126 protein-coding genes and 3 tRNA genes (2 of these 129 only partly in view) are annotated in these 109,012 nt (G+C 67.9%); 55 read left to right on the forward strand and 74 right to left on the reverse strand.

The annotated features are described in order from the left end of the window. From GT007_RS01675 to GT007_RS01730, 12 genes are all read right to left on the reverse strand, one after another. Positions 1–1,257: the 5' portion of an HAD-IC family P-type ATPase gene (locus tag GT007_RS01675; RefSeq protein ID WP_160119811.1), read on the reverse strand. Its footprint begins 405 nt before the window's first position; only the first 1,257 of its 1,662 coding nucleotides appear in the window; the start codon lies at positions 1,255–1,257; its stop codon lies off the left edge, out of view. Continuing rightward, positions 1,254–1,898 (reverse strand): DedA family protein, encoded by a 645-nt coding sequence (locus tag GT007_RS01680; RefSeq protein ID WP_160119812.1) that lies wholly within the window; start codon positions 1,896–1,898, stop codon positions 1,254–1,256. Before GT007_RS01680 ends, GT007_RS01675 begins: the two co-directional genes overlap by 4 nt. Further along, positions 1,895–2,704, reverse strand: coding sequence for an undecaprenyl-diphosphate phosphatase (locus GT007_RS01685; RefSeq protein WP_160119817.1), 810 nt, complete (start codon positions 2,702–2,704; stop codon positions 1,895–1,897). Before GT007_RS01685 ends, GT007_RS01680 begins: the two co-directional genes overlap by 4 nt. Before the next feature lie 94 nt (positions 2,705–2,798). Next, complete coding sequence (locus tag GT007_RS01690) at positions 2,799–4,232, reverse strand: sensor histidine kinase (protein WP_160119818.1); 1,434 nt, start codon at positions 4,230–4,232, stop codon at positions 2,799–2,801. Next, positions 4,219–4,896: a response regulator transcription factor gene (locus GT007_RS01695; protein WP_160119819.1), complete on the reverse strand. Its 678-nt coding sequence runs from the start codon at positions 4,894–4,896 to the stop codon at positions 4,219–4,221. The genes GT007_RS01690 and GT007_RS01695 overlap by 14 nt, the downstream gene beginning before the upstream one ends. A gap of 17 nt (positions 4,897–4,913) precedes the next feature. Continuing rightward, on the reverse strand, positions 4,914–5,513 hold the full coding sequence (locus GT007_RS01700) for a cytochrome b/b6 domain-containing protein (protein ID WP_160119820.1): 600 nt from the start codon (positions 5,511–5,513) through the stop codon (positions 4,914–4,916). Positions 5,514–5,518: 5 nt separating this feature from the next. Then, positions 5,519–6,091 (reverse strand): hypothetical protein, encoded by a 573-nt coding sequence (locus GT007_RS01705; RefSeq protein ID WP_160119821.1) that lies wholly within the window; start codon positions 6,089–6,091, stop codon positions 5,519–5,521. Beyond that, positions 6,088–6,861 (reverse strand): ABC transporter permease subunit, encoded by a 774-nt coding sequence (locus GT007_RS01710; protein ID WP_160119822.1) that lies wholly within the window; start codon positions 6,859–6,861, stop codon positions 6,088–6,090. The genes GT007_RS01705 and GT007_RS01710 overlap by 4 nt, the downstream gene beginning before the upstream one ends. Further along, positions 6,858–7,862: an ABC transporter ATP-binding protein gene (locus GT007_RS01715; protein ID WP_160119823.1), complete on the reverse strand. Its 1,005-nt coding sequence runs from the start codon at positions 7,860–7,862 to the stop codon at positions 6,858–6,860. The genes GT007_RS01710 and GT007_RS01715 overlap by 4 nt, the downstream gene beginning before the upstream one ends. 179 nt (positions 7,863–8,041) lie before the next feature. Beyond that, the gene (locus GT007_RS01720; RefSeq protein ID WP_201451764.1) at positions 8,042–8,824 is read right to left on the reverse strand and encodes a COG4705 family protein; all 783 of its coding nucleotides are present in this window, start codon (positions 8,822–8,824) and stop codon (positions 8,042–8,044) included. A gap of 65 nt (positions 8,825–8,889) precedes the next feature. Continuing rightward, the gene (locus GT007_RS01725; protein ID WP_160119825.1) at positions 8,890–9,468 is read right to left on the reverse strand and encodes a PepSY domain-containing protein; all 579 of its coding nucleotides are present in this window, start codon (positions 9,466–9,468) and stop codon (positions 8,890–8,892) included. Between the two features lie 259 nt (positions 9,469–9,727). Beyond that, a complete protein-coding gene (locus tag GT007_RS01730; RefSeq protein ID WP_160119826.1) occupies positions 9,728–10,375 on the reverse strand; it encodes a hypothetical protein in 648 nt (215 codons plus the stop codon). Between the two features lie 398 nt (positions 10,376–10,773). On the opposite strand from GT007_RS01730, the gene GT007_RS01735 reads away from it, so the two are divergent. Beyond that, positions 10,774–12,657, forward strand: coding sequence for a sigma-54-dependent Fis family transcriptional regulator (locus GT007_RS01735; RefSeq protein ID WP_160119827.1), 1,884 nt, complete (start codon positions 10,774–10,776; stop codon positions 12,655–12,657). A 31-nt stretch (positions 12,658–12,688) separates the two neighbouring features. Here the strand turns inward: GT007_RS01735 and GT007_RS22280 are convergent, their stop codons facing one another. Continuing rightward, entirely contained in the window at positions 12,689–12,955 is a 267-nt protein-coding gene (locus GT007_RS22280; RefSeq protein ID WP_236571463.1) for a hypothetical protein, read from the reverse strand. Here GT007_RS22280 and GT007_RS01740 point away from each other — a divergent pair. The 4 genes from GT007_RS01740 to GT007_RS22875 all read left to right on the forward strand — a co-directional run bounded on the left by GT007_RS01740 (position 12,924) and on the right by GT007_RS22875 (position 15,268). Beyond that, complete coding sequence (locus tag GT007_RS01740) at positions 12,924–13,385, forward strand: flavin reductase family protein (RefSeq protein WP_236571459.1); 462 nt, start codon at positions 12,924–12,926, stop codon at positions 13,383–13,385. The genes GT007_RS22280 and GT007_RS01740 overlap by 32 nt on opposite strands. A 78-nt stretch (positions 13,386–13,463) precedes the next feature. Further along, positions 13,464–14,576, forward strand: coding sequence for an LLM class flavin-dependent oxidoreductase (locus tag GT007_RS01745; protein ID WP_160119829.1), 1,113 nt, complete (start codon positions 13,464–13,466; stop codon positions 14,574–14,576). Positions 14,577–14,688: 112 nt separating this feature from the next. Continuing rightward, a complete protein-coding gene (locus GT007_RS01750) occupies positions 14,689–14,847 on the forward strand; it encodes a hypothetical protein (protein ID WP_160119830.1) in 159 nt (52 codons plus the stop codon). Positions 14,848–14,959: 112 nt separating this feature from the next. Beyond that, positions 14,960–15,268 (forward strand): helix-turn-helix domain-containing protein, encoded by a 309-nt coding sequence (locus GT007_RS22875; RefSeq protein ID WP_160119831.1) that lies wholly within the window; start codon positions 14,960–14,962, stop codon positions 15,266–15,268. A gap of 83 nt (positions 15,269–15,351) precedes the next feature. Here the strand turns inward: GT007_RS22875 and GT007_RS01760 are convergent, their stop codons facing one another. The 9 genes from GT007_RS01760 to GT007_RS01800 form a co-directional block, all read right to left on the reverse strand. After that, positions 15,352–16,680 (reverse strand): phage major capsid protein, encoded by a 1,329-nt coding sequence (locus GT007_RS01760; protein ID WP_160119832.1) that lies wholly within the window; start codon positions 16,678–16,680, stop codon positions 15,352–15,354. 105 nt (positions 16,681–16,785) lie between these two features. Next, on the reverse strand, positions 16,786–17,622 hold the full coding sequence (locus GT007_RS22150) for a DUF3489 domain-containing protein (protein ID WP_201451765.1): 837 nt from the start codon (positions 17,620–17,622) through the stop codon (positions 16,786–16,788). Between the two features lie 38 nt (positions 17,623–17,660). Continuing rightward, positions 17,661–17,894: a hypothetical protein gene (locus GT007_RS01770; RefSeq protein ID WP_160119833.1), complete on the reverse strand. Its 234-nt coding sequence runs from the start codon at positions 17,892–17,894 to the stop codon at positions 17,661–17,663. Positions 17,895–18,126: 232 nt separating this feature from the next. After that, positions 18,127–18,633 carry a hypothetical protein gene (locus GT007_RS01775; protein WP_160119834.1) on the reverse strand — a complete coding sequence of 169 codons (507 nt, stop codon included), beginning with the start codon at positions 18,631–18,633 and terminating at the stop codon, positions 18,127–18,129. 325 nt (positions 18,634–18,958) lie between these two features. Then, positions 18,959–19,513, reverse strand: a complete 555-nt coding sequence (locus GT007_RS01780) for a hypothetical protein (protein WP_160119835.1) — start codon at positions 19,511–19,513, stop codon at positions 18,959–18,961. Then, positions 19,503–19,736 (reverse strand): hypothetical protein, encoded by a 234-nt coding sequence (locus tag GT007_RS01785; protein WP_160119836.1) that lies wholly within the window; start codon positions 19,734–19,736, stop codon positions 19,503–19,505. The genes GT007_RS01780 and GT007_RS01785 overlap by 11 nt, the downstream gene beginning before the upstream one ends. A 5-nt stretch (positions 19,737–19,741) precedes the next feature. Then, a complete protein-coding gene (locus tag GT007_RS01790) occupies positions 19,742–20,233 on the reverse strand; it encodes a hypothetical protein (RefSeq protein WP_160119837.1) in 492 nt (163 codons plus the stop codon). Between the two features lie 449 nt (positions 20,234–20,682). Next, positions 20,683–23,115, reverse strand: a complete 2,433-nt coding sequence (locus GT007_RS01795; protein WP_160119838.1) for a virulence-associated E family protein — start codon at positions 23,113–23,115, stop codon at positions 20,683–20,685. A gap of 169 nt (positions 23,116–23,284) precedes the next feature. Then, positions 23,285–23,974 carry a hypothetical protein gene (locus GT007_RS01800; RefSeq protein ID WP_160119839.1) on the reverse strand — a complete coding sequence of 230 codons (690 nt, stop codon included), beginning with the start codon at positions 23,972–23,974 and terminating at the stop codon, positions 23,285–23,287. 362 nt (positions 23,975–24,336) lie between these two features. Between GT007_RS01800 and GT007_RS01805 the strand changes: the two genes are divergently transcribed. The 8 genes from GT007_RS01805 to GT007_RS01840 all read left to right on the forward strand — a co-directional run bounded on the left by GT007_RS01805 (position 24,337) and on the right by GT007_RS01840 (position 33,969). Further along, positions 24,337–24,846: a DUF2924 domain-containing protein gene (locus tag GT007_RS01805; protein WP_160119840.1), complete on the forward strand. Its 510-nt coding sequence runs from the start codon at positions 24,337–24,339 to the stop codon at positions 24,844–24,846. A gap of 26 nt (positions 24,847–24,872) precedes the next feature. Beyond that, positions 24,873–26,195 carry a recombinase family protein gene (locus GT007_RS01810; RefSeq protein ID WP_236571442.1) on the forward strand — a complete coding sequence of 441 codons (1,323 nt, stop codon included), beginning with the start codon at positions 24,873–24,875 and terminating at the stop codon, positions 26,193–26,195. Continuing rightward, positions 26,192–26,611: a hypothetical protein gene (locus GT007_RS01815; RefSeq protein WP_160119842.1), complete on the forward strand. Its 420-nt coding sequence runs from the start codon at positions 26,192–26,194 to the stop codon at positions 26,609–26,611. The genes GT007_RS01810 and GT007_RS01815 overlap by 4 nt, the downstream gene beginning before the upstream one ends. 382 nt (positions 26,612–26,993) lie before the next feature. Further along, entirely contained in the window at positions 26,994–27,578 is a 585-nt protein-coding gene (locus tag GT007_RS01820) for a recombinase family protein (protein ID WP_160119843.1), read from the forward strand. Between the two features lies 1 nt (position 27,579). After that, positions 27,580–28,746: an ImmA/IrrE family metallo-endopeptidase gene (locus tag GT007_RS01825; protein WP_160119844.1), complete on the forward strand. Its 1,167-nt coding sequence runs from the start codon at positions 27,580–27,582 to the stop codon at positions 28,744–28,746. A gap of 6 nt (positions 28,747–28,752) precedes the next feature. Continuing rightward, complete coding sequence (locus GT007_RS01830; protein WP_160119845.1) at positions 28,753–29,214, forward strand: DUF4411 family protein; 462 nt, start codon at positions 28,753–28,755, stop codon at positions 29,212–29,214. Positions 29,215–29,301: 87 nt separating this feature from the next. Continuing rightward, on the forward strand, positions 29,302–31,482 hold the full coding sequence (locus GT007_RS01835) for a DNA methyltransferase (protein WP_160119846.1): 2,181 nt from the start codon (positions 29,302–29,304) through the stop codon (positions 31,480–31,482). Positions 31,483–31,494: 12 nt separating this feature from the next. After that, on the forward strand, positions 31,495–33,969 hold the full coding sequence (locus GT007_RS01840; protein ID WP_160119847.1) for a DEAD/DEAH box helicase: 2,475 nt from the start codon (positions 31,495–31,497) through the stop codon (positions 33,967–33,969). Positions 33,970–34,354: 385 nt separating this feature from the next. On the opposite strand, the gene GT007_RS01845 is transcribed toward GT007_RS01840, so the two are convergent. The 3 genes from GT007_RS01845 to GT007_RS01855 form a co-directional block, all read right to left on the reverse strand. Further along, a protein-coding gene (locus GT007_RS01845; protein ID WP_160119848.1) for an IS3 family transposase occupies positions 34,355–35,508 on the reverse strand; the annotation gives its coding sequence in 2 pieces (ribosomal slippage) (positions 34,355–35,241 and positions 35,241–35,508; 1,155 coding nt in all). Between the two features lie 400 nt (positions 35,509–35,908). Further along, positions 35,909–35,983 (reverse strand) — tRNA-Gly (locus GT007_RS01850). 33 nt (positions 35,984–36,016) lie between these two features. Further along, positions 36,017–36,091: transfer RNA gene (locus tag GT007_RS01855), tRNA-Gly, on the reverse strand. A gap of 149 nt (positions 36,092–36,240) precedes the next feature. On the opposite strand from GT007_RS01855, the gene ribH reads away from it, so the two are divergent. From ribH to GT007_RS01890, 7 genes are all read left to right on the forward strand, one after another. Then, entirely contained in the window at positions 36,241–36,735 is a 495-nt protein-coding gene (gene ribH / locus GT007_RS01860) for a 6,7-dimethyl-8-ribityllumazine synthase (protein WP_160119849.1), read from the forward strand. Beyond that, positions 36,732–37,211, forward strand: coding sequence for a transcription antitermination factor NusB (gene nusB / locus GT007_RS01865; protein WP_236571443.1), 480 nt, complete (start codon positions 36,732–36,734; stop codon positions 37,209–37,211). Before ribH ends, nusB begins: the two co-directional genes overlap by 4 nt. Then, complete coding sequence (gene thiL, locus GT007_RS01870) at positions 37,208–38,131, forward strand: thiamine-phosphate kinase (RefSeq protein ID WP_160119851.1); 924 nt, start codon at positions 37,208–37,210, stop codon at positions 38,129–38,131. Before nusB ends, thiL begins: the two co-directional genes overlap by 4 nt. Next, entirely contained in the window at positions 38,124–39,332 is a 1,209-nt protein-coding gene (locus tag GT007_RS01875) for an MFS transporter (protein WP_160119852.1), read from the forward strand. The genes thiL and GT007_RS01875 overlap by 8 nt, the downstream gene beginning before the upstream one ends. Continuing rightward, positions 39,329–40,102 carry a class I SAM-dependent methyltransferase gene (locus tag GT007_RS01880; protein ID WP_160119853.1) on the forward strand — a complete coding sequence of 258 codons (774 nt, stop codon included), beginning with the start codon at positions 39,329–39,331 and terminating at the stop codon, positions 40,100–40,102. Before GT007_RS01875 ends, GT007_RS01880 begins: the two co-directional genes overlap by 4 nt. Positions 40,103–40,210: 108 nt before the next feature. Continuing rightward, complete coding sequence (locus GT007_RS01885; RefSeq protein WP_201451766.1) at positions 40,211–41,698, forward strand: SLC13 family permease; 1,488 nt, start codon at positions 40,211–40,213, stop codon at positions 41,696–41,698. A 2-nt stretch (positions 41,699–41,700) separates the two neighbouring features. Beyond that, the gene (locus tag GT007_RS01890; RefSeq protein WP_160119854.1) at positions 41,701–42,642 is read left to right on the forward strand and encodes a lactate/malate family dehydrogenase; all 942 of its coding nucleotides are present in this window, start codon (positions 41,701–41,703) and stop codon (positions 42,640–42,642) included. 246 nt (positions 42,643–42,888) lie between these two features. On the opposite strand, the gene GT007_RS01895 is transcribed toward GT007_RS01890, so the two are convergent. Genes GT007_RS01895 through GT007_RS01910 form a run of 4 tightly spaced genes read right to left on the reverse strand, consistent with a single transcriptional unit; the run spans position 42,889 to position 48,692 of the window. Continuing rightward, positions 42,889–44,544, reverse strand: coding sequence for a hydantoinase B/oxoprolinase family protein (locus tag GT007_RS01895; protein ID WP_160119855.1), 1,656 nt, complete (start codon positions 44,542–44,544; stop codon positions 42,889–42,891). 4 nt (positions 44,545–44,548) lie between these two features. After that, positions 44,549–46,642, reverse strand: coding sequence for a hydantoinase/oxoprolinase family protein (locus GT007_RS01900; protein WP_160119856.1), 2,094 nt, complete (start codon positions 46,640–46,642; stop codon positions 44,549–44,551). Further along, a complete protein-coding gene (locus tag GT007_RS01905; RefSeq protein ID WP_160119857.1) occupies positions 46,639–47,904 on the reverse strand; it encodes a Zn-dependent hydrolase in 1,266 nt (421 codons plus the stop codon). Before GT007_RS01905 ends, GT007_RS01900 begins: the two co-directional genes overlap by 4 nt. Next, positions 47,904–48,692, reverse strand: a complete 789-nt coding sequence (locus tag GT007_RS01910) for an SDR family oxidoreductase (protein WP_160119858.1) — start codon at positions 48,690–48,692, stop codon at positions 47,904–47,906. The genes GT007_RS01905 and GT007_RS01910 overlap by 1 nt, the downstream gene beginning before the upstream one ends. 101 nt (positions 48,693–48,793) lie before the next feature. On the opposite strand from GT007_RS01910, the gene GT007_RS01915 reads away from it, so the two are divergent. Continuing rightward, the gene (locus GT007_RS01915) at positions 48,794–49,780 is read left to right on the forward strand and encodes a 2-hydroxyacid dehydrogenase (RefSeq protein ID WP_160119859.1); all 987 of its coding nucleotides are present in this window, start codon (positions 48,794–48,796) and stop codon (positions 49,778–49,780) included. On the opposite strand, the gene GT007_RS22290 is transcribed toward GT007_RS01915, so the two are convergent. Continuing rightward, positions 49,777–52,089: a methyl-accepting chemotaxis protein gene (locus tag GT007_RS22290; RefSeq protein ID WP_236571444.1), complete on the reverse strand. Its 2,313-nt coding sequence runs from the start codon at positions 52,087–52,089 to the stop codon at positions 49,777–49,779. The genes GT007_RS01915 and GT007_RS22290 overlap by 4 nt on opposite strands. A 125-nt stretch (positions 52,090–52,214) precedes the next feature. On the opposite strand from GT007_RS22290, the gene GT007_RS01925 reads away from it, so the two are divergent. Together GT007_RS01925 and GT007_RS01930 are read left to right on the forward strand one after the other, a co-directional pair. After that, the gene (locus tag GT007_RS01925) at positions 52,215–52,847 is read left to right on the forward strand and encodes a flavin reductase family protein (RefSeq protein ID WP_160119860.1); all 633 of its coding nucleotides are present in this window, start codon (positions 52,215–52,217) and stop codon (positions 52,845–52,847) included. Between the two features lie 40 nt (positions 52,848–52,887). After that, a complete protein-coding gene (locus tag GT007_RS01930) occupies positions 52,888–54,576 on the forward strand; it encodes an ABC transporter permease (protein ID WP_160119861.1) in 1,689 nt (562 codons plus the stop codon). A 165-nt stretch (positions 54,577–54,741) separates the two neighbouring features. On the opposite strand, the gene GT007_RS01935 is transcribed toward GT007_RS01930, so the two are convergent. From GT007_RS01935 to GT007_RS01950, 4 genes are all read right to left on the reverse strand, one after another. After that, on the reverse strand, positions 54,742–56,208 hold the full coding sequence (locus tag GT007_RS01935) for a TolC family protein (RefSeq protein WP_160119862.1): 1,467 nt from the start codon (positions 56,206–56,208) through the stop codon (positions 54,742–54,744). After that, positions 56,205–59,375 (reverse strand): efflux RND transporter permease subunit, encoded by a 3,171-nt coding sequence (locus GT007_RS01940; protein WP_160119863.1) that lies wholly within the window; start codon positions 59,373–59,375, stop codon positions 56,205–56,207. Before GT007_RS01940 ends, GT007_RS01935 begins: the two co-directional genes overlap by 4 nt. 29 nt (positions 59,376–59,404) lie before the next feature. Then, the gene (locus GT007_RS01945; RefSeq protein ID WP_160119864.1) at positions 59,405–60,715 is read right to left on the reverse strand and encodes an efflux RND transporter periplasmic adaptor subunit; all 1,311 of its coding nucleotides are present in this window, start codon (positions 60,713–60,715) and stop codon (positions 59,405–59,407) included. Between the two features lie 219 nt (positions 60,716–60,934). After that, positions 60,935–62,476, reverse strand: a complete 1,542-nt coding sequence (locus GT007_RS01950) for an acetolactate synthase large subunit (protein ID WP_160120057.1) — start codon at positions 62,474–62,476, stop codon at positions 60,935–60,937. A 93-nt stretch (positions 62,477–62,569) separates the two neighbouring features. Between GT007_RS01950 and GT007_RS01955 the strand changes: the two genes are divergently transcribed. Then, entirely contained in the window at positions 62,570–63,007 is a 438-nt protein-coding gene (locus GT007_RS01955) for a hypothetical protein (protein WP_160119865.1), read from the forward strand. On the opposite strand, the gene GT007_RS01960 is transcribed toward GT007_RS01955, so the two are convergent. Continuing rightward, positions 63,008–64,228, reverse strand: a complete 1,221-nt coding sequence (locus GT007_RS01960; protein ID WP_160119866.1) for a polyhydroxyalkanoate depolymerase — start codon at positions 64,226–64,228, stop codon at positions 63,008–63,010. Between the two features lie 131 nt (positions 64,229–64,359). On the opposite strand from GT007_RS01960, the gene GT007_RS01965 reads away from it, so the two are divergent. After that, on the forward strand, positions 64,360–65,040 hold the full coding sequence (locus tag GT007_RS01965) for a glutathione S-transferase (RefSeq protein WP_236571445.1): 681 nt from the start codon (positions 64,360–64,362) through the stop codon (positions 65,038–65,040). A gap of 69 nt (positions 65,041–65,109) precedes the next feature. After that, positions 65,110–65,184, forward strand: a tRNA-Thr gene (locus GT007_RS01970). Positions 65,185–65,830: 646 nt separating this feature from the next. Here the strand turns inward: GT007_RS01970 and GT007_RS01975 are convergent. The 38 genes from GT007_RS01975 to GT007_RS02155 form a co-directional block, all read right to left on the reverse strand. Beyond that, a complete protein-coding gene (locus GT007_RS01975; RefSeq protein WP_160119868.1) occupies positions 65,831–66,064 on the reverse strand; it encodes a hypothetical protein in 234 nt (77 codons plus the stop codon). Beyond that, positions 66,061–66,318 (reverse strand): hypothetical protein, encoded by a 258-nt coding sequence (locus GT007_RS01980; protein ID WP_160119869.1) that lies wholly within the window; start codon positions 66,316–66,318, stop codon positions 66,061–66,063. The genes GT007_RS01975 and GT007_RS01980 overlap by 4 nt, the downstream gene beginning before the upstream one ends. Continuing rightward, positions 66,315–66,983 (reverse strand): structural protein, encoded by a 669-nt coding sequence (locus GT007_RS01985; protein ID WP_160119870.1) that lies wholly within the window; start codon positions 66,981–66,983, stop codon positions 66,315–66,317. The genes GT007_RS01980 and GT007_RS01985 overlap by 4 nt, the downstream gene beginning before the upstream one ends. Further along, positions 66,983–67,225: a DUF6127 family protein gene (locus tag GT007_RS01990; RefSeq protein WP_160119871.1), complete on the reverse strand. Its 243-nt coding sequence runs from the start codon at positions 67,223–67,225 to the stop codon at positions 66,983–66,985. Before GT007_RS01990 ends, GT007_RS01985 begins: the two co-directional genes overlap by 1 nt. Beyond that, positions 67,222–67,380, reverse strand: a complete 159-nt coding sequence (locus GT007_RS01995) for a hypothetical protein (RefSeq protein ID WP_160119872.1) — start codon at positions 67,378–67,380, stop codon at positions 67,222–67,224. The genes GT007_RS01990 and GT007_RS01995 overlap by 4 nt, the downstream gene beginning before the upstream one ends. Positions 67,381–67,661: 281 nt before the next feature. Beyond that, on the reverse strand, positions 67,662–69,527 hold the full coding sequence (locus tag GT007_RS02000; protein ID WP_160119873.1) for a hypothetical protein: 1,866 nt from the start codon (positions 69,525–69,527) through the stop codon (positions 67,662–67,664). Then, a complete protein-coding gene (locus GT007_RS02005; RefSeq protein ID WP_160119874.1) occupies positions 69,524–70,630 on the reverse strand; it encodes a tail fiber protein in 1,107 nt (368 codons plus the stop codon). Before GT007_RS02005 ends, GT007_RS02000 begins: the two co-directional genes overlap by 4 nt. A gap of 156 nt (positions 70,631–70,786) precedes the next feature. After that, a complete protein-coding gene (locus GT007_RS02010; RefSeq protein ID WP_160119875.1) occupies positions 70,787–72,856 on the reverse strand; it encodes a hypothetical protein in 2,070 nt (689 codons plus the stop codon). Further along, on the reverse strand, positions 72,853–74,790 hold the full coding sequence (locus tag GT007_RS02015) for a hypothetical protein (protein ID WP_160119876.1): 1,938 nt from the start codon (positions 74,788–74,790) through the stop codon (positions 72,853–72,855). The genes GT007_RS02010 and GT007_RS02015 overlap by 4 nt, the downstream gene beginning before the upstream one ends. A 486-nt stretch (positions 74,791–75,276) precedes the next feature. Further along, complete coding sequence (locus tag GT007_RS02020; RefSeq protein ID WP_160119877.1) at positions 75,277–76,317, reverse strand: hypothetical protein; 1,041 nt, start codon at positions 76,315–76,317, stop codon at positions 75,277–75,279. Then, complete coding sequence (locus GT007_RS02025; RefSeq protein WP_160119878.1) at positions 76,310–76,732, reverse strand: hypothetical protein; 423 nt, start codon at positions 76,730–76,732, stop codon at positions 76,310–76,312. Before GT007_RS02025 ends, GT007_RS02020 begins: the two co-directional genes overlap by 8 nt. Beyond that, entirely contained in the window at positions 76,732–77,073 is a 342-nt protein-coding gene (locus GT007_RS02030) for a hypothetical protein (protein ID WP_160119879.1), read from the reverse strand. Before GT007_RS02030 ends, GT007_RS02025 begins: the two co-directional genes overlap by 1 nt. Continuing rightward, on the reverse strand, positions 77,070–78,560 hold the full coding sequence (locus GT007_RS02035; protein ID WP_160119880.1) for a hypothetical protein: 1,491 nt from the start codon (positions 78,558–78,560) through the stop codon (positions 77,070–77,072). The genes GT007_RS02030 and GT007_RS02035 overlap by 4 nt, the downstream gene beginning before the upstream one ends. Then, positions 78,557–79,279: a hypothetical protein gene (locus GT007_RS02040; protein WP_160119881.1), complete on the reverse strand. Its 723-nt coding sequence runs from the start codon at positions 79,277–79,279 to the stop codon at positions 78,557–78,559. The genes GT007_RS02035 and GT007_RS02040 overlap by 4 nt, the downstream gene beginning before the upstream one ends. Then, positions 79,279–79,548, reverse strand: coding sequence for a hypothetical protein (locus GT007_RS02045; protein ID WP_160119882.1), 270 nt, complete (start codon positions 79,546–79,548; stop codon positions 79,279–79,281). Before GT007_RS02045 ends, GT007_RS02040 begins: the two co-directional genes overlap by 1 nt. Before the next feature lie 185 nt (positions 79,549–79,733). Further along, complete coding sequence (locus tag GT007_RS02050; RefSeq protein ID WP_160119883.1) at positions 79,734–80,102, reverse strand: hypothetical protein; 369 nt, start codon at positions 80,100–80,102, stop codon at positions 79,734–79,736. Between the two features lie 45 nt (positions 80,103–80,147). Continuing rightward, positions 80,148–81,224, reverse strand: a complete 1,077-nt coding sequence (locus GT007_RS02055; protein WP_160119884.1) for a N4-gp56 family major capsid protein — start codon at positions 81,222–81,224, stop codon at positions 80,148–80,150. A gap of 135 nt (positions 81,225–81,359) precedes the next feature. Then, the gene (locus GT007_RS02060) at positions 81,360–82,184 is read right to left on the reverse strand and encodes a hypothetical protein (RefSeq protein ID WP_160119885.1); all 825 of its coding nucleotides are present in this window, start codon (positions 82,182–82,184) and stop codon (positions 81,360–81,362) included. Next, positions 82,184–82,456 carry a hypothetical protein gene (locus GT007_RS02065; RefSeq protein ID WP_160119886.1) on the reverse strand — a complete coding sequence of 91 codons (273 nt, stop codon included), beginning with the start codon at positions 82,454–82,456 and terminating at the stop codon, positions 82,184–82,186. Before GT007_RS02065 ends, GT007_RS02060 begins: the two co-directional genes overlap by 1 nt. Positions 82,457–82,524: 68 nt before the next feature. Further along, positions 82,525–84,516 (reverse strand): portal protein, encoded by a 1,992-nt coding sequence (locus tag GT007_RS02070; RefSeq protein ID WP_160119887.1) that lies wholly within the window; start codon positions 84,514–84,516, stop codon positions 82,525–82,527. Continuing rightward, complete coding sequence (locus GT007_RS02075) at positions 84,513–85,859, reverse strand: terminase large subunit domain-containing protein (RefSeq protein ID WP_160119888.1); 1,347 nt, start codon at positions 85,857–85,859, stop codon at positions 84,513–84,515. The genes GT007_RS02070 and GT007_RS02075 overlap by 4 nt, the downstream gene beginning before the upstream one ends. 47 nt (positions 85,860–85,906) lie before the next feature. Continuing rightward, the gene (locus tag GT007_RS02080) at positions 85,907–86,167 is read right to left on the reverse strand and encodes a hypothetical protein (protein WP_160119889.1); all 261 of its coding nucleotides are present in this window, start codon (positions 86,165–86,167) and stop codon (positions 85,907–85,909) included. Between the two features lie 454 nt (positions 86,168–86,621). Beyond that, the gene (locus GT007_RS02085) at positions 86,622–87,134 is read right to left on the reverse strand and encodes a hypothetical protein (RefSeq protein WP_160119890.1); all 513 of its coding nucleotides are present in this window, start codon (positions 87,132–87,134) and stop codon (positions 86,622–86,624) included. After that, positions 87,131–87,916 (reverse strand): hypothetical protein, encoded by a 786-nt coding sequence (locus GT007_RS02090; protein ID WP_160119891.1) that lies wholly within the window; start codon positions 87,914–87,916, stop codon positions 87,131–87,133. The genes GT007_RS02085 and GT007_RS02090 overlap by 4 nt, the downstream gene beginning before the upstream one ends. Further along, positions 87,909–88,082, reverse strand: coding sequence for a hypothetical protein (locus tag GT007_RS02095; protein WP_160119892.1), 174 nt, complete (start codon positions 88,080–88,082; stop codon positions 87,909–87,911). The genes GT007_RS02090 and GT007_RS02095 overlap by 8 nt, the downstream gene beginning before the upstream one ends. Further along, complete coding sequence (locus tag GT007_RS02100) at positions 88,082–88,627, reverse strand: hypothetical protein (RefSeq protein WP_160119893.1); 546 nt, start codon at positions 88,625–88,627, stop codon at positions 88,082–88,084. Before GT007_RS02100 ends, GT007_RS02095 begins: the two co-directional genes overlap by 1 nt. Beyond that, positions 88,624–89,058 (reverse strand): hypothetical protein, encoded by a 435-nt coding sequence (locus GT007_RS02105; RefSeq protein ID WP_160119894.1) that lies wholly within the window; start codon positions 89,056–89,058, stop codon positions 88,624–88,626. Before GT007_RS02105 ends, GT007_RS02100 begins: the two co-directional genes overlap by 4 nt. A 121-nt stretch (positions 89,059–89,179) precedes the next feature. Beyond that, positions 89,180–89,347 (reverse strand): hypothetical protein, encoded by a 168-nt coding sequence (locus GT007_RS02110; RefSeq protein ID WP_160119895.1) that lies wholly within the window; start codon positions 89,345–89,347, stop codon positions 89,180–89,182. Between the two features lie 142 nt (positions 89,348–89,489). Next, positions 89,490–90,176 (reverse strand): phospholipase D-like domain-containing protein, encoded by a 687-nt coding sequence (locus GT007_RS02115; protein WP_160119896.1) that lies wholly within the window; start codon positions 90,174–90,176, stop codon positions 89,490–89,492. Further along, positions 90,173–90,892: a hypothetical protein gene (locus GT007_RS02120; protein WP_160119897.1), complete on the reverse strand. Its 720-nt coding sequence runs from the start codon at positions 90,890–90,892 to the stop codon at positions 90,173–90,175. Before GT007_RS02120 ends, GT007_RS02115 begins: the two co-directional genes overlap by 4 nt. After that, on the reverse strand, positions 90,889–91,671 hold the full coding sequence (locus tag GT007_RS02125; protein WP_160119898.1) for a hypothetical protein: 783 nt from the start codon (positions 91,669–91,671) through the stop codon (positions 90,889–90,891). The genes GT007_RS02120 and GT007_RS02125 overlap by 4 nt, the downstream gene beginning before the upstream one ends. Then, positions 91,668–92,117: a VRR-NUC domain-containing protein gene (locus tag GT007_RS02130; protein ID WP_160119899.1), complete on the reverse strand. Its 450-nt coding sequence runs from the start codon at positions 92,115–92,117 to the stop codon at positions 91,668–91,670. The genes GT007_RS02125 and GT007_RS02130 overlap by 4 nt, the downstream gene beginning before the upstream one ends. Then, a complete protein-coding gene (locus GT007_RS02135) occupies positions 92,117–92,281 on the reverse strand; it encodes a hypothetical protein (protein ID WP_160119900.1) in 165 nt (54 codons plus the stop codon). Before GT007_RS02135 ends, GT007_RS02130 begins: the two co-directional genes overlap by 1 nt. Continuing rightward, the gene (locus GT007_RS02140; RefSeq protein ID WP_160119901.1) at positions 92,278–92,508 is read right to left on the reverse strand and encodes a transcriptional regulator; all 231 of its coding nucleotides are present in this window, start codon (positions 92,506–92,508) and stop codon (positions 92,278–92,280) included. Before GT007_RS02140 ends, GT007_RS02135 begins: the two co-directional genes overlap by 4 nt. After that, positions 92,495–92,617 (reverse strand): hypothetical protein, encoded by a 123-nt coding sequence (locus tag GT007_RS22725; RefSeq protein WP_268894535.1) that lies wholly within the window; start codon positions 92,615–92,617, stop codon positions 92,495–92,497. Before GT007_RS22725 ends, GT007_RS02140 begins: the two co-directional genes overlap by 14 nt. After that, entirely contained in the window at positions 92,614–93,189 is a 576-nt protein-coding gene (locus tag GT007_RS02145; protein WP_160119902.1) for a hypothetical protein, read from the reverse strand. The genes GT007_RS22725 and GT007_RS02145 overlap by 4 nt, the downstream gene beginning before the upstream one ends. Beyond that, positions 93,186–93,353 carry a hypothetical protein gene (locus GT007_RS02150; RefSeq protein ID WP_160119903.1) on the reverse strand — a complete coding sequence of 56 codons (168 nt, stop codon included), beginning with the start codon at positions 93,351–93,353 and terminating at the stop codon, positions 93,186–93,188. The genes GT007_RS02145 and GT007_RS02150 overlap by 4 nt, the downstream gene beginning before the upstream one ends. Then, positions 93,350–93,619 (reverse strand): helix-turn-helix domain-containing protein, encoded by a 270-nt coding sequence (locus GT007_RS02155; protein ID WP_160119904.1) that lies wholly within the window; start codon positions 93,617–93,619, stop codon positions 93,350–93,352. Before GT007_RS02155 ends, GT007_RS02150 begins: the two co-directional genes overlap by 4 nt. A gap of 29 nt (positions 93,620–93,648) precedes the next feature. Between GT007_RS02155 and GT007_RS02160 the strand changes: the two genes are divergently transcribed. Then, complete coding sequence (locus GT007_RS02160; RefSeq protein WP_160119905.1) at positions 93,649–94,221, forward strand: hypothetical protein; 573 nt, start codon at positions 93,649–93,651, stop codon at positions 94,219–94,221. Positions 94,222–94,223: 2 nt separating this feature from the next. Here the strand turns inward: GT007_RS02160 and GT007_RS02165 are convergent, their stop codons facing one another. Next, positions 94,224–94,424, reverse strand: a complete 201-nt coding sequence (locus tag GT007_RS02165) for a helix-turn-helix domain-containing protein (protein WP_160119906.1) — start codon at positions 94,422–94,424, stop codon at positions 94,224–94,226. Here GT007_RS02165 and GT007_RS02170 point away from each other — a divergent pair. From GT007_RS02170 to GT007_RS22730, 28 genes are all read left to right on the forward strand, one after another. Beyond that, a complete protein-coding gene (locus tag GT007_RS02170; protein ID WP_201451767.1) occupies positions 94,395–94,844 on the forward strand; it encodes a helix-turn-helix domain-containing protein in 450 nt (149 codons plus the stop codon). The two genes, GT007_RS02165 and GT007_RS02170, sit on opposite strands and share 30 nt — an antisense overlap. Positions 94,845–94,944: 100 nt before the next feature. Continuing rightward, positions 94,945–95,298: a hypothetical protein gene (locus tag GT007_RS02175; protein WP_160119907.1), complete on the forward strand. Its 354-nt coding sequence runs from the start codon at positions 94,945–94,947 to the stop codon at positions 95,296–95,298. Positions 95,299–95,301: 3 nt separating this feature from the next. Then, complete coding sequence (locus tag GT007_RS02180) at positions 95,302–96,312, forward strand: YdhT family protein (RefSeq protein ID WP_160119908.1); 1,011 nt, start codon at positions 95,302–95,304, stop codon at positions 96,310–96,312. Further along, positions 96,312–96,605 carry a hypothetical protein gene (locus tag GT007_RS02185; RefSeq protein WP_160119909.1) on the forward strand — a complete coding sequence of 98 codons (294 nt, stop codon included), beginning with the start codon at positions 96,312–96,314 and terminating at the stop codon, positions 96,603–96,605. The genes GT007_RS02180 and GT007_RS02185 overlap by 1 nt, the downstream gene beginning before the upstream one ends. Next, a complete protein-coding gene (locus tag GT007_RS02190) occupies positions 96,605–96,868 on the forward strand; it encodes a hypothetical protein (protein WP_160119910.1) in 264 nt (87 codons plus the stop codon). The genes GT007_RS02185 and GT007_RS02190 overlap by 1 nt, the downstream gene beginning before the upstream one ends. Beyond that, positions 96,868–97,065: a hypothetical protein gene (locus GT007_RS02195; RefSeq protein ID WP_160119911.1), complete on the forward strand. Its 198-nt coding sequence runs from the start codon at positions 96,868–96,870 to the stop codon at positions 97,063–97,065. Before GT007_RS02190 ends, GT007_RS02195 begins: the two co-directional genes overlap by 1 nt. Then, positions 97,062–97,364 carry a hypothetical protein gene (locus GT007_RS02200; protein ID WP_160119912.1) on the forward strand — a complete coding sequence of 101 codons (303 nt, stop codon included), beginning with the start codon at positions 97,062–97,064 and terminating at the stop codon, positions 97,362–97,364. The genes GT007_RS02195 and GT007_RS02200 overlap by 4 nt, the downstream gene beginning before the upstream one ends. Beyond that, positions 97,364–97,702, forward strand: coding sequence for a hypothetical protein (locus tag GT007_RS02205; protein ID WP_160119913.1), 339 nt, complete (start codon positions 97,364–97,366; stop codon positions 97,700–97,702). Before GT007_RS02200 ends, GT007_RS02205 begins: the two co-directional genes overlap by 1 nt. Beyond that, positions 97,699–97,920, forward strand: a complete 222-nt coding sequence (locus GT007_RS02210) for a hypothetical protein (RefSeq protein WP_160119914.1) — start codon at positions 97,699–97,701, stop codon at positions 97,918–97,920. The genes GT007_RS02205 and GT007_RS02210 overlap by 4 nt, the downstream gene beginning before the upstream one ends. Beyond that, positions 97,917–98,597 (forward strand): lambda exonuclease family protein, encoded by a 681-nt coding sequence (locus tag GT007_RS02215; RefSeq protein ID WP_160119915.1) that lies wholly within the window; start codon positions 97,917–97,919, stop codon positions 98,595–98,597. The genes GT007_RS02210 and GT007_RS02215 overlap by 4 nt, the downstream gene beginning before the upstream one ends. 8 nt (positions 98,598–98,605) lie before the next feature. Further along, the gene (locus GT007_RS02220) at positions 98,606–99,256 is read left to right on the forward strand and encodes a hypothetical protein (protein WP_160119916.1); all 651 of its coding nucleotides are present in this window, start codon (positions 98,606–98,608) and stop codon (positions 99,254–99,256) included. After that, a complete protein-coding gene (locus GT007_RS02225; RefSeq protein ID WP_160119917.1) occupies positions 99,253–99,534 on the forward strand; it encodes a hypothetical protein in 282 nt (93 codons plus the stop codon). The genes GT007_RS02220 and GT007_RS02225 overlap by 4 nt, the downstream gene beginning before the upstream one ends. Next, a complete protein-coding gene (locus GT007_RS02230) occupies positions 99,527–99,874 on the forward strand; it encodes a hypothetical protein (RefSeq protein WP_160119918.1) in 348 nt (115 codons plus the stop codon). Before GT007_RS02225 ends, GT007_RS02230 begins: the two co-directional genes overlap by 8 nt. After that, entirely contained in the window at positions 99,871–100,362 is a 492-nt protein-coding gene (locus tag GT007_RS02235) for a hypothetical protein (RefSeq protein ID WP_160119919.1), read from the forward strand. The genes GT007_RS02230 and GT007_RS02235 overlap by 4 nt, the downstream gene beginning before the upstream one ends. Then, positions 100,352–100,630, forward strand: coding sequence for a hypothetical protein (locus GT007_RS02240; RefSeq protein ID WP_160119681.1), 279 nt, complete (start codon positions 100,352–100,354; stop codon positions 100,628–100,630). The genes GT007_RS02235 and GT007_RS02240 overlap by 11 nt, the downstream gene beginning before the upstream one ends. Further along, positions 100,623–101,021 (forward strand): hypothetical protein, encoded by a 399-nt coding sequence (locus tag GT007_RS02245; protein WP_160119682.1) that lies wholly within the window; start codon positions 100,623–100,625, stop codon positions 101,019–101,021. Before GT007_RS02240 ends, GT007_RS02245 begins: the two co-directional genes overlap by 8 nt. After that, the gene (locus tag GT007_RS02250) at positions 101,014–101,232 is read left to right on the forward strand and encodes a DUF551 domain-containing protein (RefSeq protein ID WP_160119920.1); all 219 of its coding nucleotides are present in this window, start codon (positions 101,014–101,016) and stop codon (positions 101,230–101,232) included. Before GT007_RS02245 ends, GT007_RS02250 begins: the two co-directional genes overlap by 8 nt. Positions 101,233–101,562: 330 nt before the next feature. Continuing rightward, complete coding sequence (locus GT007_RS02255) at positions 101,563–101,886, forward strand: DUF4326 domain-containing protein (RefSeq protein ID WP_160119921.1); 324 nt, start codon at positions 101,563–101,565, stop codon at positions 101,884–101,886. After that, positions 101,870–102,271, forward strand: a complete 402-nt coding sequence (locus GT007_RS02260; RefSeq protein WP_160119922.1) for a hypothetical protein — start codon at positions 101,870–101,872, stop codon at positions 102,269–102,271. The genes GT007_RS02255 and GT007_RS02260 overlap by 17 nt, the downstream gene beginning before the upstream one ends. Before the next feature lie 340 nt (positions 102,272–102,611). Next, positions 102,612–103,685: a tyrosine-type recombinase/integrase gene (locus GT007_RS02265; RefSeq protein ID WP_160119923.1), complete on the forward strand. Its 1,074-nt coding sequence runs from the start codon at positions 102,612–102,614 to the stop codon at positions 103,683–103,685. Positions 103,686–103,786: 101 nt separating this feature from the next. Further along, positions 103,787–103,975, forward strand: a complete 189-nt coding sequence (locus GT007_RS02270) for a hypothetical protein (RefSeq protein WP_160119924.1) — start codon at positions 103,787–103,789, stop codon at positions 103,973–103,975. A gap of 74 nt (positions 103,976–104,049) precedes the next feature. Continuing rightward, positions 104,050–104,604, forward strand: coding sequence for a dCTP deaminase (gene dcd / locus GT007_RS02275; RefSeq protein ID WP_160119925.1), 555 nt, complete (start codon positions 104,050–104,052; stop codon positions 104,602–104,604). Positions 104,605–104,606: 2 nt separating this feature from the next. After that, complete coding sequence (gene murA, locus GT007_RS02280) at positions 104,607–105,866, forward strand: UDP-N-acetylglucosamine 1-carboxyvinyltransferase (protein WP_160119926.1); 1,260 nt, start codon at positions 104,607–104,609, stop codon at positions 105,864–105,866. A gap of 3 nt (positions 105,867–105,869) precedes the next feature. After that, the gene (gene hisG, locus GT007_RS02285) at positions 105,870–106,553 is read left to right on the forward strand and encodes an ATP phosphoribosyltransferase (protein WP_160119927.1); all 684 of its coding nucleotides are present in this window, start codon (positions 105,870–105,872) and stop codon (positions 106,551–106,553) included. Further along, entirely contained in the window at positions 106,550–107,848 is a 1,299-nt protein-coding gene (gene hisD, locus GT007_RS02290; RefSeq protein WP_160119928.1) for a histidinol dehydrogenase, read from the forward strand. The genes hisG and hisD overlap by 4 nt, the downstream gene beginning before the upstream one ends. 95 nt (positions 107,849–107,943) lie before the next feature. Continuing rightward, positions 107,944–108,162, forward strand: a complete 219-nt coding sequence (gene infA, locus GT007_RS02295) for a translation initiation factor IF-1 (protein WP_160119929.1) — start codon at positions 107,944–107,946, stop codon at positions 108,160–108,162. A gap of 29 nt (positions 108,163–108,191) precedes the next feature. After that, the gene (locus GT007_RS02300; protein WP_160119930.1) at positions 108,192–108,767 is read left to right on the forward strand and encodes a Maf family protein; all 576 of its coding nucleotides are present in this window, start codon (positions 108,192–108,194) and stop codon (positions 108,765–108,767) included. Further along, on the forward strand, positions 108,764–109,012 hold the beginning of the coding sequence (locus GT007_RS22730) for a ribonuclease E/G (protein ID WP_268894536.1). It continues 834 nt past the right edge of the window; only the first 249 of its 1,083 coding nucleotides appear in the window; it begins with the start codon at positions 108,764–108,766; its stop codon lies beyond the right edge, outside the window. Before GT007_RS02300 ends, GT007_RS22730 begins: the two co-directional genes overlap by 4 nt.

A 109,012-nucleotide genomic window follows, 5' to 3' on the forward strand; every position in this document is an offset into this window, starting at 1 on the left:
TCGCCGCGCAAGCGCCTCGACCTCTGCAGGCAGCGCTGCGCCGGACAACGCGGCGACCTCGGTGGGCGCCCCTTTCACGACGCGCATCTGCGTGCCGTCGGGGCTGGCGATCTCCGCCTCCGCAAAGCGGCGCGCCGGGTCGAAGGGCAGGAACGCACGCCGCGTTGCAGCGGCGTGCCGCGACGGCCCGACGCCCGCCGCCGCTGCGCGCACCGCGGCATCCACACCATCCGGCCCGGAGTCCGAGGAGGCTAGCGCGGCCAGCGCCAGCACATCGGCCTCGGCAAGGCCTCGCAGGGGCGCCACCGCAGCGATGGCGAGGTCGTTGCGCGTCAGCGTGCCGGTCTTGTCCGAGCAGAGCACCGTCATCGTCGCCGCGTCGTGCACGGCACCAAGCCGCGTCAGCAGCACGCCACGCCGTGACAGCGTCCGGGCTGCCATCGCCGCGGTCAGGGTGAAGGCCAGCGAAAGCGCCACCGGGACCGTCGCCAGCACGGCGGAGAGTACCAGCGGCAGGACGCGCCGCAACTCCATCCCCGTGGCCGCGGCGTAGGCGAGCATGCCGACCACGACCGCGCCGTTGATGACGGCCAGCAGCCGCACGATCGCGACCACCGTGCGTTCCTGCGTGCTTTCCGCCCGGGCGATGCGCACCAGTTCCGCGGCCCGGCCGAAGAAGGCGCGCGGGCCGGTGGCGGTGACCTCGGCCACAGCCTCCCCGCCACGCACCAGGGCGCCGGCATGGGCGGCGGCACGCGGTCCGGCCCCCACCGCGGCGCTCTCGCCGGTCAGCATGGATTCGTCGAGCGCGACCTCGCCCGAGAGGATCCGCACATCCGCCGGCACCACGGCACCGAGGCCGAGCTTCACGACATCCCCCGCGACCAGCCCCGCGACCGGCAGGCTCGCCCAGACGCCATCGCGGAGCACCGTCGCCTGCGGCGCGAGGCGCGCGCACATCGCCTCGAGCGCCGCATCGGCCCGGCCCTCCTGCAACGCGCCAGCCGCCGCGTTCACCACGAGCAGGGCGGCGACCACGATCGCCTCGGTCGTCTCGCCCAGGGCGAGTTGCAGCACGATCGCCGACTCCAGCATCCAGGGCACCGGGCCCCAGAACCGCGCGGCGAAGTGGCGCAGCGGATGCGGCCGCTCCTCCGGCACGGCGTTCGGGCCGTCACGGCGCAGCGCCGCCGTAGCCGCGGCGCTGGTCAGGCCGGGCGGCAGCGATGGCGAATCAGGCCGTGCTTCCTCGGTCATGGCTCATGCTCCCGCGCCACGGCGCTGTGAGCGCTCCGCCTCAGCCAGGCACGCCGCAGCAGGAGCAGCGCGATACCGAGCCCCGCGGCGGCGGGCACCGCTAAGTCATCGAGGTCGGCGCCGAGATGCACGCCGGCCAGCAGGCCGACCGCCGCGCCTGGTAGTATGTGGACCGGTGCCCAGACGATCGCGGATACTAGGTTCGAGGCGTAGAAGGCGGCCGGCCGCATGCCGAACATGCCCGCGACCACCGGCACCACCGAGCGCACGCCGGGCAGGAACCGCGCCAGCGCGACGCCGGGCACGCCGAAGCGTCGGATGAAGGCTTCCCCGGTGGCCAACAGTGCGGGTCGTGTCGCGAAGGGCCATCCCGACAGCAGGCGATCGGCATGGTGGTGGCCGATCCAGTAGGACAGGCCATCGCCCGCCACTGCACCGAGGATCGCCGCCACCACCACGCCCGCCAGCGAGACATGGCCCAGGCTCGCCGCGGCGCCGATCGCCATCAGGATCGGCGTGCCCGGCACCAGCGCGCCGACCACGACGAAGGCCTCGGATGCCGCCACCGCGAAGGCGACGGCCCAGGTCAGGCCGGGATGCGCGGCAATGAAACCGGTGATCTCGGCGATCAGCGCGGTCATCGCAGCACCAACCAGGCCAGCGCGATGGTGCCGATCAGGATGCGGTACCAGCCGAAGGGGGCGAAGCCGATGCGGCCGATCACCGCCAGCACCGCCCGAACGACCAGCAGCGCGGTGACGAAGGCCGCGGCGAAGCCGACCGCGATCAGCGTCCCGCCGTCGAAGGCGAGATCCGCGCGTGCCTTCCACAGGCTGTACACGGTCGCCGCCAACATTGTCGGGATGGCGAGCACGAAGCTGAACTCCGCGGCGGCGCGGCGGTCCACGCCGAGCAGCCGCGCCGCGATGATGGTCGCGGCCGAACGCGAGATTCCCGGCACCATCGCCAGCGCCTGGCCGAACCCCACCACGAGCGCCGCCCCGGGGCCGATGGCGGCGGGGTCGTGGATCGTCGGATGCCGCATGACGCGCTCGATCAGCAGGATGACGACCCCACCGGCGATGAGGGCCAGGGCGACCACCAGCGGGCTGAACAGCAGGCGGGTGATCGGCCCGTAGAGCGTCGCGCCGAGCACCAGTGCCGGCAGGAAGGCCAGGATCAGGGCCGTGGCGTAGCGGCGCTCGGCCGTCGCGGGCCGCCACATCCCGATCGCCATGCGCCACAGCATGGAGCGATAGATCCACACCACGGCGAGGATGGCGCCGAGTTGGATCGCGATCTCGAACACCTTGCCGGGCGGCCCCCGGAAGCCGAGCGCCTCGCCAAGCAGGATCAGGTGGCCGGTCGAGGAGACGGGCAGGAACTCGGTCAGCCCCTCGACCACGCCGAGCAGGCCGGCGGAAAGCAACTGAGTCGGGTCGGTCATGGCGAGACGGTGTCCTTTGCCCTTGGTGGCCCGTGCTAGCCCCCGCCCGCTTGCGCGCCTCTCGCGCCAAGATTGGGAATTCCCAATCTGCGCCTCATCCTTCCAGCATGCCGACGCGCCGCGGCGTCCGCTCACGCCCGCCATCCGCCGGCGGGAAGGCGAGGCTGACCGCCAGCCCGCGCCCGTCCGGCCGCGCCGCATCCAGCGTCAACGCCGCCTCATGCAAGACGGCCACCGCCGCGACCAGCGCAAGGCCGAGGCCGCTGCCGCCATCGGACCGGCTCGGGTCGAGGCGATGGAAGCGGCCGAGGATGCGGGCGCGCTCGGCTTCCGGCACGCCTGGCCCGTCATCCTCCACCCGCAGCACCGCGCCGGATGCGCCGCGCGACAGGCTCAACCCGATGCGGGTGCCTGGCCCGGTGTGGCGGATCGCGTTCTCGATCAGGTTGGCGATCGCCTGGGTCAGCACTTCGCGGTCGCCGCGGATCGCAACGCCCTCCTCGATGCGGGTCCAGGGCTGGCGGCCAGAGTCCTCGATCGACGGCCCATAGGCCTCGGCCAGCGCGGCGGCGAGGGCGGAAAGGTCCACCTCGGCAAAGCCTGCACGGCGCGAGCCGGATTCGATCTGCGCAATGCGCAACAGAGCGGCGAAGGTGCCGAGGATGGCATCGGTCTCCGCGATCGCCGCCTCCACCGCGGCGTCATAGGCGGCGACGCTGCGCTCGCCGTCGCGCGCGGCCTCAAGGTCCTGCCTCAGCCGGGCCAGCGGCGTGCGCAGGTCGTGCGCGATGGCTGAGGTGGCGTGGCGCAGCTCGTCCATCAAATGGTGGATGCGGTCGAGCATGGCGTTGATGGCGCCGGCCAAGCGGTCCATCTCGTCGCCACTGCCGCCATCCACGAGAGGCACGCGCCGCGCCAGGTCGCCGGCTGCGATCGCCTCGGCCACCGCGGCGATGGCATCGATCCGGCGGAGGAAGCCCCAGGCGACGAGCACGCCGCCGCCGATGCCGAGCCCGAGGGTGGCCGCGCCGGCCCACAGGAAGGCCTCGCGCAGCAGTTCCGCCGCCTCGCTGACCGCGCCGGCGTCGCGCGCGACCACCAGCCGCGCGCCGTCGGGCAACGTCGCGGCGGCGACGATGAAGGGCGTCTCCTCGCCCTCCGACCCCGGCAGGGTCACCTCGTCGAGGCCATCGGCCACCGGCGCCAGCAGGTGGTCACCGAGCATGCGCCGCCCTTGCGCATCGAACAGGGCGTAGCGGGCGCCCGGATGGCTCGCCCGGTCGGCGATGCGGGCGCGGATCACCGTAGCGAGGCCGGATGTCCTCTCGGTCGCCTGTTCATGCAGCAGGCCGGCGAGGTCGGCGGCGGCGGCCTGCTCGACCTGGCCGCGCATCACGCCGACCGTGCCCCAGTGGACCACGCCGAACAGCACCGCCGAGGACAGCGCGAAGACCGCGGCGTAGAGCAGCACCAGGCGAAACCCGGCCGCCCCCCACAGCCGTCGGCCGAGCCGTTCAATCCGGCGCACGCAGGCAGTATCCGGCGCCGCGGACGGTGTGGATCAGCTCGGCCTCGAAGCCGCGATCCACTTTGCCACGCAGGCGGCTGACATGGGTTTCCACGATGTTGGTCTGCGGATCGAAGTGGAAGTCCCACACCTTCTCCAGCAGCATCGAGCGGGTCACCACCTCGCCGGCATGGCGCATCAGGTGTTCGAGCAGGCGGAACTCGCGCGGCTGCAATTCGATGCGCTGGCCCGCGCGCGTGACCGCGCGGCGGATCAGGTCCATCTCGAGATCCGCGACCTTGAGCCGCGTCGGTTCACTGCCAAGGGCAGGCCGCCGCGCCAGCGCATTGAGCCGCGCCAGCAACTCGGCCAGCGCGAAGGGCTTCACGAGGTAGTCGTCCGCCCCCGCGTTGAGTCCTTCGACCCGGTCGTCGATCCCGCCCATCGTCGTCAGCAGCAGGATCGGCGCCCTCACCCCGGCCGCGCGCACGGTGCGCACGATGCCGGCACCGTCGAGGCCCGGCAGCATGCGGTCCACCACCATCAGGTCGTAGGGTTCCCCGGCGGCGAGGAACAGGCCATCGCGCCCGTTCGCCGCCGTATCCACGACATAGCCGGCCTCGGAGAGACCCTTGGCGAGGTAGTTCCGTGTCGCGGCATCGTCCTCGATGACCAGGATCTTCATGGTCCCTGCCGCCTCCTTCAACGGTCCCGCCGCCAGGGCAGGAACATGTGGGCGATCCTGCCCTCGCCGGCCAGCTGATGGAACAGCGCGACGCCGGCATGGCCGCCGAGATAGATCCACAGCACCGTGACCAGGGCGGCATGGATGCCCAGCAGCGGCGCGAGCCCGCCATACCAGCCGAGCGCACCCGTTGCCACCAGCGCCGTCGCCGCCAGCAGGCCAAGCCCATGCACCGCCGGGGCAAGACCCGCCGCCGTTTCCTCCGCGCGCGGCAGGCGCCGGGCGCGCAGGGCGACGATGACGCCGCGCAGGTCGAGCCACGCCGCGCGGCGGCGTGAGGCCGAAAACCAGGGAAACAGCGCCGCCGGCGCGGTGCCGCCGCCGCCCGGCCGCAGCAGGACGGTAAGCCACAGCATCGACACCGCCGCCACCGCGCCGAGGCCAGCCAGCACATGCACGGCGAACCAGGCATCGCCCGGCACCCCGCCCTCCGGGGTCGCCATGACCGAGCCCGTCGTCAGCTGGACCGCGACCATCGCGACGAGCAGAAGGTGGCCGAAGCGGACGGCGCGCGCATGCCGGCGCGGATTGGCCGAGGGGATGGTCGTGTCCGACATGGTGCTCATGCCTCCGGCGCCGCGCCGCGCCGACCGGCGAACAGCCGGGCGACCAGCAGCAGGGCGAGCGCCGCCGGCACGCCGAGCGCCACCGGCAGTACCCGCGCGGATTCGACCACAGGCTTCGGCGCGATGCTGAAGATGGCGCCCGTGCCGATGGCCGGCACCGGCGCGTCGCGCGTGGCGGCGCTGACCAGCACGCGATAGGTCCCCGGTGCGATCAGCCGCAGCGACCAGTCGCTGCGCGCGGACCCGCCCGGCCCCAGCGCCGGAATGGTCAGCGCCTTGTTGGCGCTCCAGTCCTCGAGGTCGATCGCCTGCTCATGCCCGGCATCGACGCGCAGGATGGTCAGCCAGGCGACGACGCCGCTGGCCTCGGCCGTGGGAGAAGGGTTGCGGATGACGGCATGGTAAGTCAGCCGGTCGCCCATACGCGGCGCGGGCGGATTGGCCGCATCGGGCGCGAGGGTGACTTCGAGCGGGGCGGGTGCCGCGCCGTCGGCCGCCCGCGCCGGGGGTGGCGCCAGGGCGAACAGCGCGGCCAGCGCGCCGGCTGCGAGGATGGTCCTGCGGATCATGACACGATCTCCTCTCCGGGCCGGCGCGGCGCGTGCAGCGCGCGCAGGGCGAGGCCGTAGGCCAGCGCCAGCCAGCCGAACACGAGCGCGAGGTGCCAGCCCTGCGCGGCTAGCGCCTGGCCATCGATCACCATCGCATCGAGCGCGTTGACCGCGCCCGAGAAGGGATTGACCGCGTCGAAGCCGCGACCGAGGGCGGATTGGCGCAGGCTGGGGCCAATCGCCAGAGGGCTCGCGACGAGCATCAGCCCGATCAACGCGGAAAGCAGGGCCGCGCGGGCCGAGCGCAGCCGCGCCCCCAACGCCATCGCGCCCGCCCCGATGGCGAGCGCCACCGGCGTGCCCAGCAGCACAAGCCCGACCAGCGCGGCGCCGAGATTCTGCCCGGTGCTGCCGACCGCCCAGAGATAGGGCAGTGCCAGCGCGACCATGGCGAGCCAGGCCAACGCCTGGCCGCCGAGCTTGCCGAGCAGGATGGCCCGTCGTGGCGCCGCGGTGGCGAGCAGCGGCAGCAGCGCGCCGCGCTCGCGATCGCCGGCCACCGCATCCACGCCCATCACGGCGGTGAGCAGCGCGCCGAGCGCGATGGTCATGCCCGCCATGTCATAGACCACCTGCGCGTTGTCGAGCAGGCCGAGCTGCGTGCTGCCCACCAGCAGTAGCGCGAAGCCGGTGAAGGCGAATGCCGCGGCAAGCAGCCAGGCGAGGCCGCGCGGGCTCGTCAGGAGTTCGCCCCCTTCGCGCCGGGCGATGGCGAAGGCGGGGCTCATGGCCGATCCCCCGCCGCGTCATGGGCGCCGGTCAATGAGAGGTAGAGCGCCTCCAGTCCCGCCTGCTCGGCGCGCACCTCGCGGATAGGCCAGCCGGCGAAGAGCAGCGCGCGCCAGACGGTCTCCGGCGCGACGCCGGGCGCGAGCTCGACAAGCGCCTCCTCCGCACCGGCATGGCGGATGGCGAGCAGCGCGGCGCTGTCGGCCGGCAGGCTCGGCGCGGGGCCGCCCAGCGCCAGGCGGAAGCGGCGGCCCGCGGCGTGGCCGCGCAGTTTGGCAAGGCTGCCTTCGGCCACGGTGCGGCCGGCGACGATGACGGTCGCGCGGTCCGCGATGCGCTCGACGTCCTCGATCAAATGCGTGCACAATAGCACCGCGACGCCGCGGCTGCGGGCGAGGTGGCGCAGCAATCCGAGCAGCCGCAGCCGGCCGCGCGGATCGAGGCCGTTGGTCGGCTCGTCGAGAATCAGCAGCTCAGGTTCGGCAACCAGCGCGCGGGCCACGGCAAGCCGCCGCCGCATGCCCTGGGAGTAGCGCGCGGCGGGCATCCGCTTCGGCGCCTCGGCGAGGCCGACTTCCTCGATCAGGGCGGCGGCGCGCGCTGCGCCGATCGGGCGGCCCTGCAGCACCGCCCAATATTGCAGGTAGTCCGCGGCGGTCATCCAGCCGGTCAGCCCGTCCTGTTCCGGCATCAGCCCGATGCGCGCGCGCAGCGCGTCGGGCGCGGTCAGCGGGTCAGCCCCGAACAGCCGCACGCGGCCCGCCTCGGGCGCCAGCAGGCCGAGGGCGACGGCCATGGTCGTCGTCTTGCCGGCGCCGTTCGGGCCAAGCAGGCCGCAGACCTCCCCGCGCGCGACGTGGAGGTGGACATCGGCGAGGACGCGCCGCGACCCACGCCTTACGCTCAGGCCCTCGATGGCGAGTGGCGGGGCCGCACCGTCGCTGCCGGTCCGCGGACGGTCATCGGGAGGATCCAGGCTGGTGGTGTGCGAGAGGCTCATGATTGTCGCTCCTGGGCGGGGCCGCACCTGTTGCGGCTGCGCTCGGTCCAGGATGCCCGCGCTGCGGTGATCGGCATTTGGAGCGTGCTATACGGATTCCCAACGCGCGCGCCCTGGCGCGCGCATGCGAAAGGGGCCGCGCCGAACCCGGCACGGCCCCCTGGCGCCGGCATGCCCGGTCAGGCGCGCTGTTCGGCCAGCCGCGCGGTGCGGACCATTCGGAAGACCAGCGCACCGATCACCGTGAGGAAGACGGCGCTGGTGCCGACGGTGCCGAGCCCGAACCCGCCATCGGCCGGGGCCTGGGACAGCAGGTCGCCCAGCGAGGCGCCGAAGGGCCGCGTCAGCACATAGGCGATCCAGAAGCAGAGGACCGCGCCGGCCCGGAAGCCGTAATGCGCGAGGGTGACAGCGGCGATCAGCGCGCCGAACATCACCGCTGAGAGGCCGTAGCCCAGCGCCAGACGTTCCGCCACCAGGTCGCCGGCGGCGGTGCCGAGCGCGAAGGTGAACAGAATGGTCGCCCAGTAGAAGCCTTCCCGTCGGCGCGTCACGATGGTGTGGATCGACAGCGTCCGCTCCACCGCGTACCAGGCGGCGAAGGTCACCGCGAGGCCGATCGCGAAGCCTGCGGTCGCGGCAGGCAGCGGCACGCCCAGATTGTCCACCATGTTGTCTGTGATCAGCGTGCCCACGACGCTGACCATCACCGTGGTCAGCCAGTAGATCACCGGCACGTAGCGATCGGCGCGCACCTGCATCCACAGGATCGCGGCGAGCAGCGCGGCCATCACCACCGATGTGCCGCCAAGCCCGAAGCCGAGCGTCACCGAAAGGAAGTCGGCGCCAGTCTCGCCGACCGTGGTGGCGAGGATCTTGATCACCCAAAAGGCCAGCGTGACCTCCGGGACCTTGTTGAGCAACGTGCCGGCCGCGCGCGGGCCGAGTGTGGTGGCGGACATGGTCATCCTTCCGGCAGGGGGTGGATGCGCGCGACGCCGGTCCGCCCGGCGCCGCGCCTTGGGGGTCAGCGGTTCTCGCCGCCGGCCGGCAAGGCCCGTGCCTGGCCAGTCGCGGCGTCCACCGCCACCTTCACGACGCGTCCATCGGGGCGCATCACCTCGACCTCGAAGCCGTTGGTGCCATCCTCGGCTTCCCAGCCGGCTTCGATCGTGCGCCCGCCGGCCGTGGTCTCGGCCGCCTCGATCGCCTTGGCCAGGGTGGTGGGCGCGCGCAGCAGGGCCGCGACCTCGTCGCGATCCTCGCGGTCGAGCAGCCGCGCGATCAGGCCGTCACGCTCGGTCGCGCGCACGGCGCCGGAGGCAGGGTCGATCTTGACGGTCAGCATCCGATCGGCCACTGCCACGCGCACCTCGTACAGGTGGGTACCGTTCTCGTCCTCCAGGCCGATGCGAATCGCACGGCCGCCGGTCGCCGATTCGGCAGCGGCGATGGCGGCGGCCGGCGTCACCGTGGCGGCGCGCAGGGCCGCCACCTCGCGCGCGGATTCGGCGCCTTCGCGTTCGCTCGCGAAGGCAGGGGAAAGGGTGCTGCCGACGACGAGCGTCGCGGCCAGCATGGCGGGTAGGATGCGCCGGGAGATCATGATCGCCTGTTCCTGCTTCGAGGCATGCGCGGGATGCGGATGCCGATGGCACACAGGATGGGGTGGCGGCGACTGCCAGCGTTTGGAGGGCGCTATACCGATCACCAATCTTCGGTGGGACCCGCGGACAGTGACCTCCTGACAATGGCCGAGGACATCCATTGTGGCCAACCGCGTTTGCAGGCCTGCTCCATCACTGGTCCCGATCCGCCTCCAACGGCGGACGCATCGCGCATGGATGGCCTGCGCGGCACCCTGCTCACGGCAACCTTCGCTTTCGTGCGGCCACGGAAAGTGTGATGGCGCCCAGGTCGAAGGTGGCCGCGGAGATGTTCCTGGCCATGACGCGCACGGTGTTGTTGGACCACGCGGCGGCGTCGAGCTCGATGAAGCGCGTCGACGAGGCGAGCGCTGCATGGGCAAGATCCCCCTGCCGCGCGCCATTGACGGTGACATCGAGCAGGCTGGTCGCCCCTGGTGCGAGACTCGGCAAGTCCCACGACACTTCAGCCGCGAACTCGCGCTGCCCTGCCGGTAGCGCTGGGGTACCGCAAATCAGCGCTGGCGCCGCCTCGGGCAACCCGTAGAGCCGCATCGCCTCGACCTCGATCTGCCCGTCGAAGCCGACGATGCCGATCTGCGCGAAGGCGACGCCTGGCCCGAGCCGCACCGTCATCCGCTTGTTCAGCGAGGCGTCGGCCATGGTGGCGCCGCCGGTCCAGGCCTTGGACGGGATGTTCCACAGCAGCGTGGTGATGGAGGCGAGCGCATCGCCAGCGACGTTCTCGCGGACGTTCATGGCCGCATCGAAGCAGCGCACGAAGATGCGTCCGCCATCGGCACTGCCAACGAGCGAATGGACCAGGGCGAACTCCTTCGCCTGGGAGCACTCCACCACGAAGGCCAATCCCCGCTGCGCCTCCAGCAGCAGCCCACGGGCGGTCGGCGTAATGTCGTCCAGCCCGTTGAAGGACAGCCCGGCGAGGGTGGCGGCCAGAGGACTGCATGGTTGTTGAGCCGCTTATGCGTGATCGATCGGCGTTGACCGATGAGTGCGGACAGAATGCCTCCCTGGCCGCGGTCGGCGCGCGTTGCGCCGCGCCATCCGCAGCGCTTGCCGGGTGAGGCGGCAGCCTGCAAGATCGCTGCAGGATCGCGCGGCGGCCTGCGGAGCCATCGGTATTTTCCGCCAAGCGCCGCGGGTGGCGCGTACCGGCGCCGTCTCTTCGGGATGGCCCGAGGCTCACCTCCCGCGGCGACACGATGATAGCCTCCATGGCCGTACCACAGTCGGGGAGAAGCGGCGTGAAATCTGCCGAGGATCAGGTTACAGCGCCACGAACGGCATCGCAGCGAGTGCAGGCGGCCGGCATGCAACCGTCACGGACGCGCATCGCGGCGTCCTGGGAGCGGTGCCTGCGCCAGCACGGCCTGGAACGCCACCGCATCGCCTTTCCCCAGATCGTCTCGGAACGGGAACTCAAGGACGTCCGAGCGCCGATCGACGATCTGATCCACCTCGCGACCCCGGAACTGGACCGGCTCTTCACGCGGCTCGCCCGATACGACTACGTCGTCTCCCTAACCGATGCGGCCGGGGTCACCGTGCTGTTCCGCTGCGGTGATCAGTTGGCTTCCGAGTGCCGCGCGGTCGGCGTCCTCCCCGGCGCGGTCTGGACGGAGGAATCCCAGGGAACGAACGGGATCGGCACCTGCATCAAGGAGCAGCGTGCGCTCTCGGTCGTCAGGGGCGAGCACTTCGGCGAGAGCCTCGCCGGATTGTCCTGCACCGTGGCCCCGATCTTCGGCGCGGCGGGCCGACTGGCTGCGGTGCTCAACGTCACCACGCCGCACGCTGATGCACTCTCGATGCAGGGCCTGGTGCGCGACATCGTCAGGCGATCCGCCCGGCGCATCGAGAATCGCTATTTCGAGCGCCGGAATCGCGGCCGCCCCGTGCTGCGGATTTCGGCGCAGGACGATTTCACTGATCTCGCCGCCGAGGTGAGGGTCGCGCTCGACGGCGGCGGACGGATCGTGGACGCGACCTCGGACGCGGCACGGCTTCTACCAGGTGAGAGCGGGGCGCCCCTCGGCATCAGGGCCGCGGAACTCCACGGCGTCTCCACCGGCCACTCCGACCGGGGGACCGATGCGGTGATGACGCATCAGGGCCGCCGCTTCTTCGTGCGCCGGGCGCGAGCCGACCGGGAGAGCGCCGCATCCGTGGTGCCAGCGGCCGCCGTCGCACCACCCCCGGGCGTGCCGGACATCGCTACCCTGGTCGGGCACGATCCGGTGGTGATCGAGCGCGTGCATCTCGCGCGACGTCTGCTCGACCGTCGGTTGCCGATCCTGCTCCAGGGCGAGACCGGAACGGGCAAGAGCGCGCTCGCGCGTGCTCTGCACAATGCCGGGATGCATGCGGGCGGACCCTTTGTCGCGATCAACTGCGCCGCCATCCCGGCCGAGCTGATTGAGAGCGAACTCTTCGGCTACCGCCCCGGCGCCTTCACAGGCGCCGCGCGGCACGGGGCGCGCGGGCGAATCCTCGAGGCGGATGGCGGCGTGCTCTTCCTCGACGAGATCGGCGACATGCCGATGGCGCTGCAGACGCGCCTTCTCCAGGTGCTGTCGGACGGCGAAGTCGTCCCGGTCGGTGCAGCGCAGCCGGTCCGCGTCTCCTTCGCGGTGGTCTCGGCGAGCCTGCACGACATCGCGGACCTCGTGCGGCAGGGGCGTTTCCGGCAGGATCTCTACTTCCGCCTCAACGGTGCGACCGCGCTCCTGCCAGCCCTGCGCGAGCGTGCAGACAAGGGCGCCCTGATCGACGCTGTCTTCCGTGAGGAGGGCGCGGAGGCCGGAATGCCGAACCTCGCCCTCGACCGGACCGCCCTCCGCCTACTGGTCAGTCATGCCTGGCCCGGAAACATTCGTGAGCTGCGGCACGTCGCACGTTACGCGGCCACATTGGCCGAGGATGGGATCGTGACGCCGGCATGCCTGCCCCCCTACTTCCGCCCGGCCGAGGCCGGCATGAGGGACGAGCGGAACATCACGGAAGCAGCGCTGACGCGGGCGGGCTGGAACGTTTCGCGCGCCGCGCGGCACCTCGGGATCTCGCGGGCCACCCTGCACCGCCGCATCGCCAGCCTTGACCTGAGCCGGCCGCCGCCACGGGGCGGCTGAAGGACCGTCGCGGCCGCGACACTGCGCTGTCTCATACGCGCCCGCCTGCGACAGGCGCACGCGCCCGGACAGGTTGGGCTAGAGGGATCGCGGCATTGGCATGCCAATTGCTATCATCCCCTGCGAATGCTCCGACAGGCAGCGAGAGCAGCTGGAGGAAGCTTGACATCGTGACCCGTCCAGAAATGTCGTCCAGCACCGCCATGACCCCGAGGGCCGGCCCGGCTTTCAGCGCGCCGCCGCCCAGCGTGGCGTTCCGGGCGGCGATGCGCCGTTTCGCCACTTCGGTGGCGCTCATAACCGGCCGGAGCCCCGGCGGCGCGCCGCATGGTATGGCAGCCTCCTCGATCATGTCCGTCTCGATGGACCCATGTTCAATGCTCGTCTCCGTCAACCGGTCGGCAAGCATCCATCCGGTGCTGGCGACCACGGGGTGCTTCTGCGTGAACCTCCTCGGCCACGACCAACGGGATGTCCTCGGTGCCTTCTCCGATTCCCGGCTGCGCGACCAGCGCTTTACCTCGGGCGACTGGCGCCTCGGCGCCGAGGGGCTGCCATATCTCCCATCCGCCCTGGCCGCGATCTTCTGCCGCGTCGCGAGCACGATGGACTACGGGACCCACACGCTGCACCTGGGGCCGGTCATCGACGTGATCGCAGGGGAAGCCGACGCGCCGTTGGTCTGGCTCGACGGCGCGCCCGCTGCGCTGCGCCACGTGGCCGGATGAGGTCGCCGGCCCGTCTCGGGGAACGTGCCGGAACGGAATACCCCCGCTATGCCTTCCAGCAGAAAGAAAGGAAACGCCGTGAAGCTTGGACTGTTCATGATGCCGCTGCATCCGTCGCACCGGCTGATGCACGAGATCATCGAAGAGAATGCGGACAAGATCATCCATGCCGACCAGATCGGGTTCGACGAGGCCTGGGTCGGTGAGCACTTCTCGGCGACGACCGAACCGCTCTCCGCGCCGATGATGTTCATGGCCTCGCTGCTGCGCCAGACGAAGAACATCGTGTTCGGCACCGGGGTGGTGTCGCTGCCCAACCATCATCCGGCGATCGTCGCGGCCGAGGCCGCGCAGTTCGACCACCTGAGCCGCGGCCGCTTCATCTTCGGCATCGGCCCATCGGGCTTGGCCAGCGACCACGAGCTGTTCGGCAACACGGATATGACGGTCCGCAACGAGCGCATGGCGGAATCTATCGAGACGATCCTGAAGATCTGGGGCCAGGACCCGCCCTACGATATCAAGGGCAAGCACTGGCACGTGAAGATAACCGATGCGATCGTGCCCGAACTCGGCGTGGGCTACATGCCCAAGCCCTACCAGAAGCCGCATCCGCCGATCGCGATGTCGGCCATGTCGCCCCATTCCTCGAGCGTGAAGACGGCGGCGCTGCGCGGTTGGGGGCCGATCAGCGCGAATTTCTGCCCCGAATACGTCGTGGCGAGCCATTGGGGGAAGTACGTCGAGGGCTGCCGCGAGGCCGGGCGCGAGCCGACCGGACAGGATTGGCGCGTCGCCCGCAACATCCTGGTGGCGGAAAGCGATCAGCAGGCGCTCGACTGGGCGATGGATCCGAAGGGAAGCAACCACTACTATTTCCGCTACCTCTGGGAAGTGCTGAAGCGCGCCAACTACACCGTCGTCATGAAATCCGATCCCGCGATGCCCGATGAGGCAGTGACCGTCGAGGGGCTGATCGAGAGCATGATGATCTACGGCTCTTCCCGCACCGTGACGGAGAAGCTGCTTGCCTTCCGCGAGCGTGTGGGGCCCTTCAGCACGCTGCTGATGGCCTCGATGGACGGATCCGGTGCGAACCGCCATCGGGAATGGGAGACAATGCGCCGCCTTGCGACGGAGGTGCTGCCGAGGGTGCGCGAGGCCACTCGACGCGCACCCGCTATGGCGTAGCGCCTCCCTGGCGGGGGCGGGGGACCGGGCCGCGTCTCCCTGGCGGCCCGGCCTCATGCGAGGCCGAGGCGCGGCCGTGCGCCGGGCGGCATCGTCGCAATCCCCGTGCATCGTGGCCAGGTGGAGCGCACCCCACGGCGTGACGCTGGCCGCCGGGCAGGTGGCGACCACCGGCACCTGCGTCGCGCTGCTGGAGGTCGCTCCGGGCGACGAGGTCTCGGCGGAGTATGGCGTCCTCGGGCGGGTGGGGCTGCGCTTCGCCCCGGCCTGATCCCAATGGCCCCTCAAGGACTGATACCCACCCCATGAAGCCCTGACTCCTGGGCTTGCTGCGACGCGGACCGGCGTGATTCATCGGCGGGCATGGCTTGAAGGAGCCGCGCATGCCGGCGCTGTGGATCAGGGACGACATCGCGCCGCAGGAGCCGCGGCGCCTGGCCAAGCTGGAGAAGGACCCGCGTGCTGCTCGGCAGCCGCTGGCCATTGCCGGGGCGCTGGGCGGGCTGAGCCGCGAGACCGCGGCGCGGATTGCCGGCATGGACCGGCAGACGCTGCGCGACTGGGTTATCCGCTGCAACCGCGCCGGACCTGATGGCTTGTCGGACCACTGGTGCCCTGATCGACGCTTCCACGCCGGCTCGTGTAGCCCGTGGCCGCCGTGGAGCCGGCGTCCGAGCACGCCGCCTCCGTGACTGCGCTACGCGTGCGACTTCGCGTCGAGCGGCCGGGGCGTTGCGGATGTGATGCCGCACCCGGACCGCCCCACGGCAAGGGCTCAGCTCCCCGGGTTGAACCAGGCGCCGCGCCAGTCGATTGCGCCGACGCCGAAGTCGAACAGCACGCTGATCTCGATCCCGTCTACGCCCTGGACCGGGTTGGTGCCGACGCGCGGCGCCTCGGCGCCGTCGAGATAGCCGTAGACGTAGACCGGCGAGGCCTCCTGGTGCGCGAAGAGATACCAGCGGTTCGCGGGGATCAACGGCTCCACCACCGGCTCGATCATGCCGGCGTAGATGTTCTCCCGGCTGATCTGGTCGGCCGCGACCGGCACCGTGAGCTGCCGCGCCGGCATCTCGAGGTTCGGCCCGACCAGGAGGCGCATGCGCTCGCCGATCGAGATCGGGATGCCGTCGAGGCTCCGCTGCTGCATGATCGCCGCCCGACCGGCGGCGAGGGAGGCGATGTCGAGCGCCGAGCCGGCGGCCGCCTTGTTCGCGCGTGCGGCGCCCGTCGCGAAGACCGGCGCGTTGCCGGTGGCGAGCGTCGGACCATCGCCGTTCGCCGCGTTCAGCACGCCGTAGGCGGTGGCGTTCTCGACGTCGGCGATGCGTCGGCCGATCATCGCCGCGAAGTCGGTGAAGGCGCCGAGGTCGTCATTCACCAGCATCTGACGCGTCACCCGCACGCGCCGTGCGAAGGTGGTCAGCGTCACGCTCTCCTGGCCCTCGGAGATCGTGCCGACCTGGATCTCCCCACCCTCGGCCAGCGGCAGCAGGGAGGGGAAGTCGCCGGCGCGGAGATGGTGGTGCGGGCGGAAGTCGCGGAAGTCCCGCCGCCGCATGATCTGGCGGTAGGTCGGCTGCGCAGGCGTGTAGCCGGCGAGCAGCATCTTGTTGGCTGCCGCCGACAGCAGGGCGGGGAAGTCCGCCGTGGTGGTGAGCGCCCGCTCGGCGATCACCAGCGGATCGCGCGAGGGCACCGGCTCGCCGCGGAGGCGGAGCAGCTCCTCGGCCATCTGCAGCGGGCGCATGTCGAGGAACTCGGCATGGCGGGGGTTCACGGCGCGGTAGCCATGCATGCCGCGCACCGCCATCGCCTCGGCCATGGCCTCGCGGATCTGGGCAGGGTCGTTCGGGTCCGGCTCGCGCGGCGCGGGCGCGGGCGGCGTCGGGCGCGGGAGGTCGGCGCCCTTCCCGGTGAGGATGTCCCAGAGCACGCCGCGCACGACGTCGGCGGACCAGCCCGTCTGGCAGGCGCGCTCCTGGAGGTGGTCGAGGATGCCGGGCGCAACCAGGCCGCGGCTCCTGGCGACGACCTGGCTGATCTCGGCGACGCGGGCGCGCTCGGCGGCGATCGGATCGGCGGTGGTGGTGATGGTGGGCATGGTGGATCCCTGGGAGGGGTTTGGAACGCACTGCGCCGGCACCCCCTCCAGGATGCCGGCGCAGGATCTCGTGCGGTGGTGCGTGGCGAGCGGATGCGCGCGCGGTCAGGTGACGCGGTAGATCGTAAACGAGCCGCGGGCGCCTTCGCGGTTCGGGCCGACCTGGCGGATGCGCTCCGCGGCGATCACCGTGATGCCCTGGCGCTTCTTCAGGCCCGCGAAGAAGCCGCGCACCGTGTGCTGCGCCCAGCCAGTGGCTTCGGCGATCTGCGCGACCGTCGCACCCTCGGGCCGGCGCAGCATGGCCAGCACCTGCTCCTGCTTCGTCCCCTCGCGCCGTTTGCGCGGGGTGCCGTCGATCCGCTCCGCGGCCCGACCCCGCGATGCGTGGGCGGGCTTGGCGGCGAGCAGGGCGCGCAGCGCCTCCATCGGCGCGTCCAAGGCGCCGATCATGTCGCCCTCGCGGTTGGCCTCGTCGTCCCAGGCGGCGAGGATCGCCGCGGCGGCGTCGCGCAGGGCGGCGCGTGGCGTGGCGGCGCGGGACGCGAGAGCCTGGTCGAGCATGGCGACTTCCTCCGTGAGGGGCGCGGCCTGGGCGGCTTCGGGCGCCGGGGCGTCCTCACCCTGCGGCGTCGGGTGCTCCGCGCCCGTGGGCGCGGTGTCGGCCACCGCGTCGCCCTCGTTCGGGTCGATGCCGATCGCGCGCAGCCCCTCGTCGGTGATGCGCGCGACGATCCAGGTGCCGTCCTCGTCCTGCCGCCAGCCGAGGCCGACATGCTCCCGCGGCGCATTGATCTCGGTCAGCAGGTTGGCCTTGATCAGGCTGCGGAACACCGCGTTGCGCGCCGCGGCCGGCAGGGTCTTGGGCGCGCGGGCCAGCCCCATCTCGTGCTGCGCGGCAGCGCTGAGGATCACGCGCTGGGTATCGGAAAGCTTGCTCATCGTGGTGGTCTCCGGTTCCGGGTGCCGACCATCGGCCCCTACTGCCGGGAGCCGCGGCGGAAATGCTGGTCCGCGATGTCCTTCAGCTTCGCGGTGGCATCCGAAAGCCAGGCCGCCTCGCCCCAGAGCACCGTCTCGGGGTCCGCGCCGAAATGGTCCTCGCTGGCCTGGGTGAGTTCGGCGAGGAGGGCATCGAATTCGGCCTTCTTCGCGAGGAAGGCGGCCAGGCTGTTTTCCTGGTTGCGGGCGGCGCGGGCGGTTCGCTCGGTCATGGTCGTCTCCGTCGTGCTGCAGGGCATCCCCTGCGGATGACGGACCATTCGCGCTGTGCCGCGCACGAGCCAAGCAAGATGGAGCGCAATGCGATTGCTATGAGCGAGCGGTCTGGATCACATCATGATTGACGATGCGGCCGTGACGAGGCTCAGCGGCGCGTCTCTGCTCCGATCGACTTCCCGCCGCTGGGAAGTCGATGCGGTCCGATGGTGTGCTGTGTCGCGCGCGTTACGCGCGCGGGTCGGTTTCCGATGAAGCAGGCGAATCAAGCCGATCGGCGACCTCCAGCAGCAGCGCGTGCATCTGCTCCTGCAGGATGGTCTGCACGAGATGCGGATCGCGGCCGATCTCGGCGGCAATCTGTCCCGCCACACGCGCCGGCCAGTTCAGCACGGCATCGCGCATGCCGGCGGCGACTTCATCGACACGGTGGTTGGCGGCGGCGAGGTCCATCAGGCGCCCCTTCTTCTCATCCATGGCCAGGCGTTGCGCCTCGACGCCGAGGGCGAGCCGCGCCAGCGTCAGGCGCCCCAGCGGCGTGGCATCTCCAGATACGGCCATAGGTGAGCGTCCCGGCACGGCCGATGCGGTGAGATCGCGGTGAACATGCTCGACGTCCCAGCATCCATCCGGCTCGCGGCTGATGCGCCCGACCCGCTCGGCCTTCTGGATTGCGGTGTGGGAGACGCCTAGCCGGCGGGCGAGGTCACGGGTGGAGGTGATGCGTTCTGGCAAGGGCATCTCCCGTCACGCGCGGTAGTGGCAACATGCTGGCAACAGGTTCGCACCTGGCAACCCATCGGATTCGAATCGTCTGAATGGCTTACGCGACGGTCCTGGCAACCTGGCAACCTCAAATTTCACCTGACGCTAGCGATGTTGCGCGCTGCTGCTCCCCGCATACGCCAGGCCCAGGAAGGAACCATGGCCTCGAAGCCGAGGCAGGCAGAGCTTCTGAACGTAAGGACAACTTACCCCGACTGGTTTCCGCTCCGCTACTGCTATGCGGCGCCTCGAAGCGCGGTGCTGGCGGTGCGCGCGACACCGCCAGCGTCCGACGCTACGCCGCCTCGCGCATCCTCCGCACGAGACCGTAGTGCACCGCCAGGACCGAGAGCGCAGCGGTGAACATGCCCTGCGCCTGAGCGGGCGCGATCGGCTTCCCCTGCCAGCCCTGCGACATGGCCCATTCACGGATCGAGCACTCAAGCCCGAGAACGTGCCACGCCGCCGAGCCGCCCGGGCTCCCTGGTCCGCCCAGCGCATCGAGAGCGGCCGCGACCTTATCCCGCGCCGCCACCTGCCGCTCCGTCAGCGTAGCGCCCGCGCCCTTCGGCATGCGGATCAGCTGCGTCGTGCGCATGCCGTCGAGCGCTGCCGAGCGGAACTGCGTGCGGAACACGCAGCCGGCCTCGTGCATCTCCGGAGAGATCGTGCCGTTGGCCAGCATTGCACCGAGCGTGTCGACCGCGCGGCGATGCTGCACGGGCGTCCCCGTCTCCGGGTCGGCCTCGCGGACGGCCTCGCCGAAGCCACCATGCTGCAGGCGCCATTTCGACGGCCGGGACAGATCCTCCGGCTTCTGCTTCGCGCGCGCCTTCCCCTTAGCGGCCATGCACCCTGCCTCCGTTGCGTCGCCCCCAGCGCCTGACTGCCTCATTGACGACCGCCTGGCGCAGCAGCGGATCCGAGATCTCATCCACCAGCAGCATGGCCACGCCCTGTTCGTGCCACGCCCGGCGTTGCATCGCATCCATCCCCGCGGCGGGAGTCGGGCTCCGTGCGGGATCGGGCGAGCAGCGCAGGGTCGGCCACGGCTGCGTGCCCTCGGTGCGCATGGACCTCACGCTCCGCCTGCCGCGCGAGCAGCCCGCCGGAGCGCAGCGGGCAGCGGCGGGTGATCCGGTCGGGGCGTGACCCGGTCCGACGACCGGTGCGCGGGAGCGGAGCAGAAATGCTGCACGAGGCGCTCAAAGGTGTTGGCGGCCGCGATCGCCGCATGAGCCTGCAGAAAGGGGAGGACGTGCTTCGTGCGGAACGGCAGCCATTCGGCCTTGTCCGGCACCCACACGGCGTCGAGGATGTGATGCGGCGTGCAGAACTCGACGTAGTGCCCACCACCTTCGGGGGTGACCCAGGTGAGGATCTGGATGCCGTCCCGATCATCCGCACCGATGCTGTCGATGCGGGGCAGGAAGTTCAGAACCTTGGTGAGCGCGGCGTGCCACGGGATCTCCCCGCCGTTGCAGACCGTCTTCGCACGTCCGATCCATTCGGGCTTCTGCGCCTCGATGATCTCGCCGTGCAGATAGGTGGTGATGGTGTCGTTCTTCACGATCGGTGTCCTTTGGATCCTGATGGAGAGCAGCCGGCGGTCGCAGTGGCATGGTGGCCCGCGGGCACGCGGTGTCACGGAGGGCGCATGGCCAGCCGCACGCGGCCGCGTCGGAACGATGGGTCCGGGTGGGTCCAGGTCTGGGTCCGGGTTGGGTCCGGGTCTGCGTGGCGAAAAAACCGCAGAAATCCGCCATGGGTCCGGGTGGTCCGGGTAGGTCCGGGTCGTTCCCTTACTCTTCCTATACCCCCCTATGCGCGCATCACGCGTGACGCGCGCGATGCACGTGATGCGTAGGGGGCCTGGTACGAAAGAGAACACGACAGACCCGGACCACCCGGACCCACCCGGACCCATCCAGGTATTCCGCGGCTTTCCGGACAGCCACGGACCCGGACCCATACCCGGACCCGGGGCGGCAGACCCGGACCCAACCGAGGCCGCGGCGCTCATTGCGGCACCGCCGACGAAGGCGTGCGCCGATACCGGCGTTCGCGCTTGCCCTTCGGGCCGTGCCCGCCCTTGCGGGCGCGGCACAGCTTGAAACCCATGCTGACCAGGCTGCGGACGACGCGGTTCTGATCCACCTGCGTCCAGCGCGCCTTCTCGATGCCGAGCGCCCGCTCCATCACCTCGGCGACGGAGACGTCCTGCAGCGGTGCCGGGCGCGGCCGGCGGAACGGGTTGCGCTCGCCGAAGCCGTTCTCCAGCCACTCGATCTCGTTCTCGAGATAGGCCTGGATCGGCTCGTCCCAGGCATCGCCCTGGTAGCGTTCCGCCTGCTCCTCGGCCGCCAGTGCATCGAGCTCCTGCGTCTCGAGCCACCAAGGCTCGCCGCGACGAAAGCGATCGCGCGCCTCGGCCCAGAGCTGATCCCGGTCACGGCGCAGCGCATCGAGGTCGATGCTGGTGCAGACCACCGGCCAGAAGCGTCGGCCGCCGGTCGGGTCCTTCAGATAGCCGCCCTCCGGATTGACGCTGCCGGCGAACACGCATTGCCGCGGCAGGTCGACCAGGCGCTTGCCGTAGGGCGGCCGAAAGCGGTCCTGGGTGCGCGACATGAAGGCCTTGACCGTGCTCACCTCGGCGCGGCCCATGGTGTCGAGCTCGGCGATCTCGATGATCCAGACGCCGCGCGTCTCCATCGCTGCATCCTTGCTGGAGAGGTCGGAGAGGCGGTCGGTGAACCAGGGCGCGGCGAGGGCCATCAGCGCCGAGGACTTGCGGATCCCCTGCGGCCCTTCGAGGATCAGCGCGCAGTCGGCCTTGCAGCCGGGCACGTAGATGCGTGCGACGGCGGAGATGAGCCAGCGCGGGCCCACGGCGCGGTGATAGGCGTTGTCCTCGGCGCCGAGATAGCGGAGCAGCCAGGCCTCGAGGCGGGGCGTGCCGTCCCAGGACAGCCCATCGAGGTGCTCGCGGACGGGATGGAAGATCCGGTCGCGCGCCACGACCTCGACCGCCTGCCCCGCGATGGACATCGGCACCATGATGTCCTGGTGCTGCAGCCAGTCGGCGACGAGGGCGTCGTCGCGGTCGGCCCAGGGCGTGTCGGACCAGCCCGCCGGATCCCGAACCCAGGGCGGCGGCTTGCGCGCGACGGTGGTCGTGGCGAAGGCGTCGTGCCACAGCACGCCCTGCCATTGCGGCGCACCGCGCAGGGCGGTGATGGCGTTCGCCAGGACGGGCCGGGGCTCACCGTCCTCGTTGAGCAGCAGTTCCTTGCGCCATTCGTTGGAGAAGGCTGCGGCGGGCCTGGACGCGGCGATCAGCATCCGCACAGCGTCCGCGCCGTCCGATTGCAGGACGTCGTTGAAGTCCTGCCCGGGTGGCGGCTCGGCGACGGTCACCTCGTGCCCGCGGGCCCGGAGCACGGTGACGGCCTGGCGGAGCTGCTGGTCGGCCTTGCTGTTCGGCTCGTCGCCGTCGCGCGCGACGAGGACGGGTGCGCCGTCTGACAGGGGCGCGCGGGCGATGTTGCTGATGCCGAGGCAGGCCCAGCTCTCCTGGCCGGTGGCCTGCCAGACGGAAAGCGCCGTCTCGACGCCTTCGCAGAGCACCACTGGCGCGGTGCCGGGGATGCGCACGGCGGCGACATCAGCCCAACCGTCATGCGCCTTGTTGGTGCGCTTCTGGATCTTCAGCGGCGCCTTGCGGCCGTCCTCGGTGAGGTAGATCAGCTGCAGGCCGTGAACCTGCCCCTCGGGATCCGTCGCCAGCGCAACGAGCGCGCCGTAGTGGTTGTAGGCGTTCGGCAGGAAGCGGATGCATGGTGGGAGCGGCGAGGCGATGATCGCGCGCCGGCGCAGGTAGGTCTCGACCCGCGTGCCGGCCGCGTCCTCGCAGCCGGCGACGATCTCAGCGACTTTCGCGGCCCGCTTCGCATCCTCGGCCGCCTTCTTCGTAGCGGACGACAAGGGCCGATCCTGCCATGGTGGCGGTCCCAGCGCGTTGTCCGCCGTCGGGGCTGGATCTGACGAGGATGGATCGGACGAGGCCGCGTCCGTATCGGCCGCTGGCAGTGCCGTTTCGTCGGGATCGGATGGCGACGGGGTTGGTGCTGGTGCGTGATCAGCCTTCTTCCGGCGCGGAGCCGCCCGCATCCCGAGCCACTGGCGGGACCAGTCGAGCGCGGCGCCGTTGCTGAGCCCGCGCCGGTGCCGGAGCAGTTCGATGGCGGCGCCGCCGATGCCGTGCTCATGGTCGAACCAGCTCCCGGCGTCGTCGCCCTCGAGCTCGACCGCGATGCTGCCATGCGTGCCGAAGCGCAGCTGCCGTGGCGTCGACAGCTCGCGGTTCGGCTCGCCGAGCAGCTCGCGGGCGAGATCGCCGATGCGCGCGGTCAGCGCCGCGACGACGTCCTTCGCGCCGGCGCCGCTCATCGGGCACCGCGTGCGTCTGGTCGGCGTGCTGGGCGAATCGACATCCGGCCTCCATGGCGTGGGGAGGCCGGTAAAAAGACATGCGTGATCCGCTCGCGCTGCGTCGGAGCGGGTCCGGCTCCGCGCCGCTCGAAGGGCTCAACCGTTCAGGTCAGGACGCGGCGCGGCGTCACCAGCCGCGCTTGGCACCCCCGCGCTGCGAGGACGGCAGACGGATCAGCGTCGCCATCGCATCCGCCAGGTTCTGCGACACCGCCTCGCCCTCGACCGTCTGCTCACGGAACCAGTCGGCCAGCAATTCCTTCTTGCCCTGCACGCGCGCATTGATGCCGTTCTCGGCGACGGCGCGGTCGAGCAGGTCCATGTACGGCGTGCGATATGGTGCACCGGTTGCCGGATCCATCGCGGGGGCTGGCTGCGGCGGTTCGACGACCGGCCAGATCGCCAGCACCATGAAGCGCGGCACGCGGATGTCGATGAAGTGCCCGTCCAGCAGGTTCAGCGCGTCGTTGCGCCCACTACGCTGCCCGGCACGCCACTGCTCCGGCGCGATGCTGCTGTGGCGACCCGAATGGTAGCGCCAGCCGTCATTCTCAGAATGCCAGGATGCGGCACGCTCAGTCGACAGGCGCCCGGTGGCGTGGAGGTCACCATCGCGCAGTGCCACTTGGATCTCGTCCCACGCAGCGTCCCGCGCGACCGGGCCGAGATCCTTCGGTGGCTGCCAATGCACTTGCGGTCGAATCGCCTTCGCCAGTCGTTCCGGATCGGCTGAGATGTACGCGATGAGCTGCGCGGCCACGTGACCTTGCGCGTCGTCCAAGGTCCAAAGGGTCCGATCCAGGGTCTCGATCAGCATCGGTGGGGTCCTGTGAGGTCAATGATGGTGGAGGTCGGCTGCGAACATAATGGGAACATTAGGAGGGGTGAAGGGTTCAACCCACCGCCCCGCGGCCAGCCCGGACCGCATCGCAGGTAGCAAGAGGGGGCGGCCCGAGGCTGGATGTGCGGCATGCCAGCCCTACTCGCGGCTCCATGCCGCCCCGCCCCACCAAACCCCCACCTGCGTGAGGTCTGCGACCTCCTCGCCCGTGGCCTGCTGCGACTGCGAAGCCGCACTGCCAAGGCGTTCGACCGCGACCTCGAGGCTGCCGGAGAGAGTTCGCTACACTATGCCGGCCACCAGAGCGTGCATGCGGACCCCTTGGAGAGGAGTTCCGCATGACCCGCCGAAATCGCAGCGCCGACGCCTTCGAGCCGGTGGCGCTGCCCATCGCCACGGTCCCGAAGGAGCAGGTCCTGGGCCGGCTGGCCTGGATCAAGACGGCGCCGATCGCCGAACTGAAGGCCGAGTGGCGTCGGCTGTATGGCAAGGAGCCGCCGCCGTTCAGCCGCAGCTACATCACCAGCCGGTTGGCCTATCGCATCCAGGAATTGGCCTTTGGCGGGCTGAGGCCGGAAACGCGGGCGAGGCTTGAGGCACTCGGCGAACAGCTGGACGGCGGGAACATCGTGCTGCGGCGAATCCGCGCCGACAGCCGGCCGCTGCCAGGGACGCGGCTGATCCGCGAGCATGATGGCGTGCAGCATGTCGTCACCGTCCGCGCCGATGACTTCGAGTATGAGGGGCGGCCCTACCGGTCCCTCTCCGCCATCGCGCGGCACATCACCGGCACGCGCTGGAATGGCTGGGCGTTCTTCGGGTTGCGCCAGCCGGGCGGTGGCGCATGAGGCGGAAAGCGCCCGCCGGTGAGGTGATGCCGGCGACCACGAAGAAGCTCCGCTGCGCCGTGTACACGCGGAAGTCCACTGACGAGGGGCTCGACAAGGAGTTCAACACCCTCGACGCGCAGCGTGACGCCTGCGAGGCGTATGTGGCCTCGCAGCGCGCCGAGGGCTGGACGCTGGTCCGGGACCGCTACGACGATGGCGGGTTCTCTGGCGGGACGCTCGAGCGCCCTGCGCTCAAACGCCTGCTGGCCGATATCGAGCGGGGCCTCGTCGACGTCATCGTCGTCTACAAGATCGACCGGCTGTCGCGCTCACTGATGGACTTCGCGAAGCTGGTGGAGACCTTCGAGGCGCACGGCGTGACCTTCGTCTCGGTGACGCAGAGCTTCAACACCACCACCAGCATGGGCCGGCTAACGCTGAACATCCTGCTCAGCTTTGCCCAGTTCGAGCGCGAGGTAATCGGCGAGCGGATCCGCGACAAGGTTGCCGCCTCGAAGGCCAGGGGCATGTGGATGGGCGGGAAGGTGCCGCTCGGCTACGACGTCGCCAATCGCAAGCTGGTCATCAATGAAGCGGAGGCCACGCACGTGCGGCGGGTGTTCGAGTTGTTCATCGACAGGGGTTCCGGCGTCGAGACAGTGCGCCGACTGCAGGCGGAGGGCATCACCAGCAAGTCGGGCCGGCTGCTCAATAAGGGCGACGTCTACAAGGCGCTGAACCTGCGGACGTACATCGGCGAGGTCACGCACAAGGGAAATGTCTATCGCGGCGAGCACGAGGCCATCGTGCCGCGGGAGCTATGGGATCGGGCGCACGCCATCCTGCAGGTCAGCCCGCGCACCCGCGCCGCGCAGAACCGCCAGCATGCACCGGCACTGCTCAGGGGGCTGATTTTTGGGATCGACGGTCGCGCGATGTCGCCGACGCATGCGGTGAAGAATGGCAGACTCTATCGCTACTATGTCGCGCAGCGGGTGCTGAAGGCCGACACGATTGTGGATGACAGCATCGTGCGGCGTGTCTCGGCCGCGCAGATTGAGGGCGCCGTCATCAGCCAGGTGCGAGGCCTGCTCCGGCAGCCGGAGATCGTGGTCGGCGCCTGGCTTGCGGCGCGGCGGGAGGCGCCGGACCTGACGGAGCGGGAGGTGCGCGACGCGCTGCATCGGCTTGATCCGCTCTGGGAGGAGTTGTTCCCCGCCGAGCAGGCACGGATCGTCCACGCGCTGGTGGAACGGGTCGTAATCGGACCGGAGGGCGCTGACATCCGCATGCGCATCGAGGGGCTGGCCGGCTTGGTGCGTGATCTGAGTGCCATGGCCTTCCCGGCGCGGAGGGCGGCCGCATGACGGCCGCGACCAGCATAACGGTGCGTGTGCCAATGAAGATCCGCAGGCGGCCGGGGCGGAAGACGGTGGTCACGCCGATAATGGAGGATGGCCAGGATGATGCCATCTCGACGCGGGCTGACCCAGCACTGGTGAAGGCGTTGGCTCGGGCGTTCCGATACCAAAAACTGCTCGACGAGGGGCGGTATGCATCGATCAGCGAGATGGCCGCGGCGGAGAGGATCGAGCGAGGGTATCTGGGCAGCCTGCTGCGGCTGACGCTTCTGGCGCCGCACAACGTGGAGGCGATCGTGGAGGGACGTCAGGCGGAAACTGCGACACTGCCTCGATTGCTGGAGCCATTCCCAGTAGCCTGGTCTGCGCAGCGGTTGGCGTTCGGGATTGGGGGAGCCTCAGCTTGGCACGGCCGAGAATAGCCGCATTATGGAGGCCCGCGGGCGGCGGGCGGGATTGGCCCGGGCTCGGGGCGTGTCGCCGCGCGCGTCAGCCCGGTCAGCACGCGAAGCTTTGCCTCCGCCTTCAGCACATCTGGTTGCTCGCGCCGCGCGACCGTCAGGTTCGGGGAGCAGCATCGCAGCTCGGCTAGCGCCGGCTGTGGATTCCGGCTGCCTATTTGCCGTCAAAATAGGAGATCAGCGGCGGATTCTGCCGATCGCCTGATCGCATCAGCGGGGACACGCACAAGCAACGGGCCACCAACTACCCCCCCTGTCCGAAAAGAGACCCTTTTTGGGACAAGTTTTTGAGTCAATGATTTCAGCGTCTTGCGTGTCCCATAAATTTGTCCCATAATGAAGTATGATAATTGGGTATGCTCGCGTGTCGGCTGCCGACCAGAACCTCGCCCTGCAGCGTGATGCCCTCACGGCTGCTGGATGCGAGCGCATGTTCGTGGACGAAGGGGTAAGCGGCAGCGTCATCACCCACCGCGGCCTCGACGACGCCATGGCAGCTCTCAAAGCCGGTGACACCCTCGTTGTATGGAAGCTCGACCGGCTCGGCCGGTCTCTCTCCCACCTCGTCAGCTTGATCGCAGAGCTCGGCGCCCGAGGCGTGAGCTTCCGTAGCCTGTCCGACCCGATCGACACCGCAAGCGCCGGCGGCCGTTTGGTCCTGCACATCATGGGAGCGTTAGCCGAGTTCGAGCGCAGCCTGATCGTGGAGAGGACGCAGGCCGGAATCCAGGCTGCGAAGAAGCGCGGCACCCACCTTGGACGGCGGCCGTCTCTGGCACCGGCCCAGATTGACCATGCACGCACACTCATCGAGCGCGGGGAATCTCCCAGAGCCGTTGCGCGCACGATGCGTGTCGGCAAGTCCACTTTGTATCGAGCCCTGAAGTCTGCTGACGGCCAGACGCGTCGCGTCGCGCCCGGAGGCTGACATGGCAAAGAGCATTCCTGCACTGATCAATCCGACCATGCTCGTTTGGGCACGCACGACCGCGCGCCTTTCCGTCGAGGAAGCTGCCCACAAGATGGGGATTTCCGCCGAGAAGCTGGCCGCGTGCGAAGCCGACGAGGCCGCTTTGACCTTCAGCCAGCTTATGAAGGCAGCTACGGTCTATAAGCGTCCGGTCAGCCTGTTCTATCTGAAAACTCCGCCGTCCGGATGGGCGCCCATTCAGGATTTCCGCCGACTTGCGGATGTGGAGCCGGGTTTCTCCCCGAGGCTGACTTACGTCATTAGACAGGCTCGCGAACGGCGGGAGTTTGCCCTCGAATTGCGGGCCGAGCTCAACGATCCAATCCGCCCCTACACGCTGACTGCGCAGCTTGGCGCTGACATCGAGGCGACGGGGCAGGCAATTCGCGACTATCTCGGGGTGACTGACACCGACCAGCAGCAGTGGAAGCGCAAGGCATTCGATGCTTGGCGCATAGCCATGGAAAACCGCGACGTGTTGGTGTTCATGGTTCCGCGCCTTCCTCTCGCAGAGATGCGTGGCACTGCGATTGCCGAGCGCGAGCTCCCCGTCATCCTGGTGAACGGCCAGGATCGCACCTTTGGCCGTGTCTTCACCCTGTTGCATGAGTTTTGTCACCTGGCGCTACGCCAGAGCGGTGTGAGCAGCGCCGGGGGCGATCAGGACGACGCCCCCAACCCGGCCGTTGAACGGTTTTGCAATGCCGCTGCCGCCGCGGCCCTCATGCCGAAGGGCTGGCTCCTTAATGAGCCGCTTGTCCGCCAGAAGGGCACCGCCAAGACGTGGGACAACGAGGAGCTTGAGGCACTCGCCCTTCGCTTCGGTGTCAGCCGCGAGGCGATGCTGCGGCGGTTGCTTACTCTGGGCAAGACGACACAAGCCTTTTACGAGCAAGCGCGGCCCAGCTTCCAGGCAGAATACGACGAGCTCGCCGAGCAGAAGTCGAAAGGCGGCCCTCCGCAGCACCTTCAGGTGCTCAGCCAACTCGGCCGCTCCTTCACGCGTTTGGTTTTTGAAGGCTACCACGAGCGCCGCCTGACGCTCCGTGATGTCGCCAACCATTTCAACATGCAGGTCAAGCTAGTTCCCGAAATGGAGCGCGCCGCCTTCAATGCGAAGGGATAGGGCGGCGTGACCATCTACTGCATCGACACGAGCGCGCTGATCGCCGCCTGGTACGAACGCTACAAGCCAAACCGCTTCCCGCGGCTGTGGACGCAGTTCGATGCGTTGATTGCGGAGCAGAGGCTTCGCTCATCGGTGATGGTGCTCGATGAATGCAGTCGCCGCTCGCCGGAGCTTCACGACTGGCTCAAAGACCGCGAGGACATGTTCCTCATCCCTGACGCACCCATCCAGACGCGCGTGGATCACATCGTCAACACATACACCGGCCTTGTCATGCAGGGGAAAGAGAAGTTTGCGGCTGACCCTTTTCTGATCGCAACGGCAGAAGTTCACGGCTTCACTGTTGTGACGGAAGAGACTGGTCCCGATAGCCTCCGCAAGATTCCCGGTGTTTGCCGGGCACTGAAGGTGCCCAGCATCAACCTTATGGAGCTCTTCGATGCCGAGGATTGGGTCATTGGCTGACGGATAGATCGGCTTCACTAGCCGAGCGCCCGCTAAGCGGTTATGCCGCAACAAGTTCCACTTCTGCAATGTGAAGATCACCATTCAATGGCCCAAATCGAAGAACTTGTGGCGCAGATCGCTGACGAGCATCTCCGCAAGGCGATCGCTGCTGAGGTTCGCGAGCTCAAGCGATCGAAGAAGTTCGGCCTAGTTTTCGAGGAGCACCTCCCCGAGACCGTCCGGTTGCCCAACCTCCCAATCACCGAAGGCGAGCTTGTTGCCCGCAAGAAGGAGCCCGGCAGCCAGCTTTGGCGAATCAAGAGCATCCGTTGCGGGGTTGCGACACTGGAAAGTGCCGTTGAAAGCCCGGCACCCGTCGTTCAGGAAGCACCGGTTTCAGACCTTGTTGTCGTGCGGCGGTTCGGTGATCCGATCTACCCTATGCTGACGCCTATTGATCGAGTGGAGCGCGGCGGTCCCGAAAGGCCATGGCACACGCTCATCAATTCCGAGAACTTTCATGCCTTGCAACTTCTCCTCTACTGTTACGAGCGCAAGGTTGATGTCATTTATATAGACCCTCCCTACAATTCAGGGGCAAGGGATTGGAAGTATAATAACGACTATGTGGATAAGGCGGATTCCTTCCGCCATTCCAAATGGCTTGCCATGATGAAAAAGAGGCTGCTTCTCGCGAAGCGACTTCTGAAGCCGGATGGAGTTCTCATCATTACCATTGATGAGAACGAGCTTCACCACCTCGGCATGCTTCTCGAAGACGTCATAGGGACTCACCTCCGGCGGATGGTGACAATCGTCATCAATCCCAAGGGTGCGGGCCGCTATAATTTTGCACGCATGGAGGAGCACGCGGCCTTCTGCATTCCGAGTGGCAATCAGTCGGTCGTTAACGCCAACTATCTTCGGGACCTTGCCCGGATTGGCGTTACCGAGGACGTGATCGCGGAGGAGCAGGACGAGGACCTGGAGGACGACGAAGAGGCGAGCGAGGCCGACGACGAAAGCGCAGAGGCCGAAGCCCAGATTGAGGCCGCCCGTGCCGACCTACCGTTCCCGCCTGAGGACATCGACCTTTGGACCCTGCGCCATGCCCGGCGCCGTGGCAACCAATCGAGCTACCGGCATCAACGCTGGCGCCAGTTCTACCCAATCTTCATCGATCCCGAGACGCGGACGGTGAAGGATGTCGGCGATCCGATACCGCTCGGCCAGGACCCGAGCTTCGCCAAGAAGAACGGCTACACGCCCATCTGGCCGATCGATGCCGAGGGTAATCACCGCTGCTGGCGCTTCATCGCATCCAGCATGCGGACCGTCCTGGCCGAAAAGCGCCTGATCCTTGGCCGCCGGAACGCTACGACCGGAAGCTGGACGCTCAACATCTGGGAGCTCAAGAACAAAACCAAGCTTGTGAAAACCGTCTGGTGGCATTCACGCCACGATGCCGGCACGCATGGCACTTCCATGCTTCACCAGCTCCTCGGTCGACGCGACGCTTTCCCCTTCGCCAAATCACTCTACGCGGTTCGTGACGCCTTGCTGACCGTGATTGGTGATCGGCCGAACGCTCTTGTGTTGGATTTCTTTGCCGGTTCAGGCACCACCTTGCACGCAACCGCGCTGATCAATGCGCAGCTTGGCGGCTCTCGCCGCTGCATCCTGGTATCGAACAACGAGCCAGGTGAGGCCGCTGCGACCCGGCTTCTAAAGCAAGGCCACTTTCCCGGCGATCCCGAGTTTGAGCAGGTTGGCATTTGCCAGAGCGTCACATGGCCCCGGTGTAAGGCGGCGGTCCTCGGCACTCGCGCGAACGGAACTGCCCTGCCAGGCGCCTATCTCGACATCGAAGGTCATGCCAAGCAGCTGCGCCTAGCGCACGGCTTCGAGGAAAACGTCGAGTATTTCCGGCTCGACTTTCTTGACCCTGACGACGTTGCGCGCGGGGAAGCCTTCAAGGCGATTCTGCCGATCCTATGGATGATGGCAGGAGCGCGAGGAGAGCGTGAGGAATCCAAGGGCTCCGGCTCATGGTTCATCCCGAAGCACTCGCCCTTTGCCGTGCTCATCAAGGAGAAGACATTTCGGGAGTTCAGGGACAAGCTGCGTGAAAGGCCGGACATCACCACGGTGTTCCTGGTGACAGACAGCGAAGAGAATTTCGGGCTGATGCGGCGAACCCTTGGCGCGGCCTATACATGCTTCCAGCTCTACAGGAGCTATCTCGAAAATTTCCGCCTCAACACGCCTGAACTCGTTCTTACCTGAGGCGCCGCAGTCATGAGATACGAACTTAAGACGTTTCAGACCGAAGCCGCTCGCAGCATTCTCACCAAGCTGGGGCAGGCCCGACCGGGCGTGACGGAAGGCGAGTTGGAAGCGATCATCCTGAGCGCCCCGACGGGTTCCGGCAAGACGATCACCGTGGCTGCCGTCATCGACTGGCTGTTCGGCGGCGCTGACGGAATACCGGCCCGCCCTCAAACTACATTCCTGTGGCTCTCGGACTCGCCGGAGCTCAACGCACAGAGCAAATCCAAGCTCATGGCCGCGTGCGATAATGTTCCCTTCCACAAGCTCATCACCGTGGACAGCGAAAGCTTCAACGAGCTCCGTTTGCAGCCAGGTTATGTGTATTTCATTAACACGCAGCTGCTCGGCCGCGACAAGATTTTGACGAAGCAGGGGGACCGCAAGAGCCTCACCTTTTGGCAGACCGTTGCGAACACCGTTGCTGCCGCTCCCCAGGATTTTGTGCTGATCATCGACGAAGCACATCGAGGTGCTGGCGTAGCCGAGCGCACACGCAAGCCTATCATGCAGAAATTCATCACCGGGTCCGACGAGGACGGCCTTCCGCCTGTCCCCCTGGTTCTCGGCATGAGCGCTACGCCGCAGCGGTTCACGGAGCTCCTCGGGAACACTAGCCGGACGCAGAGGCCGGTTACGATCCCCCCGGATGCCGTGCAGAAGAGCGGGCTCCTGAAGGATCTGATTGTCGTCACCTCCCCTAAGAAGGCCGTGCAGAGCGATTTGACGCTTCTTGAGAACGCGGCAGCGCGCTGGAAGGACTTTCGCGCCAGGTGGGATACCTATTGCACCAAAGAGCGCGAGAAAGAGCCAGTCCGCCCGGTTCTGGTTGTCCAGGTGGAGGATGGAAGCGACGATGCCCTTACTCGCACGCCTCTTGATGACGTTGTCCGGGTCATTGAGCGCCAGACCGGGCAGCTTGGGTTGCACGAGATTGTCCACTGTTTCCAGAGCCGGGAAGACATCCGCTATGGCGGGCGCATCATCCGCCGGATGGAAGCTTCACGCATCCAAGACGCGACGGACGTTAAGGTGGTCCTCTTCAAGACGGCTCTGACAACAGGCTGGGACTGCCCACGCGCCGAGGTGATGATGAGTTTCCGGCGTGCGCAGGACCCGACCAGTATCGCCCAGCTCGTCGGGCGCATGATCCGGACGCCGCTTGCCAGGCGGATCGAGAGCGACGAGGTGCTCAACACTGTCGAGCTATTCCTTCCGCATTATGATTCCCAGACGCTGGAGGACGTTCTTGCGCGGTTGCGCAGTCCGGACGAGCATGACAGCACGCCGAGCGACGTTACAACGAAGGCCGTGGAATACCCGCGCAACGCCGGCTATGCGGCCGTATTCGACCATCTGGCAATGCTCAAGACCTACAGCATCGCTCGCGCTCCGAAGATGGGCGAGATTAAACGCGCTCTTCGGTTGGCCGGACTGCTGGTTCATGACGGCCTTGACCAGGACGCGGACGAACGGCTTCGCACCGAGCTTACGGATGCGCTGAAGAGCCTCAGGGACGACTACGCTGCGAACGATGCGGATTGGGACCGGACGGTTCGCGAGGGCGCCGAGATCGATGTGGATGTAACGGCGGTGGCTGTTGGCGCGATGAACGTCACGGGCCGTCGCACAGCCAGGATGCTTCTGTCGGCCGAGAACATCGAGCAGCTTTTCGATGAGGCAGGTCGCACCCTGGCCGCCGGCGAGGGCCTGCATCGAACCTACTGGAAGCGATTCCACGAACGCGCCAAGCCCAATGCAGCGAAGCTTGAGCTCTTTGCCGTCGTCCGCCAGGAGCAGACTGCTGGGGCGATGAATGGCCTTGCCCGGACCGCTTTCGAGAGACTCTGGAATGCCAACAAGCAGGCCATCAACAAGCTGCCGGCCTCACAACGCGCCCGCTACAAATATCTCATACAGACAAGCGGTAAAGCCGAAGCGCAAGATTGGGAGCTGCCGGAGGTTATCGTCGAGAAGCCAGGCTCGGCCGTATGGAGCCAGCATCTCTTCGCCGATCACAAAGGCGAGTTTTCGGCCACGCTGAACACTTGGGAATCCGAATTCTTGGCATGGTCGATGAAGGAGGGCGGTTTCGTCTGCTGGCTCCGCAATCTGCCTCGGCGGGATTGGGCATTCTGCGTGCCCTATGAGTATGGTGGGGAGAAGCCCTTTTATCCTGACTTCGTGATTGTTCGTCAGGTTGGAGGCGCCTACGTAGTCGATGTGCTTGAGCCGCACGACGATAGCCGCTTGGACACATGGGCGAAGGCCAAGGGGTTGGCGAAATTCGCCGAGGAACACCACCTCGAATTCGGGCGTCTCATGATCGGCCGAAAGAAGGACGGCGTCATCCAGGTGGTTGATGTGTCCGACGCCAAGACACGGGCGCACGCCTTGAAAATGGGTGCGCCGGCCGATTTGGAGGCGCTTTTCGAGGATGTATAATAGTGCCTAACAGCCGTTCCTCCCGGCTTGGCCCGTTGTGTCGTAGAATAATTATGACCTGTAGTGCTTGCGCACCACGGCCCACCCGCGACGTGCCCCTGGAAACCTCTCCGGTTCTCTGGCGGCCACCAGTACCCGGCTGTTGTCCGATGTAGCAGGGTTGAGCGCCGAGGCAGGTCCCTCGGCGTCTCATGCACGGCATCCGCCTTAGAAGGCTATTGCACCTCCCGTGGGGATCGGTTTGGCGCCGGCGACGTAGACTGCCGACTTCTCTCCAACAGCACTGCATCGCTGAGCGTTAGCGCGGAGAGGCTCACCAGCGTGAATCACATCGCCATCGGGTCGGGGAATTGACCAGCCCCCATCGAGTGATCCAGGGGGAATTTTAGTGGGCCATCGCAGCCGCGCCTGCTCCTGAGCTGATCTGCGACCTGGCCATTGGCACCGTCTCTGGGGCGGGCGGGCGGTAACCCAGCGATGAGTGCGGCCGTACCCGGTTGTAGTGCCGGCGCCATTCCTCGATCAGCACCTGGGCTTCCTTGAGCGTGTTGAACACCTCGCCGTTCAACAGCTCATCGCGCAGCTTGCCGTTGAAGGATTCGACGTACCCGTTCTCCCAGGGACTGGCCTTCTCGATGTAGGCCGTCCGCGCACCGACGCCGGCGATCCACGCCTTCACGGCCTCGGCGATGAACTCCGGCCCCTGGTCCGAGCGAATATGCGCGGGCGTCCCGTGCGCTAGGAACAGGTCCGCCAGCACGTCGATCACGTCCGACGAGCTCAGCCTGCGCGCCACGCGGATCGCCAGCGCCTCACGCGTGAACTCGTCCACCACGCACAGCATCCGGAACTTCCGCCCATCCCGTGTCCGGTCCTCGACGAAGTCGTAGGCCCAGACGTGGTTCGCCCGCTCCGGCCGCAGCCGGATGCAGGAGCCGTCCACCAGCCACAGCCTACCGCGTTTCGGCTGCCGCTGCGGCACCTTCAGCCCCTCCCGGCGCCAGATCCGCTCGACCCGTTTGCGGTTCACCGCCCAGCCGGCGTCCCGCAGCAGTGCCGTGATCCGCCGATAGCCGTACCGCCCGTACCGCTTCGCCAGCTCGATCATGTCGGCGGTCAGCGCGGCTTCGTCGTCGGATCCTCGAGGCGCCTTCCGCTGCGTCGATCTGTGCTGCCCCAGCACCGCGCAGGCCTTCCGCTCCGACACGCCAAGCTCGCGCATGACATGCTCGACACAGGCCCGACGCCGCGCGGGGCTCACCACTTTCCCGATGCGGCTTCCTTCAGAATGACCTTCTCGAGCGTCAGGTCCGACACCGCCTTCCGAAGCCGCGCGTTCTCCCGCTCCAGCTCCTTCAGTCGTCGCACCTGGTCCAGCTTCAGTCCGCCGAACTCCGCTCGCCAGCGATAGTAGGTCGGCTCCGTCACCCCAATCGCCCGCACCGCATCGGCCACCGTCTTCCCCTGGCCGACCAGCACCTCCGCCTGCCGCAGCTTCGCGACAATCTCCTCCGGCGTGTGCGCCTTCTTCCTCGCCATCCCCAACCTCCCCTCGCTGCCGCCGGGATACATCACCGACGGACCGCTTCTACGGGGTCAGGTCAGAATCCCCAGCGTGAGTCACGGCCCGCGGGAGTTGGTATTATGCGCCGCGCGACCTTGGGGACGGATCAACGATCCGCCGAAATGAGAGATTGCTGGGGCAATCGCATTACTGAATTTCGGCGGCACCGGCCGGAAAACAAGACCTGAATTCAACAGCTTAAGCTTGAGGGTAAAATCGGCCCACCCTCAAGGTTCGGAGACTCTCTGCTCTCTCCGGCCGAAATAGCACGGTGGTTGCGCCGTCGAACCATCAAGGTTCACCCGCAGACCGCGGCCAAACCTGCGCCTCAGCGCGGCGCCCGGATCAGGAGAGACAGGTTGTGAGAGAGAAGAATGGAGCGGGCGAAGGGATTCGAACCCTCGACCCCGACCTTGGCAAGGTCGTGCTCTACCCCTGAGCTACGCCCGCTTACCGGCTTGCGCCGATAGGGTATTCACCGAATGGAGCGGGCGAAGGGATTCGAACCCTCGACCCCAACCTTGGCAAGGTTGTGCTCTACCCCTGAGCTACGCCCGCGCTCCGTCTCGGTGGCGGGCTTTTGGCACAGGGAATCAGGCGTCGCAACCCCTCCTCATGTCAGTTTCGCGCCACCCGAGGTTTTTGCATGGGCGTTCCCGGGCGCGCCTGTCTTGCCGATACCGCCCCGCATCTGTCACACCCTGTCCATGAGCACCGCCGACGCCCCGTCCCGCCCGGTTCCGGCCATTTCCGGCCCGCCGCCCCGCCTCCTCTGCATCCAGGCCCCCTATTACGCGGCCGTCGTGGAAGGCATGCGCCAGGGCGCCCTGGAGATGGCCACCGAGGCCGGGGCCACCATGGAAACCGTGGACGTGGCGGGCGCCTTCGAACTGCCCGCTGGTCTGCGCCTGGCCATCCAGTCCATGGCGACGGGCGGCACCTATTGGGATGGCGTGCTGATCCTGGGCTGCGTCGTGAAGGGCGATACTGACCATTACGACCATATCTGCCGCGAGGCCTGCTCCGGCGTGATGAACATCACCACCGAAACCGGCTTTCCCGTGGGTTTCGGGCTGCTGACGGTCCATTCCCTGGCCCAGGCCGAGGAACGCTCCGCCCCCGGGCCGCACAACAAGGGCAAGGAAGCCATGTTCGCGCTGCTCAGCCAGATCGCGCTGCGCCGCCAATGGGGGCTGGCATGAGTCAGGTTCCCAAGGGCCGCCCCCGCACCGGGGCGCGCGTCGCCGCCGTCCAGGCCCTGTTCCAGTCCGAGGCCAGCGGCGAAAGCCCGGAGACGGTGCTGAACCAGTTCCTGCGCCACCGCATCGGCCCCCAGGCGGGCGAAAGCTTCGATGACGGCCGCGTGGCGGAGGCCGATTCGGGCCTGTTCGTCTCCATCATGCGCAAGGTGGGCACCAACAGCGTCGACCTGGACGCGATCATCAGCACCCACCTGGCCACCGGCTGGCCGCTGGCCAAGCTGGACCCGGTGCTGCGCGCCCTGCTGCGCGCCTCCGCCGCCGAGCTGCGCGACGGCAAGGAACCGCCCGCCCGCGTGATCATCCGCGAATATCTGGACATCGCCCACGGCTTCTTCACCGGCGAGGAACCCCGCTTCGCCGCGGGCGTGCTCGACGCCCTGGCCCGCACGCTGCGCCCGTCGGAGTTCGGGGGGTGACCCTGCCGGCCGAGTTCGCCCTCATCGCCCGGCACTTCCGGCCGCTGGCGGGTGAGGGCGCGCTGGGCCTGCTGGACGACGCCGCCCTGCTGACCCCGCCCCCGGGCCGGGAGCTGGTGCTGGCCGCCGACGCCATGGTCGCGGGCGTGCATTTCCTGCCCGATGACCCGCCGGAGACGATCGGCCGCAAGCTGCTGCGGGTGAACCTGTCGGACCTCGCGGCGATGGGCGCCGACCCGCTCGGCTATCTGCTGACCATCGCCCTGCCCCATGGCACGCCCGATTCCTGGCTGGCGGCCTTCACGCAGGGCCTCGCGCTGGACCAGGCCGAATACGGGCTGTCCGTGCTGGGGGGGGACACCGTCTCCACCCCCGGGCCGCTCTGCCTGTCGCTGACCATCCTGGGCACGGTGCCGCCCGGCCAGGCGCTGCGCCGCGCGGGCGCGCGCCCTGGCGATGAGCTGTGGGTGACCGGCACGATCGGCGACGGGCATCTGGGCCTGGCGGCCGCGCGCGGCACCCGGCCGGACCCGGATGGCTATCTGGCCGGGCGCTACCGGCTGCCGCAGCCGCGCCTTGCCATCGGCCGGGCGCTGCGGGGGGTGGCCACCGCCTGCATGGATGTCTCCGATGGGCTGGTGCAGGACCTGGGGCATCTCTGCCGGGCCTCAGGTTGCGGCGCCGTCATCCAATCGGGGCTGGTGCCGCGCTCGGCCGCCGCGCTAGGCGCTGATATCGCGGCCCTTATCACCGGCGGGGATGACTACGAACTGCTCTTCGCCACCGCCCCCGGCACCCTGCCCCAAGGCATGGCCGCCACGCGCATCGGGCACTTCACGGCGGCTTCCATGGATGTTGTTGTGCTGGACGATGCCGGCCGGCCCCTGCCGCTGACACGGCAGGGATGGAGCCATGTCTGACACCACTCTCGATACCGGCGCCGAGCGGCGCATGCGCATCACCGTCTGGCGGCTGTTCTTCTGCCAGGCCCTGATGCAGGCCTCCGTGGTGGGGCAGGTCGCCATGTCGGGCATCGTGGGCAGCACGCTGTCGGGCGATACCTTCCTGGCCACCCTGCCCATGGCGCTGCAGATGCTGGCGGTCATGCTGGCCTCCATCCCCGCGGGCATCATCTTCGCACGGCTGGGGCGCAAGGCGGGGTTCAACCTGGGCGCGCTCGCCTCCTTCGCCGGCAGCGTGCTGTTCGCGGCGGGGGTCTATCAGTCCTCCTTCCTGATCTACTGCATCGGCTCGGGCTTCGCGGGCATCGGCTTCGGCATCGCCCAGCATTACCGCTTCGCGGCGGCCGAGGTGACCCCCCCGGCCTTCCGCGCCCGCTCCATCTCCCTGGTCATGACCGGGCCGATCTTTTCCGCCGCCATCGGGCCGGAGATCGTAAAGGCCACGCATGACCTGCTGCCGCCCTTCATCTTCCTGCCCACCTATCTGGTGCTGGCCTGCCTGCCGCTGCTGTGCCTGATGCTGCTGGCCGGCACCGCCCTGCCCGCCCCCGCGCCGCGCCCCAAGGTGGCGACCCCGGTGCGGGAGATCCTGGCCCGCCCCGCCTTCGTCACGGCGGTGATCGCGGGGCTCGTCGCCTATGGCACCATGAACCTGATCATGACGGCCACCCCGCTGGAGATGCGGCTGTGCGGCTTCGCCGTCACGGCGCCGGTCACGGTCATCCAGTGGCACGCCATGGCCATGTACGCGCCGGGCTTCGTCACCGGCCGCCTGATCACCCGCTTCGGCATCCGCCCCGTCATCATGGCGGGTGTCGCGCTGAACATCGCCTGCGTCGCCGTGACCATGAGCGGCGAGAGCTACTGGCACTTCATCGCCGGGCTGATGCTGCTCGGCGTCGGCTGGAACTTCATGTTCGTGGGGGCGACCGCCCTGCTGGCCACCGCCCACGCCCCGCATGAGCGTATCCGCGCCCAGACCACCAACGACCTGATCGTGTTCGGCACCGTGGCCTGCACCGCCCTGCTCTCGGGCGTGGTGCACGGCACGCTGGGCTGGTCGGCCCTGAATGCGGGCGTGCTGCCGGGGCTGGTCGTGGCGCTCGCCCTGATCGCCTGGCAGCAACGCCAGGCCTCGCGAAAGGTATCGCCGGCATGATGCACTACCCCACCTGGAAGGCCCGTTACGACGGCGTGACCGGCTGGTTCTCCGACATGTCGGCCGGCATCATGGATGCCTTCCTGGATTTCCAGGACCAGAAGGGCGTGCCCGGCGACATGATGGAGATCGGCGTGGCCTATGGCCGCTCCGCCCTGCTGATGAACCTGCACACCCAGCCGCGCGAGCATTTCATCGGCGTGGACTGCAACGCCCCCCTGCTGGAACAGGCCGCCGAGCAGCTGCGCGCCCAGGGCACCGGCCAGGTCATTACCCATGGCTGCGAATCCCAGACCCTGTCGGCCGAGGATTTCCGCCCTGGCTCCGTCCGCTTCATGCATATCGATGGCGACCACGGGCGCGGCGCGCTGATGAACGACCTGACCATCGCCAACCAGGTGGTGGGGCCCGAGGGCATGCTGGTGCTGGACGATTTCCTGGCCCCGCAATTCCTGCCCGCCACCGCCGGTGTGTTCGAATGGCTGACCCTGCACCCCAAACGCTTCGAGATCGTGCTGGCCGGCCACAACAAGGCCTATCTGGCCCGCCCCGAGGCGGCGCGGGACTATCTGTTCTTCATCCGCGACCAGCTGCCCCAGGCGTTGCGCGCGCGCGGCACCACCGATTTCACCTTCTGGCGCATGTCCGAACCCGAGGATTGGCGCGGCTTCGGCGTCGCCGGCCGGCAGTGGGACCGGGATTTCGTGGGCCTCAAGGAAGATGTGAACGAGCCTGAAGGCCCGCCCAGCGAGCGCTTTGTGATCTTCTGATCACGGTTTGATATTTCTCAAGCGCAACGGCCTCGGTCTGACATTTGTCAAATCGGTCGCACGCGGCTGCGGTCATAACTGCGCTCACCATCTGAGGAATCAGAATCCGTGAGCTTCAATTTCATCTCTCCGCCGGAACCGGACTCCAACCGGAAGCTGGCTTGGCTGCTGATTTCGCTGGCGCTGTATGTCGGCGTGCTGTTGCTGCCCACTCCCGCGGGCCTCACCGCCTCCGGCCAGGTTGCCCTGGGCCTGCTGGTGCTGGTCATCGTGCTGTGGATCAGCGAATGCGTCTCCCCCGCCAACAGCGCCATCGTGCTGGTGGGCATGGCCGTGCTGGGGTTGATGGGCAAGCCCCTGCGCGCGGGCGGGCCGCCGATGACCTCCACCGCCGCGCTGAACTCCATGCTGACGGGCTTTTCCTCCACCGCCGTGCTGCTGGTGGCGGCCGCCCTGTTCCTGGCCGTGGCGCTGAAGCTGACAGGCCTCGACCGCCGCGTGGCGCTGCTGGTGATGAGCAAGGTCGGCATCTCCCGCTCGCGCCTCATTCTGGGTGCGATGCTGGTGGGCTTCGTGCTGGCGCTGTTCATCCCCTCGGCCACCGCGCGCGTGGGCGCCGTGATCCCGATCATGGTGGGCATCGTGACCGCGCTCGGCCTGCCGGCCGCGAGCAGCCTGGGTGCCACGCTAATGATCGTGACCGCCGCCGCCTGCTCCATCTTCAACATGGCGGTGAAGACGGGCGCGGCCCAGAACCTGATCAGCCTGAACTTCATGCAGCAGGCCTTCGGCCACAACATCACCTGGGGCGAGTGGTTCATCACCGCCCTGCCCTTCACCCTGGCCATGTGCGTGGTGCTGTATTTCGCCGCCCTGTTGATCCTGCGCCCGGATGTGCCCGCCAAGGAGGAAGCCGAGGCGCGCCTGCGGGAGGAACTGTCCAAGCTCGGCCCCGTCAGCGCCGCGGAATGGCGGTTGATCGCGGTGGCGGTGCTGCTGCTGCTGCTGTGGTCCACCGAGGGCATGCTGCACCCCTTCGACACCACCACCACCACGCAGCTGGGCATCGCGCTGCTGCTGATGCCGCGCATCGGCGTGATGCACTGGGCCCAGGCCGAGAAGCTGATCCCCTGGGGCACGGTGGTGCTGTTCGCCGCCGGTATCTCGCTGGGTACGCTGATGGCCACGACGGGCGCCGCCGCCTGGCTGGCGCAGACGACGCTCGGCCAGTTGGGCCTCGGGTCGCTGCCTGTCTATCTGGTGGTGGGCGCGCTGTCCCTGTTCAGCATCGTGCTGCATCTGGGCTTCGCCTCGGCCACGGGCCTGGCCAGCACGCTGATCCCGATCATGGTCGCCTTCGCGCAGACCCTGCCCTATGGCAAGGAAACCGCCTTCGGCATCGTGCTGATCCAGAGCTTCGTCGTCTCCTTCGGCTTTATCCTGCCGACCAACGCACCGCAGAACATGCTGTGCTACGGCACGGGCGCCTTTTCCATCGCGCAGTTCGCCAAGGTGGGCGTGGTCGTGACCGTCGCCGGGCTGGGGTTGATCGTGCTGTTCTCCGCCACGATCTGGCCGATGATGGGGGTGCTGTAAGCATGTCCGGCAAGGTAGGCATCATCGGGGCGGGACAGGTCGGCGCTTCGGCAGGCTTCCTCCTCTCCTTCACGCCCGGCGTGCGGGAGGTGGTGCTGGTGGACCTGGACATGGCCCGCGCCACCAGCGAGGCCGCGGACATCGCCCATGCCGCCGCCTTCGCCCACAGCGGCCTGGTGCGGGGCGGCGACTATGCCGAGCTGGCGGGGGCCGATGTGGTGGTCATCACCGCCGGCGCCAACCTGAAGCCGGGCCAGACCCGGCTCGACCTGCTGGCGATCAACGCCAAGATCGTCTCCGGCATCATCGAGAAGGTGCTGAAGGCAGCCCCGGATGCGGTGCTGCTGTTCGCCACCAACCCGGTGGACGTGATGCCGGCACTGGCGGTGCGGCGCTTCGGCCTGCCGCCGGGGCGGGCCATCGGCACCGGCTGCGCGCTCGATTCCGCGCGCTTCCGGGACCGGCTGGCGCGGCAGTTCGGGCTCTCGCCCACCTCGGTCCATGCCTATGTGCTGGGCGAGCACGGGGATTCCGAGGTGCTGCACTGGTCCGGCGCGCGGGTGGCCAGCCTGCCGCTTTCCCACTTCGCCGCGCATGTGGGCATGCCGCTGACGGCGGAATTGCAAGCCACCATCGCGCAGGAGGTGCGGACCTCCGCCTATCGCATCAAGGAAGGCAAGGGGGTATCGAATTTCGGCATCGGCGGCTGCATCGCTCGGCTGACCCAGGCACTGGTCAATGACGAGCGCACGATCTTCACCGTCTCCACCCTGATGGATGAGGTGCTGGGCGTGCCGGAGACCTGCATATCCCTGCCGCATGTGCTGGGGGCACGCGGTGCCTCGGCACCGCTGATGCCGGACCTGGACGCCGCCGAGACCGAGGCGCTGCGCCACAGCGCAGGGGTGCTGCGCGAGGCGATCGCGCATGCGCTGGGCAGTTAGGCGGCGGGGGCTTCGCCCCCGGGCCCTCAGTCAGGGGCGCTGCCCCTGACCACCCCGCAAAGGGTTGTAACAACCCTTTGAACCCATGGATTGGCGCCTTACCTTGGCAGGTGGGGCGCCATTTTCGTTATAAAAATCAATGAAAAACACCTTGGCACTGTATGGCGCCAAACTCATGGGGTGCAGGGGCCTTTCGGCTCCTGCCGGGGGTCCAGGGGGCGGCGCCCCCTGGTGGCCGCGCCCCGCTCAGCGCCCGTAGACAGCCTTCGCCGTCTCGGCCGAGATCAGCCCATCCTCCACATCCTGGCGCACCAGCGCCGGGTCGCGTTCCGTGGGTGCGCCCATGCCGCCGCCGCCGGGCAGGTGCAGCACCAGGTGCCGCCCCTTCGGGATCACCTGGAAGCCTTTGCTGCGCAGCGCGATGCCGTTGGCGTCATCCAGCAGCACCAGCCCGCCCGCGCCCTCGCCGCCGCCGAAGCGGCCCTTCGGCGCGTTCGCCACGCGGTCGAAGATGGCGTTCACGGCGAATTCGGCATTGCCCTTGGTGCCGATCTCCATGATCTGGCCGAAGCCGCCGCGCGTGCGGCCATGGCCCGCGCTGTCCGGCCGCAGCTCCTTGCGCCAGAAGATCACGGGGGCGACGTTCTCGGTCGCCTCCACCGGCATGGTCCGCACGCCGGAGGGGAAGGCGATGCCGTCCATGCCGTCCTTCATGGGGCGCGCGCCGGTGCCGCCGGAATTGAAGGTGATGATCTCGAAATCATCCACCTCGGCATTCTGGCCGCTGACCTGGCTGCCGCCGCGCAGGGGCGGGTTCCACAGGCAGGAGCTGCCCTCGGCGTTCACCCGGCCTGGCACGGCCTGGGCCAGGCAGCCCATCATCAGGTCCGGCAGCAGCTGGCCCACGATGTGGCGCACGCTGACCGGATAGGGGCGCGGGGCGTTCAGGATGCAGCCCTCCGGGATCTCCATCCGGAAGGGCAGCAGGCTGGCCCAGTTGTTCGGGATCTCGGGCGCCACGACGCATTTGATGCCGAAGCAGGAATAGGCACGGCAATAGGCGGGCGGCACGTTGATGCCGCGGCTGGACAGGCCGGAGGTGCCGGTGAAATCCACCACCACCTCATCCTCGCGCACCGTCAGCGCGGCATGCAGCGCCACCGGCGCCTCATAGCCGTCCGAGTGGATCTCGGCCACATAGGTGCCCCTGGGCACGGCGTTGATCGCGGCCCGCGTGGCGGTGATGGAGGCATCGAAGATGTATTCCGCCAGATCGCCGAGGCCATCCAGCTTGTACTCCTCCAGCATCTCCGCCAGGCGCTTGGCGCCCGCGTCGTTGCAGGCGCACAGCGAGTAGATGTCGCCTTCCAGCTCCACCGGAGTGCGGCTGCCGACGCGGATGAAGTCGAAGAAGGTCTCGTTCGGCTTGCCCTGGTCGAAGCACTTCACGATCGGGATATAGAGCCCTTCCTCGAACACCGAACGGCCGTCGGGGCCCATGCCCAGGCCGCCGATGTCGATGATGTGCGCCGTGTTGGCGAACAGGCCCACGATCTTGCCATTGTGGAAGGCGGGCGTGACCACGGTCAGGTCATGCAGGTGCCCGGTGCCAAGCCACGGGTCGTTGGTGATGTAGTGGTCGCCCGGCTTCATGCCGGCGGCGGGGAATTTCGCCAGGAAGTGGCCGACGCTCTCGGCCATGGAGTTCACATGGCCCGGCGTGCCGGTCACGGCCTGGGCCAGCATGCGGCCTTCCAGGTCGAACACGCCGGCCGAGAGGTCACCGGCCTCTCGCACCGTGGTGGAGAAGGCGGTGCGGATCATCACCTGCGCCTGTTCCTCCACCACCGCGATCAGGCGGTTCCACTGGATCTGGCGCTGGATCTGTTCGAGTGCGGACATGGGCTCAGCCCTCCTTCACCAGTTCGAGATAACCGAGGCCATCCACCGCGCAGGTCCAGCCCGGCCCCACCAGCGTGCTGGTCTCATCCTCGGCGATGATGGCGGGGCCATGCACCTTGGCCCCCGGCGCCATCTCGTCACGGGCATAGATCGCCCAGTCCCGCACCTCGCCGCTCGCGGTATCGCGCACCTGCTGGTGGCGGATGGGCTTCGGCGCCGGCGCCGCCTCGGGCTCGGCCACCGGCTCCGCCTCATCCACCAGGGTGGAGACGGTGACGGCGAAGCTCATGATCTCCACATCGCTGCCCGGCACCGGCCGGTCATAGAAGCGGGCGTATTCGGTGTCATAGGCGGCGCGCAGGTCGATCACATCCTGCTCGGACAGGTCCCGCGCCGGCATCACCACCGCGATCTCATGCCCCTGGCCGACATAGCGCATGTAGGCGATGCGGTGCTCGGTGGTCTCGGCACCGAAGCTGCCATTGGCCACCACGCGCGATGCCTCAGCGGACATGTCGCCCAGCAGGCCGTTCACCGCCGCGCGGTCGAAGCTGGCAAAGCGCTGGTACAGGCTGCGCACCACCTCATAGGCCACCGGCGCGCGCAGGAAGCCGATGGCGCTGCCCACACCGGCGCCCGAGGGCACCAGCATGCGGTTCACGCCGATCTTCTCGCACACGCGATAGCCATGCACGGGCCCGCCGCCGCCGAAGGCCACGACCGCGCGCCCCTCATAGGTCTTGCCGCTTTCGATGGCATGGACGCGGGCCGCATTGGCCATGTTCTCGTCCACCATCTCCACCACACCGAGGGCCGCCATCGGGGCCTCCAGCTTCAGGCCGCGCCCCACATGCTCCGCCATGGCGGCGGCCGCGGGTTCGGGGTGCAGGGCCAGGTTGCCGCCCGCGAAGGTCGCGGGGTCATAGCGGCCGAGCAGCAAATTGGCGTCCGTCACGGCGGGCTTGTCGCCGCCTCGGCCATAGCAGGCGGGACCGGGGTCGGAACCCGCACTCTCGGGGCCCACCTGGATGCGGCCCATGGCGTCGATCTTGGCCAGCGAACCGCCGCCCGCGCCGATCTCCACCATTTCGATCACGGGGATGCGCAGCGGCATGCCCGAGCCCTTCTGGAAGCGGCCGATGCGCGCCACCTCGAACACCCGGCTCGCCTGCGGAGTGAATTCGTCGATCAGGCAGACCTTGGCCGTGGTGCCGCCCATGTCGAAGGACAGCACCTTCTCCCACCCCTTCTGCCGCGCGACGAAGGCCGAGAAGATGGCCCCGCCCGCAGGCCCGCTTTCCACCAGCCGGATCGGGAAGCGCGAGGCGGTCTCGATGGTGGTCAGCCCACCGCCCGACAGCATCATGAACACCGGGGCGGTCAGCCCCATCTCGTTCAGCCCCTCACGCAGCCGCGCGAGGTAGCCGGCCATCAGCGGCTGCACATAGGCATTGGCGACGGTGGTGGAGAAACGCTCCCACTCCCGCATCTCGGGCGAGACCTCGGAGGAGATGGAGATCGGCGCCTCGGGCCACACCTCGCGCACGATCTCGGCCGCGCGCTTCTCATGGGCCGGGTTCACGAAGCCATGCAGGAAGCCGATGGCGATGGCCTGCATGCCTTCCTCGCGCAGGAAGCGCGCGGCGGCGGCCACCTGGGCCTCGTCCAGCGGGCGCAGCACCTGGCCGGTGTTGTCCAGGCGCTCAGTCACCGTCACGCGGTGGCGGCGGCGCACCAGCGGCTTCGGGATCTCGATGTTCAGGTCATACTGGTCGTAGCGGCTCTCATTGCCGAGTGCCAGCACGTCCCGGAAGCCCTCGGTGGTGATGAAGCCGGTGGGGGCACCCTTGCGCTCGATGATGGCGTTGGTCGCCAGCGTCGTGCCATGGATCATCACCGCGATGTCGGCGGGCGTGAGGCCCGCGCGGGCCAGGGCCACCTTCACCCCCTCCAGCACGCCCAGCTCCGGGGCGCGGGGGGTGGTCAGCACCTTGGCCGTCCAACGCTGGCCGCCTTTCTCCACCGCGACATCGGTGAAGGTGCCGCCGATATCGGCGGCGATGCGGGCGCGGCTGTCCGCCGCTGTAGTCTCGCTCATTGAGTCACGTCCTGAAGCCAACGGGTGATCACCTGGCAGGCGAGCGCGAAATCCTCGAAGCGCATCGCCTCATGCGGGTTGTGGCTGCCGTTCTGGTTGCGAACGAACAGCATGGCGGCGGGCACGCCCGCCTGGGCGAAGGCGGCGGCGTCATGCCCCGCCCCCGACGCCATCGAAAGATGGGCGATGCCCAGATCATCGGCCGCGCGCGCCAGCCCCGCGCGGATGCCCGCATCCATGATGGAGGGCACGGAACCGCTCTCGGGCCCGAGTTCGAAACGCACGCCACGCCGCGCCTCGATCTCCGCGATCAGCTGGTGCAGGCGCGCGACCACCAGGTCGCAATTCTCCATGTTCACCGAACGGATATCGAGGCTGAACCGCACCTCGCCCGCGATCTTGGTGAAGCCGGCATCGGCGTTGGTCGCCATCTCGCAGAAGGTGACGACCATGGGCCGGCCCTGGGTGTCCAGCTCGCACCAGTATTCGTCCAGCCGGTGCGCCAGCTCGGCGGCGGCGATCACGGCGTCATGGCGGTATTTGCGGGCGGTGGCGCCGGAGTGGTTGTACTCGCCCACCACCTTCGCGGCCCGGAAGCGGCGGCTGCCCGGAATGCCGGTGACGATACCCATCGGCACGCCCTCGCCTTCCAGCGTCGGCCCCTGCTCGATGTGCAGTTCCAGGAAACCCGCGACATTGTGCGGGCCGATCACCTTGCGGCCAGCCTCGGCGAAGGCCGGGTCGAAGCCTTCCTCGCGCATGTGCTCGGCCAGCGTCCGGCCGGAATCGCTGCGCTTCACCAGCAGGTCGGCGGGCTTCAGCATGCCCAGCGCCCCCCGGCTGCCGGGGTAGGAGGTGGGGAACCAGGCCCCCGCCTCCTCGGCGCGGATGCACATCACGGTCACGTCCTGCGCCGGGGTGTAGCCAGCCTGGGCCAGGCCCGCGACGGCGGCGAGGCCCGCCAGCACGCCCGCGGCGCCATCGTAGTTGCCACCCTGGGCCACGCTGTCCAGATGGCTGCCCAGCAGGATGGCGGGGCGGGAGCGGTCGGCCCCCGGCAGGGTCAGATACTGGTTGCCCACCGGGTCCACCCGGCGTTCCAGGCCCAGGCGCTCGCCCTCCTCGGCCATCAGCGCATGGGCCATGGCCTCGCCGGGGCCATAGGCGGTGCGGGTGATGCCCACGCCGTCGAAGCTGCGCTCCCGCAGGGTATCGAACAGGCGCGCGGCCAGATCGGTGTCGGGGGCGAGGTTGGTGCTCATCAGAAGCCCCGCACCATGCCGCCATCGATGCGGACGATCTCGCCCGTCATGTACGCCGCGACCGGCGAGGCCATGAAGGCGATGGCCGGGCCGAATTCCTCGGGCTTGCCATAGCGCTGGGCGGGGATGGTCTTGCTGCGCTCGGCGATCACCTCATCGACCGTCTTGCCGCTCTTGCTGGCCAGGCCCGCCGCGGTTTCCAGGCTGCGGTCGGTGCGGATGGCGCCAGGGGCGGCCACATTCACCGTCACGCCATCGCCCGCCACCTCGGCCGACAGGGTCTTCAGGTAACCCAGCAGCGCGGCGCGCAGCGTGTTGGACAACACCAGGTTCGGGATCGGCTGCTGCAGACCCGTGCTGCCGATGCTGATGATGCGGCCGAAGCCGCCCGCCCGCATGCCCGGCAGCAGCTTCTTCACGATATGGATCGGGCCCTGGACGATGCGCTGGAACCAGGGGGCCAGGTCATCCTCCTTCATGTCCACCGCGCTGCACGGCGGCGGGCCGCCATGGTTCAGCACCAGGATGTCCACGCCGCCCAGCGCCGCCACGGCGCCATCGGCCAGCTTGTCCATATCGGCATTGCTGGCGACATCGGCGGGAATGCCCAGGGCCACGGGCGCACCCAGGGCCACCAGCCCGGCCGCCACCTTGTCCAGGCTCTCCTGGTTGCGGCCGCTGATGACCAGCGACACGCCCTCGCGCGCCAGCGCCTCGGCGGCGGCCAGGCCCAGACCCTTGCTCGCGCCCATGACGACGGCGCGCTTCCCCTTCAGGCCGAGATCCATGATTCTTCTCCCGTGTGTGGGCGCGGACGATCCATCAGCGGGCCCCGGGTGGCAAGCCTGGGGGGCGCGGCTATTCTCGCGCCGAAGCCAAGGAAGTGCCCATGCCCAAGCCGGTTCTGTTGCTGACCCGCCAATTGCCGCCCGCGATCGAGGCACGTGCCGCCCGCGACTACGCGCTGGTGTCCAACCCCACCGACGAGCCCTGGTACAAGGACGGCGCCGAGATCGCGCGCCGGGCGGCCCAAGGGGGACATGGGGGCGCGGCCGGCATCCTGATCGCGGCGGGCGACCCGTTCAACGCGGCCACCATCGCGGCGCTGCCGGCCTCGGTGCGGATTCTCTCGACCTTTTCCGTGGGCACCGACCATATCGACCTGAAGGCCGCGGCCGCCCGGAACATCCTGGTGGCCAACACGCCCGACGTGCTGTCCTTCGCCACCGCCGAGATCGCCTTCACCCTGCTGCTGATGGCCGCCCGCCGCGCGGGCGAGGGCGAGCGCATGGTCCGCGCCGGGAACTGGGCCGGCTGGGCCCCCACCCAGCTGATGGGCGTGACCTTGCAGGGCAAGCGCCTCGGCATACTGGGCTATGGCCGCATCGGGCGGGAGATGGGGGCGATGGCCAAGGGCTTCGGCATGGAGCTGCACTATCGCAACAACCGCCGCCTGGCGCCGGAACTGGAAAACGGCGCGCTGTATCACGACAGCGATGCGGGCTTCCTGGGCGCCATCGACGTGCTGTCCATGCACATCCCCGGCGGCGCCGCCACGGCGAAATGGCTGAACGCGGAGCGCATCGGCCAGATGCGGCAGGGCGCCATCGTGATCAACACCGGGCGCGGCAGTACCGTGGACGATGAGGCGCTGATCGCGGCGCTGACCACCGGGCGGATCAGGGCCGCCGGGCTCGACGTGTTCGACGGCGAACCCCGCGTGCACCCGGGTTATCTGGGGCTGGAGAATGTGGCGCTGCTGCCGCATCTGGGCAGCGCCACCATCGAGACCCGCGACCGGATGGGCCATTTGGCCCTGGACAATCTGGACGCGGTGCTGCTGCGGGGCGAGGCCCCGCCGGCGCTGGTGGGTTAGGCCCGGACATTCCGCAGGAAGGTGTCCGCCTTCTCGCGCAGGATCGCGGCCTGATCGGTCAGCGTGCGGGACGCGCCCAGCATGTCCCGCGCGGCGCCGCCCGTGGCGCCGGCCGCGCGCTGCACATCGCCGATGCGGCGCACCACCACCCCTGTGCCCTCGGCCACCTGGGCGGCGCTGCGGGCGATTTCCCGCGTCGCGGCGCCCTGCTCCTCCACGGCGCCGGCGATGGCGGTCGTCACCTCGTTCATGCGCTCGATGGTGGTGCCGATATTGCGCAGGGCGGTCGCCGCTTCCTCCGTCGTGCCCTGGATGGCGTTGATCTGGGCGGCGATTTCCTCGGTGGCCCTGGCGGTCTGGCTGGCGAGCGACTTCACCTCGCTGGCGACCACCGCGAAGCCCTTGCCGGCCTCGCCGGCGCGCGCGGCCTCGATGGTGGCGTTCAGCGCCAGCAGGTTGGTCTGGCCCGCGATGTCGCTGATCAGCCGCACCACGTCGCCGATGCGCGAGGCGGCCTGCACCAGCCCCTGCACGGTGCTGTCGGTCGCCCGCGCTTCCTCGGCGGCGGCGCGCGCCACCTGGGCGCCCTCCCCCACCTGGCGGGTGATCTCGGCGACAGAAGCGGCGAGTTCCTCAGCACTCGCGGCCACGGCCTGCACATCGCCGCCCGCGCGGTTGGAGACCTCGGCCACCGCGTCGGCCTCACGGCCGCTGACGTCGGCGGCCTCGCTGACCGTGGCCGCGCCCTGCTGCATCTGGGTGGCGGAGGCGGCGACCGATTGCACGACGGAGCCGATCTCGGCCTCGAACTGGTCGGCGAGGCGCACCTGGGCTGTCACGTTGGACCACATCAGCATGGCGGAGGTGTAATTGCCCTTCTGGTCGCGGATGGCGCTGATGCGCAGGTCCAGCGCTTCCTCGCCCAGGCGGATGCGGGCCTGGTGCGGCAGGTTCTCGGGCTTGGCGAGCAGCGCGCGGATCCGCTCCGGGTGGCGGTGGAACACGTCGATGCTCTGCCCCATCAACCCTTCGGCCTTCACCGGCAGCAGGTGCTCCACCTGCTGCACCAGGCGGCGGCTTTCGGGGTTCATGTAGTCGATGCGGAAATCCTTGTTGGGGTCGGCGGTCATCACGCCGATCGCCATCTGCTCCAGCATCTGGCTCTGCGCGAAGGCGTGGCCCGTCACCTTGCGCAGGGTCTCCAGCGCCTTGGCGATGCGCCCGATCTCGTCACCGCGGTCCTGGTCGGGCACTTCGCGGCTGGTCTCGCCGCCGGCGATGGCGTCCATGATGGCGGCCATGGCCCGCAGCGGCGCGCCGATCGCGCGCGTCAGCAGCAGGCCGGAGACCAGCAGCACCAGCGCCACCGCCCCGCCGGTGTACAGGGTGTTGTCGTTCATGCTGGCCACGGCGGCGGTGGAGGTCGCCACCGCCTGCTCCACGCCCTGGTTCAGGCTCTCGACGGCGCGGGTCAGATGGGCCTGCAGCTGTTCGCGTTGCGGCACCGAGCGTTCGCGGCGCATGGTCACGATGGTGGCGTTCGCCGTCATCAGCGCATCGGCCTGGCGCACGATCTCATCGCCGATCTGGCCCATCCGGCGGGCATCGGCCTTCAGGCTGTCGGGCATGGCGCTTTCCAGCCGACGGATATGCACCCGCTGCTGGCTGGAGGCCCGACGCACCCGCGCCGCCGCGTTCTCGGCCCCCGAGGCGAGATACAGGTTCACCCCCACCCGCACTTCCGTCAGCGCCGTCATGTAGGTGCCCAGCACGTCGCGCGCATTGTCCAGCGCGTCCCCCTGCAGGGCGAAGCCGATATTGGCCGCCAGCGCCTCATAGGCCTGGTCGAATTCGGGCATGCGCGGCAGCAGCCGCTGATCGCGGATGGTGATGATCTGCTGCCGCAGATCGGCGATGGCCTCGAAGGTTTCGGTCAGCGCGTGCAGCTGCTGGCGGGCGGCGTCCAGCGCCTGGCGGGCGGCGGGCAGGGCCGCCAGGTCACCCGCCTGGTGCGCCAGGGCGCGGGCGCGTTCCATCGCCTGGCGCATCGTCTCGTTCTCGGCCTGCACATCGCGCACGGTCTGGGCCAGCAGCACGCCGCGCTGGGCCAGGGTGGCGGTCATCGCCTGGTCCATCGCCTGGAAGGCCGCGACGCGGGCCTGCGTCGCGCGGGTCTGTGCCAGCGCGGCCTCCCGCGCCGTGCCGGCATCCGAGCGCACCATCACCACCAGCGCGCCCAGCATCACCATCGTGAAGCCGGAACTGACCGCAAGTTTCTTCCCGACCGACAAGTTACTGAACACGCGCATCCCGACGCTCCGAATTGGCTTGTGACCGGGAACATGACGCCTCAGCAACTAACCGAGGGTGAACGGCCCCCTCGACAGCCGGAAATTTCCCGGGCGATATCGCGGCAAGCCCGAAAGGAACCTCCATGAACTTCGATTTCGAAGCGCTGCCCCCCGTCGATCGCTACAAGCTCGTCACCTCCACCGTGGTGCCGCGCCCCATCGCCTGGATCGTCAGCCAGGATGCCCAGGGGGTGGTGAATGCCGCGCCCTATTCCTTCTTCAATGCCTTCTCCAACGATCCGGTGATCATCGGCGTGGGCTGCGGGCCGCGGCCGGAGGGCTCGGACAAGGACACGCTGGCCAATATCAAGGCCACCGGCCAGTTCACCATCTGCCTGGTGCCCTATTCGGCCATCGACGGCATGAACGTCACCGCCACCGATTTCCCGCCCGGCACGGATGAGATCGCGGCGGCGGGGCTGACCACCGCGCCGTCGGTGAAGGTGAAGCCGCCGCGCATCGCCGAAAGCCCGGTGGCGCTGGAATGCGAGACCTTCCAGCTGATCCCGGTGGGGCACCACACCATCGTGCTGGGCAAGGTGCTGGGCATGTACGTGGCCGACGAGGCGGTGCTGAACGCCGAGAAGCGCTACATCGACACCCCCAAGCTGGATCTGGTGGGCCGCATGCATGGCGGCGGCTGGTACGCCCGCACCACCGACCGCGTGGAGGTGCCGCGCATCCCCTATGCCAAGTGGCTGGAAAGCCAGGGCTGATCTGGACTTTCCCGGCCAGCCGTGTAGAGCGCGAGTGAGAATGTCTCGCAATCAGCCCGTCCTGGCCGGGGTGCCCACCAGCACCCTCCCTCCCCTGCACCGCCTGCGGCGGATTCCAGCCCTGGGCTGGCTGGGGCTGGCGCTGGCGCTGCTGGTGTCCCTGCCGCTGCTGGCCGTGCTGGCCGCCGCCGCCGTACCCGCGGGCGAGGCTTGGCGCCATGTGCTGCACACCACCCTGGCGGAGATGCTGGGAAATTCCGCCCTGCTGGCCGTGGCGGTGGGGCTGATGGCCGCCAGCGCCGGGGCGATTTCCGCCTGGCTGGTCTCCACCTGTGCCTTTCCGGGCCGGCGGCTGGTCGAGGTCGCGCTGCTGCTGCCGCTGGCGATGCCGGCCTATGTCTCGGGCTATGCCTACACCTGGTTGCTGGATGTGGCGGGGCCGGTGCAGAGCGCCATCCGCGCCGCCACGGGCCTGACCTGGCGGCAGATGGGCTGGTTCCCCGAGATCCGTTCCCTGCCCGGGGCCGCGCTGGTGCTGGCCATGGTGCTATACCCTTACGTCTATATGCTGTGCCGGGCGGCCTTCCTGCAGCAATCCACCTGCCTGATCGAGGTCTCCCGCACGCTGGGGCACAGCCTGACGCGCAGCTTCCTGCGGGTGGCGCTGCCGCTGGCCCGCCCGGCGCTGGCCGCCGGCACCGCGCTGGTGCTGATGGAGGTGCTGGCCGATTTCGGCACCGTGCAGCATTTCGGCGTGCGCACCTTCACCACCGGCATCTACGAGACCTGGTTCGGCATGCAGGATCGCGGCGCCGCCAGCCAGCTTTCCGTGGCGCTGCTGGCCTGCGTCGCCCTGCTGATGTTGGGTGAGCGCTTCGCGCGCGGCGGCCGGCGCTATCACCCCATGACCACGCGCCACCCGCCCTTCCGCCCCGTACAGCTGGCGGGGTTCAAGGCCTGGCTGGCGCTGGCGGCCTGCCTAATGCCGGTGCTGCTGGGCTTCCTGGTGCCCGCCGGCACGCTGCTGGTGCTGGCCTTGCAGGCGGGTGACCCGCTCTCGCCCCACCGCTACCTGCCCTACGCCACGCATTCCCTGCTGCTAGCCGGGATCACGGCCGTGCTGGCGGTGGCGCTGGCCGGGGTGCTGGCCTGGGGGGTGCGGCTTTCGGGCCATTGGCTGACGCGGGTTTCCGCCCGGGTGGCGGCACTCGGCTATGCCCTGCCGGGCAGCGTGATCGCGGTGGGCACGCTGATGCCCTTCGGCATCTTCGACAATGCGCTGAACGGCTGGACGCGGGCGCATCTGGGCGTTTCGGTCGGGCTGGTGCTGTCAGGCAGCATCGCAGCGCTGGTCTTCGCCTATCTCGTGCGGTTCATGGCGGTGGCGCTGGGGGGGCTGGAAAGCGGGCTGGCCCGACTGAAGCCCAGCCTGCGGGACGCCGCCCGCAGCCTGGGCGCCACCGCCGGCCGGGCGGTGTGGCGCGTCGAGATGCCGCTGTCGCGCGGGGCGATGCTCTCGGCGGGGTTGCTGGTCTTCGTGGACACCATGAAGGAACTGCCCGCGACCCTGATCATCCGCCCCTTCGATTTCGACACGCTGGCGGTGCGGGTGAACACGCTGGCCTCGGACGAGAGGCTCGCCGAGGCCTCCAGCGCCGCCCTGCTGATCGTGCTGGCGGGGCTGGTGCCGGTGATGATCCTGACCCGGGCGATGCGCCGGCGGGATTAGGGCCTGCGGACAGCTGGCTTACGGGCGCGTCAGGCGGTGCTTTTCCGCGCCGGCGGCGTCAGAACCCTCGCCAATGCCCCGGCATTGGCTTCGGCTTCTTCCTGGCCAGCACGAAAAATCCCTCGCCAGCCGCATCCCGAAGCCAACTATCCGCAGGCCCGGACCTCACCTCAAGGTCGGCGAGATCCCCGACACGCCCGTCGCCTGCTCCAGCCCGGCCAGCGCCGTCAGATAGGCCGCCCGCGCCTGGTTCGCCGCCACCCGGGTAGTGTTCAGCGTGCGCAGCGCGTCCATCACATCCAGCAGCGAGGACCCGCCGGCCAGATAGGCCTGCTCCGCGCTGCGATAGGCGGCCTCGGCCCGGCCCAGCGCGCCACTGGTGTACAGGCGCAGCAGGGTGCGGGATTGCTCGTACTGGCTCCAGGCCGTGGCGAAATCCGCGCGCGCCTGCAACAGGGCGCCGCGGGCCTGGGCCTCGGCGGCGGCGGCCTGGCCATTGGCCACGCCGATATTCCCTTCCGTGATCCGGCGCGTGAAGATCGGGATGCCCAGCTGCACCGTGAACTGGTTGCTGGCGGTGATCGGCACCTGGCTGGTGGGCTGGTCCTGCGACAGGCGGGTTCGGTTGGCGCCCGCGCTGACCGTCACGTCGCGCCAGCGCCCGGCCTCGGCCAGGCTGCGATTGGCGCCGGCGGCGGCGGCGAAGCGGGCGGCGGCCACCACATCGGCGCGGTCCTGCACGGCCTCGGCCAGTTGTTCGCGCGTGACCCCCAGGTCAGGGATGGCGGTGAAGCGGCCCTGCACGTCGAAGGGCAGTGCGGGCACCACGCGCGCGATGGAGGCGGTGGGCACGCCCTGGGCGCGCCCGCGCGCGGGCGGCGGTGCCGCGGGTTCGGGCAGCGCGCGGCCATCGGCGGCATCGGCGGCCAGCGTCACCGCCACGGCGGCGACGGCCGCGGCATAGGCCTGGGCGTTGGTGGTCACATCCGCCTCGAACACCACGCGGCTGGCCTGGAAGCGCAGCAGGTCGCCCTCCGGGATCGCGCCATCGCGCAGGCGGCGGCGCAGCAGGTTCTCGGTGTTGTCCAGCGAGGCGCGGTTGGCCAGCGCCACTTCCAGATTGGCGCGCGCGGCCAGCGCCGCGATGAAGTTCTGCCGCAGGGTGAACAGCTGGGTGCGCAGCGCGTCCAGCACCTGCGCTTCGGCGGCGCCGATATTCTCCTGCGCCAGGCGGGTGCGCAGCTCACGCTTGCCGCCCAGCTCCACCAGCATGCTGATGCCGACATTGACGTTGTTGTTCGGCCCGAAGAAGCGGGCGCCGGTGATGCCGCCGCGCGCGCGTTCCTGGAAATTGGCGAAGGTGTTGCCCACCGACACCTGCGGCGGCGGCAGGGAGGACGCGACGAGGCGCCGCGCGCGCGCCGCATCCACCCCGCGCCGGGCCGCGATCACGGTCAGGTTGCGGTCCAGCAGCAGCTGCTCCGCCGCCTCGATGGTGATGGGCTGCGGGGCGCCGGCGGCCGGGGTGGCGGCGGGCCGGTTCTGGGCTGTGGCGGGCTGGATCAGGGGCGGCGCGGTCAGCGCCGTGCAGCCCAGCAGCAGGGCCGCCAGCAAGGTACGGGGGGTGTTCATGCGTGCGTTCCGTCATGCAGGCCGGCGCGGGCGCGGCGCTCCCGCAACTGCTGCTCGCTGTGCTCAAGCCCCTTGGGGCGCCCCAATGCGTCGATCATGGCCGGAAACACCACCAGAATGAAAAAGGGAACAAGACCGATTCCGCCTACCACCACAAGGGCGAGCGGCTTCTGCACGTCGCTGCCGATGCCGGTGGCCAGCGACATGGGCAGCAGCCCGCAGAAGCTGGCAAAACAGGTCATCAGCACCGGGCGCAGGCGATCCCGGCCGGCCTGGTCCAGCGCCTCACGCCAGAGCAGCCCTTCGGATCGCAAATGATTGAAGTGGGACAGCATGATGATGCCCTCCATCACCGTGATGCCGAACAGCGCCAGGAAGCCGATGGCCGCCGGCACCGAGAAGTTCAGCCCCGCCAGCGCCAGCACCGCGATGCCGCCCGTGACGGACAGCGGCACGATGCCCAGCACCAGCAGCATCTCACGCACGTTGTTGAACTGGATGTAGAGCAGCAGCATCACCAGCGCGAAGGCCACGGGCACCACCCGGGTCAGCCGGCCCACCGCCTCCTGCAGGTTCTTGAACTCGCCTTCCCAGGAGAGGGAATAGCCGGGCGGCAGCTGCACCCGCCGCGCCACGGTCGCCTGTGCCTCCTGCACCGTGCTGGACGGGTCGCGCCCGCGCACGGAAAAGCGGATGGGCACGTAGCGCGTCGAATCCTCGCGGTAGATGTAGGAGGTGCCGGAGACCAGCTCGATCTCCGCCACATCGCCCAGCGTGGCCGCGCGCGGCCCGCCCACCGGGATGCGCCCGATGGCCTGGATATTGTCGCGGAACGGCGCTGCGAGGCGCACCATGATCGGGAAGTTGCGGTCCGCCCCGCGCTCATACAGCCGCCCGGCCTCCCGCCCGCCGATCGCGGCCTGGACCACGTCGTTGATGTCCTCCACCGGCAGGCCGAAGCGCGCGGCCCGCGCCCGGTCGATGGTGATGGCCACCGTGGGCTGGCCCTGGGTGCGGAACACGCCCAGGTCGGCGACACCCGGCACATGCTCGATGGCGGCGCGCACCTGTTCGGCGATGCGGGCCAGCACGTCGGTATCCGGGCCGCTGACCTTCACGGCATTGGCGCCCTTCACGCCCGAGGCCGCCTCCTGCACGTTGTCGCTGATCGCCTGGGAGAAGCTGAACTCCACCCCCAGGAAACGCTCCGTCAGGCGGCGGTTGATGGCGGCGACCAGCTGTTCGCGGTTGTGGCCGGTGGTCCATTCATGCGGCGGGCGCAGCGGGATGAAGAATTCGGAGTTGAAGAAGCCCGCGCTGTCCGTGCCGTCATCCGGCCGGCCATGCTGGGAGGTGACGGTGATCGCCTCCGGGAATTCGCCCAGCGTGCGGCGGATGCCGTTCACGGTGGCGTGGCCTTCCTCCAGGCTGATGGTGGCGGGCATGATGGCGCGCACCCACAGGTTGCCTTCCTCCAGCGTCGGCAGGAATTCGGCGCCCAGCAGGGTCGCCAGCCACACCACGGCGGCCAGCAGCACGGCCGAGAGCATCAGCACCACCTTCCGCGCGCCCATCGCCACCGCGTAGCAGCGCTCATGCACCCAGCGGGAGCCACGGACCAGCAGCGTGTCCTTCTCCTGGCTGTTCTCGCTGAGCAGCACGGCCGACAGGGCCGGGGTGATGGTGAAGGTCGCGAACAGCGCGCCCGCGATGGCATAGGCGTAGGTCTTGCTCATCGGGCCGAAGATGCGGCCCTCGATGCCGCCCAGCGTGAACAGCGGCATGAAGGCGGCCACGATGATGAGCGCGGAGAAGAAGATCGCCTTGTCCACCTCCCCGCCAGCCCGCAGGATGATCAGCTGGATGCCCGACAGCCCCTGCCCGCTGGCGGAGGGGCGCAGATGCGGGTGTTTCCGGGCCAGGTGCAGGTGGCGGTAGATGTTCTCGACCATGATCACGGTCGCATCCACCAGCAGGCCGAAATCCAGCGCGCCGAGGGAGAGCAGGTTGGCGCTCTCACCCCTGACCAGCATCAGCAGGATGGCGAAGAAGAAGGCGAAGGGAATGGTCGCCGCGATGACGATGGCGCCCCGCAGGTCACCCAGGAACAGGTACTGGATGATGAGGATGAGGATCACGCCCTCGATGATGTTCTTCACCACCGTCTTGGTGGTGATCTTCACCAGGTCCTCGCGGTCGTAGATGGTCAGGATGCGCACGCCGGGGGGCAGCACGCCGCCCGCGTTGATGCGCGCCACCTCCTGCTGCACGGCGTGGATGGTGGGCAGGGTCTGCTCGCCCCGGCGCATCAGGATGGTGGCCAGCACCGCCTCGTCGTCATCCGCATGGCCCGCGATGCCCAGGCGCGGCAGGGCGCCGACCTCCACCGTCGCGATGTCGCTGAGCAGGACGGAGGTGCCGCCCTCGGCGTTGGCCAGGACGATGTTGCGCACGTCGTCGATGCTGCGGATCAGCCCGATGCCCTGCACCACGGCCGATTGCGGGCCGATGTTCACCGTGCCCGCGCCCACCGTCAGGTTGCCCGCGCGCACGCGCTGGATCACATCCGGCAGGGACAGGTTGTAGGCATTCATCCGCGGCAGATCGACCACCACGTTGTAGGCCTTGCTGCGCCCGCCGAAGGTGCTGACATCCACCACCCCCGGCACCCGGCGGAAGCGGCGCTCCAGCACCCATTCCTGCAGGGTCTTCAGGTCATCGGGCGAAAAGCCCGGCGGGCCCACCAGCCGGTAGCGCATGATCTCGCCGATGGGGCTGAGGGGCGAGATGGTGGGCGACACCCCATCCGGCAGGCCCGACAGCGTGGCCAGCCGGTTCAGCACCTGCTGCAGGGCCTGTTCGTAATTGTAGGCGAAGGTGAACTGCACCCGCACATCCGACAGCCCGAACAGGCTGGTGGAGCGGATGACGTTCAGGTTGGGCAGCCCGGCCATCGCCACCTCGATGGGGATGGTGACGTAGCGCTCGATCTCCTCGGCGCTCTGGCCAGGATTCTGGGCGATGATCACCACCTGGGGCGGCACCGGGTCCGGGTAGGCCTCGATGTTCAGGCGCAGGAAGCCCGCCACCCCGGTCGCCACGAACACCGCGAAAAGCAGCAGCACCAGCGCCCTGCGCTGCAACGAGAAGGCGACGATCTGGCGCATGGACTACCCCGGGCGAATATAAGTTCTGGTTAATCTATGCGGGCTGCGCGGTCTATGAACAGCACGCCGCCGGTCACGATCCGGTCGCCGGCCGACAGGCCCTCGGTCACTTCCAGAAGGTCGCCGCTGCGGTTGCCGGTGGTGATGCGGCGCATGATGAAGCGCCCGCCATCCATCGCCACCCAGACATTGGCCTCGGCACCGCGATAGACGATGGCGCTGACCGGCACGGCGGGGTTGTCCCGGGCCTCGCCCACCTCGATGCGGAAGGTGGCGAACATCTCGGGGCGCAGCAGGTTCTGCTCGTCCCGCACCTCCGCCTGCACGGTCATGCGGCGGGTGGTGGGGTCGAGGCCCGCGCCGGTGCGGGTGATCCGCGCCTCGAAGGTGCGGCCCGGCAGGGCGCCGACGGAGACTTCCAGCGGCAAGCCGTCGCGGATCAGCGGCACGTCCATCTCGCGCACCGCGGCGACCAGCCACTTGCTGGACAGGTCGCTGATGGTCAGCACCGGGTCGCCCTGGCCCGAGGTCAGCCACATGCCGGGGGACAGGCGGCGCTGGGTGATGGTGCCGGCGAAGGGCGCCGTGACGGTGACGATACCGCTGACCTGGCGGGTGCGCTCGATCTCGGCGATGGCCTGGGCGTCCCGGCCCAGCACGCGCAGGCGGTCCCGCGCGGCGGCCTGGGCCGATTCGGCGATGTGCAGGTCGGATTCGGCGGAGCGCAGGGCGGCGCGCGCCTGCTCCACGTCGCGCTGGCTGGCGGCGCGGGCGCCGAACAGGGATTGCTGGCGCTGGTCCTCACGCCGGGCCTGGGCCAGGGCGGTCTCGGCCTTGCGCACATTGTCCAGCCCGGAGAGCAGGTCATTGGCGGCGGAGGTGACGTCGGGGGTCTCGACCTCGAACAGCGGCGCGCCGGCGGCCACGCTGTCGCCCAGCCGCACGAAGGCGCGGGTGACGCGGCCGGTGAAGGGCGCCAGCACGGGGGTGGAGCGGTCCTCGTTCACCGAGATCCGGCCCTCGGCCACGCGTTCGGCGCGGAAGCTGCGGCTGGCCACGGGCTCGATGCGCAGCGCGCGCATCTCGGCTTCGGAAAGACGGAACTCGCCGGGCGCCGAAGGCGCCGGGGCGGTGGCGAGGGAGGGCGTGTTGCGCGTGGCCTCGGCGTGTTCGTTCAGCACCATCACGCCCGCGCCCACACCGGCCAACGCGGTGCCGAGCAGCAGCAGCCACAACCAGGGGCGGCCTGCCCTGACCGGGGCCGGCGTCATCTTGTCCTGGTGTTCCGCGGCCTTGGCCTGCGGCTTGGCGGGCACGGCGGGCGGATCGATCACGTCCATGGTTTTTCCAGTCAGTTCCTGCCAAGGCATTCGATGCCTGCCGGAACACTGGAAGCATGCGCACCGATTGCGGCGAAGCCGCGACAGGGGCATGACATTGCTTCAGCAGCGAGGTACCGGCGAAGCTGAACCTAAGCTGAACGATCCCGGATTACCAGTGCGATTCCCTGAAATCTAGGACAGGTTCGCCGGGCGGGGATGCCGCCCGGCATCGCGCCCTCAGATCACCAGCTCGATCAGGAACGGCCCGGTGCTGGTCAGGCTCTGGCTCAGCAGGTCGCCCAGCTGGTCCAGCGTGGTGGCCTGGGCGGCGGGCACGCCCATGCCCTCGGCCAGCTTCACCCAGCCGATATCGGGGTTGCCCAGGTCCAGCATGTCCAGCGCCGTGGGGCCCGGGTTGGCGCCCACGCCCAGATATTCGCCCAGCAGGATCTGATACTTACGGTTGGACAGCACGATGGTGGTCACCGGCAGCTTCTCCCGCGCCTGGGTCCACAGCGCCTGCACCGTGTACATGCCCGAGCCATCGGCCTGCAGCGCGATCACCCGCTTGCCGCCGCCGCCGATGGCGGCCCCGGTGGCCAGCGGGAAGCCGCAGCCGATGGCGCCGCCCGTGATCTGCAGCCAGTCATGCCGGGGCGCGGCGAAGGTCTGCGGGAAGAAGCCGCGCCCATAGGAGACGCTCTCATCCACGATGATCGCGTCCTCGGGCATCAGGGCCGCCACGGTGCGGGCCAGCCCCTCCGGGGTGGGGGCGCCACGGGCCGCCTCGGGGCGGGGGCCGGGATCGGCGAAGGGGGTGTGGGTGGCGCCCAGCTCATCGGCCAGGGCCAGCAGCCCGGCCTCGGCATCCTGCTCGGGGCGGGTCAGCAGATGCAGCTGCGCGCTCTCGGGGTAATGCTTGGAGGGCATGTTGGGATAGGCGAAGAAGCCGATCGGGCCCTTGCTGCCGACCAGGATGATATGCTCGACCGCCTTCAGGTTCTCGATCGCCTGGGCCGCCGGATAGGGCACGCGCTCCAGCTGCAAACGGCCCTGGCCGCGCGCCATGCGGGGGGTGGAGGTCTCGGCCAGGATGCGCGCGCCGGTCTTCTGCGCGATGTTCCAGGCGGCCTGCTGGGCGGCCTCGGTCTGGGCCGGGGCGCCGCCGAGCAGGATCAGCACATTCTGCTTGGTGCGCAGCACATTGGCCGCGGCGCGGACCAGATGCGGGTCGGCCTTCGGCACTTCCGGCACCGGCAGGGGGGCGGCCACCACGCCGCCCGGGTTCCAGCAGGTGTCCGAGGGCAGGATCATGGTGGCGATCTGGCCCGGATAGGTCATCGCGGCCTGCACGGCCTGCACGCCCTCGGCGCCCACATCCTCGGCCCGGGCGGCGGTGCGCACCCAGTGGGAGACGCCGCGCGCGAAGCCCTCGGTGTCGCCGGTCAGCGGCGCGTCGTATTGCCGGTGATAGGTGGCCTGGTCGCCCACGCAGTTCACGATGCCGCTGCGGGCGCGGCGCGCGTTGTGCAGGTTGGCCAGGCCGTTCGCCAGGCCCGGCGCGCAATGCAGCAGGGTGACAGCGGGCTTGCCCGCCATGCGGTAGTAGCCATCGGCCGCGCCGGTGACGATGTTTTCCTGCAGACCCAGCACGCAGCGCATGCCGGGCACCCGGTCCAGCGCCGCGACGAAATGCATCTCACTGGTGCCGGGATTGCTGAAACACACCTCGACCCCGGCCCCCAGCAGGGAGTGGACGAGGGATTCCGCACCGTTCATGCCGCTCACGTTTCTTCTCCAATTCCTCAACTGGGGCGGAGCCTGCCCATCATGGGCCGTGACGGCAAGCCGGGGGGCGGCTAGCTTCGCGCCATGCTCAAGGCGGTCAAACTCGGCTTCATCGCGGGTGTGCTAGCGTTTCTGGTGTTCCACCAGGGCACGGTGCACCTGCTGCATTATCTGGGCGATGGGCTGCGGCCCTGGATCGGGCATGTGCCGGCGCCCTTCCCGATGGGCCGGGTGGCGCCGCTGGGGGTGCCGCAATTCGTCTCGCTGGCATTCTGGAGCGGAGTCTGGGGCATCGTCCTGGCGCTGCTGCTGCGCCTGACCCGCCTGCCGGACCTGCTGACGGGCTTCCTGTTCGGGGCGGCGGTGATCACGGGCTCCGTCTTCACCTGGATCGCCACGCTGAAGGGGCTGCCGCATTTCGCGGGCGGCAACCAGCAGATCATCCTGCGGGCGGTGCTGCTGAACGGGGTGCTGGGCTGGGGGACCGCGGTGTGGCTGCGGCCGATGTCGCTCAGGGGCTGACTACCCCTGGTTGATCTGGATCATCTCCCGCACGCGGGGATAGATCATGTTGGCGAAGCGCCGGCCGCTGAACACGCCGTAATGGCCCACCCCGGTCTGCAGATGATGGCTGCGCATCGTTACCGGCAGGCTGCGGCACAGGTCGAGCGCCGCCATGGTCTGGCCGATGCCGCAGATGTCGTCGCGCTCGCCCTCCACCGTCATGATGGCGGTGCGGCGGATCGCCTCCGGCCGCACGGGGCGGCCACGCCAGGTCAGTTCGCCCTTGGCCAGGGCGTGGTCCTGGAACACGGTCTGCACGGTCTCCAGGAAGAATTCGGCCGGCAGATCCATCACCGCCAGGTATTCGTCGTAGAAGCGGCGGTGCTGGGCGGCCTTGGCGGCGTCACCGTCGAACAGGGACCAGAACTGCTCGTGATGCGCCTTCATGTGGCGGCCGATGTTCATGGTCATGAAGGCCGAGAGCTGCAACGCGCCCGGATAGACCTTCCGCCCGCCACCCCGGTGGCGCCACGGCACCTCCGAGATCAGGTTGGAGCGGAACCAGGCGATGTCCTTGCTCTCGGCCAGGCGGTTCACGTCGGTGGGGTTCTGGCGGGCGTCGATGGGGCCGGCCATCAGCGTCAGGCTGCGGGGGGAGTTGCGGTCCCGGTCCTCCGCCATCAGCGCCACGGCGGCGAGGGCGGCCACCACGGGCTGGCACACCGCCAGCATATGCGCGCCGGGGCCGATGGCGCGCTGGAACCGCATGATATGCTCGATGTATTCGTCCAGGCCGAAGCGGCCGGCGGCCAGCGGCACGTCGCGCGCATTGTGCCAGTCGGTGATGTAGACGTCGTGGTCCTGCAGCAGCACCTGCACCGTGCCGCGCAGCAGGGTGGCGAAATGGCCCGACATGGGCGCCACCACCAGCAGCTTGGGCAAGGGCTGGTCGATATCCTTGCGGAAGCGCAGCAGGGTGGCGAAAGGGGTGCTGGCCACCGCCTCCTCATGCACCTCCACCAGGCGGTTGCCGACGCGCACGGGAGCGATGTCATAGGCGGGGCGGGCGGTGCCGAGGCCCGCATGGCCGAACACCTCCAGCGCCGCGCGCAGGGCGCGCAGTCCGCCGAACACCGGGTGCGGGTGGGCCCAGCCCTCCAGCAGCTGCCCCAGCCCGCGCGCCTGCAGACGCAGCGGGGAGAGGATGTCCTGGCCCGTCTGCAGCATCGGATAGATCATGCTTGCCGCCCCATATTCAGGCGCCCATGTTGCCAGCGGCAAGGCGTTTCGCAAACGCGAATTGCTTGATAGCCTGCCTGGGCAGCGAGAGGATCGGCATGTCTGGCACGAAATCCCGGAAGAAGCCTACGGTGGCTCCCGCGCCGGAAGCGCAGGCGCTGCTGCGGATCAGCACGCGCAACTATTCCTCCTGGTCCATGCGGGGCTGGCTGATCGCGCGGCTGTCCGGCCTGCCCTTCCGGGTGCAGGCGGTCTCGCCCGACGACCCGGGCACCCGGGCGGAGCTGCTGCTGAACTCCTCCTCCATCCTCATCCCCTGCCTGGAGCATGAGGGGGCCGAGGTGTGGGACACGCTGGGCATCGCCGAATACCTGAACGAGCTGCGCCCCGAGGCCGGGATGTTCCCCGCCGACCGCGTGGCGCGGGCGCGCTGCCGGTCGATCTGCGGTGAGATGCATGCGGGGTTTCATGCCCTGCGCTCCTCTCTGCCGATGAACCTGCGCGCCTTCGTGCCCGGATTCCCGGTGTGGTCGGCGGCGCGGGCGGATATCGAGCGAATCCAGTTCCTGTGGCGCGATTGCCTGGGCCGCTGGGGCGGTCCCTGGCTGTTCGGGGCGCGATGCACGGTGGCGGATGCGATGTTCGCCCCGGTGGTCACGCGCTTCCGCAGCTATGACGTGGCGCTGGACGCGGTGTGCGAGGGCTATGCCCGCACTATCGAGGCTTGGCCCGACTTCCAGGAATGGGTGGCCGCGGCGAAGGAGGAACCGGAGGCGCGGATCACCGAGCTGGAGTTCGACGCTGAGTTCTGAGAGGTGGGCCCAATCTGTCCGCCACGGGGGTTGCCAAGCCCATCGCAACCCCATAGAAGGCGCCGCATCGCTGCCGTAGCTCAGTGGTAGAGCACTCCCTTGGTAAGGGAGAGGTCGAGAGTTCAATCCTCTCTGGCAGCACCATTAATTCCATGATTTTGCTTGGCCCGTAGAGATCATCCGGGCCAAGCATCGTTCACTAGGGTGCGCGGCGAATCGCAAAATCCCGCGCCCATCCGTGCAAAATCCGTGCAGCCGCACCGACGCAGAATCACGTTTCGTTCTTGCTCCCCCGCCCCGCCCCGGCTAGAATGCTGGGGCTGCGGCGGCGTGGATGGACACGCAATGCTAGAGGGCAGGTTTTTGGTTCCTGGAGCGTTGCAGCCCGAGTTGGTGGCGCGGAAGAGCCAGGGTAAAAAAGGCGGCGTAAGGGTGATCGGGCGGGCCGCGTCCAAGTAGCCGGGTATCAAGCCCCGGCCCGCAGTTTCAATTCTGGTCACTCTCTGGGGCTTACCCGGGGAGGCGGCGGCTGGGCCGAGGGGTAACTCCCCATTGCCAGCAGACTGCGGTGCGCAAGCAGGCGCCGGGTGGAAGCCCCGGACAGTTTTGGGCGCGGCCGGGCATGAGTGAGCCCTGAACCTGTAAATCCCGCTTACAAGTTCGCCCGCCGCATTAACATCACCAACCGCAAATCCTGCGACCCAAGCGGTTGTGCGCCAGGATCGCGGCGGCTGTCTCGCGGGTCAGCGTGTCACCCTCTCCGACCAGGATCGGGCGCCACGCGGTACAGTCAGCGCGCCCAATCGCGCCGCAACTCGGCAGCAGGATCAGGCACGCGAGCGACATCCATTTCCACACTGGCTCTCTCCTGGGCTTGGGCGGCGATCTGTTCGGCCTGACGGGCAGCGGCGGCCTGTGTCGCGCTACGCCGCCCGGCCAGCCACGCAGCGCCGAGGGCGGCCAGCACCGCCCCGGCCACCGCGAGCCAGCCCTGGACGCGAGCCCATAGCGCCGTGAGCATCACGCCGTCTTCCGCTGCGCTTTGGTCGCCAGCACCGCGCGGCGAGCCCGGAATTGAACGCGGAACACATCTTCCGGCAATTCAGCGTAGATGAACCGCCCTGCCCGGCGATCTTTGACGGCGATAGCCTTGAACTGCATCTCATGCACAAGACCGCAGTCGCAACACGCCATCAGATATCCGCGCATTTTCGGATGAACCCAGCGCGTGAACCCCCGAGATGTCACGGCCTTTTCTGGCTTGATCGTCGTCTTCACGCCGTCTTCCTCTGGCTAAGCGTCCAGGCCACCACGCCGATGGCGGCGGCGACCACCAGCGCCACAGTGGCCTGCCAGGGCCATCCGCCGAGGCTGGTCAGGATTGGCGCCGCGACGCCTGCCGCGCCGGTCAGGGTGGCGACGTTGATGGAGGCCGCGCCGGTACCGGTCTGGGCGGCCTGGGCCATGGTGGCGACGCGCTGCTCGCTGTACGGCGTGATGCCGTACAGCGCCAACCCTTCGTCAATCTCCGCATCCGTGTAGGGCTGGCCAGCACATTCCATGTCGATGATGGCCGCGACCAGGGGCCGCATGACGGAATAGGAGCGCACATCCACCCGCGCCGTTGGCGTCACGCCGACAGCCGTGGCTACCCGGCGCACATAGGCGTCCGTGTTGTTGTTGTCGGATGGAGGCGCCCAGGAACCGATCTGCGCCGCGATGGTGCTCAGGCCGCGCCGCGTCTGGTTGACCACGAGCTGTCCAGCGATGGCGCGAATGCCGTTCGCATGCGTGTCGTATTCCCCAAACCGGCGCTTGCTGGGCTCCATCCAGCTATCCCCCATCCCGATCTGGCCGCGCCAAGCGCGCTGCGGATCAGCGATGTAGTTCAGGTTCCCGGGGTTCTTATTCCGGTATCCCCGGCTGGTCTTCGGGTCAGGCATCAGTCCCTCCAAATTTTCACAGCAGCCCCAGCCACGAGCAGGCCCAGCAGGATTGTGGTGATGGCGGTCCCGACGCTGCGCACCGCCGCTCGCCGCATCTCGCGCCAGGCATCGAGCAGCCCGCGCAGGTCGCGGACATCCATCGCGGCGCCGTCGTCGTGCAGGCCGACACTGGCCAGGGCTTTTCGCGCCCCCGCCTCGGATGCGCGCTCCAAAAGCGTTTCCAGCTCGGAGTCAGTCACGGCGCCGGGTTTTCCACGGCCGCCTGGGCAACGGGCTTACACTGGCGCAGCATCGCCAGGGGCTGCGCCACCTGGTCGTGTGGCTGGCGGCCGAGATACTCAGACAGCCACTGTGCCAGCGCCACGGGCACCGCGAGCATGGGTTCGTCAGACATCTTTCCCCCCGTCACCGCAGCGCTGTCTGCACTGTGGGCAGTCCCGCCGCCGCGATATCAGATTGCCCGAAGGCCACCGCGATATCGGAGACACCCAGGTTTTTCATGATCATGATGGAAGCGCCGGTTGCCGGCGGGCGCGCCCAGACCGCGCCGCCAGTCGTGGCCGTGTACGTTTTCGGCACACCCGAAAGAAACAATGGACGCATATCATCGACGGCGCGTGTTAAGCGCGCCCCTCCATCACTGAATTTGTTGCTGTCAGACCCGAAGCAGTGCGCTCAAACCACGCCGCTCAAGGTGATCCGGGCCTGCCCGGACGATGCCGCGAACGTGGTGGCAGAGAACCCGAACCTCACCCGAGTGGGCGCGGTCGCCGCTGCCACGGAATTGCTGAATTGAGCCGTGGCCAGGGCCGTGGCCGAATACTGCCCCGCCAGCGCCCCCGTCATGAGGACCAATCCAGGCTGGCACTTGATCGTCAGCCGGCCGCTAACGGGCGCCCCTGCATAGATCGAGTGGCTGAGGATGGCGGTGGCGCCGGAGCTATCCGTGAGTGTACCCCTGCTATCCATGCCCCCGATCATGTACCCGCTGGTGATCCAGGTTGCGCCATTATCGAGCGATACCTGGCACGTCAGTGGGGCAGAGGCAGTCGGCACCAGGTAGGCGATATCGAGTTCCCAGGCGGTGTAGCCCGCTGGGAGAGATGCCTCGGCGGAGGCATCCCCAGCAGCCGGAGAGATATGCCCCAGACGCACCAGAGCCGCCCCGCCGACCGTGGAGCCTGCATAGCGAAGGTATCCGAACGCATCGCGCACCACGTCCGCCGTGCGACTGTTGGCGTCGCCCTCGGGCAGCACACCCACCAGCGCTAGCGGACTTTCCCCCGCCGCACGTTGGCCCAGGATCAGGGTGGCGTTGCTGGCGCTGGCGGCCGTATCGCCCCAGCGGGACGGCGCGCCGCCCGGCGCGATCAGCACCGGGATACCCGTCTCCTCATATCCGGCTAGCGGCTGCTGCACGTACAGGCCACTGGTCGTGTAGTCGCAAATGCCGACGCCCGTGCCGAATTTGCTCCGGGCGTCGTCAGCCAGGTAGATGCTCCCGCCGCCTCCGCCGATCAGCAGGGCGAAATCAGCCGCCGAGCCAGCGCCCGGGTCCGTGCCGCTGGTGATCGTGCCGCCGTTCAGACCACTGAAACCCGACAGGCTCAGCAGTGCGTTCATCGGCTGCGTTGACCACCCGGCGCGGGAGCCGCTGCTTGTATCTGCCGTCTCGCCAGCATCGAATGGCCGGGTGGTCAGCGCCATCCCATAGCTACCGTGCTGACCGCCCGTTTTGGCGCGCAGATCGTTAAACGCGTGGACCCGCAGACTATGGCCGACGAAATAGGTGGGCGTATCGCGGGTCACACCGCCGATGACATCACCACCACGGGCATCGTAGACGATGTGATCTGCGCCCCAGATATTCCAAGCGCGCTGCGCACGATCAGCCCGGGCATAGGTGACCTGGTAGGACACGGTGCTTTCGCTGTTCGTGCCGTTGCCAGCATCCGCGATCTCACCGATCTGGCACTCCGCGCGAAACACAGTCGTCGTGCCACGGCCGGGCGCATTGATGCCGATCCCACCCAGGATATTCTGGGTCCACAGCACCTTTTCATAGCTGTTGGCGGGGCCGTCCGTGCGATCCCACCGGCAGAAATCCTGCCGCCGCCCGGCCGTGTCCCACAGCATAGGCAGAAAGCCGGTGAGCCCCTGGTAAAGGAAAAAATCCTTTGTCCCGTTGCTCGCGCTATCCTGGCCAAACTGCCAGCCGTTCCCGAACGTCAGCGTCGCGTGCTGCGCGTTGACAGGCTGGACAACAACGCCCGCATTGATCCCCAGAACCCCGGGGGCCGAGACATCAAGGGCGCCAAGGCCAAGGTTCGAGCGGGCTGCGCTTGCCGAAACTAGATCAGACAGGTTGGCCGATTTCGCCGCCCGCGAGTTGAAATCGACACCCACAGCAAAGCCCATCGCCGTCGCCAACTCGGAAACCGTGGCTTTTCTGGTCTGCCCACCCTGCACCACCGGGGCCAATGCCTGGATTTCAAGCGGATCAGTGATGGGCGGCAAGCCGCTGATCGTGGAGCCGCTCATGCGAAAACTCCCGTGAAAATGATGGTATTCACGACCAGGCCCGGCGGGATATTCTGCGCGTTCCCGTCACCACTAGAGACAGTGGAAACCCCGGTCGGGCTGTTATAAGTCTGGACATTGTGGCTGTGCCCGCCCCCTACGTCCGTCGTGAATGTGTGGCTGTGCGCTCCGGCCGGATCGGTCTGGATCGATGCAGGGGCAGTGCCGCTGGGGGAACTGTTCGGCGTGCCGCCGGATGCCCCATCACTGCGGACATATCCGTGGGTATGATCGCCGACCCAGGCCGTGGTGCCGGTGTGGGCATGGATACCCTGGCTGTCCGTGTAGCCGGTGTGCGCGTGGCCTGGATCGTTGATGCCGTGCGTGTGCGCCTGAAGGGCCTGATGGCCGCCGGAAGCCCCCAGTGTCGAGCCGTCAATAGGCACCGTCAGCCGGGATGCGGCCGTACCACCCATGTTATCGCGGCCGAACAGCGTGCGCCCTCGGGCATCCGGCAGGTTGAAGGTGGTGCTGCCATCGCCGGTACCGAACGCCGTTCCGATGGCGAAGAACAGGTCTGCATAGGTTGTTCGGCTGATGGCCTGGCCCGCGCAGAACAGCCACCCAGCGGGCGCCGAAGCTGCCGCCGTGTGCTTGAGATCGCCGATATCGGCGCCGGAGGATGAGCGGGCCGAGGGCGACAATAGCACCAGCCGGTCATCAGCCGCGCTATAGGACGCAACGACCAACTGGCGGGCTTTAATGCTGCCGGCCCGGACGGGAATAGGCCCCAAGGGGCCATTCTCATACATCACTTTGGCCGCCAACAGCGCGGGCGCCAAGGTGGCGCCGGTAGAGTTGGCGGCATGAGCCCAGAAAGCAAAAGTTAGGCCGTCAGCCCATGCATCAGGAGCCACCGTATAGGTCAGCAAATAGGCTGCCCCTGAACCTGTGCTGGCCTGGACAGGATGGCTGCGGTTATACTCGCGCTTGATGGCCCCCATGATCTCCCGCACACCGTCGTTGACGGATGCAGCGCTCTGCCCCTCGGGCATTCCGTTGGGCGGGGTCGCGCTGTTCCCACTGGCCGTTTCCGTCCAGGTGGCAGTCTGAATGTCGGCCAAGGGTGGCTCCCATGGATGAGTGGATTGTCCCGGCGGTTTGCATCGCGGGGGTGGTGTTCCTGGCGTTCAGGGCGGCCGCACACGACGCCGCTCACGGGCTGCGCTATTGGCATCCCGAGCGGGTCATGGCGGTTGGGGCTGGTGTGGCTCTGGTCGCTATCTGGTTGGCATTGGCGCTGGGGGTGGCCTGGATGGAGCAGCGCGAAGTGCCATCTGAAGCTGCTCAACCTCGCGGCGTATCTGCGGATTGAGCACGCCCACGCGGGCGAGTGCTGTCACAGCACTTTCCGGAAGCGCGCCGCCTGCTGCGTCTTCAGCCGAGCGGGCTGCCCAGCGAACAAATGCCGGGCTCGTCAGCAAGCGCGCCGCGACATAGGGGGCGACTAAGGTCACGCCGATAGTGCGCATCAAGCCGCCGGCATCCCCCTCGCCGATATCCCCCATGGCAGAGAGCGCAGCGCCGCCGGCGGTGGCGACAGCAGCGGTGTTCGACCAGTTGGTGCCACGGGAGGCATCCCGGATGCTGCCGGCTACGCGGGCCAGCCTATCCAGCCCACTGGCCAATTCGCGGTCACTTCCAAACAGCGCACGGCGTGCTTCCGGGTTGCCTTGCGTCAGCCGGTTCCAGTTCGTCAGGAACGTCGCCGGGCTGAATGTCTCGCCGGCCGCGACGCCTGGCGTGGGCATCCCCATGCGATCCAGCACGGTAGCTGCCAATGCTCGCCGGTCAGCAGGCGTGAGGTTCCGCAGCACACGATTGAGAACCTGCGCATCTGGGCGCCTACTCGCCGGGAACACGGCATTATAAGCCGCTTCGTCCGTTTTGGTGGCTAGGATGCGCTCAATCGCTGGCACGTTCTGCGTAGCGTTGAAGCGCGTGTATCGGTCGGCCAAAGACAGTGCGCGCTCAGCTTCTGGGCCGGCCGCGCGTGCAGCTGCACCCATATCATCGGAGAGCGCCCCATAGAGCCGGTCCAGATATGGCATCTGGTTCGACGCTGGCGCGGACGCAGCGGTAACAGGGGCATGCAGTTCCCGCCCCAGATCAGTCCGAACAGCTCGAAGCGCCCCAAAAGGAACACCCCCTTCCCCAGCATCCGCAAGCAGCGCATCCAAGCGCCCGACAATGGGCGCCAGCGTGCGGGCACGCGAAGCCGGGGCCTGCGCCAGCTCATCAGTAACCTGCTGACGAAGTGCGGAAACGGCCGGCACAGGAACCGGTACCTCGGCCCCAATCCTATTATAGGCCTCGTCGTAGAGGCCTTCTTGGCGGGCCCGGAAGCGGGTCGCCGCCGTCTCCATCCCGCCGCGTAATTGGCCGCCCGTGCTGCCCCGAGTAGCAGGGTTCGCGCCGCCGGAAAGCTCAGTAGCCTGCCGCCTAACTGCGGCGCCGAGAGCCTCAGACTGCGCCTCATGCGCGCGCACCATCGGCTGCGCGCCACCTGGGGTCGCACCGATGCCGCGCTCGATCACCTGCACTGTGGGGTTACCGGTCGCGGTTCCAAGTGTCGGCGGCACATTCAGGGCCGCGAAGTCAGACAATGCCGCATCGCCGGTTCGGCGCCCGAAGCCGCGCGAGGCCGACCCAAGGATGCCACGCCCCGCCGCCAGCCCGGCCTCGGCGGCGGGCCCAGCAGCCGCATTGATGCCTGCTGTAATGGCCGCATCGCCAACCCGCGCCGGCAGGGTTCGCGTATCCCGGGTGCCATTGAAGATCCGGGCCGCGCTGGTAGCTATTTCGCGTCCGGCCGCCGCCCCCAGGCCAACGCCGGCCGGAACCGCGAACACGCCCATACCACCGGTAGGGGCGGCACTCAGCGCGGCCAATCCGCCGCCGACCATGCCGCCGCCCAGTTCGCCGATTTCGGGCGCGACAGACGCGATATCCGCCCAATCAAAGCCGGGCGGATTATAGAGCGTGCGGCGCCCGGTCTGCGGATCGGTGAAAACGAAATTGCCGTCACCATGCGGCTGGGCATCCGGGTAGGTGCCGCGCAGAGTAGCCAGCCTGTCCGCCTCGCTCGGGGCCGCGCCTACGGCTGCGCGTACCGATGCGGGGGCGCCACGCCGCCGGTCTATGTCCAGGTCCTGCGTCACATCCTGGCGCGTGCGCGGAGCAGCCGGAAGTGGCTCCGCCGCCCGCTGCTGCATGGCCGCCCTGGCTGCGTCCAGGCGCTCTAGCGCACGCGCCAGGGGGTCATTCTGCGGAAATGCCGTTTCGCTCATTCCGGGCGCCCCATTTGGATATTCCGAGCGCGGCGCTCGATGTCCGCAGCGATGGCTGCGCGCTGCTCAGGCGTGAGGCCCTCGGCCTGCGTCGCTAAACCGCGCACCTGGTCCGTCGTCATGCCGCGCAAGGAATTCCGCGTGATGGATGCCGGGCGCTGCGGCTCGGGCTGTGGCGCCTGCGGGGAGGGCACCGCAGCCCCTGGGGCGGCCGGGGCCCCCGAGGCCCCGGGAGGCGTTACCACCCCGCCCGGCATGCTCGGCGTTCCCTCGCGGCGCCCGCCCGTGATGCGGGCGATCTGATCGGCCGGGAGGCCATTTTCCTGCGCGAGAGTGCGATATGTGTTGACTAGCGCGTCATATTGGTCCGCGTAGATGCCGAAGCGGCTTTCCGCCTGGCGCAGCAGATCGCGGCGCATATCCTCAGATAGGCGGGCGCCGCCCTGGACCCGGGCAACCATGGCGTTGAGCTGATCAAACATGCCGCCCGTGCGGACGATGTTGGTTGCCTCTCCCTCACGCACGACAGAAGTTGGGTCCAACATTTTGGCGAAAGCGAACACGATATCCAGATCAGCCGCCGCCGTGTTGATGTTCGCCGCACGGCGGATGGCCTCCACCTGCGGCTGCACCTGCATGAATTCGCGCACAGGCGGCAGCTGAAGAAATTCGGTGCGCAGCGCCCGCGTGCGTTCGAAGCCAGGATCATCCCGGGTCCCAGCGGGGGTGCGGCCAAGGGCATCCCGCTGCGGGACAAGCTCCGCCGAATTCGGAACCTCTTGGCCGTCCGGCCCCAGTCGTCTGACCGCAACGGGCGTTGTAGTATCGCCGGCGCTGCCACTGATCTCACTGATTTGCCCCGTGCGCAGATTGCGCTGAAACTGGCGTCCCGTTGGCAGCCCCGCCGCCGCCTGCTCCTGGGGCGTCAGCGTGCGATATGCTTCTTGGGGGCGCGGCGGGATAACCGGGGTGAAGCCGTTGCCCGTGGGCGCGGGGGCACCAGCAGACACGCGGCCCAGGATCGGTTGCGGTGACCCATAATCAGTGCGGGCAGCGGCCGGTGCGGCATTCCAGAAACTCTGCCCCAGCGCACGCAATTGCTGCTGCTGCTGCTCCGGAGTCAAATTAGGGTCAGCCAGAATGGATGCCCGGCGCTGCGCTATTTCGTCTCGCAGTCCGCGCAGGGCAGGAGACGCGACTGGCGCCCCGGGCCCATCAGGAACCGGCACATCGGGGGGCGACGGAGAAGCTGGTGCCACCCCGCCAGTCGGCGCGAACCCGCGCGGGATGCCACCATTCTGAGGGACGGCCGGAATAGCCACAGCGGGGGCCGGTGCCGAAGGAGCGGCTGCTGGCGGCGTCGTGCCGCCCATACGCGGCGGAACCGCCCAGCCATAGCCGGTATTCTCGCTGCCTACCCACTGCGGGCGCTGCGGCGCTTCGGCCACAGGCACAGGCGTGCCGGAACGTAGATCATAAATGACGCCACCTTCCGTGATGAAATTCTGCCTCGGGTCCTGGGGCGCGCGCGTCAGCAACCCGGCCAGGGCCTGTTGACCCTGCTGCGGGCCGAGTGCCCCGAGTATGCCCCGATACTGCTGCGGGATGGCCCCACGAAGCGCCCGCTGGCTCGGCGTCAGCGTGTCATCGGCCGCGCTTCCGGCGGCGGCGGTGAAATCGGCCTGCCGTTGACGATTATCGCGCTGCTCAGCCTGCTGGTAATAGGCCTGCTGGCCCTGGGCCATGCCCTGGCCGAAGCCACCAGCGGCGCGCGCGATACCCTGCCCCCAGGAAGGCGCCACGCCGCCCACGCGGGGGGCACCAGTTTCCGCGAGAGCCGCGCCCGCCTGCAACAATCCCTGCCAGATGCCGGCCGCGCGGGCTTCCTGCTCTGGCGTCTGCGGGCTCAGCAGGCCGCCCAGAAATCCTGACATCGGGCCTCCCCAACAAAAAAAGGCCCAGGATCGCTCCTAGGCCGCATGGTCAATATGAGTGATGCGCCCCGTGGCGCCGTGTTACACAGTCCCGCTCACGAACGCGGGAGATAGTGATGAAGCGGGTTGCTTTGGCCATTGCAATTTTGTCATCTGCGTGCACTCAGCGCCCCGAAAATGTAGTTGCGCGCTATGTTAGCCCGAACACGTATCGACCATGGTCTTGCGAGCAGCTGAACGATGAGAGCCTGCGCCTGCGCGCTGAAGTCGAGCGAGTTACAGATCTTCAGCGTTCTAATGCGAACGCGGATGCCGCCGTGATGACTGTTGGCGTCGTTCTGCTTGTCCCAGTGCTGGTAGGCCTGGCGGCAACTACTGACCGACGCGAAGAACTTGCTCGCCTAAAAGGCGAAAGCGACGCCGTAGAAGCTATGCGTCGTGAAAAGCAGTGCCAGCTACCAGTAGCGCAGCCGGTCACACCTCCGACTACTTGAAAAGGCCGCCGATAGCACCAATGCCGCTCAGCAATCCGCCGGCGCCGCTCATCCACCCGCTTGAAGCTACGGGCTGGGTGGTGGTGCTCTGGCTGCCGTAGTTGCCGTTCACCAGGCTCATGTAGTTGGCGATCTGCTCCCGAGGCACGTTCTGGTCCCAGTTCCAGCGGTTGATGGCATCCTGCAAATAGGCCTGCGACTGCTGGTCATACGCCTGGCCCACGCCCTGCTGCGCGCTGAGGTTCTGGTACGCCAAATCCTGCCCTTGCCCGAGGCCCTGAAAGCCCAGCTGGCGGGCGCTCAAATCGCCCTGCATCGCGGCCTGATAGCCGGATAGGTCAAGCTGCCCCAGCGTGCTCGCCGCGCCCAGGCGCTGCTGTGTCGCATTCTGATCCAACCCCGCCAGCGTGCCGGCGGCGGCTTCCTGCCTGGCCCGCTCGCTCTGATAGTCCTGATACGCCAGACCAGTGACGGCCCGGTTGGCGCTGTCCGCGAAAGCCTGCGCATGGGCGCCGCTGCCGAGCCGCCCTGTGGAGGCGAACGCGGCATCCACCGAAGGCCGGGCAGCCTGCACCGCCTGGTCCGCCATCGCCTGAAATTCAGGATTGCGCCCCAGCATCCCGCCGGCCGCCGTATTCGCCAATGTCGCGCCACCGGCCAGCGTCTCAGCGCCGCCCTGTCCCGCGATGCCGGCCAGCGTGGCGCCACCCGCGCGTCCGGTAGCACCGCTCAGCAGGCCATTATAGCCCCCCACGCCGGATCCGCCGCTCGATGCTAGGCCGGCAGCCTGGCCGCTCAGCAGATTGGCATTCGTCCCGGCGCCGGCATAGCTGGAAATATTGCCCAGCGCGCTTGTCGTCTCCGCCCCATAGGGGGAAACGGTGCTGCCGGGATAGTAGGCGGGGCCACCGCTGGCCTGCTCCTGGTTCAGCAGGTTCTCGGCTTCACTGAACCCGCGCAACAGATAGGGCTGCTGCTCCGACCACGGCGCGCTGCTGCTGGTCGTCGTGGCCGTCTTCGGGCTGCTACTCATCGCTACTCACCTCGCAGCTGACCACATCAGCGTTGTGTTTCCAGCCCGGAAGCGCGCCAGAGCGCAGCCAACCGCGCCTCCCCTCGAATGCGATCCGGCGGCAGCCGCCCTCACGCGCCATCTGCTTCAGCGCTGGCATCATAGCTGCCACCCCGGCCGCCGCGCCGTTCCCACCGGCGACCTGAACCCACAGCACCCTGGTGCGCGGGTATTCGGTGACACCCACGCAGGCGACCGCACGCAGCGTTCCAGGCTCGCAGGCGATCAGCATGCGCCAGTCCCCGCGCTCACAGGCTGCAAGCACATCCTCCGGCCAATAGCCTCCATCGCCGCGCTCAAGCGCCGCCTCGATGATAGGCAACACACGCGGCCAGATGCGGGGCAGCGCCTCATGCGGCACCTCGGCCACCCGCATCAGCCGATCACCAGCAGCCGGAACCGTCGCCCGGCAGGGCCGGCCGGATGCGTGATCACCCAGCGCCTATTCAGCCGGTCAGACTGGGCCACATAGACGCCCCCTCCGGCCAGGTCCGCCGCCGCTGTCGCGTCCAGAGGGTCGAACAGGCCAGCGCCCGAGAATGTCAGCCGGTCATCTCTGACCTCGGTGCTAGTGCCGGTCCCCAACTCGACATCCAGCACCGCGTTCAAGCCGCCCTGCATCACGACACGGACGGCCGCCGCGATCTCGCGCGTGTGTGCGCGCAGAGCATCCGGCGCATGGCTCCCAGCATCGGGTTTAGGCGGCAGGAAGCTCATCGGATGCCCACCGCGCTGGCCCGCAAATCCACGCCATGGACGTAGGACCAATCCGCGCCAGCGGGTACATCCATGCGGGCCCGGACATAACGGCCCGTTATGCGCTGGCTGGCGTACCCGTCCAATGTCGGTTGCGTCCCCTCGGTATAGGACGGCAGCTCCCACAGATGTTCTCGCACCCCGACGCTCAACCGCATGGCCGCCGCGTCGGAAAGCGGACGCAGCCCCTGCACAAACATCCGTGCCGGGCCGGGCTCGCTCTCCGCCGTCTCTAGGCGGGCGGCCATGGTAGCGCCCTCATAGAGCACCAGGCGGTTTGCGGTGTCGAAGCCAGCCATGACAGGGCGGCCACCAGAAAAAACGGAGCTGTCCAGCGAAATAGGGATACTGTCGATCCCTGCGGGATAGAGACTATCCAGATCGTCAATGCTGGTCGGAATGGTCCGCGCGGCCAAAAGCGGGCCACCCGCGATCAGGGGATCGTCGCTATAGCGCCAGCGGTTCGCGCCCCAGGAATACAGCAGCCAGCGGTCGTTGGGCCCGTCTCCGCTCGGCCAGGACCAGATCACCAGCTTGCGGGCCAGGTCGATGGTCGCCGAAACCCGGTTCAGACCGCCAGGAGACACAGTGGAGAGAAACGTGCGGTCCACCTTCCCGAAACCAATGGGCGTGCAGGTGGTCCCATCGAACATCTGGAACCCATCCTCGCCCACGAAAAAACACATGCCGCCCACCTGAGCGATGCCATCGGGGCAGGCGTTCCCGCGTGCGCGATCAACTTCCCGGAAAGCGAACACTTGCGGGGGGCCGATATACTCCACGCGGTAGATCGCCCGCTCCGTGAACACCACGCCAGCCGCCCCACCCACGGCCGGTGCCAGCCCGGTGATATAGCCGCCATTCGGAAGCTGCTGAAGATCGGATTGAACGCTGGCGGCAGCGAGTGTGCCCGGCGCTGGCCATTGTGTGGCGTCGTTCAGGGCGGACCACCACACACCATTGGGTGCGGACAGAACCCCATTGTCATAAGCCCCGATCATCAAAAACCCGGGCTCGAAGGTCGCCACGAATTTGCCCTTCGGCGCATCCGGGGATAGGTCCGCGAAATCGCCACCCGACCCGATCTGCCAGGCCTGTGGCGCGTGCATCGGGGTGACTGCGATAATCTGGTCGCCGAACTGAGCCATCCGCCAATGGTCGCCATCAGCCAGCGCATAAGGGCTGGGCGTGCGGTCAAACCAAGTGCCGCCGGCCAGCGTATAGAGCCCCGTGGCCGTCCCCGCAGCGATGACCCCGGCAGCATCTTCCGTGCGGGATGAGATGGCACCCAGAACCTGGCTAGGCAGCGCATCGCCATACACGCCAGGGGCCCGAAGCGGCCCGTCAGACCCATCCGAGCGCGGATAGACGCCGCTGGCCACCGTCAGGTGCGTGGCCCCGATAGGGGAAGCATCTGGCGCATACTCAGCCACCGGCAGGATCGTCACAGATAGTACCCCGCCAAGCGCCCAACCGGGGCGGCAGTGCGATAGTTCGTCAGACGCTGAAAGGCGAGTTGTGCCTGAGCACTGCGGCGCGCGGCGTTGGCATCATCCTGCGTGACCGTCGCGTAAACCTCGGCCGCCGCCGTGTGACGGATCAGGTCTTCCGCCTCGTTCATCCAGGCGCCACCCTCCGCGTCCGCTGCTGGCGCCAGCGGTGCCAACGCTACCTGGGCGCGGTAGTAATAGGGCCGGAATGGCTGCGGGCTTACCCACAACTGATTGCCGAACCACGCATAATCAGTGGGGATTTGCCCGTAAGTCATCCCGCGCCAGTTTTCGAGCAAATCCAGAGTGCGATGCCGCAACGCACGCCAGTAGCCCTTCGCGTTCGCGTAATACTCAGTCCCTTCCAGCAGGATAGGGCCGAAAATATCACCTTCGAGCAGTAGGACGGGCGCATCGGGGCTGGTGGGGATATCACCGCCATCCAGCATGCGCAGGCCATCAATGGCTAGCACCTGTTCGCCATTCGGCCCCGTCAGCGGCTGCTGGTCCACCGCCGTGGGCCACACGCCGGCTAGTAGCGCATCGCAAAACCACCAGCGGCGCGCCTGGTGCATCTGGATCGCGGAGCGGATCGCCCGCTCGATCTGCACCAACAGGTCCGTCCGACCTGCCATTTCGTCCGCGATACGCGCCTTCATATCGCCGAGCGTCGCCATCAGCGCAGGAACCCCAGCAAACCGGATAGGCGGGCGAGAACACCACTATCAATGCCAGCACCCATGCCAGCACCGGCGGCTGTCGGGTCGTATTTATCCCCGGCCGCTTTCATGCCTTCGGCGCCGCCAGCAGCTGCTTTCATCGCCGGGTCTTCCGCCGCACCGCCACGCAGGTTCAGCAGCCCATAAAGCGAATTGCTATCACCATTGAGCAGGCCACCTTGACCGCCCAGCAGTCCACGGCCGGCAGCCGCCGCACCGGAAGCCACCTGGCCAGCCTGACCCGCAGCGCCGGGCTGCTGCTGAACACTGAGAGCGGGAGTGCCCCCCCCGCCCCTGATGCCGCCCACCATCTGCCGAGGCCCCAGAAAGGGGCCGGTCGCCGGCAGTGGAGTGGTCGCCAGAGGGCCATAAATTTGGGGATAGGAGCCCGCCAGCATCGTGCGCCCCCCCCTTACTGGTTCGGCACGTAGGCGACGCACACCGTCAGCGCGCCGGCCGTCGCAGCCGTTCCCGTGGGGATATAGCTGACATAGACAGGCTGATCGGCGGCCGGCTGCACCGCGAGGCCCGTGGTCATGCGCTTGCCGCCAGTGGTGCCCGCCGCGATGTTGGCCGCCGTGGCGATTTCCTCGCCGGTCGCGGTCGTGCCGACCGTCACCGGATTGGTGGTGCCCGCATTGAAGCCGGTCTGCACATTGACCACGCAGTCCACGATCTGCGCGCCGCCGGGGATCGTGCCGATCTGGACGCCCGCACTGGCGCCGACCGTGTTGTAGGCGAGATTGTAGCGCAGGTAATGCACTACCTGATGCTCGATCATCCGAGCGGGAATGGTCCCAGCCATGGTTCTCTGTCCTTTCCTGGGTTACGGCTGCGGCGAGTAGGAGGACAGCACGATCGTGCCGTAATCCAGCGAGTTGAAGCGCGTCTTCTTCACGCCGAAAATGCCGCCTGCGGCCACGCCCAGCTTGTTGTCGTAGTCGAACTTCTTCTCGACCCAGGTGTAGGGCGACGCGCTTTCCGGCGTGTCCTGGCCGAACCCCACGCAGGCGGCCTGCGCGCCGCACAGGATCGCACGGCGCACATTGGCGATGGGAACGTTGCCGGCAGTCAGGCCGTTCGGGACGCGGGCGCTCTCGTACAGGATGACGCCGTTGTAGACGCCGATCATATCGCCACCCTGCAACAGCAGGTTGTCCTTCTGGTCCTGGCCGCCTTGCAGCAGGGCGCGCTGGATGTCGGCCCACTGTGCATTGCTGGTCTGCGAGCGCAGCTGCGCCGTCTGGAACGGGTGGATGAAGCACACGTAGAAGGGCTTGCGGCCCTTGCGCAGCGGCCGGATCATCGGGACCATGGTCTTGGCGCGGGCCACGGCCCGGTCCAGCATCCCCAGCGTGAACTGATCCCCGGCCACTAGTGCCGCCTCGTTCGCGGCGGCGGTGTTCGCCAGCAGAACATGGTTGCTGTCCGGCGCCGTCGCGGCGTTCATACCGGTATAGGCGATGCTCGTTTCCGAGACGTTGCCCGCGATCTGGTTCATCAGGGCCGTGTCGAGACGATCCGCCCACCAGTCCGCCAGGCCATCCTTGGCCTCCGTGCGCACAGAGAAGTGCACGCGCTGTTCGGACATCTTGCCGGCGCTGCGCACCGCGTGGCGCAGCTGGTTGATCACCAGCGCATCGGTGTAGGTTGTCAGGCCTTCCTCGTTGCCTTCCAGCACGCCATCACCGGTCACGCCGGTCCCGGTGAGCTGCATACGCAGGCCGAACGTCACCTGGTCACCGGCAGACTTCTTCGTCTCGGTCTTGACCTGGATGATGTTGTCGGAGCCCTCGCCCATGAAGTCGCCGAAGTAGCACTTCTTGAGCATTTCCGCTTCCAGGCGCTTGGCCCAGAGCTTGACCGCCAACGGATTGTTGGTGGCGTAATTCGTGTCGGCCATAATGGCCTCCTGTGATGGATTGTGGATCGGGAGGCGCGTGACGCTGCGCTGCGATCCGTCCGCTTGCGCCCGGACAGGAGGCGAAAGCGCGGCTTACGGGGCCGCGCGCCCGAACACTGGTTAGGCCAGTGAGCCCTAGCGGATGGCCGCTAGCACCTTCTCGAAATCGGCATCGGACATAGCGCCGATGGTCTTCAGATCGGCACGCAGCAGCGATTGCGCGCTTGCGTTGACCGCCCCACCCGGGGCGCCGGCCTGGCCGACAGTGCGGGTCGCGGCCTGCCCACGCTGCTGCGCCGACAGATCGGGTTCCGCAGCTTTCGGCGCATATCCCGCTGTTTTCGCAAATTCATAGACGGCCTGGGCCGGGTTACGGCCCGAGCGCATCGCGGACAGCGCAATTTCCTGCTCCATCCGGTCAGCAGGGATGCCGGTGACCTGCTGCAAAGCCTGCATGTGCTTCACCGCATGCGCGTAGGCCTCCTGGAAGTCCGGCGCCTCTGCCGTGAACTGGCTGGCCGCTGCCTTATAGGCGGACTGGAACTGGGAGACCTGCGCCTGCGCCTGGGCGTGCCGTTCCTGCGCGGTCAGCCATTCTTCATAGCGGCGCATGCGGTGATCGAGATTGGCGGCGGGGTCCGCCTCGAACTCCGGGATCACCGGAGGCTCGGGTTTGTCCCGTGCGGCCAACTGCTCCTGGATCTTCGAAAGACGGTCATTCATCACCGCCTCGCTGCGCAGCCGCTCTTCACGTTCCTTGCGCGTTTCGGCGCGCGCTTCGTGCAGCGCCGAAAGCGGGACCATTTTCGGAGCTGCTGGCGCCGTCTCCGCTGGCTCGCTGGGAAGCTCCGGTTCCGAGGTTCCCTCGATTTGATCCAGAGCGGCGGAGAAATCCGCATCACTCGCGGTGGTCGGGTCGATCTGGGGTGCTTCAGCCGGCGTGTTGACCGTCTCGCTCATCAGAACTGCTCCATCAGCCGGCGGTTCTGCGCTTCGATCTGCGCCTTGATCACCGCCTCCATGAAGAAGGCCTGCGCCTCATCCGGAAGTTTCGGATCGACATCATCAACCCCACGCGGGACGCGGGTCGCCATTCGCTTCTGGCCGGCTTTTTGATGGGCCAGGATCGCCATCATAGTGCCGCCGGAGTTTTCCGTTTCGACCACCTCGATTTCACGCGGCAGCAGTTTCCGCAGCAGTCCGAGGCCTGCTTCGATATCAGCCTTATTCATCGTGTATCCTTCATGCCCATAACGCCGGGCGGTTGGCGAAGCCGGGATAACGCCCCCGGCTGGCGATCTCAGTTGGTCAGCGGCGAATACGGGACCGCGCGCAGCCATGCTGCCATTGCTTGGTCCGTGCGCTTCGCCTCGGCAGCGGCGCGCTTGATTTCGATATCCGCCTGCGTGGTCATGGCCTTGGCCTCGACCTCGGCCCGCGCCTTCATCTGCGTGGCCTGGATAGATGCCTGCGTTTTCGCCTGCTCGCCGGCAATCTGCGCCTGCACCTTCTGCGCCTCGGGGTCCGGACGCCCAGGCTGCTGCTCTTGCTGCTGCAACGCCGCCATGATGCGTTCCACCGCGCTAGCCGGAATGGGCGAGTACTTCAGGATTTCTCCCCACACTGCCGTGGGCATGCCCAGCTTCATGATGGCCGGCAGCATGGGCGCCAGCGACGCCCACACCTCTTGTTTGGCATTGGGCGAGGTAGGCGCCTCATCCACGATGATGTCGTATTTCGCCGCGTCCGGCAGCATGGCCGCGCTCAGCCACTCGGGCTTCCCATCCTCGCCCAGCACGCGCACCTGGATGTCGCGCGGCATATACTGCCGGATGAAATACAGCAGCACCTCACCGACACCCTTGCGATAGCGACGCAGACCGTCGAACAAAGGGGCTAGGATCGCCTGCGCGGCCTGTTTGCGCTGAGCTTCCAGAACGCCGGCCTGCTCTCTGTCCGCCAGACCCAGCATCTCGCGGTTGATGCCGGTGACATCGGGAATAGATGCCACAGCGAACTGCATCATTCGCTCAAGTCCGGCGGGCACATTCGCCGCCATTTTTTCCTTGATACGGTTCAGGCCGCCCGGGTTCAGCTTCGAGACGCCACCAGGCAGCGCATAGGTGCGCTCCAGCTCCCGCACATCCTCCACCGCGCCCTCCTCGATCAGGAGGCCGCTTTTCGCGCTGGTCGCCAGCACATGGTGGGCTTGCACGAAAAACATGTTGGCCCACCGCTGCGGGTCTTTCATCGGCCGGACGATGCCGTAGAAATGGCCGGTGTTCCGGTCCAGGATACCCGTCATACAGCGCAGCGTCGGGCCATCAGGAAACGGGCAATCCCCGCGCTCCAACACCACATTCCCAGCCACAACAGCCTGATACCACTTCCGGCGCTTCTGCTTGACCGAGCGCGGCTCAGGCAGGCCGAGTAGCCGCAGCCTCTTGCGGACCTTATCCCATTCCTCCGGCTCAAGTTCCTGCCTGCCGCTGGCGTCGGAAACCAGCACTACATGGTGCTCCTCGCACCACTGGTAGTGCAGTATCTCCACCATCGGCACGCGGCTTTCGTTGTCATGCAACGTGAAGCCGGTCGTACCGTAGCGGTCGCGCGGCAGGGCAGATGCTTGCTCGGCCCCGTCCTCGCTTCCAAGCAGCTGGGCGGCCCGCAGTTCGGCGGCCTTTTCAGGCCATTCCTCCATAGCCACATCCAGGCGCCACTTGCGCACCCGCCCGAATTCGCGCCCATCCGCCAGGTTCTTTTTGCGCGCTGCCGGGTCCCAGAGCGCTTCGGCAGGGTCGAACCGGTCTACGCAGATTTCTCCGTCCGGCTCGCTGGAATAGTCCATCCGCAACTCAGTCCAGCCCATGCCGCACGTCACCAGATCGGTGAATGCATGGCTTTCCTCATCCTCGGCCTGGGATTGCTGGCGTGCGAACGTGATCAGCTTCGTGGCGACATCCGCAGCCCCCGCGTCCTCGAATGAGCGCGGGATCGCCTTGATTTCCTGGCGATTATTGACCTCGGAGCCGACAACGGCCTGCACCATGGGGCCGATGCGGTTAAATGTGATGACGGGCCGCCCATCTTCTTCCAGGCGGGCCCTTTCCTCGCGCGTCCACTGGTCCCCAGCGGGGAAAGCGTAATCTTCGGCGGCTTCCTCGCGCCACTTTTGGGCATGGTCGAGCGCCTTGCGCTTGAACTCCTGTGCGCGGCGCGCCAAAGCCTCGTCTTCGAGTTCGGAGCCCTCCTCCTCGAAATCGTCTCCCTGGCCGCCGGTGTCGTCGCTCAAGCCGCCCACCCTCCACGGCCCGCAGGCCGCTGGGTCGCATAGCTGTCTGGCCGACGGATACCGGCGGCGGGGTCCGTGCGCGTCATCGGGCGGGACATGCAGGCATAGCGCGCTTCATCGGGCGCATGATCCTCCCCTTCCGTGTCCACATCCTCGGGCCGGCTCTCGTCGTGTTGCAGCGCAGGTAGCGTCCTGATCAAATCGCGGCAGGTGTTGAATACCACCAGCATCGGGCGTCCCTCGGCGTCGCCCTTGAGGCGCTGCCGCAGCTGATCCCAGCCGCCCATGGCGCCGCGCTGCGACACCCGGGCATTGTCAGCGCGGTCGAAAAACACCCCGTGCAGTGCCATCCGCTCAGCGATGCTAGGGCCGTCCTGATTGGCGAAAATCGCCGGGTCAGCGACGCCAGACATCGCTTTCCCCTTCGGCATATCGCCCACCTCACGCTCCTTGATCCCGACAGCGACCTCATCAGACGTCAGCCGCAGTCCGACATTCGGCTGCCCCGGCTGCATCCCATACCACTCGCGGTATCGCACCAGCGCACCACGCGCGATATCCGGCAATGCACCGTCACTGACCGCCCACCACCCCACGGAAAACGGCCGGGCTGAACCCCAATCCATCGACCGGAACCGATACCAGTGCGCGGGCAGCTCACGCGGTGCCATGACGTGCCGGTCCATGCTGAACTCCGGGAAAAACGCCCCGGAGATGACGGACCAATCGCCCTCTAGCCACGCCCGCACCAGCTCGGGCGAGCCCGAAGCCTTGAGACGCTGCACATACTCGGCGCCGACATGTGGGTTATCCGTCACCCTCGACGGGATATAGACCCGCTGTAGCCCCGTCTCAGGGTCAGTGATGACCTTCATCCCCTGCGGATGCGGGTCGATGTAGCGCGCTCGCACCCATTGGTGCCCAGGGCCGCCTGGGTTGCCCGTCAAGCGCATCCGGCACGGCACCCCAACACCAGAGCGCAGCGTCGCCATCAACTTCAGGATCGGCGCCGGCGAGGGGAAGTTGCCCGCCTCCTCAACGTAGACCCTTGTGTAGCTGTGGCCCTGATACCCCTGGGCGTCCGCATCGCGCTCAAGGTAGGCGAAATTGAGACGCGCCCCATTCGGCATCACAACCCGCATAGGGGTAGCGGTGAATTGCGCTCCTATGGGCCCAAACAACACCCTAGCGCGCTCGAAAGTCTCGGTTAGCTCCACCCGCGTGCGCCGGACCATAAGGCCAATAGCATGCGAGCCATATTGCGCCGCATGCTGGGCCCATTCGCCTAGCATGCCGTCCGTCTTGCCCCCGCCGCGCGCCCCGCCGAAGAACACCTCGAACACGGGGCAGGACAGCAATGCCTTCTGGGGGCCGGAGGAGGGCCGCCAGATTACGGTCGGGACGCGCGCTCCCACTCGTAGGCGCTCTCGGCCTCAGGCTCGCCGATCAGGACAAAGGCGGCTGTGCCTCTGTGCTCGGTGCGGGCGATGGGCGCGCCGTCCAGTCGCTGCGCCCCCTTGTCGAGCATCTGGGCGTGCATGGGGTGGTCTGGATTTTCGATGATTTTAAGCCAGTGCTGGGCGATCTTCCCGCGCGCTCCGGCTTCTTCCAGCAGATCGGCCACAGTTTTCTTCCCGTCGCCGTCCTTCACGCCACGCGGCCGTCCAGGCCCGGCCCCACGGGCGCCTGCGCCATTCGCGGGGCCTCCCCAGCCCGCACAAACCCCCTGCGCGGGGCCGCCAACACCCGCACCCCGCCCTACTCGCGTTCCCGCTGTCCGACCGCCCTTCCCAGCCACGCAGCCCCCAAAACAAAAAGCCCGGCAGCCTTCTCAGGCTCCGGGCGTGCGTCATCGCTCGGGCTTCACTGGCATAGGCGTGGGGGTGTCGTCAAGGGGTTTCTGAGCGGTGTAATCGGCTGGCGGGAACGGGAAATACCGCTCATGCGTCCTGCGTATGATCCCATCAGGGTCGACACACCCCGCGCTGCGGTACTGTAAATCCCGGTTGAGATCATATGCCAGCGCCGCGCTAAATGCCCCCCGCGCTCGCCAGTCCCCCGCCTTATCGGCCAACCTGCACTGGCGCCAGAGCCAATCAAAACGCTCACGGTCCATCCTCACCCTCCCACAAATCCGCCGCCCACCGCTCGGGCAGGTAGTCCAGCCGATCCAGGCATTGGCACACAACGTGGAGATGGGGGCCCGGGTGGATGTTGTGCAGCAACATGTCGCTGATCGCCTCATACGCCACGCCTGGCAGATCCCTCAGCAGGGCGCGCCACTCATCCTCGGGGCCGTAGTCGTCAGCCGAGGACACGGCGCGCCCCTTGAGCGGGCTGTAGCGCGCCACACTGCTGCGGGTGGCCCCAGCTGCCAGCGCCAGATTGGCCAGCGCGGACATGTTTTGGGCCTGCTGAGGGCTGATGTGGCCGCGATGGGCCATCCAGTCCCACACAGTGCGGTCGGGGTGGTCAGCGGGCAGGCGCCAGGCGGCGGCGCGCTGGATGCGCCAGTCTCCGGGGGCGATCTCGACGGGGGCTAGGATGGTGACTTGCTGCTGGTGCAGCGCGAGGTTCCTCGCGCCGAGCCTCGCCGTGTCGTCGGTCAGGGCGTTCACCGCCCCCCCTCCCCGCCGCGCGAGCGTATTTCGGCAAGGCGGCGCTCCCACGCCCTGATATTCGGCGTCTTGACGATGTAGGTATCGCCATCGCCAGCCCCGACAGGATGCCCCGTGCAATCCGCGATGAACTCGCGGATCAGCTTGGCCTCAGCCTTCGCGACGGCCTCGGAGACGGCTTGTGCATAGGCCACTGGGTGGAGATGGATGCATTGGTCCCACGTCAGGCGAGCTATGGTCGCGCGCAACATGTTGATGTGCACGCCCTCAGGGGTCGAAAGCTGCTCCTTGACGATCTCAACAGCCCTCTCCCTCACCGCCCTGATGGCAGCGACGATGGCGCCCACGTCCTCGCCGGGCGACAGGCCCAGCTCGGCGCAGATCGGGGCGAGGGAGGGCGGTGGTGTGAGGGAGGCGCCGATTTCAACAGCGCGCTCCGCAGCCCGCTCATCCGGCGTGGGCGGGAAACGGGTGGCCTTCGTTACCCATGGGCTAGCCCCCGGGCCATCGTGGTCAATGATGGTTGTGGTGGCAGGCCGCGCCGGGACTTCTTTGCACTTTTTGCACATAAGTCCGGCCTGATGATCATAATGATGATCATGGTCATCCAGCGTGGCGCGGTCCCGGTGCGCGGCAGCGAGGGCTTCGATGAGCTGGGTCAGCGCGACATTTAGAGCAGCGAGGAACAGGCCAAGATGGTTTTCCTCCGACGCCTTGGCGCTTTCCTTTATGGCGGCGAAGTCCGCCCCGATCTGTTCCAGCTTCTCCGCGAGGTTAGGCATGGTCGCGGTCCCTCAGCCAGAGGGCGACGCACACGGGCAGCATGGCGACGTTGACGCCGAGCAGAATGGCCCAAGCGACGGTCAGGGCCTTGTCGCCCCCTTGGTAGTTTTCGATGACGCCAGCCATGCTGACGACTGCTTGCAGCAGGAACACGATGAACAGCATCACTCCCTCCCCTCCTCTGCGCGGCGGTTCCAGGCGGCGATGGCTTGGGCAAGTGCGTCAGGCCAAGCGCGGCCTTTGCCAATTTCACGGGGTGTGTTGGCACTGACGCCATAGTCGCGCGCGATTGTCGCGCTTGGCTCACCGTTCAGGCGCCGTGTCGCAATCTCGACCGCCTTCTCAAAGGTCAGCTTGGTCCGGATGGTGTTGCGGGCCTGCTCACGCGCAGTCGCCCAGCGACAGTTCCCGGGCTCGTAATTGCCGCGCATGTCGGGCCAGCGATCCAGAGACGTTCCAAGAGGGCGTTCGCCCATGTCTTCCAGGAACGCTGCAAAGCTATCCCAGCGGGGGTCTCTGGTGATCCCAGCGTCCTTGTAGCGATCACTGTTGCAGCGCCCCGCGAGCCGGCATCTGACACGCATAGCGCGCCAGGACTGATATGTGCCGGTTTCCTTTCCGGGCAGCAACTCACGGCTGGTGTGGCCATGCTTGATGCGCCCCTTGGAGCGGTTCGACTGAAACGGCTTCAGCGGCTCAGGCGGGGTCATGGGGTGGCCTTCATTAGTTCACCATGCGGCGCATGGCCGATTGCACGGGCTCTCTCCCTCATGCCTCCGAGAAGCGTGGCCGCCTTAATAGGCATGCCATTTTCCATGAAGTGAAGAATATTATTGATGCACGACACTTCATCAGAAATGGAATATGCAATTCTGCTTCTGACAGCACTTACCTCGGAGGATGAGCCTGCATGGGCTTTGATCTTTTCCAACATGCCGCCAACGAAATATGCCGCGCCTATATTATTCCCGCGCTTCAAGCACATGATCGCATCGTGGCATCTATCGTGAATATAGCCGAATAGATCGTAGAGTTGCTTAGCGGTCAGCGCGACTTCGGAGGGCGGGGGGATGGGGCGGTCGACGGGGGCCAGCAAATCGCCCAGCCACCGATACAGCGCTCGGAGCTCTGTCTCGCTCATCGTGTGCGCGGCGCCACACCGCCCGCTGATGGTGATCGGCCCTGCGGCATGCACGCCGTAGGTCAATCGTGTCCCTGGGATCGGATGCAACATAGCCGGGACGTTTACCAATCTGCCCACCTCACACCTCCTTCACACCGCGCAGGCGGTGCAGCTCGTCCAGATCCTCACGGACCGGGACGAACTCGGTGGCGCCGGGCGGGATGTACAGCAGGTCCCCAGCAGGGCGCTTGACGCCATCGCCATCGTCGAACTCCACCTGCATGTCGTTGGTGATGGTGAGCGACATTTTGGCAGGCCCGAGTGCCTCAAACTCCAATTCTAAGCTGTCCACGCGGGACGGTTTGATCGCCGCTTCGGCTTCCATGGTCATTCCCTTTCGTTGGTCGCAGAGCGGGCCGATTGACCGCGCGCGCGCGCGTGTTTTTGGGTCATGTGCCAACGCGCCATTGCGGATCGACGTACTCGGCGGTCCAATCGAGGGGCTCGGAAATGGTCACCACGTTTGCCCACTCGGCCTCGTAGGCTGTGGCGATCTCGGCATCGCGGATGATGACCGCATTCTCCAGGGAACGGGTGCCGTTCACCGTCGGGTTGAATGAGCCGGTCCACACTTCGGCCGGGACGAAAGTGGGATTGCATGACCGCGTATGATCGAAGGAGCCGAACACGAAGAACTTGTGGTGCATCCGAGGCGGGATGGCGGATCGCTGTGCATGGACGCCTGCGCAGACAACGGGCGGCAGCCTGTCATCCGATGCGAACGATAGGTCGCACACACCGGCGAAATTGTACCGAGACGTACCCGGCAAGCGCTCATAGGCGGCCCGCGTCTGACCGGCCGACCAGTTTCCGGCATCTGGCCTAAGGAAGTCCTCCTTCTGCACCACGAGGCTCACGGCTTCGCGCGTCGAGAGGGCGCGCAACACGGCGGGATTTGTCAGCCACGCAACGCAGCCGATGACCACCGGCCAGCGGGATATTTGCTCGACCAGAGCGCCCTCGATGTCTCGGAAGACGCACGCCACCATTCCTCGATCGAGGTTGCTCGGCCGGTCCCGAAAGCGTTCGCCCAGCGTCCCGGGCAGCGGCGTTTCGTTAAGGTTCGGACCGGTCATAGCATCCCCTCCAGAGCAGCGAGACGAGCAATAGCCGCTTGGTTACCGGCGGCGGCAAGCGGCTCATAAGCCATCCGCAGCTCGTCAGGCGTTAGCACGCGGGACTTGCTCGCCCGGATTGCCGGCCGGCTGGCGCGGGCACGCTCGTCGGCCTCGGCGCGGAGCTGCGCGACCTTGGCCATGTTGGCCTCGGCCTCGCGGGCGAGCTGGGCGGCGTCGGCCTGCGCCTGGCGCTGGGGCTGAGACGCCGGCGCCGTCATGTTGCGCAGGTGACGCGCCTCGCGCTTCAGGTCGTTGTGCCCGGGCTGGACGGCGGCGAGGACGTTGGCGGCGCTGGGGAAGAAGCCATCGGCCGAGAGCAGCACTTCCTTGCGCGCCTCGGGCGTGAACAGGCAGGCTGGGATGCCGTGGCAGAACTCAGTGATGGCGGCGACGCGCGCGGCGAAGTCCTGCTGACCCTGCGGGTTGCGGACGGCGGCGTTGATCGGGCGCATCCACTCGGCCATGTCGCGAGCGGTGATGCTGGGCAGGTCAGCGATGGCACGGGCGCGGGCCTGGGCTTCATCCACCACATGCTGGGGCAACGGGCGACGCTCGCTCTGCCAGCCGGCTTCGGCGTTGCTGCGGGCGTTCTCGTCGTCCAGGGCCCGGGCGAGCGCCTGGGACGGTTGGCGGATCGCGATGGCGCCGGCCTGGCGCGGGGCGATGGCGTTCATTGCATGACCTCCTCGGCGCGGCTGTCCAGATCGAACTGGCGGCCCAGATCGGGGAACATCCAGCCCAGCTTGCTTTCGGGCTGTGGGGCGGAACGTGCTGGCCTGGGCTGGCGCTCTGCGTCGCGCCTGCACCAGCCGCGCCAGGTGGCGGGCCAGTCGAGCTTGGCCGCGTCCTTGCCAGCCTTGGCGTGCCAGTAGTCGCGGAAATTCTCGGCCACCCTGTTCGGATCGAGCCCGAGACGGGCCGCGTATTCGGCATCCTCGTCGTTCGGCTGCCAGTCAGGAGGCAGCCGACAGCCACGGGGGGACCGAACCTCCGAAGGAGGTGAGGGGGGTTTCTGTATCTCTGCTTCTGCCTCTGCCTCTTGGAGCTTAAGGGGGGGGTTAACCCCCCTGTTATCCTCAGACTGGACTTCGGCCTTAAGGCGGGGGTTGCCGCCCTTGCGGCCATCCTCCCTCGCCTTCTCGCGGGCGGCGTTATCCCGCACCATGCGGCGGCAGAAGATCGTGCCGTCCGGCTCGCGGCTGAACACGCCAGCTTCATCCAGCTCATTCAGATACTTGGCCACGTCGCGCTCAGGAGCCGAGGTGATCGCGGCGAGTTGGCGGGCGCTGGGCTGGCGGCCATTGATCAGCAGGAAGCCGTGACGCTCGGCCTCGGCCATGACGCACAGCATGCGCATCCACAGGCCCTGAGCAGCCAAGCTGCACGAGCGCAGCGCCTTGTCGTTCTCGTGGTCCTGCCACCAGAATTTGGACCACCGAAGCCGTTCGCTCATGGCCGCCTCCTCCCTGTGCTGGCGGAGAGGCGGACGCCCTCCGCGGTCATTGCCGCCTCGGCGTCCTCGATGCTGCGAACGATGTGGACCGGGTGGCCCAGCGCGCGGATGCGCGGGTGCAGCAGCTCCTGGCTTTCGGAGACGACGCCCCTGGGCGCCTTCACCTCCAGGAACACCACCCGCTGCGGCAGCAGCACCATCAGGTCTGGGAAGCCCGCCACAACACCACTGGCCTTGCGCAGCGCGCCATACCGTAGACGTGCACCCTCAGTTCTGCCGTCCGCTCCCCGCTCATTCTGGATGGCCGCCACGACAGCGTGCGGGAGCGCCCGGCGCAGGAAGGCAACGATGCCCTTCTGGATATCCATCTCGGGCGCGCGCCGCTTCGGCCTGGCGCCCAGCATCTCAATCTCATCCGTCAATGGCATGTCGTGCGCGACCAGCATCAGCGGCGCCCTTTCTTGGGCCTGGGCGGCGGGATCAGGCGCCGCAAGCGCGCCTCATCTATATTCAGCTCAAGCGCGGCGTAGCGATACGAGCCGCCGTGCTTCAGGATGACCGCCTGCATGCGGTTCAGTTCATCGGTGGTGATGGGCCTGGGCTCGGTCATGCCGGCACCTCGGGCTTACTCAATTCGACGTAGATTTCCCGCTTCCGCAGGCCGAGGGCGCGCAGCACCAGCGGGCCCGGCTCGCGCCGGCTGTTGAGCACGTCATTCAGGTGGCCAAGGCTCAGCCCGTGCTGGGCGGCAAATGCCGTTTGCGAGCCTGCCTCACGGACGGCGCGGTTCAGCCGGGCATAGACGCCGGCCAGGGTCAGGGGCTCAGTCGATGTCATGCTCTTGGTCCGTCCAGTCCGAGAGCATCCAGATCAGCGCGCACACAGCGAGGGCGACGCCGCCGCCAATGATGATCAGCACGGCGCTTTGCAGGATCGTGGCGATCATGCCGCCCTCCGCTGCCGGTAAAGCTCTGCTTGGCGCTTTGCGTTCTCAAGCTTTTCACCGCGCGCCAGCAGGCTCAGCACATAGCGATCAGTGATTTGACCCGCTCCCACCCTTCCCGTCTCAACACCGCTTGCGCAGCCCTCGCGCGGGTTCACCTCGGCCGGCGTGATTGAAGCGTTGGGGCACGCGGTGGCTTTGGCAGGATGGGGCGATCCGGCAGGCGGGTCAGCAGCCGGCGGAGTAGGCGAGGCCCCAATAGGTGCGCTGGCGCGGGATAATCCGCCCTCCCGGCGCAAAATGACGATGCGCGACCGCACCGCCTCCGGAGTGCGCCCCAGCACAGCGGCGATCTCCATGGACGTAGCGCCGTCAGCAAGCATGCGCCGCACGACTTCCAGGCGCTCATCGGTCCAGAACGTTTCGGGCGCGAGCGCGGGCAGATAGCGCCCCTGCTCCCGCAGCGTAGCGATGGCTCGCAACAGAGTGCGGTGCGACATGCCGAGCGCGGCCATGATGGCGGAGCGGCCCTTGCCTTGGCGGGCAAGTTCGTAGACCCAATCAGCGTTGGTCATGCGTTCCTCCCGAGCGCGCGCAGGGCCTTGTGCAGGCCGTCGCGCATGGTGTCTGTGATGAGCCCCCAGGAGCAGCCGACAGCGACAATGCCGACGCGCAGCTCGGGGAGATGTCCGCCGGCGGCGCCAAATCCGACCCAGCCGAAAGCGATCCAAATCGTCATCCGCCAAGCTCCTTGAGGGCGTGGCGCAAGTGGTTGGCGGCCTGGGCGATCTGCCCGGCATCGGCACGACCAGCGAGGCGGGCGATTTCGGAGAAAATGTCCGCGTCCACGGCCATCAGACGCACGAGGTCATCGGCGCCGGGCGCGCTCTCCCCAGCCTGCCAGCGGGCGGCGGTGCGAGGATGGACGCGGGCGAGACGGGCGAGTTGCTTGGGGGACTTGCCACGCAAGACGGTGGCAATGTTGTCCATCGTGATGACAGTCATGTCGCATGCTCCTGGATAGAGTTCGGGGCATGGACGACGTTTTCGGTAACGGCCCGGGCAGCGTTGGCGCGCTGCTCGGGCACCTCTCTGGAAAATGCGCAGGGCGCGCCAGCGACACCCGCAGTCAGACACCAGGAGAGAGGCCCAGTGCGGGGGTATCCGGCCCGCGCGGCTGCCCGGAGCGCCAGGCCTGTCCGGCCGCTGGCGACGCTGCGGGAAGGATTTGCGGCAGCCGGCCTACGCTGTTGCGCAATAACCGGCCGCCGCCCCACCATGCGCCAGGGAATGAAAGCATGGAGGTTTTGATGAAACTGTCTGGTTTGCCCGGCCCCCTTATAATGACGGCGGGGCTGGGCATCTTGGTAAGCGGCTCCCCCCAGATGGCCACTGTCGGTATATGCTTGATGGTGTGCGGCTACGCGGTCATGAGCATCGCCGGGCTCGTCAACGAGCATGAGCGCGAGGTCAGCAGCCTTCAGCGGGAAATCTGGGATTTCGGCAGCAAACTGAACGCGCTGGAACGACAGGTCGAAGACAACCGGCGCGATCAATACAAGGCTGAAAGGCGCGCCTATCTGCGAGGGTCTGGCGAGAGCTCGTGACATCAGGCCACCTCGCGCTTTGGCACGAAATCGGCGGCAGTGATCTCCCCGGAGGTAGCGTGCTCCAGCTTGGCCACAGCATCCCATGATGGCCGGCGTGTACCCGCCTCCCAGCCGTAAAGCGTTGTCAGTGGCACCCCTACGCGCCGGGCCATCGCCAAGAGCGTTAGTCGATGCTTTTCACGGTAGGCGGCGATCTGCATGCAGATGATTTCGCACACAGCGAAATTTCGCGCAAGGCGAAACTTCGCGTCCAGACGCTAAAGAAGTCCTGCTTGCAGCGCAATAATCTAGGAATGACAACGACATTGCATCAATTCCTAAGACCGCATCGCGAAGCCAGAGGGCTGACGCTGGAACAAGTTGCGAACATCACGGGCTTGTCATACAGTTACCTCTCTGATTTCGAGAGGGGCAAGAAAGGCGTGAAGCTAGAGCAGCTTGAAAAGCTGGCAGCGGCTTATGGCGTGCATCCAGTCGCGCTCTTCATGGCGCCCGAAGACGGCCCCAGAGCGGAACTAATTCGCAAAGCCTCGGAGATCGCGAGAACAAAATCCGTTGAGGCCGCCGAGGACTGGATCAAGCTAGGCGAGCGGATGCCGAGCGAAGAACCGAAGGGTTAAAGTTTTTTCGCTCTACGCGAAATTTTCTCTTTCGCACTGAGCGAAATTCCGGCATCTATGGCTCCACACCCGGAGCCGCTGGCTCCAAGAGGAGCCCGAGATGAGCGAGACGAAAAACGCCCTTACGCCGGCTGACCAGTGGGGCGAAAAGGCGGATTGGGTCGAAGCCGAAGATGGCACGATCGTTTGCCTTTCCCCGGAAGACGCCTTCGAAGAAAGCCGGGCGCTCTGGCCCCAGCGGCGCCGCCTGATCGCGGCGGCCCCGGCGCTGCTGGAGGCGCTGGATGATCTTCTGGCCTTCCACGACCACACCCACCCCCGCCACTCGGCGCTGCTCGAAGATTACCACGAAGCGTGCGTGGCTGCCGAGTTTCCTGCGAAGTCCTCCGATTTGTTGGATGACCTTATGCGGGCCGCCAGCACCGCCATCGCCTCTGCGCGCGGGGAGGGCTGAGCCATGAGCGAGACGAAGCCCCGCCGCAGCCGTGCGAAGAAGGCCGATCCTGTCCCCGCCACCGAGGTGGCCACGCCCGCCGATCCCTACCGCATCACCATCTGCCGCATCCGCGAGTGGGGCGCGTGCCAGGACGGCCGCGACTGGTTCCGCGCCAAGTTTCCGAATGGCGCCAGCTACGGTGAGACCATCGAGGCGCTGCTGTCCGATGGTCGCCGATCCGATGCCGCTTGGCTGGACTGTCACGTCATCGACGCATGGGGGGCCCAGGGCGATTTCATCGCCCAGGCTGTGGCCGATCAGATCAGGATTACGACTGCGGCGGCCGAGAAGGTGGTGGCGGGCGCCGACAGCCGCCTCGCTGCGTCGGGCGACGCCAGCCGCATCGCTGCGTCGGGCCACTACAGCCGCCTCGCTGCGGCGGGCGCCGACAGCCGCATCGCTGCGTCGGGCGACGCCAGCCGCCTCGCTGCGGCGGGCCACTACAGCCGCCTCGCTGCGGCGGGCCACTACAGCCGCCTCGCTGCGTCGGGCGACGCCAGCCGCATCGCTGCGTCGGGCGACGCCAGCCGCCTCGCTGCGGCGGGCCACTACAGCCGCCTCGCTGCGGCGGGCCACTACAGCCGCCTCGCTGCGGCGGGCGCCGACAGCCGCCTCGCTGCGGCGGGCCACTACAGCCGCCTCGCTGCGGCGGGCCACTACAGCAGCCTCGCTGCGGCGGGCGCCGACAGCCGCCTCGCTGCGTCGGGCGACGACAGCCGCATCGCTGCGGCGGGCGCCGACAGCAGCCTCGCTGCGGCGGGCGCCGACAGCAGCCTCGCTGCGGCGGGCGCCGACAGCCGCCTGACCCTCGGCCCCAATAGCTGCGGTGCCGCGGTGTGGTGGGATGGCTGTCGCTACCGGTTTGCGACCTGCACCACGGCTGATGGCGATCTGTCGCCCGGCGAGCAGAGGGTTAAGGTAGGCGTGCGGTATCGCGTTGATGGCGCCGGCCAGTTCGTGGAGGACGTGTGATGTCCTACCCCGAAGGTATCTCCTACACCCACCCGTCGAGCCCGCTTTATGCGCCGGGGCCGGATGATCTGCCGAACTACGAGCCCGAGGCGCATGCGGTGACGGAACGCCTGTGGGCGGTGGTTCACGGCGTTGGCGGGTTCACCGATGTGGCGCTGCACGAGCTGGACGCCGGCGACATCGCGATCCGCGAGCAGATGGTGGCCGCGCTGGAGGGTGCCCTGCGCCCGTTCCGCGCTGACCTGCGCCTTTCCGGCGACCGCGACGCCCGCAAGCTGGGAGAGATGCTGTGATGCCCGACACCAGCATCAGCGCGCGGATCGCGGCCATCAGCGCCGCTCTTGTCAGCGACTACGGGGACGACCTGGGCGACGTGCCGCATGCGATCTGGCCGCACACCTGCGACCTGGGCGAGGCGTATACCGCCGCCCAGGCCCTGGAAGTTGCTCACGATGGCGGCCTGCGAGCCTTGGCTGCCGGCTGCCTGCTGCATGCCCAGCACATCGCCCACAACGCCCGCGCCGTGATGGCGCGGCAGATCAAGGAGGCCGCGTGATGACCCCCACCAGCACCCCCGCGCCGCGTGAGATCAGCCAGGAGGCTGCTGCGCTGGCCATGGAAGCATGCCACATCATTGTCGCCGCTGTGAGGGCGGGGCACGACAACACGCCCGACCTACTGCTGCATCTATTGGAAGCGGCGGACCCTGCGAAAGCCGCCATCGCAGCTTCCCGCGCCGAGGTACGGTCATGAGCGCCCAGTCCAATGCTCCCGCGCTCCCCGCACCGCCCGTGGTGGTGCAGTTCCCGCGCCGGCGCCCCGTGTTCCCCGCGCGCCACATCGAAGCGCGCCCGGTCACGGATGACCGACCGAACCTGCACGACGCCTGTGCCCTGCTCCGCTCGGCCGAGGTGCTGCGCGAGCTGGCGACACAGCTTCCAGGCGACCGTACCAGCGAGACGCTGACCCAGGTGGCCGCGATCATGCACGCGCACGCTTGGGGCGATGGCGCCGAGGTCGTCCGGCTCGTCAACGTGATGGGGAGGTGGTGATGGGTGAGTTCAGCTCCGTCCGCACCGTGACCGCGGCTAAGCAGCACGTCTGCGAGGAATGCCGCCAGCCCATCCTGAAGGGTGAGCGCCACCACTACCTGGCGTTCAAATACGACGGCGATTTCAACACCCTTCGCTCGCATGTCGAATGCTCGGAAGCCCGTGTCGCGTATATGAGAGACAACGATATCGACGAAGCAGGATTCCTGATCGACGAATGGGAAAGCAGCGGCGAGCCCATGGAAAATATGGGCTTCCCGCCCATCGTCGAGGCGCGCCTTCGCCAGACGGAAGCTGACCGCGCCGCCCGCCAGGCTGCGCAGGCGGTGAAGCCGTGAGCAAGCCGATCCCGCGCCCGCCCGGCTACGATCCCGCCGTCATCGGACCGCTGACTGTCGAGGTCTACAAGAAACGGCTAGGCCCTTACGACACGGCCCGCATGCTGGAGAAGGACGACGATGGCGGCGAGAAGCTGGCCCGTCGCGCCAAGGCATACGAGCCCATCGTCAAGGCGACGCTTGACGCGCTTTCCGACATGGCCCGGGGGCAGGCATGACCATCACCTATCACCCCGAGGTCATCCAGGGCAGCGAGGAGTGGCTGGCGCTGCGGTGCGGGCTGCTCACGGCTAGCGAAATGAAGCTGATCGTGACGCCCAGCCTCAAGCCGGCTGCCAACGACAAGCAGCGCGCGCACCTGTTCGAGCTGGTCGCCCAGCGCATCAGTGGGTTCGTGGAGCCGACCTATATCGGTGACGACATGCTGCGCGGCCAGGACGACGAGATCGAGGCCCGGCAACGGTATGCCGACGCCTATGCGCCCGTGACCGCGTGCGGCTTCGTCACTAACGACGAGTGGGGCTTTACCCTCGGCTGCTCGCCTGATGGGCTGGTGGGCGATGATGGTCTGATCGAGATCAAAAGCCGCCGCCAGAAGTTCCAGGTGGCGACGATCTGCGCGCGCCAGATGCCGGACGATTACGTGATGCAGGTGCAAACCGCCCTGCTCGTGACCGGCCGGGCGTGGTGCGACTTCATCAGCTACAGCGGCGGCCTGCCGATGGTGACGCTTCGGGTTTACCCCGACAAGCGCATCCAGGCCTCCATTATCCATGCCGCTACCATGTTCGAGGAAGCGGCCTCCCAACTCGTTGAAACCTATCGCGCCAACCTGGAAGCCGACGACCTGCGCTGGCTGCCCACGGAGAGGCGCCCAGAGGAGATCATCCTGTGACCGTAGACATGAGCACCCTGGTTGCGCCCAAAAGTGACCAGCTGAATGCCGACGACCTGCAGGCCGGCCCGCGCACCGTGGTAATCACCGCGGTGAAGGGAAACGCCAACGCCGAGCAGCCGGTCTCCATCTACTTCGAGGGGGACAATGGACGCCCCTTCAAGCCGTGCAAGTCGATGCGCCGCGTCCTGCTGGCGGCATGGGGCGCGCAGGCTTCGGAATACCCGGGCCGCGCCATGACCCTCTACCGTGACCCGACCGTCACCTATGGCGGCTTCGAGACCGGCGGCATCCGGATCAGCCACATGTCGCACATCGAGCGCGACATGAACGTCGTGCTGACGGCGACCAAGACGAAGCGCGTGCCCTACAAGGTGCAGGTTCTCAAGCCCGCGGCACCGAAGCAGGCCGCCGGAGTGGACCCCGCCGTCGCGGCGCAGAACACGGCCGACGACATGGTGGCCCGCGTGAAGGCCGCTGCGACCCTGGCCGACCTCAAGGCGCTGACGGCGCACCAGGGGTTCGTCGCCCGCCAGGAGAAGCTGCGCACCGGCTATCCCGAGCTCGCCGAGAAGGTGGCTGCCGCCATCAACGACGCCATCGCCTTCCTGGACGACGGCTTCCCCGCCCCCGCCACCGGAGCGCAGGGGGAGGGGTGATCGTGGACTGGAAAGCACGACATGCCGCCGTCGTCGCGGCCGAGGGCGATGAATGGGACCACCTGAACGACGCCTACGAGGCTGATTGGCGGGAAGCCTACTGCACTGAGTTCGTCCGCTATGCCCTATTGAGGGGCTGGACGCGGGAGAATATCGACAGCGGCTGGCTTGAAGACCTGCCGCGCGATGCACCCTTCCACCACGGCCATGACGCCGACCCTGCCGAGTGCGCACGCGAGGATGTCAAGGCCTGCGAAGACGAGGCTTACCATGCCTGACGCAGCGAAGCCCGCGACCGATGAGCAGATGGAGGCCCTGCGCGCGGCCTTCGCCGGGGTATCTGTTGCCTTCGGCACGCTGATCCAGGTTGATGGAACCCCCATTACCATCGCCTCCATCCTGGCGCGCTACGACGCCGACGCCGCCGAGATCAAGGCGCTGCGGGAGGCGCTGGTTAGGGCGCGCGAGTTCATCCAGGCCGAACATGACTGCCTGCTCGAGAGCATCACGGTAGGCGGCGACCCGTCCACGATGGATGACGTAGACGCACCACATTTTGCTGAGAGCTTGCAGGCCCTCGAAGAGATCGACCGCGCACTCCTGGAGCCCAGCCGATGAGCGGGTGGGATGGGTATCCGCAGGACCGTGAGGTGCATGGTCTGCGCCTGCTGGCTGATGCAATCTCTGGTGAACTATTCGCCATGACGTGGTGGCCCGGGCACCAAAAGTGGCTGTTCGAGGGAGAATGGGGCACGCCCGAACAGATGGCGTGCCACATCTACCTCGGCCGCGTGATCACCCCCGCCCAGCACGCCACCGAAGTGGAGCAGGCGCGGAGGGAGGGGGCGCCGTTCGCTGACCTGACGGATGACGAGCGCATCGTTGGCGTCATCCGCTCCACCAACCGCAACGGTCAAGATGTCCGGGTCATGGTCAAGCAGTGGGACTGCTTCGATGGCGCGCCTCCGCACATTACTATCGCCGTTCATGTAGGCGAAGGCCGCTGGGTGGAAGCCGAGATGAAGCCCGAGGACGCACTGAAGGTAGTGCATCTCGCGCTTCTCAAGCCTGCCATCCGCGCGCGGGGAGGCTCCGATGCAGGGTGATCAGGATCTGATTGAGGCCGCTGCCGGAGACGCGAAGGTGCTGACCTACCTGCGCTTCATGGATGACAGCGGCTGGGGCCGCTTCATCGTCGGTAAGCGCTGCCACGACGAGCGTCGCGTCTTCGCCTTGGCGGAGATTGGGCTTGTCTCGTCAGCCACGGCGCCGATCCAGGAGCGCGGCGACTGGAAACTCAACCTGACCCACCTTGGCATGGACCTGCGCAAGGCGCTGCTGCGCCTCGGACGGGAGGAAGATTGCGATGTCTAAGGACGAGATCATCGAAGCGATGGCGCGGGCGATCCGGGAGGCGCCGTTGCGGGCGTTCCGGGCTGCTGCGGCTGCGGTGGATGAGACGGCGCCGCTGTCCGATGCTGACCTGCGCAACGCCACCGCCACCCTCTCTGCCCTCACCTCCACCATCCCCGGAGGCGAGGCCGCGCTGATGGCGCTGGTCAATGGGGAGGCGACGCTTGTTCCTGCTCGCGGTGGCATCACGCCGCAGATGGAGGTGGCGGCGGAACGCAACCTGGAGGAGCAGTTCAAGGGCTCGGATTGGGAGGACGCAAAGGAAGTGCTGGAGGGGCTGAGCCTGCGCGCCATCTATCGTGCGGCCGTGTCCGCCACCCCCTACGCAGCCAAGGAGGGGCGGGATGCCTGATAACAACGGCTGGCTGCCGATTGAGAGCGCGCCCAGGGATGGAACATTCGTTCTGCTTTGGGACCGTGTTGTCGGCTTACTGCATGGGTGGTGGGACGGCAAGCATTGGGTCCATTCCTGGGATAGCGAAATCATCCCAGGGCAGCGTGATTTGACCCACTGGCGCCCCCTGCCCGCGCCGCCGGGAGGTGGGGATGCCGATCAGGGCTGAGAACCGTTCGCTATATCCAGACAACTGGCCCGACATCAGCCTCCGCATACGCCGGGATCGTGCAGGATGGCGGTGCGAGCAATTCGACCTCGAAGGTATTCGCTGCATGGCTAAGCAGGGCATGGCACACCCGATCACCGGAAGCGTAGTCGTGCTGACCGTGGCCCACCTCGATCATCAACCATGGAACTGCGCAGACGAAAACCTGAAGGCCATGTGCCAGCGATGCCATAACCGATACGACGCACCTATGCGGCGGGCAGGCATCCAGGCCAGGGCTCGGGAGAGCATGCGCACGCCCGACCTGCTGGACCTGATCGGAGCCACCCCATGACCGCCCAGCCTGATACGGGGAGAGTTCCTGTGCGCGTGCAGCTGAAGCGCCTGAAGGGTTGGCGCATGCCACCTGGGACCATTGCGGTCACGCGCCCTGGCCCGTGGGGGAATTATGCCGGCCCGACAGCGCGGCATTACCGGGAGGATGTGGCTGGGATGTCGAATGCCGATCGGGCTTTCTTCTTCGACCGCTTGAAGGAAATCCGAGGCAAGAACCTCGCCTGCTGGTGCCGCCTCGATCAGGAATGTCACGCCGACGTTTTGCTGGAACTGGCCAATGCGCCAGAGATAGGAGGCGCCGATGACCGGCCAGCCTGACGCTGAGAGGGTGCCGTGGTGGGGCGCCCGTCTCTACCGCCGATGGCATGACTGGCGTGAATGGAAGCGCCGAGACCGGGAAGAAATCTTTGTGGCAAGCGCGGAGTTCTCCACGGTTTGGACCGAGAGCGGCGAAAAGACCGGGGATATCACGACCTACATCGTGTCCTTCTTCATCGACGGGAACGGAACCCGCTGGTCAACTGTGGATCGCGAAGGCACGCACAGAGGCGAATTCGGCGAAGAGCGTCATATCCACATGCGTCAGTGCCGACATGAGTGGCGTGAATTTGGCGATCTGCCGTCCTGGGCGCGGCGTCCAGCATCTACTCCAAAAGGGAAGCTTGTGTTGATCAAGGGGGGCCTTAATGACAGGCCAGTCTAACGCCGCCGCCGAACGCAGCGCCCATGTGGTGCGAGAGCGCCCGGCAAACGAGCCAGACCCGCACGGCCCAGACGGCACGCACCCTATCGTCCTGCTGCCAGATGGCCGTTGGATATGCCGAGCCGTGTGGCGGCTGCGTCAGCGGTTGAAGGGAGGCTCCGATGGGTGATGCCCTGCTGACACTGGCTGATATGCAGGCCCGGCTGCATTGCGGTCGGACTTGGCTTCTCAGCCACCTCAAGGACCACCCGCACTATGCCGGTGGCCCTACCCATCGGCGCGCCGGGCGCCGTATCGTCGCATCTGAGGCCGATTTCGCGCGGTTGGTGGAGAGCCTGGAATGCCCCTCAAGGTTGTCTCGCGCCCCGGAACTGCCATCCTCTATGTCCGTGGCACGGTCAGAGGACAAAGCATTTTCGAGAGCACGGGCACTTCTAAACCCGAAAAAGCCGAAGCCTACCGATCGAAGCGGGAAGCGGAGCTCTGGGACCGTAGCGTCTATGGCGCCCGGGCGGTCGTCACCTTTGCGCACGCCGTAGCGTCCTATCTGGAAGACCGCGAACGGCGCCCAGCAGACAAGGCGCTGATAAGCAAGCTGCTGGATCATTACGGCACAACCCAGCTCGGCAAGATCACCCAGGAAACGCTGCCGGGCGCCTATCGTGCGTGCCTCAAGAAGGGCCTTGAGGCAGCGCCGGCCACCAAGCTGCGAAACGTGCTGGTGCCGCTCCGAGCGATCCTCGAGCATGCCGCCATCATGGGCTGGTGCGCGCGGCCCGCCTTCAAATCGCCGGAAGTTCCGAAGCAGGTCACACCGTATCTGCGCCCCGCTGAGGCAACCGCCCTTGTACAGGCCGCAGCGCCGCACCTACGCCCGCTTCTGGTGCTCTTGATCGGCACAGGTGTGCGCCTGTCTGAGGCGCTGGAACTGGATTGGAGCAAGGTGGACCTGCGAGGCGGCAGGGCGACGGTATGGCAGAAGCAGCAAGACGAGCGAGATGTGGAATTGCCCCCCGCTGTCCTTGCGGCGCTCTCTGCGCTCCCGCACCGCAAGGGGCCCGTGTTCCGGCCTCCGGCGCGCGCAGGCCGCAAGGTGGCGAGCTATAGAGACAACGGCCGAGAGGGCGGTGGCCAAATCAAAACTGGTTGGGCTGGCGCGCGAAAGCGGGCCGGTCTGTCAGCCGAGCTCACGCCACACGACTGCCGTCATACCTGGGCGACATGGCACTATTGCATCCACAAGGATCTTCAGCGGCTGCGTGATGAGGGCGGCTGGGGCTCTGTGAAGATGGTGGAGCGGTATGCCAAGCGCATGCCGGATGCCTATCGTAAGGATGCCATGGCGTGGCTGGATGGGCGAGCAAAATCCGTGCAGGCAGGTAGCGGGCTGGCCAAAAAACAGCGGAAGTCCTAGCCTTCTTGCAAGCAGACCGCGCCCTTGGTAAGGGAGAGGTCGAGAGTTCAATCCTCTCTGGCAGCACCATCCTTCCCCTGATATCGCTGGTTTTTAGCCCCATGAGCGCACCCGACGCCCAGGCCCCGAAACCGCCCCCGAGCGCCGCAGAGCAGCGCGAGGCCCGCCTGGCCGCCGCCCTGCGGGAGAACCTGCGCCGGCGCAAGACCCAGGCCCGCGCCCGGGCCGAATCGCCCGACGCACCCGCCCCCCCTGGGTCCACCCCCGACCAAACCAAAGCCCAGCCCTGACTTCACCACCGGTTGCCCGCCCCCCGGCACTGGACTAGACCCGAGCCGCCAGAGCCCTGAGGGGGAGTTCCGCCATGTCCATCATGCCCGATAGCTGGATCCGCCGGATGGCGGAGGAACACGGCATGATCGAGCCCTTCTCCCCCGCCCAGAAGCGGGAGGGGATCATCAGCTACGGCCTGTCCTCCTATGGCTATGACGCCCGGGCCTCGAACGAATTCAAGATCTTCACCAATGTGGACAACGCGGTGGTGGACCCGAAATCGTTCTCGGACACCGGCTTCGTCACCCGCACGCAGGATGTCTGCATCATCCCGCCCAACTCCTTCGTGCTGACCCACACAGTGGAATATTTCCGGATCCCGCGCGACGTGCTGGTGATCTGCCTCGGCAAATCCACCTATGCCCGCTGCGGGCTGATCGTGAACGTCACCCCGCTGGAACCCGAATGGGAAGGCCAAGTGACGATCGAGATCAGCAACACCACCCCCCTGCCCGCCAAGGTCTATGCCAATGAGGGCATCTGCCAGTTCATTTTCCTGAAGGGCGAGGGCGCGCCCGAGGTGAGCTACGCCGACCGCGCGGGCAAATACATGGGCCAGCGCGGCGTGGCGCTGCCGAGGCTCTGACGATGGACCGCATCCGCATCCGTGGCGGCCGCCCGCTGAACGGCATCATCCCCATCTCCGGCGCCAAGAACGCCGTGCTGGCGCTGATGCCGGCCGCCCTGCTGGCCGAGACGCCGCTGCACCTGTCCAACGTGCCGGACCTGGCCGATGTGGCCACCATGTCCGCCCTGTTGCGCCAGCTCGGCCTGTCGGTGGAACACGACAAGGCCGCCAAGACGCTGGCCATCGGCGGCCAGGCGACCTCCTATGAGGCGCCCTATGACATCGTGCGCAAGATGCGCGCCTCCGTGCTCGTGCTGGGGCCGCTGGTGGCGCGCCAGGGCATCGCGCGCGTCTCCCTGCCCGGCGGCTGCGCCATCGGCACCCGCCCCGTGGACCTGCACCTGAAGGGGCTGGAGGCCATGGGCGCGACCATCACGGTCGAATCCGGCTATATCGAGGCCCGCGCCCCCGCCAATGGCCTGAAGGGCGCGCGCTTCATCTTCCCCGTGGTCAGCGTCGGCGCCACCGAGAACCTGATGCTGGCCGCCGCCATGGCCGAAGGCGAGACCGAGCTGCAGAACGCGGCGCGCGAGCCCGAGATCGAGGATCTGGCCCTGTGCCTGATGCGCATGGGCGCGCGCATCGAGGGGCTGGGCACCGGCGTGCTGCGCATCCAGGGCAGCCCCAGCCTGACCGGCGCGCACCACCCCGTGCTGCCGGACCGTATCGAGGCCGGCAGCTTCGCCTGCGCCGCCGCCATCACGGGCGGCGAGGTGCTGTTGCAGGGCGCGCGCATCGACCATCTCGGCTCCGTCGCGCGCGTGCTGCGGGAAGCGGGGGTGGGCGTGAACGAGGAACCCGCCGGCCTGCGCATCAGCCGCATCAACGGCCTGCACGGCGTGGATGTGGTCACCGAGCCCTTCCCCGGCTTCGCCACCGACATGCAGGCGCAGTTCATGTCCCTGATGTGCCTGGCCCAGGGGGCCAGCATGGTGACGGAGACGATCTTCGAGAACCGCTTCATGCATGTGCCCGAGCTGAACCGCATGGGCGCGCGCATCAATGTGCATGGGTCGAGCGCCATCGTGCGCGGCGTGCCCTCGCTGTCCGGCGCGCCCGTCATGGCGACGGATCTGCGCGCCTCCATCTCCCTGGTTCTGGCGGGCCTCGCCGCGCGCGGCGAGACCATCGTGAACCGCGTCTATCACCTGGATCGGGGCTATGAGCGGCTTGAGGAGAAACTCGCCGCCGTGGGTGCCGATATCGAACGGCTGAGCTGAATCATGGACCTGCCCCTGCAAACCCCCGCGATCGCCGGCACCACCGGGCCGATCATCCTGGCCCTGCCCAAGGGCCGCATCCTGAAGGAGCTGCTGCCGGTGCTGGAGCGCGCGGGCCTCGCCCCCGCCCCCGACTGCGCCGAGGAAAGCAGCCGCCGCCTGCGCTTCGAGACCGCCGACCCGCATGTGGAGGTGATCCGCGTGCGCAGCTTCGATGTCGCGACCTTCGTGGCCCATGGCGCGGCGCATCTGGGTGTCGCGGGCGGCGATGTGCTGATGGAATTCGACTATCAGGAGATCTACGCGCCGCTCGACCTCGGCATCGGGCGCTGCCGCGTCTCGGTGGCCGAGCCCACCGACGCGCCGCCGCTGGACACCGCCCGGCTGTCCCGCCTGTCGGTCGCCACCAAATACCCGAACATCGCCCGCCGCCACTACGCGGCCAAGGGCGTGCAGGCGGAGGTGGTGCACTTGAACGGCGCGATGGAGCTCGCCCCCTCCATGGGCCTGGCGCGCGTCATCGTGGACCTGGTGCAGACCGGCGGCACGCTGAAGGCCAATGGGCTGGCGGAAACCGAGGTGATCGCCGATGTCACCTCCCGCCTCATCGTCAACCGCGGCGCGCTGAAGACCATGCCCGATGAGCTGGGCGCGCTGCTCGCCCGCTTCCGGGGTGCCATCCAGTGATCACGCTCTCCACCGCCGAGGCCGGCTTCGAGGCCGGCTTCACCGCCCTGGTCGAGCAGGCGCGCGAGACCACCAACCGGGTGGACGGCGCCGTTGCCGCCATCATCCAGGATGTCCGCACGCGCGGCGACGCGGCCCTGCTGGACTACACGGCGAAGTTCGACCGCTGGCAACCCACCGGCGGCCTGCGCATCACCGAGGCCGAGCTGATCGCCGCCGAGGACAGCGTGGACCCCGCCTTGCTGGAGGCGCTGGACCTGGCCGCCGCCCGCATCGAGGCCTTCCATCGTGCGCAGATGCCCAGCGACATCCGGCTGGATGACCCGGCGGGGCTTACGCTCGGCATGCGCTGGGGCGCGCTGGATGCGGTGGGGCTGTATGTGCCGGGCGGCAAGGCGGCCTACCCGTCCTCCGTGCTGATGAACGCCCTGCCCGCCCGGGTGGCCGGGGTGCAGCGGGTGGTGATGTGCGTGCCCACCCCCGACGGCGTGCTGAACCCGCTGGTGCTGGCCGCCGCCCGCCGCGCCGGGGTTTCGGAGCTGTGGCGCGTGGGCGGGGCCCAGGCCATCGCCGCCATGGCCTGGGGCACCGAGAGCATCGCCCCCGTGGACCGCATCGTGGGCCCCGGCAATGCCTATGTGGCCGAGGCCAAGCGCCAGGTCTTCGGCCGGGTCGGCATCGATTCCATCGCCGGCCCCTCCGAGGTGGTGGTGATCGCCGACAACGCGAACGACCCCGCCCATGTCGCCATGGACCTGCTGGCCCAGGCCGAGCATGACGAGGCCGCCCAATCCATCCTGATCACCAATGACGCGGCCTTCGGCGCCGCGGTGGCGGGCGCGGTGGAGCGGGCGCTGAAGACCCTGCCGCGCGCGGCCATCGCGGACGAGAGCTGGCGACGCCATGGCGCCGTGGTGGTGGTGCGCGACTGGGACGAGGCCGCCGAGCTGACCAACCGCCTGGCGCCCGAACACCTGCAGATCATGCTGCCCGACCCGCAGGCCCTGTTCGCGCGCATCCGCCACGCGGGCGCGGCCTTCCTCGGCCCCTGGTGCCCGGAGGCGGTGGGCGACTATGTCGCCGGCCCCAACCACGTGCTGCCCACCGGGCGCTCGGCGCGCTATGCCTCCGGGCTGTCGGTGTTCGACTTCCTCAAGCGGACCACCTGGGTGGCCGCCGAGCGCCGTGGGCTGGAGGCCGTGGGCCCTGCCGCCGTGGCGCTGGCGCGTGCCGAAGGGCTGACCGCACATGGCGAAAGCGTGGCGCAGAGGTTACGGCTGAACCGCCCCGCCTGATCTGCCGCTTGACCTTGACGCGGGACTTAACCATGTTCCGCGCCGAAACCCAGATTATCAACCGCCTGAAAGGCGAAAGCGAATGACGAATATGCATGTCTAAGGAAGACATGATGGAATTCAGCGGACAGGTCGTGGAGCTTCTGCCCAACGCCATGTTCCGTGTGAAGCTGGACAACGAGCACATGGTCCTCGCCCATACCTCGGGCAAGATGCGCAAGAATCGCATCCGCGTCCTGGCCGGTGACCGCGTGAATGTCGAAATGACGCCCTATGACCTGACCAAGGGCCGCATCACCTTCCGCTTCAAATAGAATCGGGCAGCCCAGGCGGACCGGGCCGGATGCCGCGCCCTCCCCTCATCCTCGCCTCGGCCAGTCCGCGGCGTCTCGAACTTCTGGCACGCATCGGGGTGATTCCCGACGCGGTGCGGGCGGCCGACATCGACGAGACGCCCGGCAAGGCCGAATTGCCGCGCCAATTGGCGCAACGGCTCGCCACCCAGAAAGCCCATGCCGCCACCCAGCCGGGGGAGATGATCCTGGCCGCCGACACGGTGGTCGGCGTGGGCCGGCGCATCCTGGGCAAGCCGCGTGACGCGGTTCAGGCCCAGGCCTTTCTCGAACTCCTCTCCGGCAGGCGGCACCGCGTTTATACCGGTGTCGCGTTGCTGACGCCCGACGGCAAGCTGCGCACGCGGCTGGTGGAATCCATCTTGGCCTTCCAGCGGCTGACGGCGCAGCAGATCGCGGCCTATGTCGATTCCGGCGAATGGCAGGGCAAGGCCGGCGGCTATGCCATCCAGGGCCAGGCCGAGATGTTCTGCCGCTTCATGTCCGGTTCCTGGTCCAACATCGTGGGGCTGCCGCTGTTCGAAACCGCGCAGCTGCTGCGCGGCGTAGGCTGGCTGAAACCGTGAGCACGGAAATCCGTCTCTCCCGCTCACCGGGGGAAAGGCGGGTGGCGCTGCTGCGGGACGGCACACTCACCGAAGCCTGGGTGGAACGCCCCGCCCGCCCGGATGGGGTGGGCGATGTGGTGGCGGCCCGGGTGGCGGCGCTGGCCCCCGCCATGGCCGGGGCCTTCATCCTGATGCCCGATGGCAGCACCGGCTTCCTGCCCGAATCCGAGGCCAGCCGCGACCGCCGCCCGATCCGGGAGGTG

This window comes from Rhodovarius lipocyclicus (assembly GCF_009900765.1).
GTDB lineage: Bacteria > Pseudomonadota > Alphaproteobacteria > Acetobacterales > Acetobacteraceae > Rhodovarius > Rhodovarius lipocyclicus.

Coding starts and splice junctions, on each gene's coding strand:
- GT007_RS01680 (WP_160119812.1), bottom strand. CDS start 1,898: ATGACCGCGCTGATCGCCGAGATCACCGGTTTCATTGCCGCGCATCCC.
- GT007_RS01685 (WP_160119817.1), bottom strand. CDS start 2,704: ATGACCGACCCGACTCAGTTGCTTTCCGCCGGCCTGCTCGGCGTGGTC.
- GT007_RS01695 (WP_160119819.1), bottom strand. CDS start 4,896: ATGAAGATCCTGGTCATCGAGGACGATGCCGCGACACGGAACTACCTC.
- GT007_RS01700 (WP_160119820.1), bottom strand. CDS start 5,513: ATGTCGGACACGACCATCCCCTCGGCCAATCCGCGCCGGCATGCGCGC.
- GT007_RS01705 (WP_160119821.1), bottom strand. CDS start 6,091: ATGATCCGCAGGACCATCCTCGCAGCCGGCGCGCTGGCCGCGCTGTTC.
- GT007_RS01710 (WP_160119822.1), bottom strand. CDS start 6,861: ATGAGCCCCGCCTTCGCCATCGCCCGGCGCGAAGGGGGCGAACTCCTG.
- GT007_RS01715 (WP_160119823.1), bottom strand. CDS start 7,862: ATGAGCCTCTCGCACACCACCAGCCTGGATCCTCCCGATGACCGTCCG.
- GT007_RS01720 (WP_201451764.1), bottom strand. CDS start 8,824: ATGTCCGCCACCACACTCGGCCCGCGCGCGGCCGGCACGTTGCTCAAC.
- GT007_RS01725 (WP_160119825.1), bottom strand. CDS start 9,468: ATGATCTCCCGGCGCATCCTACCCGCCATGCTGGCCGCGACGCTCGTC.
- GT007_RS01740 (WP_236571459.1), top strand. CDS start 12,924: ATGCGCCGTTTCGCCACTTCGGTGGCGCTCATAACCGGCCGGAGCCCC.
- GT007_RS22280 (WP_236571463.1), bottom strand. CDS start 12,955: ATGAGCGCCACCGAAGTGGCGAAACGGCGCATCGCCGCCCGGAACGCC.
- GT007_RS22875 (WP_160119831.1), top strand. CDS start 14,960: ATGCCGGCGCTGTGGATCAGGGACGACATCGCGCCGCAGGAGCCGCGG.
- GT007_RS01760 (WP_160119832.1), bottom strand. CDS start 16,680: ATGCCCACCATCACCACCACCGCCGATCCGATCGCCGCCGAGCGCGCC.
- GT007_RS22150 (WP_201451765.1), bottom strand. CDS start 17,622: ATGAGCAAGCTTTCCGATACCCAGCGCGTGATCCTCAGCGCTGCCGCG.
- GT007_RS01770 (WP_160119833.1), bottom strand. CDS start 17,894: ATGACCGAGCGAACCGCCCGCGCCGCCCGCAACCAGGAAAACAGCCTG.
- GT007_RS01780 (WP_160119835.1), bottom strand. CDS start 19,513: ATGGCCGCTAAGGGGAAGGCGCGCGCGAAGCAGAAGCCGGAGGATCTG.
- GT007_RS01785 (WP_160119836.1), bottom strand. CDS start 19,736: ATGCGCACCGAGGGCACGCAGCCGTGGCCGACCCTGCGCTGCTCGCCC.
- GT007_RS01795 (WP_160119838.1), bottom strand. CDS start 23,115: ATGAGCGGCGCCGGCGCGAAGGACGTCGTCGCGGCGCTGACCGCGCGC.
- GT007_RS01800 (WP_160119839.1), bottom strand. CDS start 23,974: ATGCTGATCGAGACCCTGGATCGGACCCTTTGGACCTTGGACGACGCG.
- GT007_RS01805 (WP_160119840.1), top strand. CDS start 24,337: ATGACCCGCCGAAATCGCAGCGCCGACGCCTTCGAGCCGGTGGCGCTG.
- GT007_RS01810 (WP_236571442.1), top strand. CDS start 24,873: ATGCCGGCGACCACGAAGAAGCTCCGCTGCGCCGTGTACACGCGGAAG.
- GT007_RS01815 (WP_160119842.1), top strand. CDS start 26,192: ATGACGGCCGCGACCAGCATAACGGTGCGTGTGCCAATGAAGATCCGC.
- GT007_RS01820 (WP_160119843.1), top strand. CDS start 26,994: ATGATAATTGGGTATGCTCGCGTGTCGGCTGCCGACCAGAACCTCGCC.
- GT007_RS01825 (WP_160119844.1), top strand. CDS start 27,580: ATGGCAAAGAGCATTCCTGCACTGATCAATCCGACCATGCTCGTTTGG.
- GT007_RS01835 (WP_160119846.1), top strand. CDS start 29,302: ATGGCCCAAATCGAAGAACTTGTGGCGCAGATCGCTGACGAGCATCTC.
- GT007_RS01840 (WP_160119847.1), top strand. CDS start 31,495: ATGAGATACGAACTTAAGACGTTTCAGACCGAAGCCGCTCGCAGCATT.
- ribH (WP_160119849.1), top strand. CDS start 36,241: ATGAGCACCGCCGACGCCCCGTCCCGCCCGGTTCCGGCCATTTCCGGC.
- nusB (WP_236571443.1), top strand. CDS start 36,732: ATGAGTCAGGTTCCCAAGGGCCGCCCCCGCACCGGGGCGCGCGTCGCC.
- GT007_RS01875 (WP_160119852.1), top strand. CDS start 38,124: ATGTCTGACACCACTCTCGATACCGGCGCCGAGCGGCGCATGCGCATC.
- GT007_RS01880 (WP_160119853.1), top strand. CDS start 39,329: ATGATGCACTACCCCACCTGGAAGGCCCGTTACGACGGCGTGACCGGC.
- GT007_RS01890 (WP_160119854.1), top strand. CDS start 41,701: ATGTCCGGCAAGGTAGGCATCATCGGGGCGGGACAGGTCGGCGCTTCG.
- GT007_RS01895 (WP_160119855.1), bottom strand. CDS start 44,544: ATGTCCGCACTCGAACAGATCCAGCGCCAGATCCAGTGGAACCGCCTG.
- GT007_RS01900 (WP_160119856.1), bottom strand. CDS start 46,642: ATGAGCGAGACTACAGCGGCGGACAGCCGCGCCCGCATCGCCGCCGAT.
- GT007_RS01905 (WP_160119857.1), bottom strand. CDS start 47,904: ATGAGCACCAACCTCGCCCCCGACACCGATCTGGCCGCGCGCCTGTTC.
- GT007_RS01910 (WP_160119858.1), bottom strand. CDS start 48,692: ATGGATCTCGGCCTGAAGGGGAAGCGCGCCGTCGTCATGGGCGCGAGC.
- GT007_RS01915 (WP_160119859.1), top strand. CDS start 48,794: ATGCCCAAGCCGGTTCTGTTGCTGACCCGCCAATTGCCGCCCGCGATC.
- GT007_RS22290 (WP_236571444.1), bottom strand. CDS start 52,089: ATGCGCGTGTTCAGTAACTTGTCGGTCGGGAAGAAACTTGCGGTCAGT.
- GT007_RS01925 (WP_160119860.1), top strand. CDS start 52,215: ATGAACTTCGATTTCGAAGCGCTGCCCCCCGTCGATCGCTACAAGCTC.
- GT007_RS01930 (WP_160119861.1), top strand. CDS start 52,888: ATGTCTCGCAATCAGCCCGTCCTGGCCGGGGTGCCCACCAGCACCCTC.
- GT007_RS01935 (WP_160119862.1), bottom strand. CDS start 56,208: ATGAACACCCCCCGTACCTTGCTGGCGGCCCTGCTGCTGGGCTGCACG.
- GT007_RS01940 (WP_160119863.1), bottom strand. CDS start 59,375: ATGCGCCAGATCGTCGCCTTCTCGTTGCAGCGCAGGGCGCTGGTGCTG.
- GT007_RS01945 (WP_160119864.1), bottom strand. CDS start 60,715: ATGGACGTGATCGATCCGCCCGCCGTGCCCGCCAAGCCGCAGGCCAAG.
- GT007_RS01950 (WP_160120057.1), bottom strand. CDS start 62,476: ATGAACGGTGCGGAATCCCTCGTCCACTCCCTGCTGGGGGCCGGGGTC.
- GT007_RS01955 (WP_160119865.1), top strand. CDS start 62,570: ATGCTCAAGGCGGTCAAACTCGGCTTCATCGCGGGTGTGCTAGCGTTT.
- GT007_RS01960 (WP_160119866.1), bottom strand. CDS start 64,228: ATGATCTATCCGATGCTGCAGACGGGCCAGGACATCCTCTCCCCGCTG.
- GT007_RS01985 (WP_160119870.1), bottom strand. CDS start 66,983: ATGCCTGACCCGAAGACCAGCCGGGGATACCGGAATAAGAACCCCGGG.
- GT007_RS01995 (WP_160119872.1), bottom strand. CDS start 67,380: ATGTCTGACGAACCCATGCTCGCGGTGCCCGTGGCGCTGGCACAGTGG.
- GT007_RS02000 (WP_160119873.1), bottom strand. CDS start 69,527: ATGAGCGGCTCCACGATCAGCGGCTTGCCGCCCATCACTGATCCGCTT.
- GT007_RS02010 (WP_160119875.1), bottom strand. CDS start 72,856: ATGAGCGAAACGGCATTTCCGCAGAATGACCCCCTGGCGCGTGCGCTA.
- GT007_RS02015 (WP_160119876.1), bottom strand. CDS start 74,790: ATGTCAGGATTTCTGGGCGGCCTGCTGAGCCCGCAGACGCCAGAGCAG.
- GT007_RS02020 (WP_160119877.1), bottom strand. CDS start 76,317: ATGAGTAGCAGCCCGAAGACGGCCACGACGACCAGCAGCAGCGCGCCG.
- GT007_RS02025 (WP_160119878.1), bottom strand. CDS start 76,732: ATGCGGGTGGCCGAGGTGCCGCATGAGGCGCTGCCCCGCATCTGGCCG.
- GT007_RS02030 (WP_160119879.1), bottom strand. CDS start 77,073: ATGAGCTTCCTGCCGCCTAAACCCGATGCTGGGAGCCATGCGCCGGAT.
- GT007_RS02040 (WP_160119881.1), bottom strand. CDS start 79,279: ATGGCGACGCTCGGCGATATGAAGGCGCGTATCGCGGACGAAATGGCA.
- GT007_RS02050 (WP_160119883.1), bottom strand. CDS start 80,102: ATGATCGAGCATCAGGTAGTGCATTACCTGCGCTACAATCTCGCCTAC.
- GT007_RS02055 (WP_160119884.1), bottom strand. CDS start 81,224: ATGGCCGACACGAATTACGCCACCAACAATCCGTTGGCGGTCAAGCTC.
- GT007_RS02060 (WP_160119885.1), bottom strand. CDS start 82,184: ATGAGCGAGACGGTCAACACGCCGGCTGAAGCACCCCAGATCGACCCG.
- GT007_RS02065 (WP_160119886.1), bottom strand. CDS start 82,456: ATGAATAAGGCTGATATCGAAGCAGGCCTCGGACTGCTGCGGAAACTG.
- GT007_RS02090 (WP_160119891.1), bottom strand. CDS start 87,916: ATGCCTAACCTCGCGGAGAAGCTGGAACAGATCGGGGCGGACTTCGCC.
- GT007_RS02095 (WP_160119892.1), bottom strand. CDS start 88,082: ATGCTGTTCATCGTGTTCCTGCTGCAAGCAGTCGTCAGCATGGCTGGC.
- GT007_RS02100 (WP_160119893.1), bottom strand. CDS start 88,627: ATGACCCCGCCTGAGCCGCTGAAGCCGTTTCAGTCGAACCGCTCCAAG.
- GT007_RS02105 (WP_160119894.1), bottom strand. CDS start 89,058: ATGAGCGAGACAGAGCTCCGAGCGCTGTATCGGTGGCTGGGCGATTTG.
- GT007_RS02110 (WP_160119895.1), bottom strand. CDS start 89,347: ATGTCGCTCACCATCACCAACGACATGCAGGTGGAGTTCGACGATGGC.
- GT007_RS02115 (WP_160119896.1), bottom strand. CDS start 90,176: ATGACCGGTCCGAACCTTAACGAAACGCCGCTGCCCGGGACGCTGGGC.
- GT007_RS02120 (WP_160119897.1), bottom strand. CDS start 90,892: ATGAACGCCATCGCCCCGCGCCAGGCCGGCGCCATCGCGATCCGCCAA.
- GT007_RS02125 (WP_160119898.1), bottom strand. CDS start 91,671: ATGAGCGAACGGCTTCGGTGGTCCAAATTCTGGTGGCAGGACCACGAG.
- GT007_RS02130 (WP_160119899.1), bottom strand. CDS start 92,117: ATGCTGGTCGCGCACGACATGCCATTGACGGATGAGATTGAGATGCTG.
- GT007_RS02135 (WP_160119900.1), bottom strand. CDS start 92,281: ATGACCGAGCCCAGGCCCATCACCACCGATGAACTGAACCGCATGCAG.
- GT007_RS02140 (WP_160119901.1), bottom strand. CDS start 92,508: ATGACATCGACTGAGCCCCTGACCCTGGCCGGCGTCTATGCCCGGCTG.
- GT007_RS22725 (WP_268894535.1), bottom strand. CDS start 92,617: ATGATCGCCACGATCCTGCAAAGCGCCGTGCTGATCATCATTGGCGGC.
- GT007_RS02145 (WP_160119902.1), bottom strand. CDS start 93,189: ATGACCAACGCTGATTGGGTCTACGAACTTGCCCGCCAAGGCAAGGGC.
- GT007_RS02150 (WP_160119903.1), bottom strand. CDS start 93,353: ATGACGATTTGGATCGCTTTCGGCTGGGTCGGATTTGGCGCCGCCGGC.
- GT007_RS02155 (WP_160119904.1), bottom strand. CDS start 93,619: ATGACTGTCATCACGATGGACAACATTGCCACCGTCTTGCGTGGCAAG.
- GT007_RS02160 (WP_160119905.1), top strand. CDS start 93,649: ATGGACGACGTTTTCGGTAACGGCCCGGGCAGCGTTGGCGCGCTGCTC.
- GT007_RS02170 (WP_201451767.1), top strand. CDS start 94,395: ATGCTTTTCACGGTAGGCGGCGATCTGCATGCAGATGATTTCGCACAC.
- GT007_RS02165 (WP_160119906.1), bottom strand. CDS start 94,424: ATGCAGATCGCCGCCTACCGTGAAAAGCATCGACTAACGCTCTTGGCG.
- GT007_RS02175 (WP_160119907.1), top strand. CDS start 94,945: ATGAGCGAGACGAAAAACGCCCTTACGCCGGCTGACCAGTGGGGCGAA.
- GT007_RS02180 (WP_160119908.1), top strand. CDS start 95,302: ATGAGCGAGACGAAGCCCCGCCGCAGCCGTGCGAAGAAGGCCGATCCT.
- GT007_RS02185 (WP_160119909.1), top strand. CDS start 96,312: ATGTCCTACCCCGAAGGTATCTCCTACACCCACCCGTCGAGCCCGCTT.
- GT007_RS02190 (WP_160119910.1), top strand. CDS start 96,605: ATGCCCGACACCAGCATCAGCGCGCGGATCGCGGCCATCAGCGCCGCT.
- GT007_RS02195 (WP_160119911.1), top strand. CDS start 96,868: ATGACCCCCACCAGCACCCCCGCGCCGCGTGAGATCAGCCAGGAGGCT.
- GT007_RS02200 (WP_160119912.1), top strand. CDS start 97,062: ATGAGCGCCCAGTCCAATGCTCCCGCGCTCCCCGCACCGCCCGTGGTG.
- GT007_RS02205 (WP_160119913.1), top strand. CDS start 97,364: ATGGGTGAGTTCAGCTCCGTCCGCACCGTGACCGCGGCTAAGCAGCAC.
- GT007_RS02215 (WP_160119915.1), top strand. CDS start 97,917: ATGACCATCACCTATCACCCCGAGGTCATCCAGGGCAGCGAGGAGTGG.
- GT007_RS02220 (WP_160119916.1), top strand. CDS start 98,606: ATGAGCACCCTGGTTGCGCCCAAAAGTGACCAGCTGAATGCCGACGAC.
- GT007_RS02230 (WP_160119918.1), top strand. CDS start 99,527: ATGCCTGACGCAGCGAAGCCCGCGACCGATGAGCAGATGGAGGCCCTG.
- GT007_RS02235 (WP_160119919.1), top strand. CDS start 99,871: ATGAGCGGGTGGGATGGGTATCCGCAGGACCGTGAGGTGCATGGTCTG.
- GT007_RS02240 (WP_160119681.1), top strand. CDS start 100,352: ATGCAGGGTGATCAGGATCTGATTGAGGCCGCTGCCGGAGACGCGAAG.
- GT007_RS02245 (WP_160119682.1), top strand. CDS start 100,623: ATGTCTAAGGACGAGATCATCGAAGCGATGGCGCGGGCGATCCGGGAG.
- GT007_RS02250 (WP_160119920.1), top strand. CDS start 101,014: ATGCCTGATAACAACGGCTGGCTGCCGATTGAGAGCGCGCCCAGGGAT.
- GT007_RS02255 (WP_160119921.1), top strand. CDS start 101,563: ATGACCGCCCAGCCTGATACGGGGAGAGTTCCTGTGCGCGTGCAGCTG.
- GT007_RS02260 (WP_160119922.1), top strand. CDS start 101,870: ATGACCGGCCAGCCTGACGCTGAGAGGGTGCCGTGGTGGGGCGCCCGT.
- GT007_RS02265 (WP_160119923.1), top strand. CDS start 102,612: ATGCCCCTCAAGGTTGTCTCGCGCCCCGGAACTGCCATCCTCTATGTC.
- GT007_RS02270 (WP_160119924.1), top strand. CDS start 103,787: ATGAGCGCACCCGACGCCCAGGCCCCGAAACCGCCCCCGAGCGCCGCA.
- dcd (WP_160119925.1), top strand. CDS start 104,050: ATGTCCATCATGCCCGATAGCTGGATCCGCCGGATGGCGGAGGAACAC.
- murA (WP_160119926.1), top strand. CDS start 104,607: ATGGACCGCATCCGCATCCGTGGCGGCCGCCCGCTGAACGGCATCATC.
- hisG (WP_160119927.1), top strand. CDS start 105,870: ATGGACCTGCCCCTGCAAACCCCCGCGATCGCCGGCACCACCGGGCCG.
- infA (WP_160119929.1), top strand. CDS start 107,944: ATGTCTAAGGAAGACATGATGGAATTCAGCGGACAGGTCGTGGAGCTT.
- GT007_RS02300 (WP_160119930.1), top strand. CDS start 108,192: ATGCCGCGCCCTCCCCTCATCCTCGCCTCGGCCAGTCCGCGGCGTCTC.